The organism is Blastococcus sp. SYSU D00868, assembly GCF_054050575.1.
This window is the reverse complement of sequence record NZ_JBJGZO010000003.1, coordinates 114186-227429: the sequence shown is the minus strand read 5'-3', so window position 1 is coordinate 227429 and position 113244 is coordinate 114186. Positions and strand designations below refer to the sequence as shown.

Annotated in this window: 112 protein-coding genes, 4 tRNA genes and 1 other RNA gene (2 of these 117 running past the window's edge); 77 read left to right on the top strand and 40 right to left on the bottom strand. The window is 74.8% G+C overall.

Features of this window, described 5'->3' with window-relative positions; translation table 11 throughout:
• The 3 genes from ACI79F_RS04440 to ACI79F_RS04430 form a co-directional block, all read right to left on the bottom strand.
• A protein-coding gene (locus tag ACI79F_RS04440; protein ID WP_456544097.1) for an O-antigen ligase family protein crosses the window boundary here: on the bottom strand, positions 1 to 824 show its 5' portion. The gene continues 739 nt to the left of window position 1, outside the view; 824 of the gene's 1563 nt are visible here — the first part of the coding sequence; its start codon is at positions 822 to 824; its stop codon lies beyond the left edge, outside the window.
• A gap of 274 nt (positions 825 to 1098) precedes the next feature.
• A complete protein-coding gene (locus ACI79F_RS04435) occupies positions 1099 to 1698 on the bottom strand; it encodes an FkbM family methyltransferase (RefSeq protein ID WP_456544098.1) in 600 nt (199 codons plus the stop codon).
• Positions 1699 to 1870: 172 nt separating this feature from the next.
• Positions 1871 to 2857: an LCP family protein gene (locus tag ACI79F_RS04430; protein ID WP_456544099.1), complete on the bottom strand. Its 987-nt coding sequence runs from the start codon at positions 2855 to 2857 to the stop codon at positions 1871 to 1873.
• A 984-nt stretch (positions 2858 to 3841) separates the two neighbouring features.
• Between ACI79F_RS04430 and ACI79F_RS04425 the strand changes: the two genes are divergently transcribed.
• From ACI79F_RS04425 to ACI79F_RS04415, 3 genes are all read left to right on the top strand, one after another.
• Entirely contained in the window at positions 3842 to 5161 is a 1320-nt protein-coding gene (locus ACI79F_RS04425) for a UDP-glucose dehydrogenase family protein (RefSeq protein ID WP_456544100.1), read from the top strand.
• A 333-nt stretch (positions 5162 to 5494) separates the two neighbouring features.
• Positions 5495 to 6871 (top strand): sugar transferase, encoded by a 1377-nt coding sequence (locus ACI79F_RS04420; protein ID WP_456544101.1) that lies wholly within the window; start codon positions 5495 to 5497, stop codon positions 6869 to 6871.
• Positions 6872 to 6890: 19 nt separating this feature from the next.
• Entirely contained in the window at positions 6891 to 7523 is a 633-nt protein-coding gene (locus tag ACI79F_RS04415) for an arsenate reductase/protein-tyrosine-phosphatase family protein (RefSeq protein ID WP_456544102.1), read from the top strand.
• Here ACI79F_RS04415 and ACI79F_RS04410 read toward each other — a convergent pair.
• Positions 7520 to 8125 carry an arsenate reductase/protein-tyrosine-phosphatase family protein gene (locus ACI79F_RS04410; RefSeq protein WP_456544103.1) on the bottom strand — a complete coding sequence of 202 codons (606 nt, stop codon included), beginning with the start codon at positions 8123 to 8125 and terminating at the stop codon, positions 7520 to 7522. The genes ACI79F_RS04415 and ACI79F_RS04410 overlap by 4 nt on opposite strands.
• 85 nt (positions 8126 to 8210) lie before the next feature.
• Positions 8211 to 8378: a hypothetical protein gene (locus tag ACI79F_RS04405; protein ID WP_456544104.1), complete on the bottom strand. Its 168-nt coding sequence runs from the start codon at positions 8376 to 8378 to the stop codon at positions 8211 to 8213.
• Between the two features lie 386 nt (positions 8379 to 8764).
• Between ACI79F_RS04405 and ACI79F_RS04400 the strand changes: the two genes are divergently transcribed.
• From ACI79F_RS04400 to ACI79F_RS04380, 5 genes are all read left to right on the top strand, one after another.
• Entirely contained in the window at positions 8765 to 9622 is an 858-nt protein-coding gene (locus ACI79F_RS04400) for a hypothetical protein (RefSeq protein ID WP_456544105.1), read from the top strand.
• Positions 9623 to 9681: 59 nt separating this feature from the next.
• A complete protein-coding gene (gene rfbB, locus ACI79F_RS04395) occupies positions 9682 to 10677 on the top strand; it encodes a dTDP-glucose 4,6-dehydratase (RefSeq protein WP_456544106.1) in 996 nt (331 codons plus the stop codon).
• Complete coding sequence (locus ACI79F_RS04390) at positions 10674 to 11540, top strand: SDR family oxidoreductase (protein ID WP_456544107.1); 867 nt, start codon at positions 10674 to 10676, stop codon at positions 11538 to 11540. The genes rfbB and ACI79F_RS04390 overlap by 4 nt, the downstream gene beginning before the upstream one ends.
• A gap of 64 nt (positions 11541 to 11604) precedes the next feature.
• On the top strand, positions 11605 to 11769 hold the full coding sequence (locus tag ACI79F_RS04385) for a hypothetical protein (RefSeq protein WP_456544108.1): 165 nt from the start codon (positions 11605 to 11607) through the stop codon (positions 11767 to 11769).
• Positions 11770 to 11944: 175 nt separating this feature from the next.
• A complete protein-coding gene (locus tag ACI79F_RS04380; protein WP_456544109.1) occupies positions 11945 to 12223 on the top strand; it encodes a hypothetical protein in 279 nt (92 codons plus the stop codon).
• Between the two features lie 24 nt (positions 12224 to 12247).
• Here ACI79F_RS04380 and ACI79F_RS04375 read toward each other — a convergent pair whose 3' ends face one another.
• On the bottom strand, positions 12248 to 12796 hold the full coding sequence (locus ACI79F_RS04375) for a sugar transferase (protein ID WP_456544110.1): 549 nt from the start codon (positions 12794 to 12796) through the stop codon (positions 12248 to 12250).
• 248 nt (positions 12797 to 13044) lie between these two features.
• Positions 13045 to 13875, bottom strand: coding sequence for a hypothetical protein (locus ACI79F_RS04370; RefSeq protein WP_456544111.1), 831 nt, complete (start codon positions 13873 to 13875; stop codon positions 13045 to 13047).
• Positions 13876 to 14633: 758 nt separating this feature from the next.
• Here ACI79F_RS04370 and ACI79F_RS04365 point away from each other — a divergent pair.
• Positions 14634 to 15695, top strand: coding sequence for an alpha-hydroxy acid oxidase (locus ACI79F_RS04365; protein ID WP_456544112.1), 1062 nt, complete (start codon positions 14634 to 14636; stop codon positions 15693 to 15695).
• 9 nt (positions 15696 to 15704) lie between these two features.
• Here ACI79F_RS04365 and ACI79F_RS04360 read toward each other — a convergent pair whose 3' ends face one another.
• Entirely contained in the window at positions 15705 to 16754 is a 1050-nt protein-coding gene (locus ACI79F_RS04360) for a glycosyltransferase family 2 protein (protein WP_456544113.1), read from the bottom strand.
• 408 nt (positions 16755 to 17162) lie between these two features.
• On the opposite strand from ACI79F_RS04360, the gene ACI79F_RS04355 reads away from it, so the two are divergent.
• Both ACI79F_RS04355 and ACI79F_RS04350 read left to right on the top strand, forming a co-directional pair.
• Positions 17163 to 18695 carry an exopolysaccharide biosynthesis polyprenyl glycosylphosphotransferase gene (locus ACI79F_RS04355; RefSeq protein ID WP_456544114.1) on the top strand — a complete coding sequence of 511 codons (1533 nt, stop codon included), beginning with the start codon at positions 17163 to 17165 and terminating at the stop codon, positions 18693 to 18695.
• 71 nt (positions 18696 to 18766) lie between these two features.
• A complete protein-coding gene (locus ACI79F_RS04350; protein ID WP_456544115.1) occupies positions 18767 to 19585 on the top strand; it encodes a sugar phosphate nucleotidyltransferase in 819 nt (272 codons plus the stop codon).
• A gap of 18 nt (positions 19586 to 19603) precedes the next feature.
• Here the strand turns inward: ACI79F_RS04350 and ACI79F_RS04345 are convergent, their stop codons facing one another.
• The gene (locus ACI79F_RS04345; RefSeq protein WP_456544116.1) at positions 19604 to 20281 is read right to left on the bottom strand and encodes a PIG-L deacetylase family protein; all 678 of its coding nucleotides are present in this window, start codon (positions 20279 to 20281) and stop codon (positions 19604 to 19606) included.
• 4 nt (positions 20282 to 20285) lie between these two features.
• On the bottom strand, positions 20286 to 21107 hold the full coding sequence (locus tag ACI79F_RS04340) for a glucose-1-phosphate cytidylyltransferase (protein ID WP_456544117.1): 822 nt from the start codon (positions 21105 to 21107) through the stop codon (positions 20286 to 20288).
• Positions 21108 to 21308: 201 nt separating this feature from the next.
• Between ACI79F_RS04340 and ACI79F_RS04335 the strand changes: the two genes are divergently transcribed.
• The 4 genes from ACI79F_RS04335 to ACI79F_RS04320 all read left to right on the top strand — a co-directional run bounded on the left by ACI79F_RS04335 (position 21309) and on the right by ACI79F_RS04320 (position 25153).
• The gene (locus ACI79F_RS04335; protein WP_456544118.1) at positions 21309 to 22334 is read left to right on the top strand and encodes an NAD-dependent epimerase/dehydratase family protein; all 1026 of its coding nucleotides are present in this window, start codon (positions 21309 to 21311) and stop codon (positions 22332 to 22334) included.
• Positions 22331 to 22900 (top strand): dTDP-4-dehydrorhamnose 3,5-epimerase family protein, encoded by a 570-nt coding sequence (locus tag ACI79F_RS04330; RefSeq protein ID WP_456544119.1) that lies wholly within the window; start codon positions 22331 to 22333, stop codon positions 22898 to 22900. The genes ACI79F_RS04335 and ACI79F_RS04330 overlap by 4 nt, the downstream gene beginning before the upstream one ends.
• Positions 22897 to 24219, top strand: a complete 1323-nt coding sequence (locus ACI79F_RS04325; protein WP_456544120.1) for an NAD(P)H-dependent oxidoreductase — start codon at positions 22897 to 22899, stop codon at positions 24217 to 24219. Before ACI79F_RS04330 ends, ACI79F_RS04325 begins: the two co-directional genes overlap by 4 nt.
• A gap of 70 nt (positions 24220 to 24289) precedes the next feature.
• Positions 24290 to 25153: a hypothetical protein gene (locus ACI79F_RS04320; protein WP_456544121.1), complete on the top strand. Its 864-nt coding sequence runs from the start codon at positions 24290 to 24292 to the stop codon at positions 25151 to 25153.
• A 38-nt stretch (positions 25154 to 25191) separates the two neighbouring features.
• Here ACI79F_RS04320 and ACI79F_RS04315 read toward each other — a convergent pair whose 3' ends face one another.
• Positions 25192 to 26343, bottom strand: coding sequence for a glycosyltransferase (locus ACI79F_RS04315; RefSeq protein ID WP_456544122.1), 1152 nt, complete (start codon positions 26341 to 26343; stop codon positions 25192 to 25194).
• A gap of 234 nt (positions 26344 to 26577) precedes the next feature.
• Here ACI79F_RS04315 and ACI79F_RS04310 point away from each other — a divergent pair, with 234 nt between their 5' ends.
• The gene (locus ACI79F_RS04310) at positions 26578 to 27855 is read left to right on the top strand and encodes a glycosyl hydrolase (protein WP_456544123.1); all 1278 of its coding nucleotides are present in this window, start codon (positions 26578 to 26580) and stop codon (positions 27853 to 27855) included.
• 48 nt (positions 27856 to 27903) lie between these two features.
• On the opposite strand, the gene ACI79F_RS04305 is transcribed toward ACI79F_RS04310, so the two are convergent.
• The 3 genes from ACI79F_RS04305 to ACI79F_RS04295 form a co-directional block, all read right to left on the bottom strand.
• Entirely contained in the window at positions 27904 to 29070 is a 1167-nt protein-coding gene (locus ACI79F_RS04305) for an acyltransferase family protein (protein WP_456544124.1), read from the bottom strand.
• 76 nt (positions 29071 to 29146) lie between these two features.
• Positions 29147 to 30391, bottom strand: coding sequence for a hypothetical protein (locus tag ACI79F_RS04300; protein WP_456544125.1), 1245 nt, complete (start codon positions 30389 to 30391; stop codon positions 29147 to 29149).
• Between the two features lie 29 nt (positions 30392 to 30420).
• The gene (locus ACI79F_RS04295; protein ID WP_456544126.1) at positions 30421 to 31362 is read right to left on the bottom strand and encodes a hypothetical protein; all 942 of its coding nucleotides are present in this window, start codon (positions 31360 to 31362) and stop codon (positions 30421 to 30423) included.
• A gap of 392 nt (positions 31363 to 31754) precedes the next feature.
• Between ACI79F_RS04295 and ACI79F_RS04290 the strand changes: the two genes are divergently transcribed.
• Entirely contained in the window at positions 31755 to 32801 is a 1047-nt protein-coding gene (locus ACI79F_RS04290) for a glycosyl hydrolase (protein WP_456544127.1), read from the top strand.
• Between the two features lie 25 nt (positions 32802 to 32826).
• Here the strand turns inward: ACI79F_RS04290 and ACI79F_RS04285 are convergent, their stop codons facing one another.
• Positions 32827 to 33741, bottom strand: a complete 915-nt coding sequence (locus ACI79F_RS04285) for a hypothetical protein (protein ID WP_456544128.1) — start codon at positions 33739 to 33741, stop codon at positions 32827 to 32829.
• A gap of 277 nt (positions 33742 to 34018) precedes the next feature.
• Between ACI79F_RS04285 and ACI79F_RS04280 the strand changes: the two genes are divergently transcribed.
• From ACI79F_RS04280 to ACI79F_RS04230, 11 genes are all read left to right on the top strand, one after another.
• On the top strand, positions 34019 to 35263 hold the full coding sequence (locus ACI79F_RS04280; RefSeq protein ID WP_456544129.1) for a hypothetical protein: 1245 nt from the start codon (positions 34019 to 34021) through the stop codon (positions 35261 to 35263).
• A gap of 154 nt (positions 35264 to 35417) precedes the next feature.
• A complete protein-coding gene (locus ACI79F_RS04275; protein WP_456544130.1) occupies positions 35418 to 36521 on the top strand; it encodes a glycosyltransferase family 2 protein in 1104 nt (367 codons plus the stop codon).
• A 52-nt stretch (positions 36522 to 36573) separates the two neighbouring features.
• Positions 36574 to 36762, top strand: coding sequence for a hypothetical protein (locus ACI79F_RS04270; protein ID WP_456544131.1), 189 nt, complete (start codon positions 36574 to 36576; stop codon positions 36760 to 36762).
• A 159-nt stretch (positions 36763 to 36921) separates the two neighbouring features.
• Complete coding sequence (locus tag ACI79F_RS04265; RefSeq protein WP_456544132.1) at positions 36922 to 37836, top strand: endo alpha-1,4 polygalactosaminidase; 915 nt, start codon at positions 36922 to 36924, stop codon at positions 37834 to 37836.
• Between the two features lie 265 nt (positions 37837 to 38101).
• Positions 38102 to 39856 (top strand): hypothetical protein, encoded by a 1755-nt coding sequence (locus ACI79F_RS04260; protein WP_456544133.1) that lies wholly within the window; start codon positions 38102 to 38104, stop codon positions 39854 to 39856.
• 123 nt (positions 39857 to 39979) lie between these two features.
• Positions 39980 to 41812, top strand: a complete 1833-nt coding sequence (locus ACI79F_RS04255) for a hypothetical protein (protein WP_456544134.1) — start codon at positions 39980 to 39982, stop codon at positions 41810 to 41812.
• Complete coding sequence (locus ACI79F_RS04250) at positions 41809 to 42489, top strand: sensor histidine kinase (RefSeq protein ID WP_456544135.1); 681 nt, start codon at positions 41809 to 41811, stop codon at positions 42487 to 42489. Before ACI79F_RS04255 ends, ACI79F_RS04250 begins: the two co-directional genes overlap by 4 nt.
• Positions 42486 to 43157: a response regulator gene (locus tag ACI79F_RS04245; protein ID WP_456544136.1), complete on the top strand. Its 672-nt coding sequence runs from the start codon at positions 42486 to 42488 to the stop codon at positions 43155 to 43157. The genes ACI79F_RS04250 and ACI79F_RS04245 overlap by 4 nt, the downstream gene beginning before the upstream one ends.
• Before the next feature lie 61 nt (positions 43158 to 43218).
• On the top strand, positions 43219 to 44190 hold the full coding sequence (gene galE / locus ACI79F_RS04240; protein WP_456544137.1) for a UDP-glucose 4-epimerase GalE: 972 nt from the start codon (positions 43219 to 43221) through the stop codon (positions 44188 to 44190).
• A gap of 106 nt (positions 44191 to 44296) precedes the next feature.
• Entirely contained in the window at positions 44297 to 44443 is a 147-nt protein-coding gene (locus ACI79F_RS04235; protein WP_456544138.1) for a GPGG-motif small membrane protein, read from the top strand.
• A gap of 75 nt (positions 44444 to 44518) precedes the next feature.
• Positions 44519 to 44905: a YybH family protein gene (locus ACI79F_RS04230; RefSeq protein WP_456544139.1), complete on the top strand. Its 387-nt coding sequence runs from the start codon at positions 44519 to 44521 to the stop codon at positions 44903 to 44905.
• A 6-nt stretch (positions 44906 to 44911) separates the two neighbouring features.
• Here the strand turns inward: ACI79F_RS04230 and ACI79F_RS04225 are convergent, their stop codons facing one another.
• Together ACI79F_RS04225 and ACI79F_RS04220 are read right to left on the bottom strand one after the other, a co-directional pair.
• Positions 44912 to 45961, bottom strand: a complete 1050-nt coding sequence (locus ACI79F_RS04225; protein WP_456544268.1) for a PHP domain-containing protein — start codon at positions 45959 to 45961, stop codon at positions 44912 to 44914.
• Entirely contained in the window at positions 45958 to 46518 is a 561-nt protein-coding gene (locus ACI79F_RS04220) for a DoxX family protein (protein ID WP_456544140.1), read from the bottom strand. The genes ACI79F_RS04225 and ACI79F_RS04220 overlap by 4 nt, the downstream gene beginning before the upstream one ends.
• A 176-nt stretch (positions 46519 to 46694) precedes the next feature.
• Here ACI79F_RS04220 and ACI79F_RS04215 point away from each other — a divergent pair, with 176 nt between their 5' ends.
• Entirely contained in the window at positions 46695 to 46880 is a 186-nt protein-coding gene (locus tag ACI79F_RS04215; protein WP_456544141.1) for a hypothetical protein, read from the top strand.
• Positions 46881 to 46975: 95 nt separating this feature from the next.
• Here ACI79F_RS04215 and ACI79F_RS04210 read toward each other — a convergent pair whose 3' ends face one another.
• From ACI79F_RS04210 to ACI79F_RS04190, 5 genes are all read right to left on the bottom strand, one after another.
• The gene (locus ACI79F_RS04210) at positions 46976 to 47200 is read right to left on the bottom strand and encodes a helix-turn-helix domain-containing protein (RefSeq protein WP_456544142.1); all 225 of its coding nucleotides are present in this window, start codon (positions 47198 to 47200) and stop codon (positions 46976 to 46978) included.
• Positions 47201 to 47254: 54 nt separating this feature from the next.
• Positions 47255 to 48028 carry a hypothetical protein gene (locus ACI79F_RS04205; protein WP_456544143.1) on the bottom strand — a complete coding sequence of 258 codons (774 nt, stop codon included), beginning with the start codon at positions 48026 to 48028 and terminating at the stop codon, positions 47255 to 47257.
• A 134-nt stretch (positions 48029 to 48162) separates the two neighbouring features.
• On the bottom strand, positions 48163 to 48717 hold the full coding sequence (locus tag ACI79F_RS04200; RefSeq protein ID WP_456544144.1) for a hypothetical protein: 555 nt from the start codon (positions 48715 to 48717) through the stop codon (positions 48163 to 48165).
• A gap of 467 nt (positions 48718 to 49184) precedes the next feature.
• Positions 49185 to 50621 carry a phosphatase PAP2 family protein gene (locus ACI79F_RS04195; RefSeq protein WP_456544145.1) on the bottom strand — a complete coding sequence of 479 codons (1437 nt, stop codon included), beginning with the start codon at positions 50619 to 50621 and terminating at the stop codon, positions 49185 to 49187.
• 55 nt (positions 50622 to 50676) lie between these two features.
• Positions 50677 to 51207: a CGNR zinc finger domain-containing protein gene (locus ACI79F_RS04190; protein WP_456544146.1), complete on the bottom strand. Its 531-nt coding sequence runs from the start codon at positions 51205 to 51207 to the stop codon at positions 50677 to 50679.
• 97 nt (positions 51208 to 51304) lie between these two features.
• On the opposite strand from ACI79F_RS04190, the gene ACI79F_RS04185 reads away from it, so the two are divergent.
• The 5 genes from ACI79F_RS04185 to ACI79F_RS04165 all read left to right on the top strand — a co-directional run bounded on the left by ACI79F_RS04185 (position 51305) and on the right by ACI79F_RS04165 (position 56600).
• Positions 51305 to 52510, top strand: a complete 1206-nt coding sequence (locus ACI79F_RS04185) for an MFS transporter (RefSeq protein ID WP_456544147.1) — start codon at positions 51305 to 51307, stop codon at positions 52508 to 52510.
• 93 nt (positions 52511 to 52603) lie between these two features.
• Positions 52604 to 52692 (top strand) — tRNA-Ser (locus ACI79F_RS04180).
• A 20-nt stretch (positions 52693 to 52712) separates the two neighbouring features.
• A tRNA-Arg gene (locus ACI79F_RS04175) sits at positions 52713 to 52785 on the top strand.
• A 125-nt stretch (positions 52786 to 52910) separates the two neighbouring features.
• On the top strand, positions 52911 to 54167 hold the full coding sequence (locus tag ACI79F_RS04170) for a sialidase family protein (RefSeq protein ID WP_456544148.1): 1257 nt from the start codon (positions 52911 to 52913) through the stop codon (positions 54165 to 54167).
• A 198-nt stretch (positions 54168 to 54365) separates the two neighbouring features.
• Complete coding sequence (locus tag ACI79F_RS04165; protein ID WP_456544149.1) at positions 54366 to 56600, top strand: MMPL family transporter; 2235 nt, start codon at positions 54366 to 54368, stop codon at positions 56598 to 56600.
• Positions 56601 to 56680: 80 nt separating this feature from the next.
• Here ACI79F_RS04165 and ACI79F_RS04160 read toward each other — a convergent pair whose 3' ends face one another.
• The gene (locus tag ACI79F_RS04160; RefSeq protein WP_456544150.1) at positions 56681 to 57187 is read right to left on the bottom strand and encodes a MarR family winged helix-turn-helix transcriptional regulator; all 507 of its coding nucleotides are present in this window, start codon (positions 57185 to 57187) and stop codon (positions 56681 to 56683) included.
• Between the two features lie 106 nt (positions 57188 to 57293).
• Between ACI79F_RS04160 and ACI79F_RS04155 the strand changes: the two genes are divergently transcribed.
• From ACI79F_RS04155 to ACI79F_RS04045, 23 genes are all read left to right on the top strand, one after another.
• Entirely contained in the window at positions 57294 to 58433 is a 1140-nt protein-coding gene (locus tag ACI79F_RS04155; protein WP_456544151.1) for an FAD-dependent monooxygenase, read from the top strand.
• Between the two features lie 339 nt (positions 58434 to 58772).
• Positions 58773 to 59864 (top strand): dihydroorotate dehydrogenase 2, encoded by a 1092-nt coding sequence (locus ACI79F_RS04150; protein WP_456544152.1) that lies wholly within the window; start codon positions 58773 to 58775, stop codon positions 59862 to 59864.
• Positions 59865 to 59880: 16 nt separating this feature from the next.
• Positions 59881 to 60879 carry an ABC transporter substrate-binding protein gene (locus ACI79F_RS04145; RefSeq protein ID WP_456544153.1) on the top strand — a complete coding sequence of 333 codons (999 nt, stop codon included), beginning with the start codon at positions 59881 to 59883 and terminating at the stop codon, positions 60877 to 60879.
• Positions 60880 to 60968: 89 nt separating this feature from the next.
• Positions 60969 to 62189 carry a hypothetical protein gene (locus ACI79F_RS04140; RefSeq protein ID WP_456544154.1) on the top strand — a complete coding sequence of 407 codons (1221 nt, stop codon included), beginning with the start codon at positions 60969 to 60971 and terminating at the stop codon, positions 62187 to 62189.
• A 152-nt stretch (positions 62190 to 62341) separates the two neighbouring features.
• On the top strand, positions 62342 to 63133 hold the full coding sequence (locus ACI79F_RS04135) for an ABC transporter permease (RefSeq protein WP_456544155.1): 792 nt from the start codon (positions 62342 to 62344) through the stop codon (positions 63131 to 63133).
• Positions 63130 to 64041 (top strand): ABC transporter permease, encoded by a 912-nt coding sequence (locus ACI79F_RS04130; RefSeq protein WP_456544156.1) that lies wholly within the window; start codon positions 63130 to 63132, stop codon positions 64039 to 64041. Before ACI79F_RS04135 ends, ACI79F_RS04130 begins: the two co-directional genes overlap by 4 nt.
• 7 nt (positions 64042 to 64048) lie before the next feature.
• Complete coding sequence (locus tag ACI79F_RS04125; RefSeq protein WP_456544157.1) at positions 64049 to 64846, top strand: ABC transporter ATP-binding protein; 798 nt, start codon at positions 64049 to 64051, stop codon at positions 64844 to 64846.
• A 99-nt stretch (positions 64847 to 64945) separates the two neighbouring features.
• Positions 64946 to 65941 carry an ABC transporter substrate-binding protein gene (locus ACI79F_RS04120; protein WP_456544158.1) on the top strand — a complete coding sequence of 332 codons (996 nt, stop codon included), beginning with the start codon at positions 64946 to 64948 and terminating at the stop codon, positions 65939 to 65941.
• 8 nt (positions 65942 to 65949) lie between these two features.
• Positions 65950 to 66798, top strand: a complete 849-nt coding sequence (locus ACI79F_RS04115; RefSeq protein ID WP_456544159.1) for an aspartate dehydrogenase domain-containing protein — start codon at positions 65950 to 65952, stop codon at positions 66796 to 66798.
• A gap of 112 nt (positions 66799 to 66910) precedes the next feature.
• A complete protein-coding gene (locus tag ACI79F_RS04110; protein WP_456544160.1) occupies positions 66911 to 68476 on the top strand; it encodes an aldehyde dehydrogenase in 1566 nt (521 codons plus the stop codon).
• Positions 68473 to 68844 carry a RidA family protein gene (locus ACI79F_RS04105; RefSeq protein ID WP_456544161.1) on the top strand — a complete coding sequence of 124 codons (372 nt, stop codon included), beginning with the start codon at positions 68473 to 68475 and terminating at the stop codon, positions 68842 to 68844. The genes ACI79F_RS04110 and ACI79F_RS04105 overlap by 4 nt, the downstream gene beginning before the upstream one ends.
• A 35-nt stretch (positions 68845 to 68879) precedes the next feature.
• Positions 68880 to 69404: a cupin domain-containing protein gene (locus tag ACI79F_RS04100; RefSeq protein ID WP_456544162.1), complete on the top strand. Its 525-nt coding sequence runs from the start codon at positions 68880 to 68882 to the stop codon at positions 69402 to 69404.
• An 85-nt stretch (positions 69405 to 69489) separates the two neighbouring features.
• Positions 69490 to 70461: a PDR/VanB family oxidoreductase gene (locus tag ACI79F_RS04095; protein ID WP_456544163.1), complete on the top strand. Its 972-nt coding sequence runs from the start codon at positions 69490 to 69492 to the stop codon at positions 70459 to 70461.
• Between the two features lie 90 nt (positions 70462 to 70551).
• Positions 70552 to 71571 carry a VOC family protein gene (locus ACI79F_RS04090; protein WP_456544164.1) on the top strand — a complete coding sequence of 340 codons (1020 nt, stop codon included), beginning with the start codon at positions 70552 to 70554 and terminating at the stop codon, positions 71569 to 71571.
• Position 71572: 1 nt separating this feature from the next.
• Positions 71573 to 72364, top strand: a complete 792-nt coding sequence (locus ACI79F_RS04085; RefSeq protein WP_456544165.1) for an alpha/beta fold hydrolase — start codon at positions 71573 to 71575, stop codon at positions 72362 to 72364.
• Positions 72361 to 73104, top strand: coding sequence for an SDR family NAD(P)-dependent oxidoreductase (locus tag ACI79F_RS04080; protein ID WP_456544166.1), 744 nt, complete (start codon positions 72361 to 72363; stop codon positions 73102 to 73104). The genes ACI79F_RS04085 and ACI79F_RS04080 overlap by 4 nt, the downstream gene beginning before the upstream one ends.
• A 12-nt stretch (positions 73105 to 73116) precedes the next feature.
• Positions 73117 to 73899 (top strand): SDR family oxidoreductase, encoded by a 783-nt coding sequence (locus tag ACI79F_RS04075; protein ID WP_456544167.1) that lies wholly within the window; start codon positions 73117 to 73119, stop codon positions 73897 to 73899.
• Positions 73900 to 73976: 77 nt separating this feature from the next.
• Positions 73977 to 75650: a thiamine pyrophosphate-binding protein gene (locus ACI79F_RS04070; RefSeq protein ID WP_456544168.1), complete on the top strand. Its 1674-nt coding sequence runs from the start codon at positions 73977 to 73979 to the stop codon at positions 75648 to 75650.
• Between the two features lies 1 nt (position 75651).
• Positions 75652 to 76212, top strand: coding sequence for an alpha/beta fold hydrolase (locus ACI79F_RS04065; RefSeq protein WP_456544169.1), 561 nt, complete (start codon positions 75652 to 75654; stop codon positions 76210 to 76212).
• Positions 76205 to 76423: a recombinase-like helix-turn-helix domain-containing protein gene (locus ACI79F_RS04060; protein WP_456544170.1), complete on the top strand. Its 219-nt coding sequence runs from the start codon at positions 76205 to 76207 to the stop codon at positions 76421 to 76423. The genes ACI79F_RS04065 and ACI79F_RS04060 overlap by 8 nt, the downstream gene beginning before the upstream one ends.
• A gap of 1 nt (position 76424) precedes the next feature.
• Entirely contained in the window at positions 76425 to 77537 is a 1113-nt protein-coding gene (locus ACI79F_RS04055) for a Rieske 2Fe-2S domain-containing protein (protein ID WP_456544171.1), read from the top strand.
• Positions 77530 to 77898 (top strand): hypothetical protein, encoded by a 369-nt coding sequence (locus ACI79F_RS04050; protein ID WP_456544172.1) that lies wholly within the window; start codon positions 77530 to 77532, stop codon positions 77896 to 77898. Before ACI79F_RS04055 ends, ACI79F_RS04050 begins: the two co-directional genes overlap by 8 nt.
• Positions 77895 to 78290: a RidA family protein gene (locus ACI79F_RS04045; protein ID WP_456544173.1), complete on the top strand. Its 396-nt coding sequence runs from the start codon at positions 77895 to 77897 to the stop codon at positions 78288 to 78290. Before ACI79F_RS04050 ends, ACI79F_RS04045 begins: the two co-directional genes overlap by 4 nt.
• A 76-nt stretch (positions 78291 to 78366) precedes the next feature.
• Here the strand turns inward: ACI79F_RS04045 and ACI79F_RS04040 are convergent, their stop codons facing one another.
• Together ACI79F_RS04040 and ACI79F_RS04035 are read right to left on the bottom strand one after the other, a co-directional pair.
• Positions 78367 to 78891 (bottom strand): MarR family winged helix-turn-helix transcriptional regulator, encoded by a 525-nt coding sequence (locus ACI79F_RS04040; RefSeq protein WP_456544174.1) that lies wholly within the window; start codon positions 78889 to 78891, stop codon positions 78367 to 78369.
• Positions 78892 to 78905: 14 nt separating this feature from the next.
• Entirely contained in the window at positions 78906 to 79466 is a 561-nt protein-coding gene (locus tag ACI79F_RS04035) for a MarR family winged helix-turn-helix transcriptional regulator (protein ID WP_456544175.1), read from the bottom strand.
• 128 nt (positions 79467 to 79594) lie between these two features.
• Here ACI79F_RS04035 and ACI79F_RS04030 point away from each other — a divergent pair, with 128 nt between their 5' ends.
• Positions 79595 to 80830, top strand: coding sequence for a benzoate/H(+) symporter BenE family transporter (locus ACI79F_RS04030; RefSeq protein WP_456544176.1), 1236 nt, complete (start codon positions 79595 to 79597; stop codon positions 80828 to 80830).
• 149 nt (positions 80831 to 80979) lie between these two features.
• On the top strand, positions 80980 to 82158 hold the full coding sequence (locus ACI79F_RS04025) for a glycosyltransferase (protein ID WP_456544177.1): 1179 nt from the start codon (positions 80980 to 80982) through the stop codon (positions 82156 to 82158).
• 58 nt (positions 82159 to 82216) lie between these two features.
• Here ACI79F_RS04025 and ACI79F_RS04020 read toward each other — a convergent pair whose 3' ends face one another.
• The 3 genes from ACI79F_RS04020 to ACI79F_RS04010 form a co-directional block, all read right to left on the bottom strand.
• A complete protein-coding gene (locus tag ACI79F_RS04020; protein WP_456544178.1) occupies positions 82217 to 82711 on the bottom strand; it encodes a hypothetical protein in 495 nt (164 codons plus the stop codon).
• A gap of 139 nt (positions 82712 to 82850) precedes the next feature.
• Positions 82851 to 84329, bottom strand: coding sequence for an NAD-dependent succinate-semialdehyde dehydrogenase (locus ACI79F_RS04015; protein WP_456544179.1), 1479 nt, complete (start codon positions 84327 to 84329; stop codon positions 82851 to 82853).
• A gap of 412 nt (positions 84330 to 84741) precedes the next feature.
• On the bottom strand, positions 84742 to 86052 hold the full coding sequence (locus tag ACI79F_RS04010; protein WP_456544180.1) for an alpha-hydroxy-acid oxidizing protein: 1311 nt from the start codon (positions 86050 to 86052) through the stop codon (positions 84742 to 84744).
• A gap of 193 nt (positions 86053 to 86245) precedes the next feature.
• Here ACI79F_RS04010 and ACI79F_RS04005 point away from each other — a divergent pair, with 193 nt between their 5' ends.
• From ACI79F_RS04005 to ACI79F_RS03965, 9 genes are all read left to right on the top strand, one after another.
• Positions 86246 to 87208 carry a hypothetical protein gene (locus tag ACI79F_RS04005; RefSeq protein WP_456544181.1) on the top strand — a complete coding sequence of 321 codons (963 nt, stop codon included), beginning with the start codon at positions 86246 to 86248 and terminating at the stop codon, positions 87206 to 87208.
• Positions 87209 to 87233: 25 nt separating this feature from the next.
• Positions 87234 to 87728, top strand: coding sequence for a MarR family winged helix-turn-helix transcriptional regulator (locus ACI79F_RS04000; RefSeq protein WP_456544182.1), 495 nt, complete (start codon positions 87234 to 87236; stop codon positions 87726 to 87728).
• A 189-nt stretch (positions 87729 to 87917) separates the two neighbouring features.
• The gene (locus tag ACI79F_RS03995; protein WP_456544183.1) at positions 87918 to 89423 is read left to right on the top strand and encodes an HAD-IIIA family hydrolase; all 1506 of its coding nucleotides are present in this window, start codon (positions 87918 to 87920) and stop codon (positions 89421 to 89423) included.
• Complete coding sequence (locus ACI79F_RS03990) at positions 89420 to 90445, top strand: glycosyltransferase family 9 protein (RefSeq protein WP_456544184.1); 1026 nt, start codon at positions 89420 to 89422, stop codon at positions 90443 to 90445. Before ACI79F_RS03995 ends, ACI79F_RS03990 begins: the two co-directional genes overlap by 4 nt.
• Complete coding sequence (locus ACI79F_RS03985) at positions 90442 to 91434, top strand: glycosyltransferase (RefSeq protein WP_456544185.1); 993 nt, start codon at positions 90442 to 90444, stop codon at positions 91432 to 91434. Before ACI79F_RS03990 ends, ACI79F_RS03985 begins: the two co-directional genes overlap by 4 nt.
• Before the next feature lie 11 nt (positions 91435 to 91445).
• Positions 91446 to 92657, top strand: coding sequence for a glycosyltransferase (locus ACI79F_RS03980; RefSeq protein ID WP_456544186.1), 1212 nt, complete (start codon positions 91446 to 91448; stop codon positions 92655 to 92657).
• A complete protein-coding gene (locus ACI79F_RS03975) occupies positions 92654 to 93319 on the top strand; it encodes a D-sedoheptulose-7-phosphate isomerase (protein ID WP_456544187.1) in 666 nt (221 codons plus the stop codon). Before ACI79F_RS03980 ends, ACI79F_RS03975 begins: the two co-directional genes overlap by 4 nt.
• Positions 93316 to 94704 (top strand): D-glycero-beta-D-manno-heptose 1-phosphate adenylyltransferase, encoded by a 1389-nt coding sequence (gene rfaE2 / locus ACI79F_RS03970; protein ID WP_456544188.1) that lies wholly within the window; start codon positions 93316 to 93318, stop codon positions 94702 to 94704. The genes ACI79F_RS03975 and rfaE2 overlap by 4 nt, the downstream gene beginning before the upstream one ends.
• Before the next feature lie 98 nt (positions 94705 to 94802).
• Positions 94803 to 95726, top strand: coding sequence for a glycosyltransferase family 9 protein (locus tag ACI79F_RS03965; protein WP_456544189.1), 924 nt, complete (start codon positions 94803 to 94805; stop codon positions 95724 to 95726).
• Positions 95727 to 95813: 87 nt separating this feature from the next.
• On the opposite strand, the gene ACI79F_RS03960 is transcribed toward ACI79F_RS03965, so the two are convergent.
• The 7 genes from ACI79F_RS03960 to ACI79F_RS03930 all read right to left on the bottom strand — a co-directional run bounded on the left by ACI79F_RS03960 (position 95814) and on the right by ACI79F_RS03930 (position 104009).
• Positions 95814 to 97466, bottom strand: a complete 1653-nt coding sequence (locus tag ACI79F_RS03960; protein ID WP_456544190.1) for a VWA domain-containing protein — start codon at positions 97464 to 97466, stop codon at positions 95814 to 95816.
• A gap of 142 nt (positions 97467 to 97608) precedes the next feature.
• Positions 97609 to 98586, bottom strand: coding sequence for a UDP-glucuronic acid decarboxylase family protein (locus ACI79F_RS03955; RefSeq protein WP_456544191.1), 978 nt, complete (start codon positions 98584 to 98586; stop codon positions 97609 to 97611).
• Between the two features lie 169 nt (positions 98587 to 98755).
• A complete protein-coding gene (locus ACI79F_RS03950; protein ID WP_456544192.1) occupies positions 98756 to 100123 on the bottom strand; it encodes an ABC transporter substrate-binding protein in 1368 nt (455 codons plus the stop codon).
• 118 nt (positions 100124 to 100241) lie between these two features.
• Positions 100242 to 101420: a branched-chain amino acid ABC transporter permease gene (locus tag ACI79F_RS03945; protein ID WP_456544193.1), complete on the bottom strand. Its 1179-nt coding sequence runs from the start codon at positions 101418 to 101420 to the stop codon at positions 100242 to 100244.
• Between the two features lie 2 nt (positions 101421 to 101422).
• A complete protein-coding gene (locus ACI79F_RS03940; protein WP_456544194.1) occupies positions 101423 to 102310 on the bottom strand; it encodes a branched-chain amino acid ABC transporter permease in 888 nt (295 codons plus the stop codon).
• A gap of 30 nt (positions 102311 to 102340) precedes the next feature.
• On the bottom strand, positions 102341 to 103123 hold the full coding sequence (locus ACI79F_RS03935) for an ABC transporter ATP-binding protein (protein ID WP_456544195.1): 783 nt from the start codon (positions 103121 to 103123) through the stop codon (positions 102341 to 102343).
• The gene (locus ACI79F_RS03930; protein ID WP_456544196.1) at positions 103116 to 104009 is read right to left on the bottom strand and encodes an ABC transporter ATP-binding protein; all 894 of its coding nucleotides are present in this window, start codon (positions 104007 to 104009) and stop codon (positions 103116 to 103118) included. Before ACI79F_RS03930 ends, ACI79F_RS03935 begins: the two co-directional genes overlap by 8 nt.
• Before the next feature lie 183 nt (positions 104010 to 104192).
• Here ACI79F_RS03930 and ACI79F_RS03925 point away from each other — a divergent pair, with 183 nt between their 5' ends.
• Positions 104193 to 105398, top strand: a complete 1206-nt coding sequence (locus ACI79F_RS03925; protein WP_456544197.1) for a PucR family transcriptional regulator — start codon at positions 104193 to 104195, stop codon at positions 105396 to 105398.
• Between the two features lie 5 nt (positions 105399 to 105403).
• Here the strand turns inward: ACI79F_RS03925 and ACI79F_RS03920 are convergent, their stop codons facing one another.
• Positions 105404 to 105637 carry a DUF2630 family protein gene (locus ACI79F_RS03920; protein WP_456544198.1) on the bottom strand — a complete coding sequence of 78 codons (234 nt, stop codon included), beginning with the start codon at positions 105635 to 105637 and terminating at the stop codon, positions 105404 to 105406.
• A gap of 39 nt (positions 105638 to 105676) precedes the next feature.
• The gene (locus ACI79F_RS03915) at positions 105677 to 106603 is read right to left on the bottom strand and encodes a prephenate dehydrogenase (RefSeq protein WP_456544199.1); all 927 of its coding nucleotides are present in this window, start codon (positions 106601 to 106603) and stop codon (positions 105677 to 105679) included.
• Between the two features lie 37 nt (positions 106604 to 106640).
• On the opposite strand from ACI79F_RS03915, the gene ACI79F_RS03910 reads away from it, so the two are divergent.
• The 5 genes from ACI79F_RS03910 to ACI79F_RS03890 all read left to right on the top strand — a co-directional run bounded on the left by ACI79F_RS03910 (position 106641) and on the right by ACI79F_RS03890 (position 109031).
• A complete protein-coding gene (locus ACI79F_RS03910; RefSeq protein WP_456544200.1) occupies positions 106641 to 107303 on the top strand; it encodes an O-methyltransferase in 663 nt (220 codons plus the stop codon).
• Positions 107300 to 107806 (top strand): tRNA adenosine deaminase-associated protein, encoded by a 507-nt coding sequence (locus ACI79F_RS03905; RefSeq protein ID WP_456544201.1) that lies wholly within the window; start codon positions 107300 to 107302, stop codon positions 107804 to 107806. The genes ACI79F_RS03910 and ACI79F_RS03905 overlap by 4 nt, the downstream gene beginning before the upstream one ends.
• The gene (locus tag ACI79F_RS03900) at positions 107803 to 108459 is read left to right on the top strand and encodes an HAD-IA family hydrolase (protein WP_456544202.1); all 657 of its coding nucleotides are present in this window, start codon (positions 107803 to 107805) and stop codon (positions 108457 to 108459) included. Before ACI79F_RS03905 ends, ACI79F_RS03900 begins: the two co-directional genes overlap by 4 nt.
• The gene (locus ACI79F_RS03895; protein WP_456544203.1) at positions 108456 to 108932 is read left to right on the top strand and encodes a nucleoside deaminase; all 477 of its coding nucleotides are present in this window, start codon (positions 108456 to 108458) and stop codon (positions 108930 to 108932) included. Before ACI79F_RS03900 ends, ACI79F_RS03895 begins: the two co-directional genes overlap by 4 nt.
• A 10-nt stretch (positions 108933 to 108942) precedes the next feature.
• Positions 108943 to 109031 (top strand) — tRNA-Ser (locus ACI79F_RS03890).
• A gap of 67 nt (positions 109032 to 109098) precedes the next feature.
• On the opposite strand, the gene ACI79F_RS03885 is transcribed toward ACI79F_RS03890, so the two are convergent.
• Together ACI79F_RS03885 and ACI79F_RS03880 are read right to left on the bottom strand one after the other, a co-directional pair.
• The gene (locus ACI79F_RS03885; protein WP_456544204.1) at positions 109099 to 110709 is read right to left on the bottom strand and encodes a protein kinase domain-containing protein; all 1611 of its coding nucleotides are present in this window, start codon (positions 110707 to 110709) and stop codon (positions 109099 to 109101) included.
• 39 nt (positions 110710 to 110748) lie between these two features.
• Positions 110749 to 111093, bottom strand: a complete 345-nt coding sequence (locus tag ACI79F_RS03880) for a hypothetical protein (RefSeq protein ID WP_456544205.1) — start codon at positions 111091 to 111093, stop codon at positions 110749 to 110751.
• A gap of 229 nt (positions 111094 to 111322) precedes the next feature.
• On the opposite strand from ACI79F_RS03880, the gene ACI79F_RS03875 reads away from it, so the two are divergent.
• A tRNA-Ser gene (locus tag ACI79F_RS03875) sits at positions 111323 to 111407 on the top strand.
• A 47-nt stretch (positions 111408 to 111454) separates the two neighbouring features.
• Here ACI79F_RS03875 and ACI79F_RS03870 read toward each other — a convergent pair.
• Complete coding sequence (locus tag ACI79F_RS03870) at positions 111455 to 112441, bottom strand: DMT family transporter (RefSeq protein ID WP_456544206.1); 987 nt, start codon at positions 112439 to 112441, stop codon at positions 111455 to 111457.
• 204 nt (positions 112442 to 112645) lie between these two features.
• On the opposite strand from ACI79F_RS03870, the gene ffs reads away from it, so the two are divergent.
• An RNA gene (ffs, locus tag ACI79F_RS03865) (signal recognition particle sRNA small type) lies at positions 112646 to 112741 on the top strand.
• A gap of 52 nt (positions 112742 to 112793) precedes the next feature.
• Positions 112794 to 113244, top strand: the 5' portion of a protein-coding gene (locus ACI79F_RS03860; RefSeq protein ID WP_456544207.1) for a DNA polymerase III subunit gamma and tau. Its footprint extends 1949 nt past the window's final position; 451 of the gene's 2400 nt are visible here — the first part of the coding sequence; the start codon lies at positions 112794 to 112796; the stop codon falls past the right edge of the window.

Sequence of the window (113244 nt, the reverse complement as noted above, 5' to 3'; positions counted from 1 at the left end):
GCGATCCGGAATGCAAGCAGACGGATTCTCCCCGACTGATCGGCGCTGAGTCCCCCGGAGAACACTGCCTGCAGTGTCACGAGTCGTTGCTCGATGAAATTCCCGGTCGTCAGACGAGGGCCTAGAAACTGCAAGAGGGCGAGCAGTGCGCCGGCCGCCGCCGCTATGCCAACCATGAGGCGAAACGACGAGAGCTTCCTTCGGTCTCCCAGTCGGACGACGCTGAAGACCCCGAGGAGGAGAAGTAGACCCGAGCGTGTGCCGGTGATCAGCGGCGCGCTCACGATCACGGGGAGCGGCACCAGCCAGGCCCATCTGATCCGTGACCCCGAGAGCGCCTTAGTTATTGCGAGTGCGACCCCAACCGCCATCAGAGCCGTGGAGGCGAGAAGGAACTGGTCTACGCCAACTTCGCTCACCCCTCGACGTGCCGTCCATGCGGTGGCGAAGCCGACGGCCGCGAGGAGCGCGACGGCAATCGCGAGCCGCTCGGCGGTCCTGCGTCGGAGAGCAGCGGCGGCGTCGAGCGAGATGGGTAGGCCGACGACGATGAGCGAGTAGGTCAGCGCATCACGGGCCACGTTTGTCAGGGACTCGCCGCGGACCAGGCCGACCGAAGCCGAGATGAGGACCACCCCGGCCAGCAAGCAGCAGCCGTAGCCCACGAGGCGAAACGGGCGCGCCCAAGGTTGTCTGATGTGGGTTGGCCAACGGACGACCGAGACAGCGCCGGCAACAGCTACACCCGCCAGATATGCCAGCTTCTCTGGGGCCAGCCCCTCGCTGGATTGGAGCACCAGCATGCCGCCGAGGACGAGCCACATCAGCCGTCCTGCGGGCCACGCAAGAGCCAGGAGGGCCACCGGCGCTGCGAGGAGGACAGCGGCGCCGGGGCGATGTAGGAGCAGAGCCACCACGAGGCTGACGCTCGCCGACAGCCCGAGTGCCCAGGAGATCGGGCGACTCATCTGATGTGGCACCGAGCCAGTGTCGCGCGGACGCCCCGCTAGGCGCCTTAAGAGGGGTCTCGCGGCGTCCGCTCAGCCTCGTGAGCTCCACTGGCCACACAGCTTTGCTCGTGTGTCACCGGAGCTGTCCTCAGCGCCTGTCCCCGGACGCTCGAACGAAGGTGTAGTTCCAGCCGTCGATGTGCAGGAGGGAGTAGTCCTTCCGCGTGAGTCGGCGCACGGTCCGTAGGAGGCCGCGCAGCGGCTGAGGCTGATCGAACTCGATGCACAAAACCTCGGGGAGTGGTCCCCGCGTCAGTAGCGAGTCAATGACGCGGTATTCGGCTCCTTCGATGTCCATCTTGAGGATGTCGATGTTTGCGTCGCCCAGGTCGGCGGCCAATTTCCAGATCGGTGAGACCTTAGCCTCGAAAAAGTCCTTGGTCTTCTGGAGGTTGACCGCCGAATGTGAGACATGTGACGGGTCGGCGGGTGAGTAGAAGCGAATGGTCTCCACTTCGTCCCACCAGCCGACCGGAAAGAACTGAAACCTAGGTGATGCCGGCCCATGTGTGCGAACGTGCTCGACGGCGCGAGGAGTTGGATCGAAGGTGCGGACCGTTAGACCCATGTCGATCAACGCGGCATCAAAGGTGATGTCCTCACCCGCACCGCCGCAGTACGCCACCGCGCCCGGGCGCAGTGCCGTCTGAGGGACCCACCAGCCCCCGTAGGCGCTGCCCAAGCGCACCAAACCCACGGGGCCCTGAGGTCGGAGGATGATCCGCAGCGCTTTCCGGGCCAGGCGGTCACGGATTCCGCGGAGTATCCGGTGCATTCGCGAACCATAACGAGCCGTCATCTACTTCTCCGCCACGACCGCCGGGCGTGTTGTGGGTGTTCGCGGCGCCCGGACCGCGAGGTCAGCGGGGCACGTCTGGCAGTGCCTGAGTGTCGAACTCGGCGGAATTGGCGGCCAACGAGTCGTTGCGCAGGTAGGTCCACATGCGCTCGCACGTCACGGCGTCGAGGTAGACGACGCTGGCTGCGCCCTCACGACCCGTTCCGAGCACCGGCGCCGTGAAGGCTTCGACGTTGTCCGGCGTGAGGTTGCGCAGCGAGTACGCGAGCGACAGGAGGTCGGTGTTGCTCAACGTGTCGTCGACCGCAACGGCGCCGGTGACGGCCCGCAGTGCGGAGTCCAACCGCCCGGGATCGGTGAACGTGTCACTGCTGAAGAGCTGGGTGAACATCGCCCGCAAGAACTGCTGCTGCCGCCGCACCCGGTCGAAGTCACCGCCCGTGAGGCCGTACCGCTGGCCGAGGTACCACCGCGCTTGGTCGCCGTCGAGGTGGTTGACGCCCGCGGGGAACGTGTAGGGCCCGTTGCTGGTCGTCTCCGCGACGACCACGTCTACTCCGCCGAGGTCGTCGGTGACCTGGATGATGCCCTCGAAGTCGATGGTGACGTAGTGGTCGATCCGGACGCCGGTCAGCTGCTCGACCGTCTGGATGAGGAGGGTCGGCCCGCCGAACGCGTACGCGGCGTTGATCTTGTTCCTGCCGTGGCCGGGTATGTCGACCCAGGAGTCCCGGGGGATGGAGACGAGCTGGGCGTGCCGACGGTCGCCGGCGAAGCGGGCGATCATGATGGCGTCCGAGCGACCACCCTCGGCGACGCCTTCATCCGCCGTCGCCCGGGTGTCAGAACCGACCAGCAAGAAGGTGACCGGGTCCTCCGCGGTCGGCTGCTCTGGCGTCGGCGCCTGGGGACGGGAGTCCTCGTCGAGGCCGTCGAACACGTCCGCGACCCGGTCGATGTTGCCCGCGTACCGCTCCATCAGGAACCAGACGCCGCCGCCCAGCAGCAGAGCCAGCACGACCGTCAGGATCCCCGTGGCGAGCAGCACTCGCCGCAGCACACGCCTGCCGCGGGGCCTCGGTTCCTCGTCTGGCCGATCGTCGTCCTCGGGACCGTGCTCGACGCCCTCGTGCGCGCGGAGATCCAGGCGCCGGGTAGGCCAATCGTCGTCAGTCATGTGTCCCCCGTCCAGCAGGCATCGCTGCTCGAGGGTACGGGCGGGGGGCTCCAGGGCCAGGTCTCCCGAGGAGCAGGCGGGAGGCGTGGGGCGTCAGTGTCTCGGGTGGGTTGCGAGGCGCGTTGGTCGGATGGACCGAGCCCTGGGCGGCGTGAGGAGTCGGACCGGTCAGCCGGCGCGGCGGCTGCCGGACTGCACTGCCAGCCTCGCGACCCGCGGGATGCGGACGTACGGGAGAGCCTCGCGCCCGACGCCTCGACGGCGGTCGGCGAGGCGGACGCCCCGACCAATCAGGATGGCCGCCGGTGCCGAGACCAGCGGCCAGCCGGCGAGAACGATCCACCACCAGGTCATTGCGCTCCTCGGTGAGCGGTCGGCCGGTGCCTGCTGGCCCGTCGTCAGATCCCCCCGGGCTCGTGTGCCGTTCCCCATGGCTCCGCGGGATCAAACACCAGGTAGAGGCCGTGTTCGTTCCTGATCCCGGCTGATCTGTCGAGTGCACGGTCCGTGACTGTCGCGGCAGGACGTGCCCCGCCCTTCCCCTGAGCGAGCGTCGTTGCCACAGTCTCGCGCGTGAAGCCGGAGTCACCGTCGGTACGGCCTCGATCGAGCGCCGTGCTGCTGGCGTTCCCGGTCGAGCGCGTGACCGCGCGGGAGTGCCGGCACCGCTTCCGCTGGTCCGGCGAGGACGCCTTCAGCGGCTCGAGTCTGTACGCGTGCCGTTGCGGCGTCGTCCGTCCCGGGATCTGAAGTCCTCACGAGCTGGCTGGGGATGACCCGCGGACACGGCTGGATCGGTTCCTGATCGCACCCGTACGGTTTGCCTCGTCGACCTCGTTCACGGGTGGGGAACTCATGCGGATCTCGGTCATCGGTTGCGGTTACTTGGGCGCGGTGCACGCAGCGTCGATGGCGGATCTCGGCCACGACGTGGTCGGCATCGACGTCGACGAGCCGAAGATCGCCGCACTCCGTGAGGCGCGGGCGCCCTTCTACGAGCCCGGCTTCGAGGAGCTGCTGCAGAAGACCCTCGCCACCGGCCGGCTGCAGTTCAGCACCGACATGGCCGACGCGGCCGGCGCGCAGGTGCACTTCGTCTGTGTCGGGACGCCCCAAAAGCGCGGCGAGTACGCCGCCGACCTCCGCTACGTCGAGGCCGCCACCGAGTCGCTGCTCGAGGTGCTGCAGCCCGGTGAGCTGGTGGCCGGCAAGTCGACGGTCCCGGTCGGGACGGCGGCGCGCCTCGCCGAGATGGTGGGGGAGAAGGTGCCCGGCGCGCTGCTCGCGTGGAACCCGGAGTTCCTCCGCGAGGGCTTCGCCGTGCAGGACACCCTGCACCCCGACCGTCTCGTCTACGGCCTGCCCACCGACGGCTCCGGCGAGACGGCCGAGCGGATGCTCGACGAGGTGTACGCGCCGATCGTCGAGCGTGGGACGCCGAAGGTGGTGACCGACTACGCCACCGCGGAGATGGTCAAGACCGCGGCCAACAGCTTCCTCGCTACGAAGATCAGCTTCATCAACGCGATGGCCGAGCTGTGCGAGGCCACCGGCGCGGACGTGAAGCAGCTCGCCGACGCCATCGGCTACGACGACCGGATCGGCCGCAAGTTCCTCAACGCCGGCCTCGGGTTCGGCGGGGGCTGCCTGCCCAAGGACATCCGGGCGTTCATGGCCCGCGCCGGCGAGCTCGGCGCGGACCAGGCGCTGACGTTCCTGCGCGAGGTCGACAACATCAACATGCGCCGGCGGATCCGGATGGTGGAGCTGGCCCGCGAGGTCTGCGACGGATCGCTGCTCGGCAAGCGGGTGGCCATCCTCGGCGCGGCGTTCAAGCCCGACTCAGACGACATTCGCGACTCCCCGGCCCTCAACGTCGCCGCGCAGCTCCAACTGCAGGGCGCGGTCGTGCGCGTCACCGACCCGGCCGCGGTGGAGAACGCCCGCCGGCAGTGGCCGCAGCTCGACTACGCCGACACCGCGGAGGAGGCCGCCGACCGCGCCGACGCCGTCCTGGTGCTCACCGAGTGGAAGGAGTACCTCGACCTCGACCCGGTCGCCTTCGGTGGGGTCGTGGCGCAGAAGCGGGTGCTCGACGGGCGCAACGCGCTCTCCCGCACGGCCTGGACGGAGGCTGGCTGGTCCTACCGGGCGCTGGGACGCCGAGCGGGGTGACGTAGCGAGTCCGTCGTTGGAGTGACGGCTGTAACTCGACCGACTCCAGCCTCCCCCTTGCGAAAACGTGGCAGGTCCGTAACCTCAGTGCCGCCGGTTGGACGCTGAAGTTCGCCGAGTTCACTCGCAGGATCAGCCCAACCCCTGTGTAGGGGCATCGTGGGTTGCCATTCGCACGGGGGTGCGTTTCTTCTCATGGCTGTCGCGCGTGACGAAGCGGTCCGTCAACCCGACATCGTCCGCAGCCGCGGGTGGGGGTTCCTCGCTCCACGTCTCCGCGGCGAGGGGACGACCGCCCGACGCGCCTGGCGCGGCTCCTACGTCCGCCGGCTGATGGCCGTCGATGCGGTCATCGCCGGGCTCGCGGCCTGCGTCGGCTACTTGGTCCGCTTCGGCCCGGCCGGCACGGAGACCGCGAGTGTCCCGCTCGCGCTCGCCGTTCTGCTCCCCGCGGTCTGGGTGCTGGCGATGCTGGTCGGCCGCGCGTACGAGCAGCGCTTCCTGTGGGTGGGCCCGGAGGAGTTCCGCCGGGTGTTCGTCGCGGCGATGATGCTGCTCGCCGCGGTCGGCACCGTCTCCTGGGCGTTCAAGCTCGACGTCGCCCGCGGCTTCGTCGTGATCGCGCTGCCGCTGGCCATGGTGCTCACCCTCGCCGCCCGGTACGCGCAGCGGCAGGGCCTGCACCGGGCGCGGCGGCACGGGCAGCGGATGCAGACGACCATCCTCGTCGGCCACCGCGGCGGGGTCGGCGCCCTCGATGAGCAGCTCGACCGGGAGGCCTTCCACGGCTATCGCGTGATCGGCTGCTGCCTGCCGGCCGGCCAGCAGGTCGCGGGCAAAGACGCCTTCCACGGCCTGCCGGTGCTCGGCGACCTCACCCAGGTGGCCGAGGTCGTCAAGGCCTATGAGGTCGACACCGTCGCCGTCCTCCCGTGCCCGGAGCTCGACGGCTCCGCGCTGCGCCGCCTCGGCTGGGAGCTCGAGGCGACCGACGCCGAGCTGTTGCTCGCCCCGGCGGTCACCGAGATCGTCGGCCCGCGGGTGCGGATCCGCCCCGTCTCCGGCCTGCCGCTCCTGCACATGGAGCGCCCGGAGCTGACCGGCGTCCGCCGCCTCACCAAGGAGGCCTTCGACCGCACCAGCGCCGCGATCGGCCTGCTGTTCCTCGCCCCGCTGCTCATCGGCGTCGCGCTCGCCATCAAGGTGACCAGCCGGGGGCCGGTGTTCTTTCGCCAGGAGCGGGTGGGCCGCGACGGCCGCACCTTCTCGATGCTGAAGTTCCGCAGCATGGTCGTGGACGCCGACCGGATGGTCGACCGGCTGGCCACCGAAGCCGGCAGCGACGGCAACGGCGTGCTGTTCAAGAAGAAGGTCGACCCGCGCGTCACCCGCGTCGGCCGCGTACTGCGCCGCTACTCCATCGACGAGCTGCCGCAGCTCATCAACGTGGTCACGGGCGACATGAGCCTGGTCGGCCCGCGCCCGCCGTTGCTGCGCGAGGTCGAGAAGTACGGCTTCGACATGCACCGCCGCTTCCTCGTCAAGCCCGGTCTGACGGGTCTGTGGCAGGTCAGCGGCCGCTCCGACCTCTCCTGGGATGACTCGGTGCGCATCGACGTCCGCTACGTCGAGAACTGGTCGCTGGCCTTCGACTTCATGATCCTGTGGAAGACAGTCGGCGCCGTCGTCCGCGGCAGCGGGGCCTACTGACCCATCGCACAATGTCCCGGTGCCCCGCCACTGGTCGCCCGAGCCGGTCTTCACCGTGCTCCTGGTGTGCACGGGCAACATCTGCCGCTCCGCGCTCGCCGAGCGGCTCGGTCGCGCCTACCTCGACGACCGGCTCGGTGAGGACGCGGCGCTGGTCCGGCTGACCAGCGCCGGCGTCGGGGCGGTCGTGGGCTCGGCCATTCACCCGAACAGCGCGCTGGTCCTCCAGGGCTACGGCGGTGAGCCGGCCGGATTCGTGGCTCGCCAGCTCGTCGAGGACATGGCGATCGACGCCGACCTCACGCTCACCATGACCCGCGCCCACCGGCGCCGCGTGCTCGAGCTGGCCCCCCGCGCGCTCGCCCGCACCTTCACGCTGCGGGAGGCGGCCGACCTCGTGCGGCTGCTCGGCGACGTGGACCTGTCGGGGGAGGGGCTCGCCGACCGGGCCCGTGCGCTCGTCCGCGAGATGAACGGCGCGCGGTCGCGCCGGCAGGCCGGCCCCGGCGACGACGTCCGCGACCCCATCGGCCTGCCGGTGGAGGTGCACGAAGAGGTGGGGGCAGCCATAGCCGAGGCGTTCATCCCGCTGCTGGCGCGCATCGCCACGCTGCAGGGCGCGGCCGCCACGGGCGACCCCGACGCTGCCTAAGCGGAGATCGGCGCGGCGAGCTGCCGGCGCACGCTGGTGAAGAGCACGTCCGCGATCGGCGCGAGAGCGCGGTCGATGCGGCCGGCGACGTCTGCGTGCGCGGCGGCGCGCTGGCCCACCGGGTCGGCGATGTCGTCGGACAGGTCGCTCTGCCGGCGCGACCGCGCGGCGTCCAGCCGGAGGCCCAGCTCGGGCGTCCGGGCGTCGACCGGCATGAGGCCCAGCCCGGAGAGGTCCGCGAGCTGCACCAGGTCGGCGGCCTCGGCGAGGGTGAACGTCTTCCGCAGGCCCCGCGGGTCGAGACCGAGGACGGCCGAACGGTGCTCCCGGGTCATGGTCAGCACCAGGTCGGCCGAGCGGGCCAGCTCAGGGGAGAGGCGCCGCGAGGCGAAGCCGGCGGGGTCGCCGCCCAGCGCCTGCAGGGCCCGGGCGCTGTGCGGGTCCATCCGGCTGTCGGCGTCGGCGTGCACGCCGGCGCTGAGCACCTCGACGCGTGTGAGCTCGGGGCTCTCCGCGAGCGAGCGGGCCGCCCGGGCGAGCATGAGTCGTTCGGCCACGGGGGAGCGGCACAGGTTGCCCGTGCAGACGAAGAGGAGGCGCACGCCCGAACCGTAGGCGTCCCCGAGGTCGCCGCCCCCGGATCGGGCCGGCGTCATCACCCACACGGGGGAGATCGTCCGGGCCTGCTCAGGCAGCCGGGCGTCGGGAGCCACGGCGCAGGTCCGCCTCGAGAAAGGTGAACAGCGAGTCCTCCTCCGTGCGCCGCGCGCCGGCCCTGATGATCTTGCCGGTCAGCACGGCCATCGCGGGGGCGGTCAGCAGCCAGGCGATGCCGACGAAGGCGAAGAGGTACACGCCTCCTTCCTAGGCGTCGCATGTTGGCGCCTTCAGTCGAAACACCGGGCAGTTCCTGCCGAACGGGTTGTCGACATCCGGGGATCGGACCTCTTCGCACCCCCCTTGTCACAGCCACCCCACGGGCCCCGTGGTGTCACCGGTCCGGGCAGGCACGGAGCCCGAGCCTGCCCGGACCGGAGTGGCGCGCGAGGGAGGGCGTCTGCGTCGCGGAGCCGGATCCGGTCGCGGTCGCCGGTCGGGCTGCCGAGGGAGGAGCGGGGCACGGTGCTCTGTCCGGCGTTCCGGCCGCACCCCGGCGGCCCCGTCGGCCACTCGCGGCACCCATGCCCCGGACACCCCTTTGGTGTGACCACCCCGTCAGGTGCGGCGGAGAGGCTGCCGATGTGGCCGACGTGTGGTTCTGGATCGCCGTCGGACTGGTCGTGTGGGCGCTGCTGGCCGCGCTCGTCGCCGTCGTGCTCGGGCGCGGCATCCGCCTGGCCGATCAGCGAGCCGCGGACACCGGCGCCGAACTCGCGCCGGTCCCCGCGCTGCTTCCGGCCCGCCGGCACGTCCCGCTGCCGCCGGTCGGCGTGGCCCTCGCCGCCATCGCCGTCGGGCTGGAGGGGGTCGGCTACGTCCTGCGGCTGACCGGCGCCACCGGCCCCACGGCCCGGGCCCTGTCGATGGACGCGCCGTACTCGGCGCCGCGGCTGTTCGTCGCCGGCCTGTTCGCCGTCGCGGCGTTCGCCGGCTTCGCGGCTGCCGGTCGCATCCCCGGCCGCCGGACCTGGTGGGCGGCAGTCGGCCTCGTCGCCGCCGTGATCGCCGTGATCAAGACCGGCAGCACCGTGCACTCCGAGGGCATGGCCCGCCTGGCCGGCGCGCTCGGCGAAGCGCAGGCGGTCGCGCTGAGCATGGTCGCCGCCGGTGGGGTGGTGGCCGCCCTGGCCGTCATCTCGCGGGCCGAGCGCCGTGACCGGCGTCGGATCCTGCTGTGCCTGACCGGCTACGCCGTGGCGTCGGTCGGGCTGGCGGCCGCCTCCGACCTGGCCTCCGGGCGGTTGCACGCCGCCCTGACGTTCATCGAGGAGTCAGGGGAGGCGCTGGCCGGCGTCGCATTCCTGATCGCCGTCCTCGTGGGCGTCGCGCCGCGCCTGGTGCTGCCCGCATCCTGGCCGCTGCGCCGGGAGGCCGACGCGCACACCCTGGAGGTCGCCTCCGAGCCGGCGGGCGAGATCCGCCGTGGCCCCGCCCTTTAGAGGTGTGTCACTCGCAGGCGTTGCCGCAGGTCGCGCCCCTACATGACACCCTGAGACGTATGCGGCTGCTCGTGACCGGCGGCGCCGGGTTCATCGGCGCCAACTTCGTGCACCAGACGGTGCGGGAGCACCCGGAGCACGTCGTCACCGTGCTCGACGCGCTCACCTACGCCGGCAACGAGGCATCGCTGGCCGGCGTCCGCGACCGCATCCGGTTCGTGCACGGCTCGGTCAGCGACGCCGACCTGGTCGACGGCCTGGTCGCCGAGTCCGACGCCGTCGTCCACTTCGCCGCCGAGAGCCACAACGACAACTCGCTGGCCGACCCGCGGCCGTTCCTCGACACGAACATCATCGGCACGTACACGCTGCTCGAGGCCGTCCGCCGGCACGGGGTGCGGCTGCACCACATCTCCACCGATGAGGTCTACGGCGACCTCGAGCTCGACGACCCGCGCAAGTTCACGCCGGAGACGCCGTACAACCCGTCGAGCCCGTACTCCTCGACCAAGGCCTCCTCGGACCTGCTCGTCCGCGCCTGGGTGCGCTCGTTCGGCGTGCACGCGACCATCTCGAACTGCTCGAACAACTACGGTCCCTACCAGCACGTCGAGAAGTTCATCCCGCGGCAGATCACCAACGTGCTCACCGGCCGCCGTCCCAAGCTGTACGGCGCCGGCGAGAACGTCCGCGACTGGATCCACGTCGAGGACCACAACGCCGCCGTCCACCTCATCCTCGAGAAGGGCCGGGCGGGGGAGACCTACCTGATCGGCGCGGACGGCGAGGCGAGCAACCGCGAGGTCCTCGCCCTGGTCCTCGAGCTGCTCGGCCAGCCCGCCGACGCCTACGACCACGTGACCGACCGCGCCGGCCACGACCTGCGCTACGCGATCGACGCCAGCAAGCTGCGCGACGAGCTCGGCTGGACCCCGCGCTACACGAACTTCCGGGAGGGCCTGGTCGCCACCGTCGACTGGTACCGCGCCAACGAGGACTGGTGGCGTCCCCTCAAGGACCAGGTCGAGGCCGCCTACTCCGCACGCGGTCAGTGAGCGGCCCGCGGACGGTCGTCCTCGGTGCCGGCGGCCAGGTCGGCCGCGCCCTGGCCCGCCGCTTCCCGGACGCCGAGCTGCTCGACCGCGCGCGCCTGGATGTCGCCGACGCGACCGCGGTCGCCCGCCACGACTGGACCGGCGTCAGCCTGCTGCTCAACGCCGCCGCCTGGACCGCGGTCGACGCCGCGGAGGACCCGGCCAACCTCGCCGCCGTCCGCGCCGCCAACGTCGACGCCGTCGCGAACCTCGCCGGGGTCGCCCAGCAGACCGGCGCCACCCTGGTGCACTTCTCCTCCGAGTACGTCTTCGACGGCACCCACCCCGGCCCGATGCCCGAGGACCTGCCGATCGCGCCGCTGAGCGTCTACGGGCGGAGCAAGGCCGACGGCGACCGCGAGGCGGCCGCCGTGGACCGGCACTACGTGCTGCGCACCAGCTGGGTCGTCGGGGAGGGGCACAACTTCGTCCGCACGATGGCCTCGCTGGCCGACCGCGGCGTCGAGCCGGCCGTGGTCGCTGACCAGGTCGGGCGGCTGACCTTCGCCGACGACCTCGCCGCCGCCGTCGCCCACCTCGTCGGCGCCGGGGCGCCGTTCGGCACCTACAACGTCACCTCCGACGGCCCGCCGAGCACCTGGGCGGAGATCGCCGAGATCGTCTTCGAGGCCCGCGGCCGGCCCCGGTCGGCGGTCCGCCGCGTGAGCACCGCCGAGTACTTCGCCGGCAAGCCCGAGGCGGCGCCGCGGCCGCTCAACAGCCTCCTCGACCTGGCCAAGCTGACCGCCACCGGCTCCCGCCCGCGGGACTGGCGCGAGGCCCTGACCGAGTACCTCACGACGCTGCCGCCTGCCCTACGCTGAATCCGTTGCGGTGCCGCGCCGCTTCGGGGGGCCGGGACCGGACTGCGTACAGGGGTGGGCGACCATGCCGGGTCTGCTGGACTGGACGACGCGCGTGCTCGACGCCCGCCGTCGCTGCGAGTGGTGTGGCCGCGAGCTGCCCTCGCCGCGCTTCCGAGTCCGCGGCCGGCGTGCCTGCTCGGTGGACCACGCCCACGCCCTCGACGACTGGTGGTCCCTCGGCGGCTGATCCGCCGACCGTCGTCGCATTCGCGTGTCGGGTGACCGCGCTGCGCAGTCGCCGCTCGGCACGGAGCCGGACCGCTGTTGAGCGGCTGACACGCGGCGGGTGACCATCCGGGAGCCGCACCCCGGGTGTCGTGGGCAGCCCGCCCACCAGGAGCGGTGCGACCACGGGACGACCCATGACGTCTCTGCTGGTGCTGGGACTGGTGTGGTTGATCTCCGCTGCCCTCCTCGTGGTGGTCATGGGCCGGGCCATCCGCGGCGCCGAGGAGCAGGCGGCCGAGGCCGAGGACCCCGAGGGCACCCGGCGCCGGTTCCGCCGGTCGTCCGGCCGGACCCTGGCCATCCCCGACGCCGCCGAGTTCGCCGCCTGGTACGGCTGGCCGGACAGGGAGCTCCCGCCCGCCGGAGAACCCCCTGTCCCACCCGACGACCCCCGGCCGGGACCTCGCGGCTGACCGCGACGCCCCGGCCGGTCGGCCTCAGTGGCGGGGCCGGTGAAGCCCCCGCCGCAGCGCGCACCAGAGGATGGCCGCGTCCAGCCGGAGCGACCAGTCCCGCGCATAGCGCTCGACGCTGACCACACGCGAGTGCGGGAGGCGGAACCCGCCAGGCCCCGAGAGCCCGATGATGCCGGGCTTGAGGTCCCCGGGCGGACGCGGCTGCCCGCCCGTTGCGACGACGGGGCGGGGCCCGACGAAGGAGAGCTGGCCGCCCACCACGTTGAGCAGCTGCGGCAGCTCGTCGAGCTTGGCCCGACGCAACGACGTCCGGATGCCGGCCGCCGCGGTCGCCGGGAACCCGTCCACCGTCGTGCGGAAGCGGAGCAGCGCGAACTCCCGCCCGCCCCGCCCGATCCGGGGCTCCCGGTCGAGGACGCGGCCGTCACCGGTCAGCCACAGCGCGGCGGCGATGAGCACCAGGCACGGCGTTATCAGCGCCAGCAGGACGACGGCGCCCAGGCGGTCCACCAGCGACTTGAGGGGCGAGTCCGCGGCGGGCCGGGGCCGGTCGTGGGTGGTCAGGGACATGACCGCTCCCCGTCGGAACAGCGGGCGGGAGGAGGAGCCGCGACCCGAGGCCGTCGGCGGGGGAGGAGGAGAGAGGTGCGGACGTCGCCGCACACGGTCGACTGCATGGTTCACGTCCTGAGACCGAGACGAGAGACCGGCCGTGCTGGCCGGGGTGCTGGGGTCCGCGGCGAACGAGATCGCGCGGGAGGGGATCACGCCGGAGGAGCCGGCGGGGGCGCAGGCAGGAGGGTGCTGTTGGACCCGGGTCAACCGGGGCGGACCACCGGGTCGTCCGCCAGGCCGGTGACGGCGTCGAACACGCCCGCGCGGGAGGGAGCGACGCCGCTCCCGGGCTCGCTCGCACGGAGGGCGCCGGGGACGACGGCCCACAGGTCACCCTTCGAGCGCTCGGGCGAACCGGGGCCGCCCGGGCCGCAGCCGCCCGCCGCGCTCGAGGTGGGCGCCGGTGGGGCCGGCGCCGGGCCGGGGCTCGACGCCGGGGAGAGCGGAGTCGGGGCGAGCGGAGTCGGGTCGCGCGTCGGCGCCACGGCGTGCGCGGACGCGAGACCGGCGGGGGACGACGCGGCGGCGCCCGACGGCGAGCCGGCAGACCTCGACGCCGGACTCACCGCGCCGGCGTCGGCGCCGCGCGCGGGGACCACCGGCATGCAGGACGGCCCCGAGGCGTCGGCGGCCGACATCGCGGCGAGGACCACCGACGTGGCGGCGGCCTCGGGCAGCGGATCGGCCGCAGGGCACACCGGTCCGTCGGCCGGAACCGGAGCGCCGACCGTGGCCGGCGTGCCGACCGAGGGCGGCACGCCGGCCCCGCACGGAGGCGGGGGGACGTCGGCCGGGGTCGCGACCGCGACCGCCTCGAGGACGACGGGCTCCTCCGTCTCCGGCGCGAGGGCGACCTCGGCCGGCGCCGGCGAGACCGCGTCCACCGGCGCGGGCGCCTCCTCCGACGGCAGCGCCGTGGGCAGGCCGACCGGCTCCGCCGCCGGCGGCGGGAGCACACCGGTCGGCTCCGCCTCGGGCGTCGGCGGCACGTCCGGCGACGGGAGCGGCGAGGGCTGCCGCTCCGGCTCGGGCATGGGCTCCCGGTTTGGCCCGGGCTGGGGCTCCGGCTGCCACTCGGGCTCAGGCTCCGACTGCGGCTCGGGCGGAGGCTGCCACTCGGGCTCGGGCTCAGCCTCGGGTGCGGGGCGCCATCCCGGCTCCGGCTCGGGCTGCCACTCCGAGGAGGCGAGCTCGGGCGGCCGGCCCGCTTCCGGCGAGGTCGAGCCGTCGGCCCGCGCATGGCCGGCCAGAGCGGCCAGCAGCAGCCAGGCGCAGAACCCGAGGGCGGCGACGAGGACCCCGCGTACAAGCAGGCCTCTGCGTGCGAGCCGGCTGCCGTCCCAGGTGCGGGCAGCGGGTGTCGAGGAGTCGGAGTCCGACGCCACGACAGTCACTCGGCCGAGGCTCGGCGCCCCAGGGTCCATCGTCAACCGCTGACAGCGTTGCCCTCGCAGCGCACACTCGCCTCGGCACCGTGCGTGAGCGAGACGGGACCTGGACGCGTCTCAGAGCGGAACCGGCACCCCGTCACCCTCGGTCGCTCCGGGATGCGGGCGGTTTCCCTCGAGGTCCGATCCGTCCCCCCGGTCGGTCGCCACCCCCGCCCGCCGCAGGCCGGCGCCCAAGAGCAGGCCCAGGAGGAGGGCGGCGGTCGACCAGAGGGCCAGGACCAGGAGCATGGGGGAGTTGTACCCGGCGCGCCGGTACTCGGCGTCATGACACGACGACGCTGCGGGGTACCCGCTGCTCCCGGGGCCGGTGAGGCCACCGCGGCGTGCTAGACACTGCCGCCATGCTGCCGATCCTCGCCGGCCACCTCGACCGGGCGCGCAACCTGCTCGAGCCCGGCGTCTTCGACTACTACGAGGCGGGATCCGGTGAGGAGATCACCGCCGGAGAGGCGGTGCAGGCCTGGCGCGACCTCCGGCTGCGCCCGCGGGTGCTCAACGACGTCTCCTCGGTGGACCTCCGCACCTCGCTGCTCGGCGCCGACCTCGGCTCGCCGCTCCTGGTGGCGCCGATGGCCTTCCACGGCCTCGCCCACCCCGACGCCGAGTGCGCCACCGCCGAGGGGGCGGGGCGGGCCGGAGCGGGGCTGGTGCTCTCCACGCGTTCGTCGCGCACCGTCGAGGACGTCGCCGCCGCCACCACCGCCCCGTGGTGGTTCCAGGCCTACGTGATGCGCGACCGCGGGCTCACCGAGGCGCTGGTCCGCCGCGCCGCCGCCGCGGGCGCGGGGGCCGTGGTGCTCACGGTCGACACCCCGTACGTCGGCCGCAAGGGGCGGGTCTCCGGCGTCCGCATCGCCGTCCCGGACGACCACTTCCTCGTCAACCTGGCCCAGCACCTGCTGCCGGGGTCCATCGGCCGCGAGGCCGCGGAGCAGGACCCGTCGATGACCCCGGACGTGATCGCGCGGCTGGCGGAGGTGAGCGGGCTGCCCGTCGTCGTCAAGGGCGTCCTGCGCGGCGACGAGGCGCGGCGCTGCGTGGCCGCCGGCGCCGCGGGCGTCATCGTGTCCAACCACGGCGGCCGCCAGCTCGACCGGGCGGTCGCCGCGGCGCACGCGCTCCCCGAGGTGGTCGACGCCGTCGGCGGGACCGTGCCGGTGCTGGTCGACGGCGGCATCCGGACCGGCACCGACGCGCTCGTGGCGCTGGCGCTCGGCGCTGACGCGGTGCTCGTCGGCCGGCCGGTGCTGTGGGCGCTGGCCAGCGGCGGCGCCGCCGCGGTGGAGGAGGCGCTGCAGGCGCTGACCGACGACCTCCGGCACGTCATGTCCGTGGCCGGCGCCGCCCGCGTCGCCGACCTCGACCGGAGCATGATCGCCGATCGGTACGGCCGGCCGCTCTGACCCCCGCCGTCAGCCGCGGGTGGCGCGGTCCCGCGCCAGCTCCGCGACGCCCTCCCAGAACCCGATGCCCCACGCCACCTGCATCACGGCCAGAGCGGCCGGGATCGTGCGCCGGTCGGTGCCCGGCGGGCACGATCGCCCGACCAGCGCGCCGGCGGCGGCGATCGCCACCGCGTAGGGGGCGACCCCGGCCGCGGCCAGCACGGGCCGGCGCGCCGACAGCACCGCGCTGCCGGCCAGCCAGGCAACGAGCGCGGGCGGGGCGAGGTGGCGGATGCGCACGCTCCCGGGGTGCCGCAGCGCCACCCCGGGCTTGCCGCGGCCGTAGCGGCGGTACTGCCGGAACAGCGCGCCCACCGTCGGTCGTGCGTGCCAGGCGATCTCCAGCGCCGGGTCGAACAGCAGCTCGCCCCGGGTGCGCAGCCGCTGGTCGAACTCGAAGTCCTCGTTGTTCGCGACGTCCTCGTCCCAGCCGCCCAGCTCACGCGCCAGCGTGACCGGGTAGGCGCCGAAGGGGACGTGGTCGACGACCGTCTCCTCGGTGCCGTAGTGGTAGACCGAACCGCCGACGGCGAGCGGCGAGTTCAGCACCGCCGCGATCGCGCGGCCCGCCGGCGTGCTCCCGACGGCGGTCTTCCGGCCGCCCACCCCGACCCACCGCTCCTCGCGCAGCCGCGCCGCGGCGTGGGCGACGTAGCCCGGGGGGATGGTGGAGTGCGCGTCGACGCGGACCAGCCACCGGCCCCGGGCGGCGGCCAGGGCGGCGTTGAGACTGCCGGGGATGGACGGCTGGGGGCGCGTGAGCACGCGGACGCGCGGATCGGCCACGGCCCGCCGGCGCAGGATCTCGCCGGTCGTGTCGGTGGAGCCGTTGTCGACCACGATCACCTCCAGGTCGACCCCGGTCTGCTCGAGCACCGAGTCGAGGCAGGCCTCGATCGTGGCCTCCTCGTTGCGCGCCGGGACGACGACGGTGACCTCGGGGGCGCCGTCCGCGCCTCCCGCGGCCGACGCAGGAGAAGGGGCGGCGGAAGGGGAGACGCTCGCCGGGGAGCTCATCGTCAGCAGGGTCCTCTCGGTCCGTGCGGGGCGGTGCGTTCCACATGTCCGTCGGGTGGCGGCGCCCCGGTGGGCGCACGGAACGGTAGCCGCGCCGGCTCACTCCGTCCGCACCCGGCCGCTTCCTGGACACGCCCCGCGCCGCCGTTTCCGTGGCGTTCACCGCATGGACACCGGCTCGTGACAGAGGAGCCTCGCCCTCCTCACGGGGTCCATCGCGCTCCGTGACGAACCGCCGTCCTCCTCGGAGGTAGCAGGACGAACGTGCAGGACGACGTGTCCGAACCGCCGGTCCGGGTCCTCGGAGGCCGTTACGGTGCGCTACGGATCAGCACAGCGTGACCGGGCGGGAGCTTTCCGACGCAGGACTCGTCGTCAGCGGCTTTCGAGAGAGGAAGGGGAGGCGGCGTGACGGCGACTCCGAGACAACTGCGGGCTGGGGAGGCCCGGGCCGGGCAGACGCCGGACGGCACCCACCCCTCCGCCCCGCTCCCGGAGCTCCCCCTCTCCGCCGACCGGACCCTCGAGGAACAGGGGCTCAAACCGACCGGCCGCGCCGCGCTGTGGACGCGGCTCTCCCGGTACGGCGTCCTGCCGCTGCTGCTCGCGTCGGACCTGGTGGCCGTGGGCGTGGGCGTCCTCGCCGCCGAGTGGATCGGCCGTGAGGTCGGCGACGACTCGCCGCTGCGCAAGACGGCCGCATTCGCCCTGGTCTTCCTCGTCTGCCTGTCCCAGGCGCGGCTGTACCGGTCGCGCCTCGCGCTGTCGGTCCTCGACGACCTGCCGGCGCTGGTCGGCCGGTGGCTCCTGGCCGCCGGCGTCGCGGTGCTCGGGCAGATCCTGTGGTCCAACGCGCTGTGGGAGGACTACATCGTCGACTGGCGGTTCCTCAGCGGGGCGCTGCTGATCGGCGTGCTGGTGATCGTCCTGCGGGGCATCGGCTACGCCCTCGTCCGCCGGCTGCGCGCCCGCCGCCTGGTGGTGCACCGCACCCTGATCGTCGGCGCCGGACGGGTGGGCCACCAGGTGGCCGAGATCCTCGAGGACCACCCGGAGTACGGCCTGCACCCGATGGGCTTCCTGGACGGCGACCCCTGGATGATCAGCGACTCGCCCCGGCTGCCCGTGCTCGGCGGGCCCGCTTCGCTCCCCGACGTGCTGCGGCGCGGGAACGTGCACAACGTCGTCGTCGCGTTCTCCTCGATGAAGGAGTCGGAGATGGTGCGGCTCATCCGCACCTGCGACCGGTTCCGCTGCGAGCTGTTCGTCGTGCCGCGGCTGTTCGAGCTGCACCAGGTCGACTCCGAGATGGACACCGCCTGGGGACTGCCCCTCGTGCGGCTGCGCCGCTCGCCCTACCGCACGGGCAGCTGGCGGGTGAAGCGGCTGTTCGACATCGCCTTCGCCGGCGGCGCCCTGTTCGTGCTCGCGCCGCTGATGCTGCTCCTCGCGCTCGTCGTCCGCATCGACGGCGGGAAGGGCGTGCTCTTCCGCCAGGAGCGGGTCGGTGTCGACGGGCGCACCTTCGACGTCCTCAAGTTCCGCTCCCTGCGACCGGTCGACAACGAGGCCGCAACGACGTGGAACATCGCCAACGACGCCAGGCTGAGCCCGGTCGGCCGGCTGCTGCGCAAGACCTCGCTCGACGAGCTGCCGCAGTTGATCAACATCCTCCGCGGGGACATGAGCGTCGTCGGGCCCCGGCCGGAGCGCCCGCACTTCGTCCAGGAGTTCCGCAACGCCTACCCCAGCTACGAGGCGCGGCACCGGGTCCCCTCGGGCCTGACCGGCTGGGCCCAGGTGCACGGCCTGCGCGGTGACACCTCGATCGCCGACCGGGCGCGGTTCGACAACTACTACATCGAGAACTGGTCGCTCTGGCTCGACCTCAAGATCATCCTGCGCACCGTCAGCTCGGTGGTGCGCGGAGCCGGCGGATGACCGACCGCGACACCCCGCTGGTCATCTCCGCCACCCACCCCCGACAGCAGCAGCAGAGACAGGAGACACCCATGTCCGAATCGGAGTCCGTGTCGCCCGCCGACATCCCGGTCGTCATCCTCTGCGGCGGGATGGGCACCCGGCTGCGCGAGGCCAGCGAGCACCTGCCCAAGCCCCTGGTCGACATCGGTGGCCGGCCCATCCTGTGGCACATCATGAAGACCTACAGCCACCACGGCTTCCGCCGGTTCGTGCTGTGCCTGGGCTACAAGGGCGACATGATCAAGGAGTACTTCGTCGACCACCGGTCGCGGATGAACGACTTCACCCTGCGGCTGCGCGGTGACCACGAGCTCGAGTTCCACACCGCCCTGGGCGACGAGGACTGGCAGATCACCTTCGCCGAGACGGGGCTCACCACGGCCACCGGCGCCCGCATCGCCCGCGTCGCCCAGTACCTCGACGCGCCGCGGTTCGCCCTGACGTACGGCGACGGCATCGGCGCCGTGGACATCCCCAGCGTCCTGCGCACGCACGTGTCGAGCGGCAAGCTCGGCACGCTCACCGGTGTCCACCCCGGCGGCCGCTACGGCGAGATGGTCATCGACGGCGACGACGTCACCGCGTTCAACGAGAAGCAGCCGCAGACCGGCTACGTCAACGGCGGCTTCTTCTTCTTCGAACGGGAGTTCGTGGACAAGTACCTGGACGCCGACGCCACCGACGAGATGCTCGAGCACCGCCCGCTGGGGCAGCTCGCCCGGGACGGCCAGCTCGGCGTCCACCGGCACGAGGGCTTCTGGATGGGCATGGACACCTTCCGCGACTGGAAGGAGCTCAACGGCCTCTGGGACGACGGCAAGGCCGAGTGGAAGGTCTGGCAGGACTGACGGCGGACGCCGGCCGCCTCACCCCCCGCCCTCCCGGGGCGGCACCGGGGGGCCGAGGACGACCGCGGGGACGCTGAACGCCTCGGCGTGGTCGGCGCGGCACTCCATGCCGCGCAGCCGTGACAGCGCGGCGAACGTGTCCGGGCGGAACCAGTCGTGGCCGCGCTGCGAGACGTAGTGCTCGTGCAGCAGGTCGTACTTCCGTTCGACGAGGTCGCTGGCCAGCGGCCAGTAGGCCTGCGGGCGGGCCGCGCCCAGGTCGCCGTCCCACTTGGGGATCTCATAGTGCAGGACGAGGTGGTCGCGGAAGGCGGTGCGGACCAGCTCGCCCAGCAGCCGGTGGTCCTGGTGGGCGTCCGCGGGGGAGGGGGCGAGGACGACGTCGGCCGCTGCAGCACGGGCGGCGAACCGCTGGAGGAGGTCCTTGACCTCGCTCCAGTGGCCCGGCAGCCGGCCGTCGGGGAGCCCGCCGAAGACCGCGGCGCACTCGGCGGGCGCGCAGAACGCCGACAGCGCGCCCCGCGCCTCCGCCTCCCGCTCCGGCGTGGAGGCCACGACGAGCGCGTCGGCCGAGCCGAGCGCACCTCGCCGGGCCAGGTCCAGCAGCAGGCCGCCGCACCCGATCTCGATGTCGTCGCAGTGGGCGCCGAGGAGCGCGAGGCGCAGCGGTCGGTGCCCGAGCGTCAGGCCGAGCACGCGGTCAGCGTGCCAGGGTGCTGCGGGGGACGGTGACCGGCCCGTTCCCGGCCTCGGCCCACAGGGCCCAGGGGCGGGCGTGGTGGCGGGCCATGGTGTCGAGCTCGCTGCGCTCCTTCACCGTGTCGGCCGGCTTCCAGAACCCCTGGTGCGACCACGCGACCAGGCGGCGGGCGGCGGCCAGCCGCGGGAGCGCGTGCGTCACCAGGTCCTCCCCCTCGTGCAGGTGGTCGAAGACCTCGGGGGTGAAGAAGAAGTAGCCGCCGTTCTCCTGCACCGGCAGCGCGGTCACGGGCACGACGTCCTCGACGTAGCGGTCGGCGTCCGTGCGGACCATGTGGAACGCGGCCTGGGGAGGCACGGCGAGCAGGCTCCCGGCGGCCCCCTTCGCCCGGAGGTGCTGCTCGATGCGGTCCAGCGGCGCGTCGGTCAGGACGTCGGCGTAGTTGGCCGCGAAGACGTCCTCGTCCTCGACGTGCTCACGCACCCTGCGCAGCCGCTCGCCGATCGGCGTGTCCAGGCCCGTGTGCACGAACGTGATGGTCCAGTCGCTGATCTCGGAGGACAGCAGCTCGATCTCGGCGCCGCCCTTGCGCAGGACGAAGTCGTTGGACCGGGTCTCGTCGTAGTTGCGGAAGAAGTCGACCACGTGGTGGGCGCCGTAGCCGAGGCACAGGACGAAGTCGGTGTGCCCGAAGTGGGCGTAGTAGCGCATGACGTGCCAGAGCAGCGGCCGGTCGCCGATCATCTGCATGGGCTTGGGCACGTCGTCGACGTCGTCCCGCATCCGCATGCCGTAGCCGCCGCAGAACAGGACGACCCGCACGACCCCTCCTCCCTGCGGCACCGGCCCGAGCGGCACCGTTGCCGCGGCCGTGACGCACGGTCACCCATTCTGTGGGGTGGAGCAGGGCGGTGGTAGAGGTGAGGATGCCGTTCCCCCGTCCGGTGACACAGCGTGACTCGCCCTCTGGTTTTCGCGGTAGCGTGCCCAGGCACGCGACGTCGACGAATGAGGGTCCCAGCGATGCGAGTTCTGGTCACCGGCACCGAGGGCTACCTCGGCTGTCTCACCGCGCAGGAACTGCTGCGCGCCGGTCACGACGTCCTGGGCGTCGACACCGGGTACTACAAGCACGGCTGGCTCTACCCCGGCCTGGACCGGACGCCGGAGACGCTGGCCCTCGACATCCGGCGGCTCGAGGCCGCGCACCTCGAGGGTGTCGACGCGGTCGTGCACATGGCGGAGCTGTCCAACGACCCCATCGGTGACCTCATCGGCGAGATCACCTACGACATCAACCACCACGGCTCCGTCCGCCTGGCCGAGGTGGCGAGGGCGGCCGGCGTCCCCCGGTTCGTCTACATGTCCTCGTGCAGCGTCTACGGCGTCGCGGACGGGACGGTCGACGAGTCCAGCCCCGTCTCCCCGCAGACCGCCTACGCGCGCTGCAAGGCGTTCGTCGAGCGCGACGTGTCCGCCCTGGCGACCGACGACTTCTCGCCGACCTTCCTGCGCAACGCCACCGCCTTCGGGGCCAGCCCGCGGATGCGCTTCGACATCGTGCTCAACAACCTCTCCGGCCTGGCCTGGACGACGCGCGAGATCGTCATGACCAGCGACGGTTCGCCGTGGCGGCCGCTGGTGCACGCCCTGGACATCGCCAAGGCCATCCGCATGACGCTGGAGAGCCCCCGCGAGCGGGTGCACGGCGAGATCTTCAACGTGGGCAGCGAGTCCAACAACTACACCGTCCGGGACATCGCCGAGATCGTCGCCGCCGAGTTCCCGGGCTGCGGGCTCACCTTCGGTGATCCCAGCGCGGACAACCGCAGCTATCGCGTCGCCTTCGACCACATCCGCGAGGTCCTCCCCGGGTACGAGACCGACTGGGACGCGAAGGCCGGTGCGGCCCAGCTGCACCGGGTCTTCGCGTCCATCGACCTCGACGAGGCCACCTTCACCGGGCGCGGGCACACCCGGCTCAAGCAGATCGAGTACCTGATGCGCACGGCGCAGGTCGACGCCCAGCTGTTCTGGGCGGCTCCGTGAGGTACACCGAGCTCGGGGTGGCCGGCGTCCACCTGGTCGAGATGGAGCCGCACGTCGACGATCGCGGCGGTTTCGCGCGGTCCTTCGACACGGCCGGGTTCGACGCGCACGGCATGCGCTCGGGCGTCGCACAGTGCAACGTCTCGTGGAACCACCGGGCCGGCACGCTGCGCGGCCTGCACCTCTCGCTGCCCGGGCACCCCGAGTCCAAGTTCATCCGGTGCACCCGGGGCGCCATCGTCGACGTCGCGGTCGACGTCCGCCCCGACTCACCGACCTACCTCCAGCACGTGATGGTCGAGCTGACCGCGGAGAACCGGCACGCGCTCTACCTGCCGCCCCACCTCGCACACGCGTACATCACGCTGACCGACGACACCGAGGTGCTCTACATGGTCAGCGTCCCGTACGCACCCGGCGCGGAGATCGGCTACCGGTACGACGACCCGGCCTTCGGGCTGACCTGGCCGCGGGAGGTCACCGTGATCAGCGACAAGGACGCCTCCTGGCCGGCCTTCGACCGCGAGACGAACGCCGCCACCTTCGCCGCGGGCGTGCCGGCGTGATCGCCGTCGACACCCTGCTGCACCGGCGGCAGACCGAGGGTCGGCCGGTCCGGCTCGGGCTCGTCGGTGCGGGGTTCATGGCCCGCGGCCTGATCAACCAAGTGCTCAACAGCACCCCGGGGATGCAGCTCAGCGTGGTCTGCAACCGCACGCCCGCCAAGGCCCACGCGGCCGTGGGCGAGGCCGGCGGGACGGCGGAGGCAGCCGAGTCGCTGGCCGACGTGGAGCGGATCGCCGCGTCGGGCGCTGTCGCGATCACCGACGACATCTCGCTGGTCACCGGCAGCGACGCGGTGGAGGTCGTGGTGGACGCGACCGGCGCCGTCGCGTTCGGCGCCGAGCTGGCGCTCTCCGCGATCGCCGGGGGCAAGCACCTGGTGCTGCTCAACGCAGAGGTCGACGCGACGCTGGGGCCGCTGCTGGTGACGAAGGCCGACGCGGCGGGCGTCGTCTACTCGGGCGCCGACGGCGACCAGCCGGCGGTGCAGATGAACCTCATCCGCTTCGTCCGGCAGATCGGTCTGCGGCCGCTGGTGGCGGGCAACATCAAGGGCCTGCAGGACCCGTACCGCAACCCCACCACGCAGCAGGGCTTCGCCGAGCGGTGGGGCCAGGACCCGTGGATGGTCACCAGCTTCGCCGACGGCACCAAGGTGAGCGTGGAGGAGGCCCTGGTCGCCAACGCCGCCGGCCTCACGGTGCACGAGCGGGGCATGCTCGGCCGCGACCACCTCGGACACGTCGACGAGCTCACCGGCATGTACGACGTCGAGGAGCTGCGGGCGATGGGCGGCGCCGTGGACTACGTGGTCGGCAGCAAGCCGGGCCCCGGCATCTACGTGCTGGCCGAGCACGACGACCCGAAGCAGCGGCACTACCTCGAGCTGTACAAGCTGGGCACCGGTCCGCTGTACAGCTTCTACACGCCCTACCACCTGTGCCACTTCGAGGTGCCGACGACGGTGGCCCGGGTCGCACTGCTCGGCGACCCGGCGATCCGGCCACTGGGCGCTCCGCGGGTGGACGTCTTGCCGCTGGCCAAGACGGACCTGCCGGCCGGCACGGTGCTGGACGCCCCCGGCGGCTACCACTACTACGGCGAGGCGGAGCGGGCCGAGGTCGTGCACGCGCAGCGCCTGCTGCCGCTGGGCGTGGCCGAGGGGTGCCGCCTGCTGCGCGACGTCGCCAAGGACGAGGTCATCGGCTACGCCGACGTCGAGGTGCCGCCCGGGCGGCTGGTCGACCGGCTGCGCGCCGAGCAGGACGAGACCTTCTTCGGCAGCGCCGCGGCCCGGTCGCCCCAGGGCATCCCGGCCTGACCTCCGCGCCGGGTACCGGAGCCGGCCGGGGCAGCACCGACGCGTACATCGACACCGATACGGGGAGTACATGGAGATCGACGGTCCCGGTCAGCCGGAACCCGACCCCGAGACGCGGCTCGACGAGTTCTGGACCTCGTGGCGGGACTCCGGGACGGGACCGGTCCGCTTCGTGCTCGGCCACCCTCGCCGCGCACTTCGGGCCGTCCGCGACGTGCTGGCGCTGCCGTGGCTCGAGGCGCGCCTGGCCGACACCCGGGACGGCCGCCTCATCCGCGACGACCTCACCCGGCGGTGCCTGGTCTGGTTCTCGCTGGCCGCGACGGGAGCGTGCGTCCTCCCCGTCCCGGCGGACCCGTCCGCGTACCGAGAAGGCGCGCGCAAGCAGACCCTCCGGCGCAAGATCCGCGCCGCCGAGCGCGCCGGGGTGACCTGGCGGCCCGTTCCGGATCGGGCCGAGCAGGTGGACCTCGCCGGCCGTCTCGACCGGGCGCTCACCGTCAAGGCCGACGTCCGGTACCGCCAGTTCGGCAAGGACCACGCGCAGATGGCCGGGCAGGGCCTGTGGAGCGTCGCGGAGGGACCGGACGGCGAGCCGCTCGTCCTCGCCGTCACGCCGTACGACGGCGAGTGGGCCCTGCTGCGCGTCTTCATCACCCTCGGCGAGGGGCGGCAGCACTCCGACGCCCGGTACCTCCTGACCGCGGCCGTGGTGGAGCAGCTGTCCGAGCGCGGGGTCCGTCACCTGCTCGACGGCCGCGGGCTGCACGAGCTGACCGACGGGCTGCGGCACTTCCAGCGCATGCTCGGCTTCCGGGTCGCCCGGGTCCGGATCCGGGGGCGGGACGCTCGGGCCGGCGCCCTCCCGGCGCCCGGGCCCGAGGCCGTGGACCGGGCGGACACGATGCCGGTGACGGAGGAGCGCACGGCGTAGGACCGGCGGCGCCGCCGAGCGGTCGGCGCCCGTCCCGGTCAGCCCGCGCCGGACCGGGGGATCGCGTCGAGCAGCGGACGGACCGCGGCGTCCCACGAGTGGTCCTCCGCCACCGCGCCGGCACCGACCCGCCCCAGGGCCGCGCTGCCCTCCGCGTCGCTCAGCAGCCGGACCAGGGTCGAGGCCATCTCGGCCGGGTCGTCCGCGACGAGCACGCCGCGCCCCACCAGGTCCTCCAGGCCCTCGGCGCCGATGGCGGTAGCGACGACCGGCCGCCCCGCCGCCAGCGCCTCGAGGATCTTCAGCCGCGACCCGCCACCGGCCAGCAGCGGGGCCACCGCCACCCGCGTCCGGGCGTACCAGGGGGTGAGGTCGGGGACCGTCCCGGTGACCTCGACGGTCGGGCCGGCGAGGGCCCGGACGGCGTCGGCGGGGTTGCGCCCCACCAGCTGCAGCCGCGCCGCCGGGACCTCGGACACCACGCCCGGCCACACCTCCCGGACGAACCAGACGGCGGCGTCCACGTTGGGACCCCAGGAGAGCAGCGCCACGAAGCTGACCACGGGGTCGGGCGCCGGTGGCAGCGGCTCGGGCTCGTCCCAGGCGTTCGGCACCACCACGACCCGGGGGTGGTCGACGACGCCGGCCAGGACCTGCCGGTCCACGTCGCTGACGACGGCGACGACGTCCGCCGCGCCCGCACGGCGCTCCAGCGCCGCCAGCGCCCGCGCCTCGGCCGCCCAGGCCCAGCGCCGGAGGCCGGTCGAGGAGGCCGCGATGCGCCGCGCCAGCGCCGACTCCACGTTGTGCATGTCGACGACGCGCAGCCCTGCCGCCAGCCGGTCGGCGGAGGGCAGCAGTTGGACGTGCTCGACCACGAGCACGTCCGCACCCTCCGCGGTGGCCCCGGCGACGGTGCGGGCCAGGTGCGGGTCCCAGAACCGGGCCGAGGTGACCGACCGGCCGCGGAGGAGGCCCTGCAGCAGGGTCGCCGGCCGCCGCCGCAACGGCACGCTGCGCACGTCCACGCCCTCGGCGCGCAGGGGGCCGGCGTCGTCGTCCGGCCCCTCGAACGCGCACAGCGTCACCTCGCCCTGCTGGCGCAGGGCGCGGACGATGCCGAGGGTGCGGCGCTTGTCGCCGCTGTTGGGCGGCCAGGGGACGAACTTGGCGACGACGACGCTGCGCACGCTGGACGTGCCTCCTGATCTGCGGGAGCGGGTCGTCGCAAGGTAGCGGGTGCCGCGGCCGCCCGCCGGGGCGCGTCCCGCACCGCCCGGTGGGTGTGATGCGGATCGCGACACGCCGTCGTCGTGAATCGATCACGAATCGTCATCTAGTCATCGCGCAGCGTGTGTGTCAGCCTGACAAACGTCACTGATGTGATTCGCCTCCTCACTGTGCGTCCACTCCCCTGGAGAGTCGTGTCTTCCCGTCCTGTCGCCCGTGCCCGCCGTGCGGTGCTGCCCCTCATCACCGCTGCCGTGGTCCTGGGCTCCACGGCCGCCGCGGCCGCCTGCCTCGTCGAGGACCCGGCCGCCTCCGACGCCGTTCCGGCCGCCGGGTCGCCGGCCGCGCAGCGGGCGGCGGACGCCGGCCGGGTGAGCAGCCCCCGAACGGAGGCCCCGCCGGCGGCCTCGGCCACGCCGGTGGAGGAGCCGCTTCCCTCGACCGGCTCCGCCGAGCCGCCCGTCGAGCCCGCGGACGAGCCCTCCGTCCCCGAGGTCCCCGCCGAGCCGTCGTCGGGCACGGGCGGGACGCCGGCGCACGCGCCCTCGTCGCCCGCACGGGCCGCCGCGGGAACCGGCTCACCGGCCGCGGTGCCGGCGGGCACGTGGCTGTCCGGCAACTCCGGCCCGGGCGTCGTGACCGGCGAGGTCGCCGCCTGGCGGGGGCGCCCCAGCGAGATCGCCGGCACCTGGTCGGACAACAACCAGGCCATGGTGAACCTCTGGCAGATCCTCCCGGGCTACGAGTACGGCGCCTGGCGCGGGCCCATGGACATCGCCATCGGCGCCATCGGGCCCGGGGAGACCTGGCAGGCGGCCGCCCAGGGCGCCTACGACGCCCGCTGGCGGCAGTCGCTGACCCTGCTGCGCGACCAGTGGCAGCACCGGGGGAGCGCGCTCTACATCCGCTTCGCGCACGAGATGAACGGCAACTGGTACCCGTGGTCGGTCGACGCCGGGGAGCGCACGGCCTTCATCGAGAGCTGGCGGCGCTTTCGCGCGCTGCAGGAGCAGATCTACCCGGACGCGCAGCTCGTCTTCTGCGTCAACCGCGAGTCCGTCGGGGCGGGCCTCGACTGGCGCACCCTGTTCCCGGGTGCCCAGTACGTGGACGTGATGGGCGTCGACTACTACAACCAGTACCCGCACGTCACGAGCGCCGCGGAGTGGGCGGCCTCGATGCGGCTCACGGACCAGTTCGGGGGACCGAAGGGGCTGCAGGGTCACCTGGACTTCGCGCGCAGCGTCGGCCTGCCCCTCGCCATCCCCGAGTGGTCGGGCAACGCCGACTTCGGCGACTCCCCGGCCTTCGTCGAGGGGCTGTACCAGTTCCTCAGCGCGAACGCCGGCGGCGGCCCCGGCCAGGTGCTGTACGAGATCCAGTTCAACGTGCCGATGGACCACGACCAGTTCGTGCTGTTCCCCGGCGGTTCGCTGCCGGCGACCGCGCAGCGCTACCGCGACCTCTGGTGACGGCCCGGGGGTAGGCGCCCCCGGCGCCCACCCCCGGCGCGGGGGCCGCTACGAGGTGACCGTGGGTTCGGCCAGTGCGGCGTCGCCCCCAGGCCGGCCCGGCGCGGCGGCCCGGCGGGCCGGGAGGTGCGGCGCCGGCGCCGGCCGGGCGTCGCGCGCCCGCTGCCAGCGGTCCTTCAGCCGCAGAGCGGGCCGCTCCACGAGCAGGTAGCTCAGCGTCGCGGCGGCGAACGTGGCGAGCAGGCCCAGCGGCACCCAGCCCACCACGGGGAGGGCCAGGTCGTCGGGAGCCAGGAACAGCTGCTGCCAGAGGTACAGGCTGAAGGAGATCAGGCCGACCAGGGTGAGCGGCCGCCACGTGGCCACGGAGGTGAACAGGCTGCTCCGCTCCCGGGCCACGACCACGAGCACCAGCGCCGCGGCGGCCACCGCCGAGACGGTGTAGCCGAACGGCATCAACCAGGGGCCGCCGAGCGCCGACTCCAGCGCGGACGACCCGAGCAGGACGACGATCGCCCCAGCCGCGACGCCCCGTCGCTGGGCCAGGTCCCGCAGGCGTGCCCACGCCCGCGGGTAGGCGGACGGCGCCAGTGCCAGGAGGCAGCCGATCAGCAGGGCGTCGGCGCGGCCGTGGAACGTCATCCACAGGTCCGGGCGGAGCTCCGGGACGGCGAAGAGCGCGACCCGGACGACCGGCGCCGCGATCACGTAGCCGAGCGCCACCCGGCATGCCCACCGGCGGGGCAGCAGCGCCAGGGCGAGCGGCCACAGCAGGTAGAACTGCTCCTCCACCGCCAGCGACCACGTGTGCCCCAGCCACCAGCCGTCCGCCGCCGGCGAGTAGTTCCAGACGAACAGCCCGGCCGAGAGCGACTCGCCCACGCTCACGTCGATGGCGCCCGCTGCCGCGACGAGGGCGACGACGCCCAGGAAGACGTAGAACGCCGGGAGGATGCGCAGGGTCCGCCGGACGTAGAAGGCGCGGAAGCTGATCCGGCCGGTTCGCGCCGACTCACGGGCGAGGATGCCGGTGATCAGGTACCCGCTGAGCACGAAGAAGACCAGCACGCCCAGGCCGCCGTTGAAGGGGACCAGCAGGGAACGGGCCACCGCGCTGGTCTCGCCGAACGCGCTCGCGACCGCGTGACTGCCCACCACCAGCAGGACGGCCACGCCTCGGAGGCCGTCCAGTCCCGCCACCCGCCCCGTGCTCACCCGGCGCAGGCTGCCACAGGGGCGCGACGGGATGCCAGCGACCCCCGCGCCGTTCCACCGGCCGGGCGTCCCAGGCTCACCTCGTCACCGCGGCGCCGGGCCGCGGCTCGGGAGTCGGCTCCTGGGGCCGCGGCGCGCGACCGGCGAGCGCCCGGAGCGGTTCCGGCGGCATCAGCAGCAGCCAGAACAGGGTGAGGAAGACCTGGGTGTGCTGCAGGAACGAGGCGTTCACGTACACGTACAGGAGCAGCAGCCCCACCGCCCACGGATGGCCGCGCACGCCGAGCGCGAGGCACAGCACCAGCGCCATGAGCACGCCGACGATCCCGAGGACGCCGTACTCGTAGAGCACCTTCGGGATGATCGGGGCGGTGACGTCGTAGAGCCCCTCGTCGATGAGGAAGTCGTCGGCCGAACCCGCCCCGTGGCCGACGAGCGTCACCTGCGGGTCCTCGACGGAGGGGGGCAGGAGCTCGCTGTAGGGCTGGATGAGCCGGGCGCTGGAGCTGGTCCGGGGATCCGACGCCTCGGTGGACCGCTCCAGGTACCGCTCGCCCAGCGGGGTGAGCGTCGCCACCAGGACGGCGATGAGGACGGCGGGCACCACCTTCAGCAGGTGGCGCGGGCGCAGGACGGCGATGACCAGCAGCGCCGGGACGAGCACGACCATGCCGCTGCCGGCGAGCGGCGGCACCATGCCGGCCAGCAGCAGGGTGGCGACGAGCATCGACCACCCGCGGTAGAGCGCGAGTGCGGCCGCCAGGCCGAGGAAGATCGAGAGGAACGACGGCTCGAGGAAGACGATCCCGTCGGAGCGGATCAGCGCCTCGCCGTACGCGATCGGGTCACCGGTGTTGTACCCGCGCAGCAGGAAGCCCGACGGCACCACCGTGCCGAGTAGGTCCTCGTACTGCCAGCCGGACAACTGCCCGAGCATCTGCCCCATCGAGACGACGGCGAGTCCGCACATCAGCCCGACGAACACCCGCTCCGCCCGCCGCGCGGCGCCCTGCGTGATGTCGGCGGACAGGCCGAGCATCGCGTAGAGCGCGACGAACAGGCCGACCGAGAGGAGCGACGGCGCCTCGCCCAGCACCAGCTGCGCGAGGGTGCACGCCGCGACGGTGGCCCAGATGAGCGCGAGCACCGGCAGTCGCGAGCGCGCGACGCGCAGTTCACCCGTGTAGAGCCCGACGGTCAGCAGCGCCAGGCCGATCGGCACCATCGCTGGCACCTGGTCGGCGCCGAGCGGGATCGCCAGCCGTTGCAGCAGCACCGAGCAGACGACCAGCGTGATCGTGCAGGGGGCCGAGGTCCTCACCGGTGGGTCGAGGTGCAGATCCGGGACACTCAGCCGGCCGACCGGTCGGCCGGGGTGTTCCGGTGCCACCGGGAGTGACGCCCGTACAGGAACAGCACGACGCAGACGCCCAGGAACAGGCCGAGTGCGCCGCCGAGGATCGCGCCGGTCGTCGTCGACAGGGACGACGGGGCCTCGGGCACCGTCGCCGCGCGGAGCCGGAAGGCCTGCCCCGGGAACGCCTCCGCGGAGGCGCGCAGGCTCTCCTGCTCGGCTCGCGCGTCGTTGAGTCGGATGAGCACGTCGCCGAGCCGGGCGTCGACCCCGGCCAGGCGGGTCTGGGTGACCGCGTAGGCGGCGGAGTTGACGGACAGGCCGCCGAGGCGGTTGCTCAGGTCGTTCAGCTCCGCGGTGAGCGCGTCCCGCTCCTGGGTGAGCCGGTCGATCGAGGCCTGCCGCAGGTCGGCCTGCTGGGTCAGGGCATCGACCCCGGAGTTCTCCACCGTGCTCACGTAGCCGTCGGTGAGGGCCGTGGCGATCCGGGCGGCCTCCTCGGGGTCGGCGGCCGTCGCGCTGATCGTCAGCAGGCTGCTGCCCGGCTGGATGTCGACCGCGACCGCGTCGCGCAGCTCGTCGACGTCCATGCTCAGCGCGGCGGCCACGCCCTCGACCACCTGGTCGGAGGTGACCACGTCACGCTGGTCGGCGACCTGGCGGTCGAGCAGGTCGGGCGTGGCCGGCTGGCTGGGCGTCGCGCTCAGGTAGTCCAGCGCCCCGGGGTTCCACTGGACCTGCGCCTCGCTGGTGTACTCCGTGGCGGTCACGGCGGCGCCCGCCACGCCCACGATGGCCCCGACGAGGGCCCCGACCACGGCGATGAGCACGCCGCGCCGGCTCCTGCTGCGGCGGCGGGCGACGACCGTGGGGGCGGCGCCGCGGACGTCGGGTCGCTCGGACTCGGGAGTGGGGTCGGCCGGGGGCGACGCCGTCACGACGTCGTCGTCCGTGGTCGGCCGGGCCCCGGTCGCGGTCAGGCCGGGTCCCCGGAGCCGGTCCTGCCCGTGTGCGAGACGCGCACGGCAGACTCCTCCCTACGCTCGGTCATGACGGCGAGGGTAGTGGACCCACGCCGCCCCAGGGGTGTCCGCGGTGTCGCGACGGTGTGACATCGCCGGCGATCCCGGCCCGGTCCGCGGTCCGGGCGACCCTCCCACCTGCGGATCTGCAGGGAGCGGGGGAGTGGGAACGGTCCGTCCGGCTCCCGGGCCAACTACTGTCGCCCGGGACGGCCGGGACCGGTGGGAGCCGGCCGGCCGTCGGGGGGGTCGGTGTCCGTGCCTGCGAGAGGACGTGCGGTGAGCTCGGCGATGACGGGGGACCACGCATGACGGCTCCACCGACCGGGGGGCCGGGCCACGGCCCCGTTCCCGGGCCGGCCGGTCAGGGGCGCAGGTGGCTGTGGCCCGGGCTCCTCGTGGTCGGCCTGGTGGTCGCCCTCGTGGTCACGATCGTCGTGACCCGGTCGGATCCCGACCCGGACCGCGGCGCGGCGGGGCCGGGAGGCTGGCTCTCGGGTGCGTCCGGCCCGGGCATCGTCACCGGCGAGTTCGCCGACTGGCGGGGGCGGGACGTGGAGATCGCCGGCACCTGGTCGGACAACAACGAGGCCATGGTCAACCACTGGCAGCTGCAGCCCGACGCCGAGTACGGCGAGTGGGACCGGCCGATGGACGTGGCGATCGGCGCGATCGGCGAGGGGGAGACCTGGGCAGAGGCCGCCGACGGCGCCTACGACGACCGGTGGCGGGAGTCGTTGACCGAGCTGCGCGACCTGTGGGCCGACCGCCCGGGCACGCTGTACGTCCGGTTCGCCCACGAGAGCAACGGCAACTGGTACCCCTGGTCGGTGGACGCCTCCGAGCGCGAGGACTTCATCACCGCCTGGCGCCGGTTCCGCACGCTGCAGCAGGAGGTCTACCCCCAGTCGCAGCTCGTCTTCTGCATGAACCGGGAGTCGGTGGACACGGGCTTCGACTGGCGGGAGAGCTTTCCCGGCGCCGAGTACGTCGACGTCTACGCCGTCGACTACTACAACCAGTACCCCTACGTGGCGACGGCGGAGGACTGGCAGGCCGCGCTGCTGCAGACCGACCAGTACGGGGCACCCAAGGGCCTGCAGGCACACCTGGACTTCGCCCGCGAGGTGGGGTTGCCGATGGCCGTGTCCGAGTGGTCGGGGATGGCCGAGAACGGGGACTCGCCGGCGTTCATCCGCGGCATGCACGCCTTCTTCGCGGCCAACGGCGGCACGGGCGCCGGGGACCTGCTGTACGAGATCCTGTTCGACGTCGACATCGACGACAACAACTTCGTGCTCTACGGCGACACCCGGATGCCGGACTCCGCGGAGGCCTACCGCGAGCTGTGGTGAGCCGCGCCGGGTCGCGGCGGCGCCGTCACACTCCGCCGGCGCTGCTGGACCCACTCACGAGGGACGCCCCCCATCGGCGGGTCTCGTCCGCCACGACCGCCCAGTCCGTGCCCGGGGCGACGTAGCCGTCCTCGAGGTGGGTGGCGAGGTTGGGCTCCGGCGCGACCAACAGCCGGCGGCGGTCCCGGCGCCTGTGCGACCGGAGGTTGGTCGCGGCCATGAACGGTGCCATGAACGCCTCCCGCAGCCGCTGCTTGGGGGTGCCGGGCGCCAGGCCGACGAGGTCCCGGGCCAGCCGCCGGTAGGAGTGCGGCTCGAAGCCCTGGTAGACGACGCAGGTGTCGTGGTCGCGGAACATGTTGCGGTGCGGCACGGTGCAGAACCGGAAGATGCCGAAGTCCTCCCGCAGGCGACCCACGCGGGCGCAGAACGTCGCGGTGGTGCTGTAGAGCCGGACCCACTCGCGGCCGTCGACGACCCAGGGCTCGGGGTCGACCCACCCGCGGGGCCGGTGGACCGGCGGCTCCGGCCGCGGGTGCGGTCGCAGCGGGCTGCTGCCGTACAGCCCGAGGTAGTCCGCCTCCGGGATCGCCTCGGCGGCGGCGACCAGTGCGGGCATCGACTCGGGCAGATACAGGTAGTCGTCCTCGCTGAACCAGACGAGGTCGTCGTCGGCCCACGGGCCGTCGGTGGCCAGCCGCAGGGCGGTCAGGTATGACTCGTGGACCCCGACACCGGGCAGGTCGACGACCTCCCCGGCGGTCCGCATGAGCGCCACCCGCTCCTCGGCGACAGGGCCGTTGTTCACGAACGTCAGCCGCGCGTCCACCCGCTCCGCGGTGCGGAGGAACGACAGCAGGCACGTCAGCTTGTCGAAGTACTCGGGGCGGCCTTTGCGGTTGTCGCCGCCGTACGAGCGATAGACGAGATGCAGTGCCACGGCTGTCCCTCCGCTGGTTCGGCCCACGGTCGCCGCTGTCGGGCGCCGGGGATGCGCGGTCTTCCTACACCAGCCCGCCACCTCAGGAGCACCGGTCATCCCGCAGGTGGGCGATCCCACGGGCCGTCCCGATGACGGCGCGGACGGGGGCGGTTACCGTCGCGGGGTGGACCGGGAGACGACGTCGTCCGCTCCACCCGTGCCCCGGCCGGCGACGGAGGGCGTGACCGCCGGGCCGGGCACACCCCCGGAGTCGGGTCTCTCGCGGCGAGCCCTCGTGGGACGGCTGGCGCGCGGCGCGGGCTGGAGCGTCGTCGACCAGGCGCTGTCGAGCCTCAGCAACCTGATGCTGTCGATCCTCGTCGCCCGGTCCGTCGACGCCCACGCGTTCGGCGCCTTCACCGTGTCGTTCACCGTCTACTCCATGGCGGTCCTGGTGTCGCGGGCTCTGGTGACCCAGCCGCTCGCCGTGCGGTTCTCCGGTGCCGCCCCGGCGCGGTTCCGCGAGGCTGCGGGGATGTCCGCGGGCGCCGCCGTCGCGGTCGGCATCGTCCTGGGCAGCCTGGTCCTGGGGTGCGGGCTGGCGATCGGCGGCAGCGTCGGCCTGGCGTTGTCGGCGGTGGCCGTCCTCCTGCCGGGGCTCCTGCTGCAGGACGCCTGCCGGATGATCGCCTTCGCCGAGGGCCGTCCGCAGCTCGCCGCGTTCGTGGACGCGATCTGGATGGCGGCGCAGCTGCTGGGCGTCGGCGCCGTGGTGGCCACCGGCGCCCGGTCCGCCGTCCCCTTCGTGATCGCGTGGGGGCTGGCGTCCGCCGTCGCCGCCGCGTCCGGGGCCGTCCGCGGTCGGATCCGGCCCCGCGTGGGGCGCACGCGCACCTGGGTGCGCGACCACTGGTCGCTGACCCGCTTCCTCGTCCTGGACGCCGTGCTCGTGCAGAGCTCCTACCAGGGCACGCTGCTGCTCGTCGGCGCCCTGGGCTCGCTCACCGGGGTCGCCAGCCTCCGCGGCGCCCAGGTGCTCATCGGGCCGATCTCCATGCTCGCGATGGCCGCCATGGCGTTCGGGGTGCCGCAGATCTCCCGTCGAGCCCACCTCGACGACCGGCAGCGGCTGCGCCTCTCGCTGGCGCTGTCGGCGCTGTTCGCGTCGATGGGGATCGTCTGGTCCGCCGTGCTCCTGGTGCTCCCGGACAGCGTGGGGGAGATGCTGCTCGGCGACACCTGGTCCGGCGTCCGCGGCGTCCTGTTCGCCTCGCTGGTGGGAGCGGTGGCGAACCTCCTGGCCATCGGGCCCACGCTGATGACGTATGCCATGGGGCGCAGCGCCACCGCGCTGCGGATCAACGGCGGGCTGTCGGTCCTGCTGGTCGGGTGTGGTCTGACCGGGCTGTGGCTCGGCGGTACCGAGGGCGTCGCCTGGGGGCTCACCGTGGCGTACTGGCTGGTGATGCCGTGGTGGTACGTCGCGCAGCACCGTGCCCGTCGCGGCGCGCGCGCAGCGGCGGAGGGGCCGGCCGCCTGACGCCCCGACAGCTCCTCCCGGACTGTGGGACGCTGGGTCGTGGACCACTCGGTGGCGCGAGGACCCGCACGACACGGCGCTCCCCCACCGCCCCGACGAACTGAGGTGATCCCGGCTGGCTCCCCGACCGGACGAACGCGGCGCGTCTGAACCCGTGGGTGGCCTCGAGCTGCCGGCGGTCGCGAGGCCCGCCCCGAGGCCGACGATCGCGGGCGTCGTCATCAACCACGACTACGGCGACTACGTCCTGGACGCGCTCGGGTCCCTGCTGGCGCAGAGCACGCCCTTCGCCGAGGTCCTGGTCGTCGACGACGGGTCGACCGACCACTCGCTCGCGGTGCTCGAGGAGCTCCCGTCCGGCGTCCGGCTGCTGCGCAAGGACAACGGCGGCCAGTTGAGCGCGGCGCTCGCGGCCCTCGCCGAGGTCGAGGCGGACTACGTCTACTTCCTGGACGCCGACGACCGGGCACTGCCGGAGCTGGTCGCTCGCGTGACCGAGGTGCTCGACGGGCGCCCGGTGAAGGTGCAGTTCCAGCTGCAGGGGGTCACGGCGGACCTGGCGCCGACCGGCTCGGTCTTCCCGACGTTCCCCGCCGGGTACGACAGCGCCGGGATGCGGCGGGACAACGCCGAGCTCGGCTTCCACATCTGCCCGCCCACGTCGGGCAACGTGTACCGGCGCGACGTGCTGCTCGACCTGCCGCTGACGGAACTGGATCAGTGGGACTTCGTCGACGGGGTCCCGGCCCTGGTGCAGCCCGAGCTCGGGCCCGTCGTCAGCGTCCCCGAGCCGCTCGCGCAGTACCGCGTGCACGACCGGAACCACAGCAGCTGGTCGGATCCGACCGTGCGCCAGCTGCAGGAGGAGAACGACCGCTTCACCCGCCGCTGGGAGGAGGCCTCCGCCGTCTTGGGGGTCGAGCCGCGGTTCACCTCGCAGGCGCCGCCGGCCTTCGTCGTGGAGCGCCGTCTGATGTCCGCCGCCCTCGCCGGCCGGCCTGTCACGGCGCACGCAGTCGCCCTGGTCCGTCGGCTGTGGCGCAGCCACCTGCCGCCCCTGCACAAGCTGGCGCTGAGTGGCTGGGCCCTCGGGCTGCTCCTGCCCGTCCCGCGTTGGCGTCGTACCGCCGTGGACCGGCGCCGGTCGCCGTCCGGCCGGTCCCGCGTCATGCGTCTGGCGATCAGGGCCCTGCGCGGATGCCGGGGGAGTTCCCGGTCGCGCGCCGGTCGGGCTGCCGCGGCGGACGCCGGCGTCTAGCCTCTTCGCCGGGGGCCCAGTTCGTCCGGCGAGAGGACCCGGGGACGATCCGATGGTGTGGTGGATGTCGGTGCTGATCGGCTGGGTGGTCCTCGCCTCGTTCGCTGCCCTCGCGGTCGGACCGGCCATCCGTGTGGCCGAGCGGCGCGACTGGGTGCGGCAGGGCCAGCCCGAGCGGCGTGTGCGTCCCCGCGCCGGCCAGGGAGCGCGCCGGTCGGCGGCCAGCACCTCGCGGGCCTGAGCAACGCGGAAGGGGATCCATCCCCGTGGGGGAGGCGGTGACGGGCCCCCTCGTCCCGCGGCCCGCTGCGCGTGGGCTCTGGGGTGGGCTCCCGCTCAGCTGCTCGACCGGCGCGACCCGCCTGGCGGCGCCGGGATGAGACGGATCGGGGGAGTCCTGGTGGCGGTGCTGCTGGCGGCCGGGTGCGGGGGCGAGCCGGAGGACGGCGACAGCCGGGCCGTCGACCGGACGGGGCCCCCCGCGGCGGCGTCGTCCGCCCCGGCCGAGTCCTCCAGCCCGGCCACGCCGACGCCGCCCGCGCCGCCGGTCACCTCCGGCGAGCCGGACCCCGCGCCCCCGCAGGCCGGGCAGCCCCCCGCCGGGGACGGCGCGCACTGGCGGCCGCCGGCCCGGCTCACCTGGCAGTACCAGCTGTCCGGACCGCTGGACCCGACCGTCGACGCGCAGGTGTACGACGTCGACTGGGAGGAGACGACGGCCGAGCAGGTCTCGCAGCTGCACGCCGCCGGCCGCCGGGTCATCTGCTACGTCAACGCCGGCGCGTTCGAGGAGTGGCGGCCCGACGCCGGCGACTACCCCGACGACGTCCTGGGCGAGCCGCTGGACGGGTGGCCGGGGGAGCGCTGGCTCGACGTCCGCCGCCTCGAGGTCCTGCTGCCGCTGCTCGGCGCGCGGCTGGACGCCTGCCGTGCCAAGGGCTTCGACGCCGTGGAGTTCGACAACGTCGACGGCTACACCAACGACACCGGCTTCGACCTCACCGCCGACGACCAGCTGCGGTTCAACCGGGCGGTCGCGCAGCTGGCGCACGAGCGGGAGATGGCCGTCGGGCTGAAGAACGACGTCGAGCAGGTGGCCGAGCTCGAGCCCCACTTCGACTTCGCCGTCAACGAGGAGTGCCTGGCCTTCGAGGAGTGCGCGGCGTACGCGCCGTTCGTCGCGGCCGGCAAGCCGGTGCTGCACGTGGAGTACGAGGTCGGTCCGGACGGCGCCACCTGCGAGACGTCGGCCGCGCTCGGGCTGAGCAGCATCTTCAAGGACCTCGAGCTCGGCCCGCCGCTGCGGCGCTGCTGACCCGGCCGGGCGCTCGCGTGTCGCGCCGGTCCGCGTTCACCCACTCGGGGGATGGACGTCACCGTCTGTGAGAACGAGCCGAGAAAGTCCGCTCGTTCACCGGGTGTTACGCACGAGGCCGTTGATCCTGCGTCAGCAGATGCGAGGGTTCCTCGCCGGGACCGGACGCTGAACAGCCAGCGCCACGCGAGGGGGGTGTGCAGCCATCCCTCCGGAGACGACCACCGGAACCGCCGGCCGCGCGGCCCGCCGGCTGTTCCTCGTCGTGCTGTTCGCGGTCACCGGTTGGCTGCTGCTGGTCGTCGTCGCCGACCGCGCGTCCGCCGACCCGGGCAGCGACAGCGGCCCCGGTAGCGGCGCCTCGCAGGCCGCCGACGACGACTCCGGCTCCGACTCCAGCGGCCCCGGCAGCGACGACGACGACTCCAGCGGCCCCGGCAGCGGGGACGACGACGGGCTGCCCCCAGGCGCCGTCGAGGACTGGGCGCCGCCGGCCGCTGACGCCTCCGACGACGGCGCGCCCCCGGGCGCGGACGACTCCGAGGACTGGGCGCTCCCGGCCGGGCCGCCGGGGCCGCCGCCGGATGTCGCGCCGGGACCGGACCCCGGCCCGCCGCCGGACGCCGCCCCGCCGCCGGACCCCGAGCCGGCCCACGACCCCGCCCCGGTTCCGGACCGCGCCCCGGTCCCGGACCCCGCCCCGGTCCCGGACCACGTTTCGCTGCCCGACCCCGCCCCGCTCCCGGAGCCCGGGCCGGCCACGGAGCGCGACCCCGCCCCGGAGCCCGACCCCGCGCCCGTCCTGTCGCCCGACCCCGCGCCCGTCGGGGAGCCGGCACCCGCACCCGAGCCCCGGCCCGCTCCGCACCCCCAGCCCGCTCCGGACCCCGCGCCTGTCGGGGACTCGCAGCCGGCACCTGCTCCGGAGCCCGAGCCCGCGCCGCACCCCGACCCCGCGCCGCACCCCGAGCCCGCGCCGCACTCCGACCCCGCGCCGCACTCCGACCCCGCGCCGGCTCCGGCGCCCGAGCCGGCTCCCGCGCCCGAGCCCGCTCCGTACCCCGAGCCGGCGCCCGAGCCGGCGCCCGCGCCTGAGCCGGCCCCGGTGCCCGAGCCGGCCCCGGTGCCCGAGCCGGCCCCGGTGATCCCGCCGAGCCGCCCGACGACCGTGCCGGACCAGGCGGCCAGCGGTGCGCCCGACCCGACGCCGCCTCCACCCGTCCCCGACGAGCTCCCGCCACCCGCGCCGGCCGACCCGTCACCCGCGCCGGCCGCCCCGGCGCCTGCCCCGGAGCAGGCGCCCACGACCACGACCGACCCGCCGCTGACCCCCGAGGCGGCCCCCGCCGCCGCACCGGCACCCGAGGCGGCTCCCGCGCCCGCGGCCGAGCCCGCCGCGACGCCGGCGGCCACGCCTGCGACCGAGCCCGCCGCAACGGCAGCCGCGCCCGCGACCGAGCCCGCCGCGACGCCGACGGTCGCACCCGCGGCCGAGCCCGCCGCGGCGACGGTCGTGCCCACCGACGTCCCGGCGACGGACGCCGGCGCCCTGCCCGACCCGCTGATCGCGGCGGTGGCCGACCTGGCCGTGCTGATCGGTCCCGCGGCCGCCGCGGCCCCCATCGCCCCGGCCGCCGCCTCCACCCCTGCGGCCGTCACGCTGTGCGCGCCGGCGCCCGCCGCCGGCCCCTCGACCGACGCGGCCCGCACCTCGTCCGCCCCGGCGACCGTCGGCGCCGAGCCGGCGGCCCCGCTGGCCCCCGCGACGCCGATGGCGCCGCGGCCGCAGGCCCCGCTCGTCCCGCCGGCGCCGGCCCCCGCGCCCGCCGGCTCCTGCCCCACCTCGGCAGGCAGCTCCGTCCACCCGGGCGGCTCGCACGCCTCCGACTCGGACATCTCCCCGGCCGTCACCGGCACGTCGCCGGCCACGGCCGCGGTCACCGCGGAGGTCCGCCGCCTCGAGCGCGCCGCCGAGCGCGCCCTCGACCGCGCCGACGACCCGGGGTCCGTCCCCGACTGAGCCGCGGGCTCCTCCTCCAGCCCGACGCTCCGCGCCCGGCCTCCTGAGCCGGGCCGTCACCGCTCCCACGCTGCACGACAGAGGCGCGCCCCCGCGGCCCGCCCTCTCGCCGGAGGACCGCCCATGAGTCCCGTCGACTCGCCCCCGAAGACATCCGCCCCGCACCCCGGGGCGCCCGCCGTCGAGGCCGCCGCACGCCGCGGCCGGCCTCCGGCGACCCCGCGCTCCCTGGGCGTCCCCGCCGTCACGTGCCTGCTGGTCGCCGCCGCGGCCGTGTGGCTGGGGCTCGCACTGGGCGCCGGCGTGGCCGCGACCGTGCTGCTCCTCCTGGCCGCCGCGTCGGTCGCGGCCGTGGCGCTGACCCGCGGCTCCGAGCAGCGCACCCGCACCCTGGCCCTCCGCTCCGGTGGCCCGGCGGCGACCGCCCGGCTGCTCGACGACGGATCCGTGCAGCTCACCTGGCTCAGCGACGCGATGGACGAGCTGCTGGACCCGGCCGCCGAGGGCCGGCCGTCCGCGCTCGCCGAGGTGCTCCCCCTGGACAGCGCGGCCCGGCTCAGCGCGGTCGTGCGGGACCTGCTCCGGATGGACGGCCGCTCGGCCAGCGTGCCCGTGACGATCCAGCGCGGCTGGCCCCGGCAGGCCTGGCTGCACCTCCAGGTGCAGCCCCCCGGCCGCGGCGAGCGCTGGGTCACCGCGCTGGGCGGCCGGCCCACCCGCCGTGCCGCCGTCCACGCCGAGCCCGCGGCCTGGTCCGGCGGCGAGGCGGTCGACGGCCGCGCCGAGCTGGCCGAGCGCCTCCGCCAGGCGCTGCACCGGCGGCGCCGCTGGTCGTCCCGCATCGCGCTCGCGGTCGTCACCGCCCTGCGCGAGGAGGTCGAGGGCCCGCGCGCCGTCCCCGAGGCCGCGACGGCCGAGCTCGCCGAGCGGGTCCGGCAGGCCGCCCGCGGCACCGACGCCGTCGTCGTCCTCGGACCCGGCCGTCTCGCCGTCCTCGCCGAGGACGTCGCCGAGGACGGCGAGCGGGTCCTGGCCCGGCGGGTGTCGGCGGTGCTGGACCGGTCGGCCGGCGAGGGCAGGCCGCTGGTGGTCGACGTCGCCGTGATGGAGGTGGTCGACGTCGACGCCGACCCCGACGCCGTGATCGGTGCGCTGCTGCGCAGCCACGCCACGGCCGGCCGCACCGGCGGGCTGACGGTGCTCGACCCGTGGACGTCGACCGGTCCCGGGGCGGCGGAGGACCACGGGGCCCCCGCCGCCTTGGACCGGCGGCTGCGCGCCGCGTTCGCGTCCGGGCGGTTCGTGCCGGGGATCCGACCGATGACCGCGGGAATCCACGGGAGCGGTGCGGCGCGAAGGCTCACCGTGATCGAGGCGTGCACCGTCGAGGAGGGGGTGGTCGACCCGGTCGCGGTGGACGCCCCCAGCCTGGCCGCCGCGCTCGACCGCTGGCTCGTCCAGCAGGTCGCGGCGGCCGGGCCGCTCCCGGAGGACGGCGTCGACCGGCTGCTGCTCCTGCAGCCCGGCGGGGAGCTCGCCCCGTGGCTGGCCGACGGCCTCCCCGAGCCGGCGGCGGGCCCGGGTCGGCTCGTCCTCGCCGTCCCCGAGCGCCGGCTGCTGTCGGCGCTGACCGCCGAGCGGGCCGTGCTGCGCGAGCTGGCGCTGCGCGAGGTCCCGCTGGCCGTGGCCGGCTGGTCCGGCCTCATCGACGTCCCCACCCTGGTGCGCGGCGGGATCGGCCTGGTGCTGCTCTCCGCGGAGACCCAGCGCGCCGTGGTGCGGCCGGACGGCGCCGCCCTGCTGGCCGGACTGGCCGCCGGGCTGCGTGCCGGGCTGGGGGACACCGCGACCGTCTTCTCCGTCGACGCGGAGGAGGGGTCGGTCACATCCGCACTGCAGACGTGCGGGATCGCCTGTGCAGTGTCTGCACCCGTCACCCTGATGAGGACGCCATGAGCAGCCTGGTCGGCCCCACGAGCACCGGCACGGACACGGGGATCAGCCCCGGGGTCCGCCACGACCTGCAGCACGTCCTCGCGACGCTGCAGGCGGTGCTCTCGGTCGCGGACTCCGCCGACACCCTCCCCCCGGAGGAGCTCCGCGAGTTCGTCCGCACCGCCCGCAGCGAGGCGGTGCACGCCCTCGCCGTGCTTGACTCCCTGCCCGCGCAGGACCCCGGCGACCCGCCGGCGTGCGGCGCGGCCGCCGGCACCGACGCGGACGTCGTGCTGCGCGGGGTGGCCCGGACCGCGGTGAGCACCGGCTGCGCGGTCACCGTGCGCTCGCGCCCGCGCCTGTTCGTGCCCATGAGCCAGACCGCGCTGACCCGCGTGGTGCGCAACCTGCTCACCAACGCGCTCGCGGCGAGCGGGCCGGAGGGTGCGGTCGAGCTGCACGCCAGGCGGATCGAGGGCGTGCCCGGCGGGCGCCCGGCGCCGATCCGGATCGAGGTGCACGACGACGGGCCGGGGTTCCCGGACGACGGCGTGCACCGGATCGGTGGCCAGGGGCTCGGCGTCGTCCGGTCGCTGGTGCTCTCCGCCGGCGGCTGGCTGGTGCTCGGCCGGTCCCCGCTGGGCGGCGCGTGCGCCGTCGTCACCCTGCCCGGCCAGTACCGCGAGGGAGCCGCGTGACCCGTGTCCTGCTCTGCGACGACGAGTGGATGTTCGTCGAGGCCATCGCGATCGCGCTGGAGAAGGCGGGCGAGGAGGTCGTCGCCGTCGCCCGCACCGTCCCCGAGGCGCTCGCCCGTGCCCGCACCACTCCGCCCGACGTCGTGGTGATGGACCTGCACTTCGGCAGCGGCGCGCCCGACGGGCTGGCCGGCATCCGTGCGCTGACCTCGGCGGCGCAGGCGCCCAAGGCGATCCTGCTCAGCGGCCGGGTCGACCACGACGTGCTGACCGAGGCCGTGGCCGCGGGGGCCGACGGCGTCGTCAGCAAGTCCGAGCCGGTCAGCGCCGTCATCCGGGCGGTGCAGCAGGTGGCGGCCGGCGCGTTCTACGCCGACCCCCGGCTGCTGCGCCGCTCGCTGCGCCCGGCCCCGGCCGACCTCGACGAGGTGCAGCTGGCCGCCCAGTTCTTCACCCGCCGCGAGCGCGAGGTGCTCGAGCGGCTGGTGCAGGGCACCTCCACCTCGGACATGGCCGAGGCCATGGGGGTGGGCATCACCACCGTCCGCACGCACGTGCAGTCGGTGCTCAGCAAGCTCGGCGTCAGCTCGCGGCTGGAGGCCGCGCTGCTCGCCGTCGCGCACGGGCTGGCCCAGCCGCCGCAGCGGCGGCTGTCGGACAGCGCATGACCCCGTCCACCACCCCACCGAGGAGTTCCGCCATGCCCCTCCCCGTCGTCAGTCCCCGGCCATGACCTGGCTGGTCACCGGCGGAGCCGGCTACATCGGCGGACACATCACCGCGGCCATGCGCGCTGCCGGCGAGGACGTCGTCGTGCTCGACGACCTCTCCACCGGCGACCCCGCGCGCATCCCGGACGCGCCGCTCGTCGTCGGCAGCGTGCTCGATGCCGACCTGGTCGGGCGGGTGCTGCGCGAGCACGCGGTGCACGGCATCGTGCACGTCGCGGCGAAGAAGCAGGTGGAGGAGTCGGTCCGCCGTCCCCTCTTCTACTACCGGGAGAACGTCGAGGGGCTGCGGGTGCTGCTCGAGGCGGCCTCGGCGGCCGGCGTCGAGTCGTTCGTCTTCTCCTCCAGCGCCGCCGTGTACGGCGCACCGGACGTCGACCTCGTCCACGAGGACGTCGAGTGCCGGCCGGTGAACCCCTACGGGACGACGAAGCTGGTCGGCGAGTGGATGGTCGCCGACACCGCCCGGGCCACCGGCCTGCGGTACACGAACCTGCGTTACTTCAACGTCGCCGGGACGGCCGCGCCGGAGCTGACCGACCGCGGCGTCTCCAACCTGGTGCCAATGGTGTTCCAGCAGCTGGACCGGCGGCAGCCGCCGCGGATCTTCGGCGACGACTACGACACCCCCGACGGCACCTGCATCCGCGACTTCATCCACGTCGCCGACATCGCCTCGGCGCACGTGGCGGCGGCGGGGGCGCTGGCGTCGGGCTCGGTCGGCGCGCTGACGGCGAACATCGGCCGCGGCGAGGGCGTCTCGGTGCGCGAGATGGTGCAGGTCATCCGCGCGGTCAGCGGGACGGCCGACGAGGAGTGGGCCGAGCCGGTGGTCGAGCCCCGCCGCGCCGGCGACCCGCCCCGGGTCGTCGCCTCCGCCGACCGCGTCGCCGACCAGCTGGGCTGGAAGGCGGAGTACGGCGTGGAGCAGATGGTCGCCTCGGCGTGGGAGGGCTGGACCCGCAGGGGCTGAGCCGCCGTCACCCGACCGGGTGACCGCTCGACGCGCCGTCCGGGCCGCTGAGCAGTACGTTCGCGCGACGGGGGTGTCGGTTCCCACACTGCACCGGAGGTCGCGCATGGCCACACTGCTCTGGATCCTCGCCGTCGTCCTCGTGATCGCCGGCATCGTCGCGATCGTCCGCAGGCAGCTGCTGTGGGGGATCGTGCTCATCGTCGTCGGCCTGCTCGTCGGGCCCGGCGGGGTGAGCGTCTTCGACGTCTGACCCCGGCCCGGGCCGCCGCTCCGGCGGCGGCCCGGGCCCTCCCGCGCGGTCGCCCGCCGTGGCAGCGTCGCCGGCGTGGACCGGGACGAGGTCATGACCTGGGTCGCCGCGTACGAGCGGGCATGGCGGGCGGGCGATGCGCCGGGCGTCGGGCGGCTGTTCACCGAGGACGCGCGCTACCTCCGCTCGCCCTACGCCGAGCCGGACGTCGGGCACGACGGGATCCGCGCCTTCTGGCGCGACGACGTCGGCCGGGCCTTCACGATGCGGGCCGAGCCGGTGGCGGTCGAGGGCCGCGACGCCGTCGTCCGCCTCGAGGTCCGGTACGAGACCCCGGCGGTCCAGGAGTACCGCGACCTGTGGGTGCTGCGCTTCGCCGCGGACGGCCGGGTCGAGCGCTTCGAGGAGTGGGCCTACTGGCCGGGCCGGTCGTTCGTCGCGCCGGGCGACGCCGGCGGCTGAGGTCGGCTAGCCGACCCGGTCGAGCAGCTCGTCCGCGGTCAGGGTGTTGATGATCCGCTCCGGCGGGACGCCGGTCTCGACCGCCCGCTCGCAGCCGTTGGACTGCCAGTCCAGCTGGCCGGGGGCGTGCGCGTCGGTGTCGATGGCGAAGTCGCAGCCGAGCTCCAACGCGAGGGCGAGCAGCCGCAGCGGCGGGTCCAGCCGCTCCGGGCGGGAGTTGATCTCTACCGCGACGCCGTGCTCGACGCACGCGGAGAACACGGCCTCGGCGTCGAACTGGCTCTCCGGCCGCGGCCGCTGCCGCCGGCCCTCGCGCTGCTCGCGGGGGATGAGCAGCCGGCCGGTGCAGTGCCCGAGGACGTCGGTGTGCGGGTTGGCGATGGCGGCGAGCATCCGCTCGGTCATGGCGGCGCGGTCGGCCCGCAGGTCCGAGTGCACGCTGGCCACGACGACGTCCACCCGCTCCAGCAGCTCGTCGGTCTGGTCCAGGCTGCCGTCGAGGTTGATGTCGCACTCGATGCCGGTGAGGATCCGGAACGGCGCGAGCTCCTCGTTGAGCTCGGCGACGACGTCCAGCTGCCGCTCCAGCCGCGCCGCGGTCAGCCCGTTGGCGACGGTGAGCCGCGGCGAGTGGTCGGTGAGCGCGAAGTACTCGTGCCCCAGGCTGCGGGCGGCCTCGGCCATCTCGCGGATCGGGCTGCCGCCGTCGGACCAGTCCGAGTGGCTGTGCAGGTCGCCGCGCAGCGTGGCGCGGAACTCGGCGACGTCGTCGGCCAGCGGCACCAGCTCGGCGTGCGCCTCCTCGAGCTTCGCCAGGTACTCGGGCACCTCGCCGCGGTGGGCCTGCACGATCGCCGCGCCGGTCTTGGGGCCGATGCCGCGCAGGTCGGTCAGCGTCCTGGTGCGGATCCGGCGTTCGAGCTCGGCGTCGTCCAGGCCGTCGAGGACGGCCGCGGCGGTGCGGAACGCCGCGACCCGGTGCGTGGGCTCGCGGGCGCGCTCCAGGAGGAAGGCGATCCTCCGGAGCGCGGCCGCGGGCGGGAGTGGCTCGGTCAGCTGTTGACCTTCTTCGCCTGCTTCTTGGCCTTCTTCTCGGCCTTCCTGTGCGCCTTGGCCGCGCGCTTGGCGGCCTTCTCGTAGTTCTCCTCGGTCGCCTTGGCGGCGAGCTTGGCGGCCCGCTTGGCCCGGTAGCCGACCGAGGGGCGGCCCTCGGTGTCCACGGCGGCGATGAGCAGGCCGCCGAGCAGGCCGGCGTTCTTCAGCAGGTGCGCGAGCTGGCCGAAGCGCTCCTCCGGGTCCTCGTGCTCCCAGAAGCGGTGGCCGGCGAGCGTCGTCGGCACGATGCTGCCGGCGAGGGCCAGGGCGGACAGCCGCGGCAGCTTGCCGAGGGCGAACAGCGAGCCGGCGACCACCTTGATGCCGGCGTCGATCTTCACCCACTGCTCGACGTCGCGCGGCACCTGCACGGGCAGCTGCTGGTCGGCCTTCTCCGTGATGGTGTCGACGACGGGCTGCGCGCCGGGGACCCGCGTCTGCGGGTTGCGCAGGGTGTCGACGCCGCCGTAGACGAACGACGACGCGAGCAGTGGCCGGGCGATCCGGCGGACCAACATGGGCAGACCTCTTCCGTTCCGGGACCGTGTCGGTGTCCCCCTGCCCAGGTGGGCGGGCGGGACACCCTCCTGTCGGACCGTAGTGAGATCGGCGCCGCTCCGCTCGACCAGCGGTGTCTGCCCTTCCCGGGTGAGGCCGGCTGTCGCCCGCGGGCGCGGGCAGGCACCCTGGCCGCATGGGGAAGGCTCTGCTCGGGCTGCTGCTGCTCGTGGTGGCCGTCGAGATGATCGCCGTCGTGGTCGTCGGCGTCGTCCTGGTGCTGCTCGGGACGACCCAGACCACGCTCATCGGCGTCGGGATGATGTTCGCCGCCGTCGTCGCCGCGATCCTGACCTGGCGCTTCGCCCGACAGCGGGCCTGAGGGACCTCTCGCCGGACGTTGCCGGCGTCCTCCGGGCGTTGCCGGCCCGATCGCCCCGGCGACGTCGGGAACCCGCAGGCAGGGTGGTGGCGACCTCAGCCGAGCAGGCGCGTCGCCGCGTTCATCAGGTCGAGCAGGTCGACGCTCATCGCCTGCGCGATGGCTTGGATGTCGTCGAAGTCGAACGGGCTGTCCTCACGCAGCTTGCGGGCGACGCTGGCCTGGTTGATGCCGGTCTCGCGGGCCAGCTGCCGGCCCGACCACCCGTTCTCGGCCAGCAGTGACCGCACCACGGCGGCGACGGCGGCGGAGAGTTGCACGGCGCCCAAGGTAGGCGGCGCGCCCGGGTGCGGGGGAGGGGCCCTCGTCCCTCGTCAGTCGTGGGGGTTGGTGAGGACGGCGCGCGCCTCGACGACGGTGAACGTCACCGGCGGGCCGTCGGTCGTCGTGGTGCCCGGGACGTCGACGCTGGCGCTGCCGTCGACGCTGAAGGTGCCGCTCCAGGTCGTTGTGAGCGACACGGTGTAGGTGCCGGACGCGTAGTCGTGGGTCACCGTGTGGTCCGGGTACGGCGCGCCCGGGTCGGTGGTGGTCAGGTCGGCGCCGTCGCCGGTGTGCCAGGCGAAGCCCTCTGCGGTGGCGACGATGTCCACGGTGAAGCCGCGGATGTCGAGGGTGAAGGTCTGGGTGGTGGGGCCGTCGGTGAAGAAGATGACGGGCAGGCCGACCAGGGCGTCGCCGGGTGGCTGCTGGTGGGTGGGCAACTGGGGGAGCGGGAGCCGCTCGAAGTAGCGGAACACCTCGTCCGGCGTCGGCGCGGGATTGAGCGCGGTGACGTCGACGCACGCCCGCGGGAATGCCAGCCAGTCACCGAAGGGTGTGCCGAGCGGGACACCGCTCGGAACTGCTTGACCGTCGATCTCCGTCACATTGGCGACGACTATTCGCCGTTGCTGCAGGACGAGGTCTCTGACAACACGCCCCTCCTCAGCCGGACAGGCGCGATCGTCGGAGTCCTGACAGGGCTCGGCCGCCTCGACCGCTTGGGCGCAGGGGGTGATCAGGCGATAGGTGTACGGGTGGTCGACAGGGGCGCCGACGGAGGCGACCCATAGGCCATTCACTTGCTCGGCGTAAGCGGCGGTCAAAGCTCCTTGCCCGATCCCAACTTCAGGTTCGGGCCCGCAGGCAAAGCTTGCACACGCCTCAGCGGGTTTAGGAGCCGCTACGGCCATCAGAAGTGCAAGAAGGCCGATCAAGAAGAGACGAAGGAGTGTCGCCATCAGCCGATGGTCATCGAAGTGACGAGCCAAGTGCTTATGTCGTCCCGCCATACCAAGTGAGCGCCGGACTGCAAATCCCCGGTAGCTTCTACTGCACGGTCAGGCAGGCTTTGGCCATGACGATCGACGACCTCGTAGGAGCTCTGGCTGTAGGCGAAGCCGATCTCGGCAACAGCACCATCGAGGACGGGGAGTCCGTATTCCTCGAAGGTGTACTCGAACCCCTCGTAAGTCAGGCCCGCTGTGCGGTCCTCCTCGTATGACATGGCGACTCGCCTGCAGAAGCCGCATCCGTCGCTTAAGTCGAGGAGTACCTGCGGGTTTACGGCCCCAGTGGCAATGTGCGCGCTGAGGCCGATGTAGTAGCGGGTGAACTCGAGAGCACCCCCGGGCGTCTTCTCGCGTGCCGCGTCGGGGACCGGGAACTCGGGCGGGCCGAGGGGTGGGAGTGCCTCGGTCGGCGCCGACGTGCTGGCGCTCGCGTCGGGGAGCGTGTCGTTGGCCGGCTGCTCGCTCGAGCACCCGCTGAGCACAGCCGCCGCGAGTGCGAGCACCGCCGTCGTCCGCGCCGTCCACCCGACTGGCACGCGCCACCTCCCCGACGTCACGAAGTCGGGAGACTAGCCAGGACCGCATCTCGCGCGCAGCCAGCGCTGTGGACAACCGCCCGATCGGGGTCATCGCGGGTCGAACTCGCACATCGCTTGCGCTGCAGGACCCACGACCCGCGCGGAAGACCCGCAACGGCCGGCTCCTGCGGTTCTCCTCGCGCTCCTGCGGTGCTGCAACACCGCGAGAGCGCGGGGAACACCGCAGGAGTGGCGGCCCGGGGCGCGCGGAGGCCGACCGTCACTCGCCCGCGCGACCACTGCGGGTCGAACTCGCACGTCGCCGGTGCTGCAGGACCCGCGATCCCCGAGGAACACCCGCGATGACCGGCTCTTGCGGTTCTCCCCGCGCTCCTGCGGTGCTGCAACGCCGCGAGCGCGCGGGGAACACCGCAGAGCAGGGGGTGGCCGCCTCAGGTCGTCCGGCAGCAGTAGACGGTCAGCGCGCCGCCCTTGGTGAACGAGAACTCGGTCGCCGCCTCGCCCATCTCGCCGTCGTAGGCGACCGGCTGCGGCCCGGACAGCGAGCGCACCCGCACCGACGTCCCGGTGGTCTCCGCGTAGCCCGACACGCGGTGCGAGACGCCGAGCAGCGTGCCGAGCACCGCGCGGGTCCGGCTGAACGGGATGTCGGCGCGCAGGTACTGGACGTCGAGCAGACCGTCCTCGAGCCGCGGGCGCCAGGCCGGGGCCAGCCCGCGCGGGGTGTACGTGCAGTTGCCGATGAAGAGGATCCACACCTTCACGTACCGGCCGTCCAGGGCGAGCTCGACCGGGGTGCCGTCGCGGAGCGTCCGCGCGACCGCCACCGTCATCGCCGCCCACTTGCCCAGCCGCCCGGACAGCGCGTCGCGCCGGCGCACCATCTCCGGGTAGCTGCCGATGCTCGCGGTGTTGAGGAACGGCGTCCCGTTGAGCCGCGCGACGTCGACCTTGACCGCGGCCCCCGACGTCACCGCGTCGGCGGCCTGCTCGACGGTGTCCACGCCGACGTCCCGGGCGAAGTGGTTGAGCGTCCCGGCGGGGATCACCGCCAGCGGCAGCCCGTGTTCCAGCGCGACCGCGGCGGCCGCCGCGACCGAGCCGTCCCCGCCGGCGACCCCGAGCGCGCGCGCCCGGCCCGACCGCGCCGCCTCGCCGAGCAGCTCGGCGACGCCCCGGTCCTCCGACATCTCCAGCACCTCGGCGCGCGGCAGCAGGTCCCGGATGTCGGCGGCCGGGTCGTACCCCTCGTCGCCCGAGCGCGGGTTGACCGCGACGACCAGCCCCTCGCCCTCGGGCAGCGCCGGCGCGCTGTGCGCCGGCCGGACCCGCGCCGGCGTCCGCGGTCGCACCGCCCACCACTGCCGGCTGGCCGCCGCCACCGCCGTCCCCACGGCGAAGCCGGCCACGACGTCGCCGGGGTAGTGCACGCCCACGTGCACCCGGGAGTAGCCGACGCCGAGCGCCACGGGCGCGAGCGCGATCCCGGCCAGCGGGCTCTCCATCGCCACCCCGGTGGCGAACGCGGCCGCCGAGGCCGAGTGCCCGCTGGGGAAGGAGTGGGTGGTCAGGCTGCGCCGCAGCAGCCGGTGCTCGCCGTGCGAGGACAGGTCGGGACGGCGCCGGCCGAAGATCTGCTTGAGGACGGCGTTCACCACGCTGCTGGTCACCGCGAGCGAGCCGGTGCCGCGCAGCGCGGCCCGCCGCAGCGGCCCCTTGCGGGTGGCCATCAGCGCGGCGACGGCGAACCAGAGCAGGCTGTGGTCGGCGGCGGTGGACAGCCGGCGCAGCCAGCGGTCGGCGGGCGAGGCGGGGATCGCGCCGATCGCGGCGTGCAGGCGGGCGTCCCAGTGCCGCGGTGACCTCACGCGGCGACGGTAGTGGAGTGCGACGGCGCAGGTCAGCTGCTCCTTCGCACTCCGCTCAGGCCTTGCGGCGGGCCCGGTAGGCGGCGACCGTCGAGCGGCTCGCGCAGGTGTTCGAGCAGTAGCGGCGGCTGGCGTTGCGCGAGGTGTCGACGTAGACGTCGTCGCAGCCCTCGGCCGAGCACACGCCCAGCCGCTGCCAGCCGTGCTGCGCCACCACGTGGGACAGCCCCATCGCCACCGTGGTGGTCAACTGCTCGAGCACCGGCGCCCCGGGCTGGGAGTAGTGCAGGTGCAGCTCGCCGTCGTGGTCGGTGGCGTAGGGCTGCGGGTGGGCGCGGGAGAGCAGCGCGTTGAGCCGGTCGAGGACGTCGGCCTGCGTCTCCGCCAGCGCGACCGCGCGGACGAGGTCGGCGGTCTCGGCGGCGGCGCGGGCCTCGTCGGCACCGAGGTCGCGGGACGAGCCGGGGGAGAACCACTCGTCGTGCGCGACGAGGAAGTCGGCGGCCCAGGCGTCGGCGTCGCGGTCGGCGTTGGCCAGGTCGATGGCCAGCTCCACCGCGTTCGACGCGTAGGTGTCGTAGTTCATTTGACTCCCTACCTCCCGGCTCGATACCGTGGTCTGTAGGTGGTCAACCGTTGATGACCGCCTACACATTCCCCGTAGTGCTGAAACGAGTTCGACCGTGCGCGCGTACCTCTCCGTCTGGCGGCTGCCCTCCGCCCCCACCCTGCTGATCGGCGGCTTCGCCGGCCGCCTGCCCTCGGCCATGGTGCCGCTGGCGTTGCTGCTCATGGTGCAGCAGCAGACCGGTTCCTACGCGGTGGCCGGCCTGGCGGCGGCGACCCTGGGCATCGCCATGGCCGTCATGGCCCCGGTGCTCGGTCGGGTGGCCGACCGCCGCTCGCCGCGCCCGGTGCTCCTCGTCCAGGCGGCCGCCTACCCGGTGCTGCTCGCCGGGCTGGTCGCCGTCGTCCTCGCCGGGGCGCCGGCCGAGGCGATCGTCGCCGCCTCCGCCACGGCCGGCGCCGCGACCCCGCTGGTGAGCGGCACCGTCCGCGCGCTGTGGTCGCGGGTCGACCCGCGGGTGCGCCCGGCCGCCTTCGCCCTGGACGCCACCACCACCGAGCTGGTCTTCGTCGTGGGGCCGGCGCTGGTCGCCGGGCTCGCGGTGTTCGCCGCGCCGGCGGTCGCGGTGGCGACGGCGGGTGTGCTCGCGGTCGCCGGCGCCACCGGCATCGCGCTCTCCCGGGCGATGCGCGCCTGGCAGCCGGCCGAGCACGCGCAGACCGGCGTGTTCTCGACCGTCCGCGCCCCGGGCATGCCGCGCGTGCTGGTCAGCGGCGCGGCGCTGATGCTCGGCTTCGGGGCGCTCGAGGTCGCGATCCCGGCCTTCGCCGACGCCGCCGGGTCGCCGGGGATGTCCGGCGTCCTGCTGGCGGTCTGGTCGCTGGGCTCGGTCGCCGGCGGCCTGTGGTTCGGCGCCCGGGTGCTCAGCGTCTCGCTGCCGCGCCAGTACCGGTGGGGCCTGCTCGGGACGACGATCGGGCTGGCGCCGCTGGCCGCCGTCTCCAGCCCCTGGGTCCTCGGCGTGCTGCTCTTCCTGGGCGGCTCGGTGATCGCCCCGACGCTCACCGTGCAGAACTCGCTGGTGGGCTCGATCGCGCCGGCGCAGGCCACCACCGAGGCGTTCACCTGGCTGTCGACGGTGACGGTCGGGGCCTCGGCGGTCGGTGCGGCGCTGGGCGGCGCGCTCATCGAGAGCGCCTCGGGCGTCCCCGGCGCGCTGCTGCTCGCGGTCGCCGGCGCGGCCGTCGCCGTCGCCGTGACCCTCGTGCCCGGCCGCCGCGTCGTCGTCCCCGCTGCGCCGCGGGAGCGGCTGGTCACCTGACCGGGACGCGGACCCGGCCCGGACCCCCGGGCCGGGTCCGCACCGGGCGCTGGTAGTCTCTTCCGCGGTGGTTCCGGGGGGACTCGGACCCCGGGAGGCTTCGCCTAGTCCGGTCTATGGCGCCGCACTGCTAATGCGGTTTGGGTTAACCCCCATCCCGGGTTCAAATCCCGGAGCCTCCGCGCACGACAACTGAACACAGGCACCCGTAGCTCAACGGATAGAGCATCTGACTACGGATCAGAAGGTTAGGGGTTCGAGTCCCTTCGGGTGCACGTCTGGTTGAGACACCGATCTGCGCGCTTCCCCGACGGGGGAGGCGCGCAGATTCGTCTCCGGCCCCGGGTCGCCGCGCGGGAAGTGCTGGTCAGATCCCGGGCGGGTCCGATTTGCTCCGGCCGTGGCCCAGGTCTCCCGCCGAGGCCGGGCCGCGGTGCTCGGCGCCGCGCTGGCCGTCGTCCTGGCCACCGGCGTGACCGAGACGGCCGACGAGGGGGCGCCGGTGCCGCAGTCGGTGTCCCAGCCGGCGTCCCAGTCGACGCCTCGGTCGGCGCCGCAGCCGCCGCCCGAGCCGCCGCCCGAGCTGCCGCCCGTGACCTCCGTGCTGGTCGACGCCTCCGGCGACGGGGCCGCGCAGTACCGCGTGCCCGCCCTGGCCGTCACGGCCGCCGGCACGCTGGTCGCCTGCTACGACGCCCGCCGCGCGAGCCGGGCGGACCTGCCGAACACCATCGACGTCGTCTGCCGGCGCTCGACCGACGGCGGCCGGTCCTGGTCGCAGCGGCAGGTCGCCGCTCGGCACGGGGAGTCCGACGACCCCGCCCTGGCCTACGGCGTCGGCGACCCGAGCCTGCTCCTCGACCGCGAGACCGGCCGGCTGTTCCTCTTCCACATCGGCGCCCCGCCCGGCGTCGGGTTCTACTCCGCGGCGCCGGGCGACCGGCCCGACGACCGCGGCACGCTGCACCCCTGGTACCGGTACTCCGACGACGACGGCGTCACCTGGTCCGACACCGTCGACCTCACCGCGCAGCTCAAGACGCCCGAGACGGCCGGGATCATCGCCTCGGCCGGCAAGGGCCTGCAGCTGGCCGACGGCACGCTCGTCGTCCCCTACCTCTACCTCCGTGACGGCCTCGCGCACGCCGCGTACGGCGTCTCCGCCGACCACGGGGCCACGTGGCGGATGACCGCGCCGCTGCCCGGCCACGACGTCGACGAGCACAAGCTCGAGCAGCTCGCCGACGGGTCGCTGATCGACGTCGGCCGGCCCCGCGGCGCCGACCGCGCCCGGCTGCTCGCCACCGCGCCGACCGTGGACGGGCCCTGGACGGTGCCCGCGCCGCAGCCGGGCATGCCGGACCCGGGCTGCAACGGGGATGTCCTGCGCGTCGACCCCGACCCGGACTCCCCGCGCGCCGACTGGCTGCTCGCCTCGCACGCCAGTTCGCCCACCGACCGCCGGGACCTCGTCGTCCGGCTGTCCCGGGACGGCGGGCGGACCTGGCCGGCCGCCCTCGCCGTCACGACCGGCCCGGCGGGCTACTCGACGATGGTGCGGCTGCCCGGCGGCCGGTTCGGCCTGCTGTACGAGAGCGGCGAGCCGGACGGGCTGGTGTTCACCACGTTCTCGCTGGACGACTTCCCGGCCGGCTGACCCGGGGAGTCCCGTAGCGCAGGACCCGGGTCGGATGGGGGTGCTCCCCGATGGGCGGCGCCCCCGCTTCCCGGGAGGCTCGGCCCGCGGCTGTCGGGCTGGCCCGACACACCCCCCGCCAGCTGGCGGGATGGGACCGCGCGCCCGTGACCAGCAGATTCGGTGCCGGACACCCGTGCACCCAGACAGGAGACGACCATGCAGCGATCCGGCAACCTGGCCGGGCGGGTCGGGCGGTGGAGCGCCCGTCACCGCAGAGCCGCCGTGCTCGGTTGGCTGGCCTTCGTGCTGGCCGCCCTCGCCGTCAGCGCCCTCGTGCCGCAGGGGGAGCTGACCCCCGCGGAGCAGAGCCTCGGCGCGCCGGCCCAGGCCCGCCAGATCCTCGACGACAACGGCTGGGAGGAGCCGGCCTCGGAGATGGTCCTCGTCCAGCGGGACGCCGACGTCCCCGAGGCCGCCGCCACCGCCGCGCTGACCGACCTGGTCGCGGCGCTCCGGGCGACCCCCGAGGCGACGAACGTGGCCAGCCCGCTCGACGGCGCGCCGCTGGTCAGCGAGGACGGCCGCTCCGCCCTGGTCACCCTCGACATCGCCGGCGACCCCGAGACGGCCGACGAGCGGATCGGGCCGATCCAGGACGCCGTGGCCGCGGTCTCCGCCGAGCACGACGACGTCCGGGTCGAGCAGTTCGGCGGCACCAGCGCCGACCTGGCCCTCGGCGACACCCTCGACGAGGACTTCCAGCGCGCCGAGCTGCTGTCCATCCCGATCACGCTGGCCGTGCTGCTGCTGACCTTCGGCGCGCTGGTCGCCGCGGTGCTGCCGCTGGTGTTCGCGCTGACCGCGTTCGTCGGCGCGCTCGGGCTGCTCAGCCTGACCAGCCAGCTGTGGCACGTCGACCAGAGTGCGCAGATCGTCATGCTGCTGATCGGGCTGGCCGTCGGCGTCGACTACTCGCTCTTCTACCTGAAGCGCGAGCGGGAGGAGCGGGCGAAGGGCGCCGGCCCGGTCGACGCGCTCGACATCGCCGCCGCCACCTCCGGCCGGTCGGTGCTGATCTCCGGGATCACCGTCGTCGTCGCGATGGCCGGCATGTTCCTCACCGGGTTCTCCGCCTTCACCGGCGTCGCCTCGGCGACGATCCTCGTGGTCGCCATCTCGGTCGCCGGCTCGCTCACCGTGCTGCCGGCGATGATGGCCTGGCTCGGCGACCGGGTGGAGAAGGGGCGGCTGCCGTTCCTGCGCCGCCGGCCCGCCGACCGCCCCGGCCGGTTCTGGCCCGCCGTCCTCGGGATCGTGCTGCGCCGCCCGCTGGTGGCGGGGCTGCTGGCCGGGTCGGCGCTGGTCGCGCTCGCCGTCCCCGCGCTGTCGATGGACCTGCGCAACGAGAGCGTCACGGACCTGCCGCAGGACCTGCCCGTCATCCAGACCCACAACCGGATCTCCGAGGCGTTCCCCGGCGGGCCGTCGCCGGCGCAGGTGGTCGTCGAGGCGGACGACGTCGAGGCGCCGCAGGTGCAGGCGGCGATCGCCGACCTGCGCGAGCGGGCCCTGGCCAGCGGGCAGATGAACGACCCGATCGACGTCGAGACCAACGACGCCGGCACGGTCGCCGTGGTCAGCGTGCCGCTGGTCGGGGACGGCGAGGAGCAGGCCTCACGCGACGCGCTCGCCACCCTCGAGGACGACCTGGTGCCGGCCACGGTCGGCGCGGTCGACGGGGTGACCGCCGTGGTCAGCGGCGACACCGCCGACTCGGTGGCCTTCGACGAGCTGATGGCCGAGCGGACGCCGTGGGTGTTCGGGTTCGTCCTGGTGCTGGCCTTCGTGCTGCTGCTGGTCTCGTTCCGGTCGATCACCATCGCGGTCACCGCGATCGTGCTCAACCTGCTCAGCGTGGCCGCCGCCTACGGCGCGATGGTGCTGGTCTTCCAGGAGGGCGTCGGCGCCGACCTCATCGGCCTGGACCGCACCGGCGGCATCGTGAACTGGATCCCGCTGTTCCTCTTCGTGATCCTGTTCGGCCTGTCGATGGACTACCACGTCTTCATCCTCGGGCGGATCCGCGAGGGCCACGACCGTGGGCTGTCCACCCGCCGGGCGGTCGCGCACGGCATCACGTCCTCGGCCGGGGTGGTCACCAGCGCCGCGGTGATCATGGTGTTCGTCTTCCTGACCTTCGTCACGCTGTCGATGACCTCGATGAAGCAGATCGGCCTCGGGCTGGCGATCGCGGTGCTGCTCGACGCCACCGTCGTCCGGGCGGTGCTCGTGCCGGCGGTCATGCAACTGCTCGGGGACCGGAACTGGTACCTGCCGCGGTGGCTGCGCTGGCTGCCGGAGCTGCGGCACGACGACGCCGTCCCGGTCGCCGTCGCCGTCCCGGCCCCGCGCCCGGCCGAGGAGGTCCCGGTCCTGGTGGCCCGCGACTGACGTCGGTTCCCTCGACGAGATCTGCACACTCGACGGCATCAGGCGCTGCTGGCGACGACTGTGCAGATCTCGTCGAGGGGTCAGGGGGTGAGCCCGCTCACGGAGTGGGTGAGCGCGCGCAGCAGGTCCGCCAGCTGCGCGCGCTCGGCCGCGTCCAGGCCGGCCAGCAGCCGGTCCTCCAGCGCGATGTGCTCCTCGTAGACGGCGTCGATCCGGGCCAGCCCGGCCGGGGTGAGCTCGGCGTAGACCACCCGCCGGTCCTCGGCCGACCGCACCCGGCGGACCAGCCCCTCGGCCTCCAGCCGGTCGATGCGCAGCGTCGTCGCGGCCGAGGTGAGCAGGGTGGCCTCGGCCAGCTCGCCGGTGGTGCGCCGGTGCGGCGGGTCGGCGCGGCGCAGCTGGGAGAGCAGGTCGAACGCGGCCGGGGTGAGCCCGTGCCGCTCGTGCAGCCGGCGGACGGCGGCCCGCCGCATCAGGTCCAGGCGGGCGATCCGGCCGAACACCCCGATGCTGGCCGGGTCGACGTCCGGCCGCACCGCCGCCCAGCTCGCCACCACCGCGTCGACCGCGTCGTACTCCGCTCCCACCGCCGTCACCTCCGGTCCCTTGCCGCCAAGACATCTAAGGCCTAACAATGTAGGTACTTACACATCTTCGCGCGGCCGGGCCGTGGGGGGAAGGCAGGGAGACGCCATGGGCGAGCAGCAGCGGGTCGGCATCGTCGGCGGCGGCGTGGGCGGGATGGTGGCCGCCATCGCGCTGCGTCAGCTCGGCCGCGAGGTCGTCGTCTTCGAGCAGGCCGCGGCCCTGGGCCGGGTCGGCGCCGACATCAACCTGACGCCCAACGCCGTCAAGGCGCTCGACGGGCTCGGCGCGGGCGTGGGGGAGCGGCTGCGGGAGACCGCCGCCCGGCCGAGCCACCGGATCAGCCGCACCTGGGACACCGGCGAGGAGACCTCGCGGCTGGAGATGGGCGCCGCGGCCGAGGAGCGCTACGGCTCCCCGCAGCTGACCATCCACCGCGCCGACCTGCTCGACGCGCTCGTCCCCGCGCTGCCCGACGGCGTGCTCCGGCTGGGCTGCACCCTCACGGGGCTGCACGAGGACGGCGACCGCACCGTGCTCGCGTTCGCCGACGGCGGCAGCACCGCCGTCGACGTGCTCGTCGGCGCCGACGGCATCCACTCCGTCGTCCGCGAGGCGCTGCTGGGCCCCGAGCAGCCGGAGTTCACCGGGGTCGTCGCCTACCGCGCCGTCGTCCCGGCGCAGCGGCTGGCCGGCGTGCCCAACCTCGGCGCCTTCACCAAGTGGTGGGGGCCGGACCCGGCGACCCAGATCGTCACCTTCCCGCTCAACCGCGGCGAGGACGTGTTCGTCTTCGCCACCCGCCCGCAGGAGTCGTGGCGGGAGGAGTCGTGGACCGCCCCCGGCGACGTCGACGAGCTGCGCCGCGCCTACGCCGCCTTCCACCCCGAGGCCCGGGCCCTGCTCGACGCCTGCGACTCGGTGCTCAAGTCGGCGCTCTACGTCCGCGACCCGCTGCCGCGCTGGTCGGCCGGCACGCGCACCCTGCTCGGCGACGCCTGCCACCCGATGATGCCCTTCATGGCACAGGGCGCCGGCATGGCGATCGAGGACGCCGTCGTGCTCGCCCGCGCCCTGGCCGCGCACGAGCCGGCGGACGTCGCCGCCGCGCTGCAGGCCTATGAGGCCGCCCGCCGCCCGCGCACCGCCGACGTCCAGATCGGCTCCCGCGGCAACGAGTGGCTCAAGGTCGCCGGCAACGCCGACTGGGTCTACGCCTACGACGCCTGGACCGCGCCGCTCGGCTGAGGTCCCCGCCGCCGCGCCGAGCCCCGCCGGCCTCGGTGGGTGTGCAGTTCTCCACGCCATCGCCGGTCGACGACGTGGAGAACTGCACACCTCCGCCGTCGGCGGCGGCCCGGCGACCGACGCCGCCACGGTCGGCCGGGCGATGTAGCGCGCGTCACGGTCGGGTAACGAATGAGTTCCCTCCCGACGAACCCTTGACGGTTCCGGAATCCCGTCGTTTGGATGCCTCACATCACAGCATCTGAGATCAAAGATGCTTGGAGCTGTGGTTCTTGATCATCGGAGACCGGGTCGTGACTCGGCCCGGCGGCGCGGCGGACCCGACGACGGGAGCTAGGCGTGGCTGATCTCTACCAGGACGCGCTGCGGCGGGTGCTGTTCCGGCTGGACGCGGAGACCGCGCACGACCTCGCGGTGCGTTCGCTGCGGATCGAGCAGCCGTGGCGATTGATGAGCCGGCGGCTGCGCGTCCAGGACCCCCGGCTGCACACCACGCTGGGCGGGCTGACGCTGGAGAACCCCGTCGGCGTCGCCCCCGGCATCGACAAGAACGCCAAGATCGTCTCCACGCTGCAGGACCTGGGCTTCGGCTACGTGATGGTCGGCTCGATCCTGCCGGGTGAGCGGCCGGGCAACCCCCGGCCGCGCGTGCTCCGCTACCCGGAGCAGGAGTCGCTGATCAACTGCTACGGCCTGCCCAGCGACGGCCTCGAGCGGTGCGTCGCGCGGCTGCGCCGAGCCCGGCGCGGCGTGCCGGTCGTGGCGAACATCGACGCGCCGACCGTCGAGCAGTACGTCCGTTCGCTCGAGGCCGTGCAGCCCTACGTCGACGCCGTCGAACTGGGCCTGCAGTGCCCGAACAACACCGACGACCCGGGCAACTTCCACACCCCCGCGGTGTTCGAGGAGCTCATCGGCGCGGTGATGGAGCGCCGCACGAAGCCGATCCTCGTGAAGATGGTCGCCTGGCAGAGCACCCAGGACCGCGACAACCGCCTCGACCTGATCGACCGCGGCGTCCGGCTGGGGGTCGGCGGCTTCACCATCCCCGGTACCTGGAGCCAGAGCGAGCAGCGCCTGTCCATCGGCCGCGGGCACGTCTCCGGCCGGATGGCCTTCAGCAAGACCGTCGAGACGGTGCGGGCGATCCGCGAGGTGACCGGCGACCGGGCCAGCATCAAGGCACTCGGCGGGATCTCCTCCGGCCGCGACGCCTACGAGGTGATCCAGGCCGGCGCCGCCACGGTCGAGCTGCTCAGCGCCTTCGTGTACCAGGGCTGGCGGGTCGCCGAGCGGATCAACACCGAACTCCTCGAGATCCTCGACCGCGAGCAGATCCCGAGTCTCGCGGCGCTCCGGGGCAGTGCCCCGGCCGCTGCGGCCAGCGTTGCAGCCGTGCCGTCGGACGCCGAGCCCGGCGTCCGGGCCTGAGGGAGAGGGATCCCGCGTGAAGTCGAGCAGAGCAGTCCTGGCGCTCGTCGCCTCCGCCGCGCTGGCGCTGTCGGCCTGCGGAGGGGACGACGACCCGTCGTCCTCGTCCTCCGGCAGCGGCGGGAGCGGCGGGGGCAACGGCGAGCCGGAGGTCACCGAGCTGACCGTCGGCGCCCTGCCGATCTCCGACTACGCCGCCGTGTACTGGGCGCAGGAGAACGGGTTCTTCGAGGAGGAGGGCCTCGACATCACCATCGAGCCGGTGCCCAGCGGTGCGCAGAGCGCCCAGATGGTCGCCACCGGCGACCTGGACATCGGCTACTCGCACACGATCGCGACGTCGATCGGCACCCAGAGCGGCCTGCCGATCAAGGTGATCGCCGTGACCAGCGCGCTGGGCCCGAACACCCTCAGCATCTACGTGGACCCGAGCTCCCCGATCCAGTCGGTCGAGGACCTCGAGGGGCAGACGATCGGGATCAACGCGCTCAACACGGTCGGCGACATCACCTTCCGCAACATGATCGCCGAGGACGGCCTCGAGGTGGAGCCGAACTGGGTCGAGGTGCCCTTCCCCGAGATGCTCAGCGGCGTCCAGTCCGGGTCGATCGACGCCGGGTACGCGCCGGAGCCGTTCAACTCGGCGGCCCGCCTCGCCGGCATGCGCGAGGTGGTCAACCTCATCGAGGAGGGCGGCCCCAACGACGGGCTCGCGGTCGCCAACTTCGTCGCCAGCGACCAGTTCATCGGCGAGAACCCGAACACGGTGGCCGCCTTCGTCCGCGCGCTGTACGCCGCCGGGGCGGACATCACGGCCAACGAGGCCGGGTTCCGCGAGTGGCTGCCCGGCGTCATCAACGTCGACCCCGACGTCGCCCAGAGCATGGGGCTGCCGTACTTCATCGACCACACCGACGTCGACCAGCTGCAGCGGGTGGCCGACGTCCTGATCGACCAGGGCCTGCTCGAGGACGGCTACGACGCCGCGGAGTACACCTACACCGTCGACGGCTGACCCCGTCGTCCCCGGCTGCCCGGCCCGGTCGCGCCCTCCGGCGCGGCCGGGCCGGGGCCGTGGGAGGCGGGGAGCGGGAAGGAGTGCACGTGTCGACGGCGACCCCGGTGCGCTGGACGCGGTACGTGGGCGCGTGGCTGGCCATCGGCAGCTCGCCGGGCGCGCTGGTGCTCGGCGCGCAGCTCGCCGACGAGGGCGGTCCGCTCCCGCTGGTCTGGGTGCTGCCCGGCATCGCCCTGATGACGGCGCTGCTGGTGCTGCACGGCCGGCTCGGCCTGCGCCCGCCGATCGGCTCCGGCCGCACGTTCGCCGAGCTGAGCCGCGACTACCTCGCGACGCCCGCCCGGACGGCGGTGGGCCTGCTGGTCGCCGCCGGCATGGTCGGCTGGGTCGGCTTCGGGATCGGCATCGGCGGGGAGTCGCTGGCCCGCGTCGCCGACCTGCCCCGGCCGGTGTGCGCCCTGGCGATCGGGGCGCTCGTCGGCGGCCTGGCCCTCAGCGACCCGCGGCTGTGGAACCGGGTCGCGGTGGGCACGACGGTCGCCACCCTGCTCGCCGCGCCGCTGCTCCTGCTCGGCGTCGACCGGGTGCCGGCGCCGGTCACCACCACCGCCGGCGACGGCGCCGCCGCCCTCGTGCTGCTGGCCGCCTTCGTCGGCTACGTCGCCGTGTTCATGCTCCGCTCGCCGGACTTCACCGCGGGGCTGGCGCACCCGGCCGGGCTGCTGGCCTGCGTCGCCGCGCTCGTGGTGCCGGCGCTGGGCCTGGTCCTGGTGGGCGCGGCCCTGCAGTTGTCCGGGGACGCCGGGGGAGACGCCACCCTGGCCGCGGTCGCCGCGATGCGGCTGGGCGCGGTGCCGGTGGGCGACCTGCTGGTCGCCGTCGCGGTCCTGGCGCCGGCGATCGCGGCGGCCTACTCCGGCGGCCTGGCGCTGCGCACGTTCACCGGCGCCCGGCCGCGGGCGGCCACCGCCGTCATCACCGCGCTCGGCCTGCTGCTGGGCCTGCTGGCCTTCCACCGCGTGCTCGTCGACTGGCTCGCCGTCCTGGCCGGGATCGCCCCGCCGCTCGCGGTGCCCTTCTGGTTCGAGGCCGCCCGGCGGCGCCGGGGCCGGGCCGCCCGGCGGATCCCCGCCGCGGTCTGGCTCCCGCCGGCGGCGGCCGGCGGGGCGCTCATGGTCGCCGGCGTCCCCGGGGCGCCGCTGCTGGCGCTCGCGGCGGCGGTCGTCGTGTCGGCGGGCTGGGCGCTCGCCGGCTGGCGCGGCGAGCCGGCCGCGAACAGGCAGTTCGTGCCACCAGAGGTGCGCTGAGTCACACCGGTGACGCCCTGTGTTGCCAGACGATTAAATACCAAGACTCTTTGCGCTCAGCTATTGACGGCTCGCGGAATTCCCGGCGACCATCTGTCTACGGATGTGGCCCGTCCCACTACGGCGCCCACCGGTCACAGGAGGGAGATCCGGTGAAACTCCTGCACGAGCCGCTGAGCGGCCGCGCGCAGGCCGTCCTCGGCGTCGTCGGCGTCATCGGCACCGCAGCGGTCTGGGAGGCGGTCATCCGCTCCGGGCTGCTCGACGTGCCCGGCCTGCCGCTGCCCACCGGCGTGGTGAGCGGCGTCGGTGACCTGCTACCGGACAGCACCTTCTGGGACGCCGTCCTGTTCACCATCGGCGAGTGGATGCTCGGCCTGCTCATCGCCACCGTCGTCGGCGTCCTGGTCGGCGGCCTCATGGGCGCCTTCCGCAGCGTCTTCGTCGCCTTCGAGTGGCCGGTGGAGTCCTTCCGGGTCCTGCCGTCGGTCGCCATCGGCCCGATCCTCGTGCTGGTCATCGGCCAGGGGATGCTGCCGCTGGCGCTCACCGTGGCGCTGGCCTGCGTCTGGCCGATCCTGCTGAACACCATGTACGGCGTCCGCAGCACCGACACCACCGCCGTCATGACCGCGAAGAGCTTCGGCAACGGCGACCTCGCAGTCCTGCGGAAGATCAAGATCCCGAGCGCGCTGCCGTTCGCCTTCACCGGCGTGCGCATCGCCGCCTCGATCGGCCTGCTGGTGGCCGTCAGCGCCGAGCTGCTCATCGGCAACGGCTCCGGCATCGGCGGCTACATCCTCGCCAACACCGCCAACGCGACCAGCCTCGACCTGGTCTACGCGGCCACGCTGGTGGCCGGCGTCCTCGGCGTCGTCGTCAACCTGGTCATGGCCCGGCTCGACGACGTGCTGTTCGGCTGGAAGAAGGGGCTGGCCCAGTGACCATCCAGCAGGGCGCCGACGTCCACGTCCCGCTCAGCGCGCCGGAGTCCGAGGCCGTCGAGGAGCGCGCCGCCGTCGGGCGCCCGCCGCGCAAGAAGGTGCGCGCGGGCTTCCCCTGGCCGGTCTCGGTCCTGCTCCGCCTCGTCGTCCCGGCCGCGATCCTGCTGGTCTGGTGGCAGCTGTCGCAGGACCAGCGGATCGGGCTCTTCGTCAAGGACCCGGTGACCTCCTTCCAGCGGTTCACCGAGGACTTCCTCTCCGGCGACGCGTCCCGCTTCTTCCTCGGCGACGCCACCTTCGACCACCTGTTCCCCAGCGTGGGGCGGGCGCTCGCGGGCCTCGGCATCGCGATCGTCGTCGGCGTCGTCGTCGGCGTGCTGCTGGGCATCTCGCCGGTGGCCACCGCGCTGTTCCAGCCGATGGTGCACCTCGGGCGGTCGCTGCCCAGCCCGGCGCTGCTCGGCGTCTTCTTCTTCCTGTTCGGCACCGGCGCCTCGCCGAAGATCTTCCTGATCGCCTTCAGCGTGGTCTGGCCGATCCTGCTCAACACGATCGACGGCGTGAGCTCCATCGGGCAGACCCGCGCGCAGGCCGCGCAGGTCTTCCGGATCCCCGGCCGGGACGTGCTGTTCCACATCGTCCTGCCCGGCGCCTCGCCGAAGATCTTCGCCGGCATCCGGACGTCGCTGTCCTTCGCGCTGATCCTGATGATCATCTCGGAGCTGCAGAAGTCCGAGAACGGGCTGGGCTACCTGCTCATCCAGTCCCAGCGGACCTTCGACTACGCCGGCTTCTGGGCGGTCCTCATCGTCCTGGTGATCCTCGGCGTGGCCTTCAACTTCATCTTCCTGGCAATCGAGCGACGCGTGCTCGCCTGGCACCGAGGAGCGACCCAGCAGAATGACTGAGGCCCGAGTGACCCAGAACCCAGTGCCCACCAGCGCAGGCAGCGCCGAGCTCCTGCTCGAGGGCGTCTCCCGCAGCTACGGCGACAACCTCGCCGTCCGCAGCATCACCGCCGAGGTCCCGGCCTCCAAGATCAGCGTCATCGTCGGCCCGTCCGGCTGTGGCAAGTCGACCCTGCTCCGGATCATCTCCGGCCTGGACGAGCCCACCGCGGGCCAGGTCCAGTTCGAGGGCACCCCGGTCGCGGGCGTCCCCGAGGGGCTGGCGATGGTCTTCCAGGACTACTCGCGCTCGCTGTTCCCCTGGATGCGGGTCGACAAGAACGTCGCCTTCCCGATCAAGCACCTGCCGGCCAAGGAGCGGGCCGAGCGCGTGCGGTTCGCCATCGAGGAGGTCGGGCTCTCCGGCAAGGAGAAGCTCTACCCCTGGCAGATGTCCGGCGGCATGCAGCAGCGCGTGGCGATCGCCCGCGCGCTGGCCAGCCACCCGAAGCTGCTGCTGATGGACGAGCCGTACGCCTCGGTGGACGCGCAGACCCGCGCCGACCTCGAGGACCTGCTCATGCGGATCCAGGCCGAGCTCGGCATCACGGTCCTGGTGGTCACCCACGACATCGACGAGAGCGTCTACCTCGCCGACCGGATCATCGTGCTGTCGGCGCCGCCGAGCGTCGTCGCCGAGGTCATCGACGTCGACCTGCCGCGGCCGCGCGACCACATCGCCACCAAGACCGACCCGCGGTTCGTCGAGATCCGCGGGCACGTGACCCGGCTGCTCCGCAGCAAGGAGCAGGCGGCTCCCGCCTGACCACCGGCGGTCCTCCCGGACCGCCGTCCGCGCGGCCGGGCCCCCGCCGCGCACGCACAGTCGATCGAGCACTCAGCTTCTGAGAGTCGGAGGAGATACATGAGGTTCCGGGGAGCGATCGCAGGCGCGACCGCGTTCGCCATGCTGGGTCTGGCCGCCTGTGGCGGCGACGACGACGGCGGCGGCGACTCGGGCGGGGGTGGCGGCTCGTCGGACGGCGGGCTGGAGACCACCGAGATCACCGTCGGCGCCCTGCCGCTGGCCGACTACTCCGCGCTGTACTGGGCGCAGGAGAACGGCTTCTTCGAGGAGGAGGGCCTCACGGTCACCCTCGAGCCGGTCCAGGGCGGCCCGCAGGCGGCGCAGAGCGTGGCGACCGGCGAGCTCGACATGAGCTTCTCCAACACGATCTCCACCTCGATCGCCGCGCAGAGCGGGCTGCCGATCAGGACCGTCGTCCTCACCAGCGCCCTCGGCGCCGGCGGCCTGTCGGTCTACGTCACCCCCGACTCGCCCATCCAGGACCTCGAGGACCTCGACGGCGCCACGATCGGCATCAACGCCACCAACAACATCGGCGACGTGACCCTGCGCAACCTGCTCAACGAGGAGGGCCTCGAGGACGTCGAGCCCACCTTCGTCGAGGTGCCCTTCCCGGAGATGCTCTCCGGCGTCCAGGCCGGGTCGATCGACGTCGGCTACTCGCCGGAGCCGTTCTCCTCGGCCGCGCTGGCCGCGGGCATGCGCGAGATCGTCGACCTGACCGACCCGTCGGGCCCGAACGTCGGCCTCGCGGTGTCGAACTTCATCGCCAGCGACCAGTTCATCGAGGCCAACCCGAACACGGTCGCCGCGTTCGCCCGGGCGATGTACGCCGCCGGCCAGGACATCGTGGCCAACGAGGCCGACTGGCGCACCTGGCTGCCGACGATCGCCCAGGTCTCCCCGGAGGTGGCGGCGGAGATCGCGCTGCCGGAGTTCCTCGCCGAGACCGACGTCGACCGCATCCAGGAGGTCGCCGACATCCTCATCGAGCAGGACCTGCTCGAGGACGGCTACGAGGCGGCCGACGACACCTACGTCGCCGAGAGCTGACGCACCGGATGACCACCCGCGCCGCTGACGCCTCCCGCTCCCCGGGCACCGCCGGTCCGACCGGCACGCCCGGGCTCCGGGTGGCCCTGCTGGGCCACGGCGCCATCGGCCGGGTGGTCGCCCGGGAGCTCCTCGCGGGGGCGGTGGACGGCGCCACGCTGGTGTCCGTCGTGACCCGCTCGCCCGCGCCGGGGCTCCCGGTGCCCCGGCTCCCGCTGGCCGAGGCGGTCGCGGCCGCGGACGTCGTCGTGGAGTGCGCCGGCTCCGCCGCCCTCGTCGAGGCGGTCGAGCCGGTGCTCTCCGCCGGCCGCGACCTCGTGGTCAGCTCGGTCGCCGGGCTGCTGGACCCCCGGCTGGCCGGGCGGCTCGGCGAGCTGGGCCCCGGCCGGCTGCGCTGCACCCACGGGGCGCTGGGCGGCCTGGACCTGCTCGCCTCGGCGGCCGCCGTCGGCGGGCTGGACCGGGCGGTGCTGCGGACCACCAAGAAGCCGGCCGCCCTCGTGCAGCCGTGGATGGACGAGGCCGAGGCCCGCCGCGTCCGGGAGGCGACCGGCGACGTGCTCGTCTTCGCCGGCACCCCGGCCGAGGCGGCCCGCCTCTTCCCGCAGTCGCTCAACGTGGCCGCCGCCCTGGCGCTGGCCGTCGGGGACCCGGACGTCGTCACCGTGCAGCTGCACGCCGACCCGGCGGCCGAGCTCACCACCCACCGCATCGAGGCGTCCGGGCCGCAGGGCTCCTACACGTTCGAGGTGCAGAACCGGCCGAGCCCGGACAACCCGCGCACCAGCGCGGTGGTGCCGTACTCGATACTCCGCACGCTGAGCGGGCTCACCGCCCGGCCCCCGCTGATCGCCTGAGTCCGCCGTGCTCCGCCCCTTGACCGTGGCGGGCACCACTCCTACCCTCATCAGTATATCTCTGAGCGCTAAGAAGATGAGCACTCAGAGGGGTACCACCGAAGGAGCTCCCATGACCGACCGGCTGGAACTCGAGCGGGACGTGCCGAACGCCGCCGCCGAGCGGTCGTTCCCCGTCGCCGGACTGCAGGCGTCGCTGCGCGACGAGATCCTCGTCGCCGGCCGCTGGCAGCGGGGGAGCGGCGAGCCCATCGAGTCGGTCGACCCGGCCACCGGCAAGGTCTTCGCCACCCTGCACGGGGCGACCGTCGAGGACGTCGACCGCGCCGTCCGCGGCGGCCTGCGCGCCGCCGCCGAGTCCGGGTGGACGGCGATGCTGCCGCACGAGAGGGCCCGGGTGCTCTACCGCATCGGCGAGGCCCTCGAGCGCGACGCCGACACGATCTCGGCGCTGCAGACCCTCGACACCGGCAAGACCCGCGGCGAGACCAGGGCGCTGTGCCTGAGCGCGGCCAACACCTTCCGCTACATGGCCGCCACGCTGGAGACGATGGTCGGGGACATCACCCCCTCCCGCGGCGCCTACCTGACCTTCGCCACGTGGGAGCCGATGGGCGTCGTCGGCGCCATCACCCCGTGGAACTCGCCGATCGCCAGCGACGCGCAGAAGATCGCCCCCGCGCTGGCCGCCGGCAATGCCGTCGTCTCCAAGCCGCCGGTGTGGGCGCCCTGGGTGACCCTGCACCTGGCGCGGCTGGCCGAGGAAGCCGGCCTGCCCGCGGGCCTGCTGTCGGTGCTGCCCGGGCCGGGCCGCACCGTGGGCGAGGCGCTGGTGGCCCACCCGGAGATCTCCAAGATCAGCTTCACCGGCGGCACCTCCACCGGCAAGCACCTCGGCGAGGTCGCCGCCCGCAAGGTCATGCCGGTCACCCTGGAGCTCGGCGGCAAGTCGCCGACGATCGTCTTCCCCGACGCCGACCTCGACCAGGCCGTCGCCGGCGTGGTCTACGGGATCTTCTCCTCGACCGGGCAGAGCTGCATCGCCGGCTCGCGGGTGTTCGTGCACCGCGACATCGCCGAGGAGTTCACCGCGCGTCTGGTCGCCGCCACCGAGCGGCTCGTCGTCGGCCCCGGCGACGACCCGCGCACCCACGTGGCGCCGATGATCACCCACTCGCACCGCGACGGCGTGGCCCGCATGGTGGACGACGCCGTCGCCGCCGGCGCCACCGTCCTCACCGGCGGCCGGGTGCCCGAGCACGAGGAGCTCGCCGCCGGCGCGTACTACCTGCCGACGATCCTCACCGGCGTCGCCAACGGCGACCGGATCTGCCAGGAGGAGGTCTTCGGCCCGGTCGCGGTCCTGATGACCTTCGACGACGAGGACGACCTGGTCGCGCAGGCCAACGACACCGTCTTCGGCCTCGCCGCGGGCATCTGGACCCGCGACTTCCCCCGCGCCTGGCGGGTCGCCAGGGCCGTCAAGGCGGGCACGGTCTGGGTGAACACCTACAAGCAGTTCAGCATCTCCACCCCGTTCACCGGGCTGAAGGAGAGCGGCATCGGCCTGGAGAAGGGCCGCGACGGGATCCGCTCGTACATGCACCAGAAGTCCATCTACGTCGACGTCAGCGGGCACCCGATCCCGTGGGGCGCCCCCGGAGGGTTCGAGCGATGAGCACGAGCACGCAGATCAGCGGCGCACACCCCTACAGCCCGGCGTTCGCCGTCGGCGACCTCGCCTTCGTCTCCGGCGCCCTGTCGGTGGACGCCGACGGCGTCGCCGTCCCCGGCCGCACCGAGGCGATCGAGGCGGCCACGGCCCGGCTCTCCGAGCGGCTGGAGACCGTCGGCATGCACCTGGCCGACGTCGTGAAGACGACGTACTTCGTCACCGACCTCAGCCTGCGGGCCGAGGCCAACGCCCACTACCAGCGGGTGTTCGCCGAGCCGCGGCCGGCGCGCAGCTTCGTCGAGGTGGCGGGCCTGCCCTACGGGGCGACCGTCGAGATCGAGGCGATCGCGCACCGCGGTCGCCCCCACTGACCAGCAGCCCACGCAGAGACCAGAGGAGAACCGCAGTGACCACCGAGCAGACCACCTCCCAGGGCACGGACCTCGAGCAGCTCATCGACTCCTGCCTCGCCACCGCGGAGAGCCGCTACGAGGACTGGGACACCCTCGGCTTCCAGGCGGCCAAGGGCGGCGACAAGTTCCGGCGCGCCCAGATCCGCTACATCGGCTCCGGCGCCACCGGCGACCACTCGACCGACACCCGGGTGCTGCAGGCCGAGCACTTCACCTTCTCGAACATGCTGCTGCCGGCCGGCTGCGTGGGCCCCGAGCACACCCACCACGACGTGGAGGAGGTCTTCTACGTCCTCCAGGGGAAGGTCGAGTTCGCCGTCCACGACGTCGAGGACGGCACCAAGAAGGCGACCCGCGTGCTGGGCTACCGCGACCTGCTGCGCGTGCCGGCCGGCGTGCCCCGCTCGCTGCGGACCGTCAGCGAGGAGGACGCGCTGATCTGCGTGATCATCGGGACCCCGAAGCCGCAGCTGCCGACCTACCCGCCGTCGTCGGAGATGTACGGCGTCACCCGCTGACGCGGACCTGATCGACACCTGACCCACACCACCACACCACCGCGGCCGAGTCCTGCCGCATCGAGCCGAGCTGGGGAGTCCGGGCATGGAGAGGAACCTCGCGGGCGAGGACGGGCGGCACACGCTGCGCGTCCAGCAGAAGACCTACGAGGCCGACGGCATCACGAGCGTGACGCTGGTCGACCCCTCGGGCGCCGCCCTGCCCACCTGGAAGCCGGGTGCCCACCTGGCCCTGCACCTGCCCAACGGGCTGGTGCGCGAGTACTCGCTGTGCTCGGACCCCTCGGACTCGACCCGGTGGACGGTGGCGGTGCTGCGCACCCCCGACTCGCGCGGCGGCAGCACCTGCGTGCACGACGCGCTGTCGGTCGGGGCGCACATCGCCGTCGACGGCCCGCGCAACGCCTTCCACCTCGAGGAGGCGCCCAAGCACTTCCTCATCGCGGGCGGCATCGGGATCACCCCGATCATCACCATGGCCCGCGAGCTGGAGGCCCGCGGCGCCGACTGGGCGATGCTCTACACCGGCCGCAGCCGGCAGGGGATGGCCTTCCTCGAGGCCGTCGAGGCGCTGCCCCGCGAGCGGGTGCACGTGCACGTGGACGACGAGAACGGCCGCTACCCCGACCTCAAGGCGATCCTGCACAGCCAGGACCCGCGCACCCTCGTCTACTGCTGCGGCCCCACCCCGCTGATGGACGCCGTCGCCGAGGCCATGGAGGACCCCTCCCTGCTGCGGCTCGAGCGGTTCAAGGCCCCCGAGCGCGTCGTCCCCGAGGGGGAGGTCGACGAGGCGTTCGACGTCGTCCTGGCCTCCACCGGCGAGCGGATCCCCGTCGGCCCCGAGATCTCCGTCCTGCAGGCGCTGGAGGACGCCGGCGTGCCGGTCGACTCCTCCTGCACCGAGGGCATCTGCGGCACCTGCGAGACGAAGGTGGTCAGCGGCGACGTCGACCACCGCGACTTCCTCATGACGGCCGAGGAGCACGAGGCCGCCGGGACGATGATGGTCTGCGTCTCCCGCTGCCGCTCCCGCGAGCTCGTCCTCGACCTCTAGGGGCCTTCGGTCCCGGCCGCCTGCAGGGCCCCGCCGCGAGCTTGCGAGCGGTGGGGGGCAGGGGGTCCTTCCTCTCACCAAGGAGACGTCATGAGCAGCCACCGCGTGCACTACGCCGACCAGCCGGTCGTCCGGCTGCGCGCCCTGCGCTCGGTCACCCTCGGGGTGCCCGACCCGGTCACCTCGAAGGACTTCTACAGCGAGGCCTGGGGGCTGGGGGTGTCCGACGCCGACGACGGCGCCGGCCGCTTCTGGCTGCGCGGCACCGGCGAGGAGCACCACGTCCTCGAGCTGCAGCAGACCGAGCAGAACTCCCTCGGCGGGGTCAGCTTCGCCGTCGGCACCCGCCGCGAGATCGACGACGCCGCCCGCCGGCTGACCGACCTCGGCATCCCGCTGCTGCGCGAGCCCGGCCCCTACGACGACGCCGCCGGCGGCTACGGCATGGCCCTGGTCGACCCCGAGGGCCGGGTGGTGGAGCTGGCCGCCGACGTGAACGCCGTCGTCCGGCAGGACCAGGGCGGGTACGCGGCGCTGCCCAAGAAGCTGGCGCACGTCGTCCTCAACACCGTCGACATCGACCGCGCCACCGCCTTCTACTGCCAGGTGCTGGGCATGCGGATCTCCGACTGGTCGGAGCACCAGATGTCGTTCCTGCGCTGCAACCCCGAGCACCACGTCATCGCCTTCAACCAGGCCCCGTGGACGTCGATCAACCACGTCGCCTACGAGATGGCATCGGTCGACCACTTCATGCGCGGCATCGGCAGCCTCAAGGTGCACGGCGTCACGCCGCAGTGGGGCCCCGGCCGGCACGGCCCCGGCGACAACACGTTCTCCTACTACACCGACCCGGCGCAGCTGGTCTGCGAGTACACCTCCGAGGTCATCCAGGTCGACGAGGACTCCTGGCTGTGCCGCACCTGGCGGCGCACCCCCGAGCTGTCCGACCAGTGGCGCACTGCCGGCCCGCCCAGCACGTCGGTCCGCTCGGCGATGGCCGGCATCCCCGACGCCGGCGCCCGCGGGCTGGTCGACGCCAAGCCCGGCTACTTCCTGCCCGTGTCCGCCGACAACGGGGCCGGCCTCGGGGTCGGGGTCGAGGCCTGACGTGTCCGCTCCCGTCCGCACCCGCCTGGCCGGGGGGCTCGCCGTCACCGAGGAGGGGGCCGGCCGCCCGGTCCTCCTGCTGCACGGCATCGGCGGCAGCGCGGCCTCCTGCGCCGGCCTGGCCGGCGCGCTGGCCGCGGCCGGCGCCCGGGCGATCGCCTGGGACGCCCCCGGCTACGGGGAGTCGCCCGACCCGGCCGGCCCGGACGACGTCGACTACCCCGCCCGCGTCATGGCGCTGCTCGACGAGCTCGGGCTCGACCGGGTCGACCTGTTCGGCACCTCCTGGGGCGGCGTGATCGCCACGCAGGTCGCCGCCCGGCACCCCGAGCGGGTGCGCACCCTGGTGCTCGCCGACTCCACCCGCGGCTCGGGCACGAGCCCGGACAAGGCCGCCGCCATGCGGGCGCGGATCGCCGACCTCGCCGAGTCCGGGGCGCGCGCCTTCGCCGCCGCCCGCGCGCCGCGGCTGGTCGCGCCCGGCTGCGACCCCGCGGTGGCCGACGCCGTCCGCGCCGAGATGGCCCGGGTGCGGCTGCCCGGCTACTCCGGCGCCGCCGAGTTCATGGCCGCCACCGACACCGCCGCCCTGCTCCCGGCCATCGCCGTCCCGACGCTGGTGCTGGTGGGCGAGCACGACGTCGTCACCGGCGTCGAGGAGTCCCGGCTGCTGGCCGCGCGCATCCCCGGCGCCCGGCTCGTCGTCGTCCCCGGGGCCGGGCACGCGGCCCTGACCGAGAAGCCGGCCGAGGTCGCGGCCGCCGTCCTCGCCCTGTGGTCGGTGGCCCCGTGAGCCGGCTGACCGTCGTCACCGGCGCCGCGCGCGGCCTGGGCCGGGTGATCGCCGAGACCCTCGCCGCCGCGGGCGACCGGCTGGTGCTGGGCGACATCCGCGGCGAGCTGCTCGAGCAGACCGCCGCCGAGCTGCGCGCCGGCGGCGCCGAGGTGCACGCGCAGACGCTCGACATCGCCGACCCGCACTCGGTGGCCGCGCTGGCCGAGTGCACCGAGTCCCTCGGCGGCGTCGACGCGCTGGTGAACAACGCCGCGCTGGCCGACGGCGTCGGCGGCGCCACCTTCTGGGACCTCGACGTCGAGGCCTTCCGCCGGATCATGACCGTCAACGCCCTGGGCACCTGGCAGGTCGCCGCCCGGCTGGTGCCGCAGATGCTGGAGAAGGGCGCCGGCGCCATCGTCAACATGGCCTCGGACACCGCGATCGACGGCTCGCCCCGGCTCGTGCACTACGTCGGCTCCAAGGGCGCGGTCATGTCGATGACCCGCACGATGGCCCGGGAGGCCGGGCCGCACGGCGTCCGCGTCAACGCCGTCGCTCCCGGGATCATCCGGGTCGAGGCGACCGCGGGGATCCCCGAGTCGCGCTACCAGGTCTACGCCGACCGGCGGGCGCTCAAGCGCGAGCAGACCCCGCAGGACGTCGCCGACCTCGTCGCCTTCCTGCTGTCGGAGAAGGCGGGCTTCATCACCGGCCAGGTCGTGGCCGTCGACGGCGGCTTCGTGATGCCGCAGTGAAGGGGCGCTGAGATGGACCTGCAGCTGAGCGGGCGCACCGTCGTCGTCACCGGGGCCAGCTCCGGCGTCGGCCTGGCCACGACCCGCCTGCTGGTGGGGGAGGGGGCGTCGGTCGTCGCCTCCGCCCGGGACCTGGACCGCCTGCAGTCCGCCGTCGGCGCGCTGCCCGGCCCCGGCAAGGTGCACGCCGTCGCCTGCGACGTCGTCGACCGAGCCTCGGTCGAGGCGATGGTCGCCGAGGGCGTCGACGTGTTCGGCGGGGTGGACGGCGTGGTGTGCAACGCCGGCCGCTCCCTCATGGCGCCGATCAGCGACACCACCGACGACCAGATCCGCGAGGAGCTGGAGCTCAAGGTGTTCGGCGCCTGGAACGTCGTCCGCGCCGCCCGCCCGCACCTGGCCGCCTCCGACGCCGCCTCGGTGGTCAACGTCAACGCGATACTGGCCAAGCAGCCGGAGACGCGGCTGGCGATCACCTCGGCGGCCCGCGCGGCGCTGCTCAACCTCACCCGGACGCTGTCGGCGGAGCTCGCGGCCGAGGGGATCCGGGTCAACTCGGTCGCCCTCGGGCTGGTCGACACCGGCCAGTGGCGGCGGCGCTACGAGGCCGCCGGCACCGGGCAGAGCTACGAGGAGTGGAGCGCCGAGATCGCCGCCGACCGCGGCATCGCCCTCGGCCGGTTCGGCCGCGCCGAGGAGGTCGCCTTCCCGATCGTCAGCCTGCTGTCACCCCTGTCCTCCTACTGCACCGGCGCCACCGTCGACGTCGGCGGCGGCATCTCCCGATACCTGTGAGTGAGGACCCCCGTGCCCCCCACCACTCGCGAGCTCGCGGCGGGTCCCTGCACGGGGGCCGGTCGAAGGAAGGCGTCATGACCAACGTTCGACGTTCCACCGGCGGCGACGTCCTCGTCGCCGTGATGAAGCGGCACGGCATCGACACCGCCTTCGGCGTGATCAGCGTGCACAACCTGCCGCTGGTCGAGGCCGTGGCCCGCGAGCTGCGCTTCGTCGAGATGCGGCACGAGGCGGCCGTCGTCAACGCCGCCGACGGCTACGCCCGCGCCACCGGGCGGATCGGCGTCGCGCTCACCAGCACCGGCACCGGCGCCGGCAACGCCGCGGGCTCCATGATCGAGGCGCTGACCGCCGGCAGCCGGGTCCTGCACGTCACCGGCCAGATCGACAGCGAGCACTACGACCCGGCGGCGCCGGGCTCCGCCCGCGGGGTCATCCACGAGTTCCCCGGCCAGCGGAAGATGCTCGAGGCGATCTCCGCGTTCGCCGCGACCGTGCCGTCGGCCGACCGCGCGGAGGCCACGCTCGAGGAGGCCGTCGCCGCCATCCTCAGCACGCCCGGCGGCCCGGCCAGCGTCGAGTGGCCCTCGGACCTGCAGTACCTGGCCGACCCCGCCGTCCAGCGGCCGGCGACCGCCGAGCCGCTGCCGGTGGCGCACCCCGACGACGCCGCCCTCGACGCCGCCGCCGCGCTGCTGGCCGCCGCCCACCGGCCGCTGCTGTGGGTCGGCGGCGGCGCGGCCGGCGCCCCCGCCGAGCTCGCCGAGCTCGCGCACCGGCTCGGCGCCGGCGTGCTGACCAGCAACTCCGGGCGGGCGATCGTCCCCGAGGACGACCCGCTGGTCGTCGGCAACTTCGCCAGCACCCCGGCGGTCGCCCCGCTGATCGCCGACGCCGACCTGCTGCTGAGCATCGGCACGCACTTCCGCTCCAACGAGACGAAGAGCTACGCGCTCGAGCTGCCCAAGCGGCACGTGCAGGTCGACGTCGACCCCGCCGCCGTCGGCCGGGTGTACCCCGCCGAGGTCGGCCTGGTCGGCGACGCCCGCGCGGTGCTGGCCGCGCTGCTCGAGCGGCTGCCGTCGACCGCGACGGAGGCCGGCTGGCCCGACCGGGTGACGGCGGTGCGCGAGCAGGTCCGCGCCGACCTCTCCGCCTACATCGGCGGCTACGCGGAGATCTGCGCCGGGCTGCGGACCGTGCTGCCGCGCGAGTCCGTCGTCGCCCGGGACGTCACCATCCCCTCCAGCCAGTGGGGCAACCGGCTGCTGGAGTTCTACGACCGCCGATCCAACGTCTTCCCGCTCGGCGGCGGCATCGGTCAGGGCCTGGCGATGGGCATCGGCGCGGCGGTCGGCCGGCCGGAGGCCCCGACCGTGGTCATCGCCGGCGACGGCGGCCTGGCCGTGCACCTGGGCGAGCTCGCGTCGCTGTGCGGCACCGGCGCGTGGGTCGTCGTCCTGGTGTTCAACGACGGCGGCTACGGCGTCCTGCGCAACATGCAGAAGGCCAACGGCTTCGACGTCACCGGCGTCGACCTGTTCACCCCCGACTTCGAGAAGCTCGCACACTCCATGGCCATGCCCTACTGGCTGGTGCAGGGCCCCGGCCGGTTCGAGTCCGTGCTCCGCGAGGCGGTCGCCGCCCGCCGGCCGGTGCTCGTCGAGGTCGACGTGACGGCGCTGGACCCGGTGCCGGGGGCCTTCACCCCGCCGGTGCACATCCCGACCCCGGAGGGGGGCCACTGACGTGACCGACGAACTGGCAGCAGGCGTCCTGTGCCTGCGCGAGGGCAGCGAGCCCGCCGACTGGTTCCTCGACCAGGTGCACGCGCTCGGCGCGGTCGAGTGGGCCCCCGAGGGCGCCCCGGACGACGCCGCGTGGCTCGCCCAGGCGGCCGGGGCGGTGGCGCGGGACGCCGGCGGCGGCCCGGTGCACGTCCTGGCCGCCGGGACGGCGGTGCCGCGGGCGCTGCTGCTGGCGGCGCGCCGACCCGACCTGGTGGTCAGCGTCCTGGCCGCCGACCCCGAGGTCGACGAGGCCGACCCGGCCTACTGGGAGCTGCTGCGCGAGGTGCAGACGCCGACGCTCGTCGTCGTCGCCGCGCCCCGGCCGGACACCGACACCTCCCAGGCCCAGACCGTCGCCGGCGGCGTCGCCAACGGCGTGATGGTCATCGTCGACGGCACCGCCGCCCCCGTGCACCGCAGCAACCCCCGCTCGTTCCAGGAGTGGGTCACCGCGTTCATGTCCATCGCCGAGGGCCTGTCGTCCCTCGTGCCCCAGGCCAGGGAGGAAGCGCATGCCTGAGCAGTACCTCGAGACGCACCAGACGCACCCGCACCCGATCAGCCCGTACGAGCAGAAGCTCTCCGGCGCGATCATGGAGGTGTTCGGGCGCGGCGTGCACGACCTGCCCGGCCTGGTCGAGGGCCTCAACGGCCTGGGCCTCAACGCCCCCGACGGGGGCCCCTGGACCGCGGACTCGCTCCGCGCCGAGATGCGCCGACTGGGAGACTGAGATGACCGACGTCAGCACCACGCCGTCCACCTCGGGGCCCGCCGCCCCGGCCCGCCCGCGTCCGGCGAAGACGCCGAAGGTCGTGGGCACCCGCCGCACCCTGTCGGCGGAGGAGATCGCGGCCACCGGCCTGCGCGACCGCTGGTACCCGATCCTCCCGTCGCGCTTCGTCGGCGCCGGCGAGATGGTCAAGGTCAAGCGGCTGGGCGTCGACTGGCTGCTGTTCCGCGACGCCCAGGGCCGGATCTCGATGCTCGAGGACCGCTGCCCGCACCGCAGCGCCCCGCTGTCGGTCGGCCAGCACCTCGGCGACCGGGTGGCCTGCCGCTACCACGGCGTCCAGGTCGACGGCACCGGCACGGTCGTCTCCGTGCCCGGCATGCCCGGCTGCGCGCTGGAGGGCAAGAAGGCCACGGTGTCGCTCAGCGTCACCGAGGCCGCGGACACGATCTTCGCGTTCGTGCCGCTCACCGAGGACTCGCAGGTGACCGAGTTCGCGCTCCCGGACCGGCTGGCCGACCCCGCCGTCTCCTGGTTCTCCAACTACGCCGAGTGGGCCGGGCCGTGGCGGTTCTACATGGACAACGTCCTGGACCCCATGCACGGCGCGTTCCTGCACCGCGACTCGCACTCGATGTTCGGCGGCGACACCTCCGCCCGGTTCCGCATCCGCGAGACCGACCGCGGCTTCTTCTTCGAGAAGACCGACCAGCGCGGCGTCAACTTCGACTGGGTGGAGTTCGCCCGCGGGTCGATGGACTACGTCGACCTGGAGATCCCCTACGCGCCGAACGCCGGCCCCGGCGGGACGTTCGGCATCGTCGGCATGGCCACGCCGATCGACGAGCACAACTCGGCGATCTTCCACTGGCGGACCCGCCGGGTGGAGGGCTGGGAGCGCGAGGTGTGGCGCTTCCTGTACCGGACGCAGCTGGAGGCCAAGCACTGGGCGGTGCTCGAGCAGGACCGCATCGTGCTCGAGGCCCTGGCCGCCGACGCCGACGTCGACGAGCACCTCTACCAGCACGACCTCGGCGTCTCCCGCATCCGCCGGATGTACCGGGCCGACGCCCAGGCGCAGGCGGCGAAGCTCGCGGCCCCCGCGGATGCCTGACCCGGCCGCCCCGGCGGGGACGGCGCAGGCCGTCCCCGCCGAGGAGACCATGCTGCTGACGATCTTCCTGCGGCACGACCAGGGGCAGAACCTGGTCGAGCAGCGGGACAAGCTCGACGCCGTCGACTGGTGGCACGGCTTCCCGCCCGAGGGGTGCGAGGTCGTCTCCTGGGTCGTCGCGATGGGCGTCGGCCAGATCGTCACCCTGCGGCTGCCCCCGCGGCTGCTGAACGTGGTCAACGTGGAGCTGGAGCGCCGCGCCTGGGGCGTGTTCCAGACCGACTTCTACCCGACCTACGACTTCGTCGAGGTCCGCGAGCGCCTCGTCCGCGAGGCCGACGAGAGGAAGGCGCGGGCATGAGGGTCGTCGCCGAGTCGGTGCCGGAGCCGCCGCGGCCGGGGATGTTCAGCAACGCCCGGGTGCACGGCGACCACTTCTTCCTGTCGGGCATGCACGCCGGCGGGCCGGACGGCCCGGTCGGCGGGGACGACGCGTACCTGCAGGCGGTGGAGACCTTCCGCCGCGTCAGGGAGCTGACCGAGGCCTGCGGCGCGTCGGTCGACGACATCCTGGTGCTGCGGGTCTACCTCACCGACGTCGCCGACAAGGTCGCCGTCGGCCGGGCCCGGTCGGAGGTCTTCTCCGGCGACTTCCCGTGCTCGACGCTGGTCGGCGTCGCCGCGCTCGTCGACCCCGGGCTCAAGGTCGAGGTCGAGGCGCAGGGCATCCGGGGCGCCGCGTCGTCGTCCTGACCCCCGGCCACGATCAGCCCACCTGATCATCGAGCGTCCTCCCTCACCGTGTGCGGTGAGGGAGGACGCTGCACGATCAGGGGACCTGATCCGAGCCGGCGGCCCGGAGGGTCGCGAAAAGGCGGCCCAGCAGGCGGGCCAGGGCCTCCTGCTCCGCGGGCGAGAGCCCGGACAGCATCCGGCGCATGTTCGCGAAGTGTGCGTCGGCGGTCCGGTCGAGCAGCTCCCGGCCACTGTCGGTGAGCGAGACGTGCACCATCCGCTGGTCGTCGGGGTCGCGGTCGCGGCGCACGTGCCCCTGCGCCTCCAGCCGGCGCAGCCGCAGGCTCAGCCCGCCGGTGGTCACCAGCGTCTGGCGGGCCAGGCCGCCGGCGCTGAGCTCGGGCCCGGGCGCGGTGCGCCGCAGCGCCGCCATCACGTCGAAGCCGGGCTCGGTGGCCCCGACCTCGGCGAACCGGGCGCCGATCGCCGCCCGGTAGAGCAGGAAGCAGCGGTGCAGGCGCTCGAACACCGCCAGCCCGGACACGTCCAGGTCCGGCCGGACGGCGGCCCACCGGCCGATGACCTCCTCGACCGCGTCGGGGCCCGGCCCGGGAGCCACCGTGCCGCCCGGACTCAGGCCTCGGCGGCCGCGGCGGACAGCTCCAGGCCGGGGCTGGCCTCCTGCAGCGCGTCGTAGAGCCGGCCGAGCAGCCGGGCGAGCTCCTCGCGCTCGCCGGCGGTCAGCCCCTCGAGCATCCGGGCCATGTTGTCGAAGTGCAGGTCGGCGGCCCGGTCGACCAGCTCGCGGCCGGTGTCGGTGAGCGAGACGTAGACCATGCGGTGGTCCTCGGGGTCGCGCTCGCGGCGGACCAGGCCCTCCTTCTCCAGCCGCTTGACCCGCAGCGTCAGCCCGCCGGTGGTAACCAGCGTCTGCCGGGCGAGCTCGCCGGCCGACAGCCGCTGCTCGGGGCCGGACCGGCGCAGCGCGGCGAGGACGTCGAAGCCCGGCTCCGTGGTGCCCGCCTCGGTGAACCGCTCGCCGATCGCGGACCGGTAGAGCAGGAAGCTGCGGTGCAGCCGGCCGAACACCTGCATGGCCGAGACGTCGAGGCCCGGACGGACCCGACCCCACTGGCCGATGATCTCGTCGACGGCGTCCCGGGTGCGGGCGCCGACGGCGTCGGTCGCGGTCATGGTCCTCCTCGTGCCGCTCGCGGGATGTGTGCCCAGTAACATCTTGGCACTGAGAATCTTTCCGTGACCTGTGATCCGGGCCTCACTGCCGGAACCCGGTCGGACGGTCGGACGCGCGGGGGAGGGGCATGACCGAACAGGACACCGCCGGGCGGCTGGTCGAGCCCCCCGCGCGCCCCCTGCCCGGCCCGGGCCGGGTGCTGCGCGACGCCGGCCCGCTGTACGCGGGCAACGCGCTCGTCGGCCTCGTCTTCGCCGCCACCGGCCCGGTCGCGGTGATCCTGGCCGTCGGCGCGCAGGGCGGGCTGTCGCGGGCCCAGATCGCCAGCTGGGTGTTCGGCGCCTTCCTCCTCAACGGCGTGCTGACCGTGCTCGCGTCGTGGCTGTACCGCCAGCCGCTGGCGTTCTTCTGGACCATCCCGGGCACCGTCCTGGTCGGCCCGGCGCTGGGCCACCTGACCTGGCCGGAGGTCGTCGGCGCGTTCGTGCTCACCGGCGTCCTGACCGCGGTGCTCGGCCTCTCCGGGCTGGTGCGGCGGGTGATGGACGTCGTCCCGATGCCGATCGTCATGGCGATGGTCGCCGGCATCTTCCTGCGCTTCGGCGTCGACCTGGTGCACGCGCTGGCCGACGACGCGGCGGTGGCGGCGCCGATGGTCGTCGTCTTCCTGGCGCTCAGCGCGCTGCCACGGCTCGGCGCCCGGGTGCCGCCGGTGCTGGGCGCGCTCGCCGTGGGCGCCGTCGCCGTCGCGCTGTCGGGCCGGTTCGAGCCCGGGGCGGCCGACGGCGTGCTGGCCGCGCCGGTGCTGACCGCGCCGGACTGGTCGCTGCAGGCGGCGCTGGAGCTCGTCGTCCCGCTGGCGATCACGGTGATCGTGGTGCAGAACGGGCAGGGCGTCGCCGTGCTGCGGGCCGCGCGGCACGACCCGCCGGTCACCGCCGTCACCGTCGCCTGCGGGGTGTGGTCGGTGCTGACCGCGTTCGTCGGCACGGTCTCCACCTGCCTGACCGGGCCGACGAACGCGCTGCTCGCGGCCTCGGGCACGCGGGAGCGGCAGTACACCGCCGGCATCCTGTGCGGGCTGCTGGCGATCGCGTTCGGGCTGTTCGCGCCGCTGTTCACCGGGCTGATGCTCGGCACGCCGCCGGCCTTCGTGGCCGCGCTCGGCGGGCTGGCGATGCTGCGGGTGCTGCAGACGGCGTTCGTCACCGCCTTCGCGGGCACCCGCACCCTCGGGGCTCTGGTGACCTTCGTGGTGACCGTCGCCGACGTGACCGTGCTGTCGATCGGCTCGGCCTTCTGGGGACTGGTCGCCGGCCTGGCCGTCTCCTGGCTGCTCGAACGCCCCGGTCGGGCGGGGTGACGGGCGGGTCGGGTGGCGCTGCTGGGACGCCCGATCGGCCCCCGGGACGTCCTCGGCTCCCCGGCGGGACGTGTGGCATGACACCCTCGGGGGGAGGAGGGCCGGCCGCTGCCCGCCGACGACCGGACCGGACCCAGGAGACGCCGAGCGTGGACACGACCGTCGTGGTGCCGACGTTCAACGAGCGGGGCAACGTCGCGGAGCTCGTGCGGCGGCTGGACGGGGCGCTGGCCGGGCGCGACGCGGAGATCCTGTTCGTCGACGACTCCACCGACGACACGGCCGACGCCGTCCGCGAGGTCGCGCGCACCAGCAGCCTGCCCGTGCGGCTGCTGCACCGGGAGCCCGGCGAGCGCGAGGGCGGGCTGGCCGGGGCGGTCGCCGCGGGCATCGCCATCGCGCGCGGGGACTACGTCGTCGTCCTGGACGGCGACCTGCAGCACCCGCCGGAGCTGGTGCCGCTGCTGCGCGACACCGCCGAGGGCGTCGACATGGTCGTGGCCAGCCGCTACGTGGGCGCCGGGGACTCCTCGGGCCTGTCCTCCTCGTGGCGGCGCGCGGTCTCCAGCACCTCGACCCTGCTGGCCCGCTCCTGCTTCCCGCGCCGGGTGGGCCGGGTCTGCACCGACCCGATGACCGGCTTCTTCTGCGTGCGGCGCGACGCCGTGCAGCTGGACCGGATGCGCCCCCGCGGGTTCAAGATCCTGCTGGAGATCCTGGCCCGGCACGACCTGGCCGTCGCCGAGGTGCCGTTCGCCTTCGGGGAGCGGCACGACGGGGAGAGCAAGGCCTCCTGGCGCAACGGCGCCCAGTTCCTCTACCAGATGGCCGCGCTGCGGATGGGCCGCATGGCCCGGTTCGCGGCCGTCGGGGCGCTGGGCACCATCGTGAACCTGCTGCTCATGTGGCTGCTGCTGCGCGAGACCGGCCTGCACTACCTGCCGGCCGCGGTCATCGCCACCGAGGTCGCGATCCTGCACAACTTCGTGCTGCAGGAGCGGTTCGTCTTCTCCGACCTCAAGGACAACCGGCACCGCCTGGGGACCCGGCTGCTGCACTCGGTGCTCTACAACAACGTCGACACCCTGGCCCGGCTGCCCGCCCTGGCCTTCCTCGTGGAGGTGCTGGCGTTCCCGTCGGTGCTCGCGCAGGGCATCACCCTGGCCGTCGCCTTCCTCGCCCGGTTCCTGTTCGTGTCGACCGTCGTCTACCGGCCGCGGAGGTCGCCGGCCGAGGCGCTGGCCGAGAGCGCCCCGGTCGACGTCCTGGCGATCGCCCCGCTGCAGGGCGTCTCCACCGCCGACGACGAGCGCCCCACCGACCGCTGAGCGGAGTCGCTCGAGCGCGGTCTCCGCGCTGGAGCGACTCCGCTCGCGGCGGGGCGGGTCAGGCGAGGCCGAGCTCGGCGCAGGTGTCGGCGAGCGTCTCCAGGCCGCCGATGGTCGCGTCGATCTCCTCGACGCCCTCGCCGGCCTCGAGCGCGGGCCCGACCTCGGCGGCGCTGGCACTGATCTCCTCGGCGGTCCCGAGGAGGGCGTCGGAGACCTCGTCGGCGGGGACGGCGTCGATGTCCGCGGCGAGGGCGTCGGCGGCGGCGACCAGTTCCGAGACGTCGTCGGTGGCGCCGCTGCCGACGTAGTCGTAGGCGTCCACGAAGGCCTGCCCGTCCGCGGCGTACAGCGCGCACAGGTCGGCGTCCCCGGGCGCGGCCGAGCCCTCCTCGGCGGTGCCGGCCGCGCCGGCCCCGCCGTCCTCACCGGCGGCCGCGACGACGTCGGCGACGTCGGCGGCGGAGGGTTCGTCGTCGCCGCAGGCGGTCAGGACGAGGGCGGCGGCGCCCAGGGCGAGCAGGGCGGTGCCGGTACGGGCGACGGTGCGCATGGGGGTTCGGGCTCCTCGTTGCTGGCGGCGGGGTGGCCGGACGGCCGTCCACCGGGTCGAGGAGAGAGTCGGTCCCCGCGCTTGCGGGGCCCTTGTGGCCGGCCAGGTGCGCTCCCCCGGTCGGCCGCAAGCGAGGAGCTCAGAGGGGGAAGGAGATGTACTTGGTCTGCAGGTACTCGGCCAGGCCCTCGTGGCCGCCCTCGCGGCCGATGCCGCTCTGCTTGACCCCGCCGAACGGCGCGGCCGGGTCGCTGACCATGCCGCGGTTGAGCCCGACCATGCCCGACTCCAGCGCCTCGGAGATCCGCAGGCCGCGGGCCAGGTCCCCGGTGTAGACGTAGGAGACCAGGCCGAACTCGGTGCCGTTGGCCAGCGCGAGCACCTCCTCGTCGGAGGTGAACCGGACGATCGGCGCGACCGGGCCGAAGATCTCCTCCTCGGTCGCCGGGGAGCCGGCCGGGACGTCGAGCAGCACGGTCGGCGGGTAGAAGTACCCGGGCCCGTCCGGCCGCTCGCCGCCGACGACCACGCGTGCCCCGGCGTCCACCGTCTCCCGGACGATCCGCTCGACCTTGCCCACCGTGTCCTCGTTGACCAGCGGGCCGAGGTCGACGCCGTCGTCGTCGCCGCGGCCGAGGGTGAGCCCGCCCATCCGCTCGGCGAGCCGGCGGCCGAATTCCTCGGCGACGGCGTCCTCGACGTAGAAGCGGTTGGCCGCGGTGCACGCCTCGCCGCCGTTGCGCAGCTTGGCGACCATCGCGCCGTCCACCGCGGCGTCGAGGTCGGCGTCGGCGCAGACGATGAACGGCGCGTTCCCGCCGAGCTCCATCGAGCTGACCAGCACCTGGTCGGCGGCCTGCTTGAGCAGCCCGCGGCCGACCTCGGTCGAGCCGGTGAAGCTGACCTTGCGCAGCCGCGGGTCGGTCATCACGGTGCCGGCGACGTCCCGCGCGCTGCTGGTGGGCAGCACGCTGAGGGCGCCGTCGGGCAGGCCCGCCTCGGCGAGCAGCTCGGCCAGCAGCAGCGCGGTCAGCGGCGTCTCGGCGGCGGGCTTGACCACCACCGGGCAGCCGGCGGCGAACGCCGGACCGAGCTTGCGGGTGAGCATCGCCGCCGGGAAGTTCCACGGCGTGATGGCCAGGCAGATGCCGACCGGCTGCCGGACGACGACCGTGCGGGTGCCCCCGGCGGGCGCGACCCGGTAGTCGCCGTCGATGCGGACCGCCTCCTCGCTGAACCAGCGGAAGAACTCGGCCGCGTAGGTCAGCTCGCCGCGGGCGTCGGCGAGGGTCTTGCCGTTCTCGCGGACCATCAGCCGCGCCAGGTCGTCGGCCCGCGGTCCGGTCATCGCGTCGAACGTGCGGCGCAGGATCTCGCTGCGCTTGCGCGGCGGGGTGGCGGCCCAGCCGGGGGCGGCGGCCGCGGCGGCGTCCATGGCGGCGCGCGCGTCGTCGGGGGTGGCGTCGGCGACGCGCGCGAGGACGGAGCCGTCGGCGGGGTCGTGGACGTCGAACTCGGCCCCGCCGGCCGCGGCCCGCCAGGTGCCGCCGACGAAGAGCTGGGTCGGGACGGGGCTGCTGATCCCGGGGACGCTCACCCGGTTCTCGGTGATGGTCACGCCGACCATCCTGCGCCTGCGCGCAACCGGGGGCGAGCGGCCCGGAGGTGCGGCGCCCCGGTCCGGGCCGGCGGGCGGGTCGCACCTCCGGAGCGCTCCGCCGGTGCCCACGGGGGGTGGGCACCGGCGGAGGTCGCGTGCCGAGCACGTCCCGGGGCGGCGTTCCGTCCCTGCCCACGGGGGGTGGGCAGTGGCGGAGGACCCGGAGGGGAGATGTGGGGCGGGGGGCCGGCTCTGGCGGTCTGGCCGCGTTGGTCGGTCCATCCAGCGGTGGATGGCCAGTGGTTTCCCGGCTGCCCCCGCCCACGACCACTGTGACTCCCGCCACAGAGGAGGGCAACCCCTGCCGGGCGTGTCTTTCGACCCGGGCCGGAACGCCCTGGTCAGCGCCGGACGGGCGCGGAGAACGGGCTCACCCGACCCGGCGCAGCACCTCCGGGCCCAGCTCGCCGACGGACGTCAGCCCGGCCAGGCCGAGCGTCAGGTCGAACTCGCCGAGGACGTCGGAGACCACCTGCCGCACCCCCTCCTCGCCGGCCAGGCCGAGCCCCCAGGCGAACGGCCGGCCGAGCAGCACGGCCCGCGCGCCGAGGGCCAGGGCCACCAGCGCGTCCGCGCCGCTGCGGACGCCGCTGTCGAGCAGCACCGGCGCCCGGTCGCCGACCGCCGTCACGACGTCGGGCAGCGCGTCCAGCGCCGCGATCGACCGGTCCACCTGGCGCCCGCCGTGCGTGCTCACCACCACGCCGTCCACCCCCTCGTCGAGGGCCCGCCGGGCGTCGTCGGGGTGCAGCACGCCCTTGAGCACGATCGGCAGCCGGGTGCGCGCCCGCAGCCACGCCAGGTCGGCCCACGTGATCGAGGGGCGCGAGTAGATCGCCAAGAAGGTCTCGACGGCGGCGCGCGGCAGCGGCGAGCGCAGGTTCTCCAGCAGCGGCCCGGGCCAGGCCCGCGCCATGCCGACCAGCGCCCGGACGGCGGCCAGGGTCGGCCGCGGCTGCCGGTCCCGCTCGGCGGAGGCGCCCGGTTCCGCCGGGGCGGGGGTGGCGGCGGCCCGCTCGGCCACCAGCCGGCGGAACACCGGGTCGGACGTGTACTGGGCGATGCCCTTGCCGAGGGCGAAGGGCAGGTGCCCCAGGTCCAGGTCGCGCGGGCGCCAGCCGAGCATCGTGGTGTCGAGCGTGACCACGAGCGCGTCGCAGCTGCTGGCCTCGGCGCGGCCGACAAGGCTCTCCACCAGCTCGTCGGAGGTCGACCAGTACAGCTGGAACCAGCGGGGGGCGTCGCCCATCGCCTGCGCGCAGGTCTCCATCGGCACCGACGCCTGGTTGGAGAAGACCATCGGCACGCCCAGCCCCGCCGCGGCGCGCGCCACCGCCAGGTCGGCCTCGGGGTGCACCAGCTCCAGCGCGCCCACCGGGCCGAGCAGCAGCGGAGCGGGCAGCCGCCGGCCGAACAGCTCGACCGAGGTGTCGCGCTCGCTCACGTCGCGCAGCACCCGCGGGACGACGGCCCAGCGGTCGAAGGCGTCGCGGTTGGCCCGCTGGGTCGACTCGTCCCCGGCGCCGCCGGCGACGTAGGCGTAGGCGCGGGCGTCCAGCCGGCGGCGCGCGGCGCGCTGCAGCGCGCGGGCCACGGTCGGCACCCGCGGGGTGCGGCCGTACACCCCGGCCCGGTAGATCTCGTTCTGGCGCTGGCGTCCGGTCCCGGCTGCGGAGGTCACCGGGACACGCTAGGGCCCCGCCGTCCGGGCGGCCGACCGGAGTCGGCGCGCGACTTTCTGCCGACACGCCGCACCGACACGCCAGAAGCGTCAGTGACACACCGTTCGGAGGCGCTCACAGCGTCCATCATGTGGGGGCCGGCGCATCGACCACCGATCGCGCCGACAGCAGAACAGCTCGAGGGGGAACTGCGTGCCGTCCGGTGCGTCGCCGAGGGCCGTCCGCGGGGCCGCCGTCACCGGCGCCCTCCTGGCCGGCTGGCTCACTCTGGGGGTCGCGGCGGCCGACCCGGTGCTCGCCGTCGACGACCCGACCCGTCCCGACTCCCGCGTCACGCAGGGTCCCAGCTGCCGGCCCGGCGGGGTGGCCGTCGAGGTGACCGGCGGCTCGGTGCCCTACGACGTCGTCCTGGCCACCACCCGCCGGCCCGCCGGCGAGGACCGCGCCCACGTCGCCCCCGGCCAGGTCGTCGAGCTGACCACCGGCGACGTCGACTGGGGCGAGCGGATCGACTCGCGGCTGCTGTTCACCGCGCTCGACGGCTCCGGCGTCACCTACGTCGACGAGCTGGTCGGGTTCGAGTTCACCCGGCCCGCCGAGGAGGACTGCGCCGCCATCGCGCCGCCGACCGCCGACGCCACGGTGCCGCCGACGACCGGCTCGGCCGAGGCGCCGGCGGGCACCGGCACCGACGACCTGCCGCCCGGCGGGGTGCCCGGGGGCCAGGTCGGGCCGGCCGCCCCGGAGGCGTCCGTGGCCGCGTCCGACGGCCCCGCCTCCAGCGTCGCCGCCGGCGAGGTCGTGACCCTGACCGCGTCGGGCTTCGCCGCCGGCGAGGAGGTCGTCCTGCGGCTGGCCGACGGCACCGAGCTCGGCACGTCGGTGGCCGACATCGACGGGCTGGTGGCGGTGGACGTGCGCATCCCCGCGGGGCTGGCGGCCGGCGCGACCACCCTCGAGGTGGTCGGGGCGGTCACCTCGACGACCGTCGCCGTCGACCTGCAGATCGCCTCGGCCAGCACGCCGGTGGGGGCCGGCGGGACGACGACGTGGCCGCTGGTCCTGGCCGGCGCCACCCTGGCCGTCGCGGCCGGCGGGCTCGGCCTGTCGGCGCTGCGCCGGCGCGCCCGCCGCCCCGCGTCCGGGAGCGCCTGAGGCCGACTTCGGCGACGATGGAGCGGTGCCCCCGGAGAACGTGCTGACGTCCGCCGTCCCCGACGTCGCGGACCTCCCCGGCGCGGCACCCCGCCCCGAGGAGACCTGGCTGCGGATCGTGCAGGTGCACGACCGGATCACCCGGCGGGTGGACTCCGCGCTGCACCGGCAGCACGCGATCTCCCTGACCGGCTTCGAGGCGCTGCGCCGGATCGCCGAGGCGCCCGGCGAGCGGGCCAGCATGGGCGAGGTCGCCGAGGCGCTCGGGCTGTCCCGCGCCGGCGTCACCAGCACCGTGACCCGGCTGGTCGCCCAGGGGCTCGTCGTCCGGGAGCGGGCCGCCGACGACCGCCGCCTCCTGCACGCCCGGCTCACCGACGCCGGCCGGGCCAAGCTGCGCGAGGCCGGGCCCACGCACGACGACCTGGTGGCCCACCTGCTCACCCGTCTGGGGGACGACGCCTCGGTGGTCACCGACGCCCTGGCGCGCGTCTCCGCCGCCGCCCGCGCCCGCCGCTGACCCGACCCGGGCCGGCGCCGACCGGCCGCTGACCAGCACGTCCCCGGACAGAGCCGCCGTTCCGCCCGGTGCAGGAGTGCCCTCGTGCCCGGGGAAGGCGGGTGTCCCGGTCCGCCGGTCGCCGCCGGTCGCCGAAAACTTCAAGCCCGTAGTGTTTCCGAACCGGATCGGTCGGGCACGACGCAAATCGTGGACGGGGTACTCGCGCGCGTCACGGTCGTCGTGCCGACCATCGGCCGGCCGTCGCTCGACGCGCTGCTCGACGCCCTCGCGGCCGGCCCCGGCGAGCGCCCCGCGGAGATCGTGCTGGTCGACGACCGGCCGGCCGGCCCGCCGCTGCGGCCGGAGCGGCCCGGCCTGCCGCCGGTCCGCGTCGTCCGCACCGGCGGGGGCGGCCCGGCCCGGGCGCGCAACCTCGGCTGGCGGGTCGCCCGCACGGAGTGGATCGCCTTCCTCGACGACGACGTCGTCCCCGACCCCGACTGGTACGAGCGGCTGGCCGCCGACCTGGCCGACCTGCCCGCCGACGTCGCGGGCAGCCAGGGCCGGGTCCGGGTGCCGCTGCCGGAGGACCGCCGGCCCACCGACTGGGAGCGCGGCACCGCCGGCCTGGCCACCAGCGCCTGGATCACCGCCGACCTCGCCTACCGGCGCGGCGCGCTGGCCGCGGTGGGCGGCTTCGACGAGCGCTTCCCGCGCGCCTTCCGGGAGGACTCCGACCTCGCCCTGCGGGTGATGGACACCGGCGCCCGGCTGGTCCACGGGCAGCGGTGGATCACCCACCCGGTGCGGCCGACCGACCGCTGGGTCAGCCTCCGCGTGCAGGCCGGCAACGCCGACGACGTCCTCATGCGCCGGCTGCACGGGCCCGGCTGGCGCGCGCCGCACCGCGCCGACGCCCCGCTCGGCCGCCGCCCGCAGCACCTCGCCGTCACGGCCGCCGCCGTGGCCGCGCTCGGCCTCGCCGCCGCCCGCCGGCCGCGCGCCGCCGCGGCCGCCGCCCTCGCCTGGGCCGCCGGCACCGCCGACTTCGCCCGCATCCGCATCGCGCCCGGCCCCCGCGACCGCGCCGAGGTGACCACGATGCTGGCCACCAGCGCGGTCATCCCGCCGCTGGCCACCTGGCACGTCCTGCGGGGCGCCGTGCAGCACCGCCGCGTGACCCGCTGGCGGGGCGTGCCCGACCTCGTCCTGTTCGACCGCGACGGCACGCTGGTCCGCGACTACCCGTACAACGGCGACCCGGCGCTGGTGAAGCCCGTGCCCGGCGCCCGCGAGGCGGTCGACGCGCTGCGCGCCCGCGGGGTCCGGGTCGGCGTGGTGAGCAACCAGTCCGGCGTCGCCCGCGGGCTGATCACCCGCGACCAGGTGGACGCCTGCATGGCCCGGCTCGAGGAGCTGCTGGGCCCCTTCGACACGGTCCAGTACTGCCCGCACGGCCCCGACGACGGCTGCTCCTGCCGCAAGCCCGCCCCCGGCATGGTCAAGGCCGCCTGCGCCGAGCTCGGCGTCGACCCGGCCCGCTGCGTCGTCGTCGGGGACATCGCCGCCGACGTCGAGGCCGCCGCGGCTGCCGGCGCCGCCGGGATCATGGTCCCCACGCCGGTCACCCGCCGGTCCGAGGTCGCGGCCGCCCCGCACGTGGCCGAGACGCTCCCCGCCGCCGTCGACGACGTCCTGGCGGGCCGGTGGTGACGGCCGCACGGCGCGGCACCGTCCTGGTCGCCCGGCTGGACAACGCCGGCGACGTCCTCCTGCAGGGGCCGCTGGTCCGCGCCGTCGCGGCCGGCGCCGAGCGGGTCGTGTTCCTGGCCGGACCGGCCGGCGCCGACGCCGCCGCGCTGCTGCCCGGCGTGGACGAGGTCTGGACGTGGGCCTGCCCGTGGATCCTCGGCGACCCGCCCCCGGTGGACGCCGCCGACCTCGCCGGGCTCACCGAGCGGGTCCGGGCGCTGGCCCCGGACGAGGCCGTGATCTCGACGTCGTTCCACCAGTCCCCGCTGCCGCTCGCGCTGCTGCTGCGGGCCGCCGGCGTGCCGCGGATCGCCGCGACCAGCGTCGACTACCCGGGCTCGCTGCTCGACGTCCGGCACCGGCCGGGCGCCGAGGACGACGTGGACCTGCCCGAGCCCGAGCGCGCGCTGTCGCTGGCCCGGGCGGCCGGCTTCGCGCTGCCGCCCGGGGACGACGGCCGCCTCGCCGTCCGCCGCCCGCTGCCGCCCACCGGCCGGGAGCCCGGCTACGTCGTGCTGCACCCCGGCGCCTCCGTGCCCGCCCGGGCGTGGCCGGCCGACCGGTGCGCCGAGGCGGTCGAGGCCCTGGCCGACGCCGGACACCGGGTGCTGGTCACCGGCGGGCCGGGGGAGCGGGCGCTCACCGCCGCCGTCGCCGGCCGCCGCGGCGAGGACCTCGGCGGGGCCACGAGCCTGGCCGAGATGGCCGCGCTGCTCGACGGCGCCGCGGCCGTCGTCGTCGGCAACACCGGCCCGGCGCACCTGGCCGCCGCCGTCGGCACCCCCGTCGTCTCGCTGTTCGCGCCGGTCGTGCCGGCCGCGCGGTGGGCGCCCTACGGGGTGCCCACCGTGCTGCTCGGCGACCAGGACGCCCCCTGCCGCGACACCCGGGCCCGCGTGTGCCCGGTGCCCGGCCACCCCTGCCTGTCGTCGGTGAGCCCAGCCGACGTCCTCGCCGCCGTGGAGAAGGTGATCGCCGCATGAGGGTCCTCCTCTGGCACGTGCACGGCTCGTGGACGACGGCATTCGTCGAGGGTGGCCACGAGTACCTGGTCCCCGTGACCCCCGACCGGGGCCCGGACGGGCTGGGCCGCGCCCGCACCTGGGACTGGCCCGCGTCCGCCCGCGAGGTGACGCCCGAGCAGCTGCGCGCCGCCGGCGACGCCGGCGGCATCGACGTGGTGGTGCTGCAGCGCACCCGCGACCTCGAGCTGTGCCGGCAGTGGCTGGGCCGCGAGCCCGGCCGGGACCTGCCGGCCGTCTTCCTCGAGCACAACGCCCCCGGCCTGGAGCCCGGCGACGGGCCGGTGCCGCACACCCGGCACCCGCTGGCCGACCGCGACGACATCCCGATCGCGCACGTCACGCACTTCAACCGGCTCTTCTACGACAACGGCCGGGCGCCGACGACGGTGATCGAGCACGGCATCGTCGACCCGGGCGAGCGGTGGACCGGCGAGCTGGCCCGCGCCGCCGTGGTGAGCAACGAGCCCGTCCGCCGCGGCCGGACCGTCGGCGCCGACCTGCTGCCCGGCCTGGCCGCGGCCGCCCCCGTCGACGTCTTCGGCATGGGCCTGGCCGGGCTGCACGAGCGGTACGGCCTCGACCCCGGCCGGGTGGCGCTGTACGACGACCCGCCGCAGGCCGCGATGCACACCGAGCTGGCCCGCCGCCGCGTGTACGTGCACCCGGTGCGCTGGACGTCGCTGGGCCTGTCGCTGCTGGAGGCCATGCACCTGGGCATGCCGGTCGTCGCGCTGGCCACCACGGAGGTGGTCGAGGCGGTGCCCGAGGGCGCCGGCGTGGTCTCGACCCGGCCGGAGCGGCTCTGGGAGGCGGTCCGGACCTACCTGCACGACGGGGACGCCGCCCGGCTCGCCGGAAAGGCCGCCCGCGCGGCCGCACTCGACCGGTACGGCCTGGCCCGCTTCCTGGCGGACTGGGACAGCCTGCTCGGAGAGGTGACCCGATGAGGATCTCGTTGGTGAGCGAGCACGCCTCGCCGCTGGCCGCCATCGGCGGGGTCGACGCCGGCGGGCAGAACGTGCACGTCGCCGCGCTGGCGGCGGGCCTGGCCGGCCGCGGCCACGACGTCACCGTGCACACCCGCCGGGACGACGTCGCCCTGCCCGACGAGGTGGTGACCCAGGACGGCTACCGCGTCCGGCACGTCACCGCCGGCCCGCCGGAGAACCTGCCCAAGGACGACCTGCTGCGGCACATGCCCGAGTTCGCCTCGGTGCTCCGCCGCGAGTGGGCCGCCGAGCGGCCCGACCTGGTGCACGCGCACTTCTGGATGAGCGGCCTGGCCGCCGTCGCGGCCGCCGGCGACGTGCCGGTGCTGCAGACCTTCCACGCCCTGGGCTCGGTCAAGCGCCGGCACCAGGGCGCCGCCGACACCTCGCCACCGCAGCGGGTGCAGCTGGAGCGGTCGCTGTGCCGCACCGTCCGCCACGTCGTGGCCACCTGCTCCGACGAGGTGTTCGAGCTGCGCCGGCTCGGCCTGCCGCGGGAGCGGGTGTCGATCGTCCCGTGCGGCGTCGACACCTCGGTGTTCACCCCGCGGGGCCCGGTCGCGCCGCGCAGCGGCCGGCCGCGGCTGCTGGTCCTCGGCCGGCTCGTGGAGCGCAAGGGCCAGGACGACGCCGTCCGCGCGCTGGCCGCCGTGCCCGACGCCGAGCTCGTCGTCGTCGGCGGCCCGCCGGCCGACGAGCTGGACCGCGACCCCGAGGTGCGCCGGCTGCGGGCCGTGGCCGCCGAGGCGGGCGTCGCCGACCGGCTGTGCTTCACCGGGTCCGTGTCCCGCGCCGACGTGCCCGCCTGGGTCCGCTCGGCCGACGTCGTCCTGGCCGTGCCCTGGTACGAGCCGTTCGGCATCACCCCGCTGGAGGCGATGGCCTGCGGCCGGCCCGTCGTGGCCACCGCCGTCGGGGGGCTCGTCGACAGCGTCGTCGACGGGACCACCGGCGACCTCGTCCCGCCCCGCGACCCCGCCGCCCTCGGGCAGGCGCTCGCCGCCCTGCTGGCCGACGACGCGCGCCGCGCCGCCTACGGCGCGGCCGGCGTCCGCCGGGCCCGCTCCCGCTACCGCTGGGCCCGGGTGGTGGCCGACACCGAGGCCGTCTACCGGCAGGTCCTCGACACCCCGCTCCCGTCCGACAGCACCGAGCAGCGCGCCGTGGAGGTCGCCCGATGACAGTCGCCCCGCACTCCGCCGGCGAGGTCGTCTCGCCCGACACGTGCACCCACCTGACCGGCCACGACCACGTGTCGTCGCTGACCGCCGCGCTGCGGGACGTCACCGGGCACGTGGAGACGCTCGACCGGTGGGGCGGCCTGCTGGCCGACGTCCTGTGCGGGGAGTCCCGCGGCCGCCTGCTGGCGGCCGGCAACGGCGGCAGCGCCGCCCAGGCGCAGCACCTGACCGCCGAGCTGGTCGGCCGCTACCGCACCGACCGGCCGCCGTTCTCCGCGATCTGCCTCACCGCCGAGACCTCGTCGCTGACCGCGATCGCCAACGACTACCCGGCCGACGAGCTGTTCGCCCGGCAGGTCGAGGCGCACGGCCGGGCCGGGGACGTCCTGGTGCTGCTGTCCACCAGCGGCCGCTCGCCGAACGCGGTCGCCGCCGCCCGGCGCGCCCGCGAGTGCGGCATCACCGTGCTGGCGATGACCGGCCCGGCGCCCAACCCGCTGGCCGCCGAGGCCGACGAGGCCGTGTGCATCGACTCCCCGTGGACGGCGACCGTGCAGGAGTGCCACCTGGTCGCCCTGCACCTGCTGTGCGCGGCCTTCGACGCGGCCGTGCTGGCCGAGCCGGCCCGGGTGCCGCAGTCGCGGCTCGGGGTGGCCCGGTGAGCGACCTGCGCCCGCTGGTCGTCGTCGGCGACGCCCTGCTCGACGTCGACCTGGTCGGCACCGCCTCCCGGCTCACCCCGGACGCGCCGGTGCCGGTGGTCTCCGACGTCGAGACCCGCGAGCGCCCCGGCGGCGCAGCGCTGGCCGCCGTCATCGCCGCGGCCCAGACCGCCCGCCCGGTCGTGCTGGTCACCCCGATGGCCGACGACGACGGCGCCGACCGGCTGCGGGCCCTGCTCGCCGGCCGGGTGCGGCTGGTCGAGATCCCGGCGGCGGGCGGCACGGCGGTCAAGCAGCGCGTGCGGGTCGGCGACCACTCGGTGGTGCGGATCGACTCCGGCGACCCGGTGGCGCGGCTGGGCGCCGTGCCGGACGAGATCCGCGAGGTGCTCGCGGAGGCGGCCGCCGTGCTGGTGGCCGACTACGGCCGGGGGACGACGGCGTCGGCCGCCGTGCGCCGGGCGCTGGCCGACGCCGGCGGGCCGATCGTGTGGGACCCGCACCCGCGCGGCGCCGACCCGGTGCCCTCGGCCCGGCTGGTCACCCCGAACGGCTCGGAGGCCGCCCGGGTGGCGGCCGCCGCCGGCGTGGCGGTGGAGGGGGACGGGCTGGCCGCCGTCGGCACCCGGGCCGAGGCGCTGATCCGGCACTGGGGCGTCGGCGCGGTCTCGGTGACCCTGGGCGCCCGCGGCGCCCTGCTCAGCTACGGCGAGGGCGCCCCGATGGTGGTGCCGGCGGTGCCGGTGACCGGCGGGGACCCGTGCGGCGCCGGCGACTCGTTCGCCGCCGCGGCCGCGCTGCTGCTCGCCGACGGCGCGGTGACCGGCGAGGCGGTGGCCGGCGCGGTGGCGGCGGCGTCGGCGTTCGTCGGCCGCGGCGGGGCGTCGCACTGGGACGCCGACCGGTCCGCGGCGCCGCAGCCCAACGTGATCGCCGAGCCCGGCGTGGACTCGGTCATCGCCCGGGTGCGCGCGGCCGGGGGCACGGTCGTGGCCACCGGCGGCTGCTTCGACCTCATCCACCCCGGCCACGTCGCCACCCTGCGGGCCGCCCGCGGCCTGGGCGACTGCCTGGTGGTGTGCGTCAACTCCGACGACTCGGTGCGCCGGCTCAAGGGCCCCTCGCGGCCGCTGGTGACCGCCGCGGACCGGGCCCGGGTGCTCGAGGCGCTGGAGTTCGTCGACGCGGTGGTCGTGTTCGACGAGGACACCCCGGCGGAGGTGCTGGACCGGCTGCGGCCCGACGTGTGGGCCAAGGGCGGGGACTATGCCGGCGCCGACCTCCCCGAGGCCGCCGTGCTGCGGCGCTGGGGCGGCCAGGCCGTCGTCCTGCCCTACCTCGACGGGCACTCCACGACGGCGCTGGTCGAGCGCTCCCGGGTGTGATGAAGGACCCTGCTGCTCCCCACGCCTCGCAGGCTCGGCGCGGGCCCCTGCAGCAGGGCCGTTCCAGCGAGGACCTGGAACGCCCGGTCGCGCTGGCATTGCGCCCGCTGGGGCTCGGCGACCTGCTCACCGGCGTCCCGGCGGTCCGGGCGGTGCGCGCGGCGGTGCCCGGGCACCGCCTGGTGCTGGCCACCACCGCGGCGCTGGAGCCACTCGCCCGGCTGGTGGACGCGGTCGACGAGGTGCTCCCGGCCCGCGAGCTCGAGCCGCTGGACTGGAGCGGGCCGCCGCCCGACCTCGCCGTCGACCTGCACGGCAAGGGGCCGCTGTCGCACGTGGTGGTCGCCGACCTGCACCCGCGGCGGCTGCTCACCTTCGACAGCCCCGGCTACCCGGGGCCGGCCTGGTACCCCGACGAGCACGAGGTCCGGCGCTGGTGCCGGCTGGTCGCCGAGGGCCTGGGGGTGGACGCCGACCCCGACGCGCTCGACCTCGCCGTCCCGCCCGTGCCCGCGCCGGTCGCCGGGGCCGCGCTGGTGCACCCGGGCGCGGCCTTCCCCGGCCGGCGGTGGCCGGTCGAGCGGTTCGCCGCGGTCGCCCGGCACCTCGCGGCGACCGGACACGACGTGCGTGTCACGGGCGGACCGGCCGAGGTGGAGCTGGCCCGGGCGGTGGCCGGGGCGGCCGGGCTGGGGCCCGACGCCGTCCTCGCCGGGACGACGTCGTCCCTGGAGCTCGCCGCGGTCGTCGCCACCGCCCGGGTGGTGGTCTGCGGCGACACCGGGGTGGCGCACCTGGCCACGGCCTACCGGCGGCCGTCGGTGGTGCTGTTCGGCCCGGTCTCCCCGGCGCTGTGGGGGCCGCCGCCGCGGACCGGGCCGGGCGGGCAGCCGCTGCACGTGGTCCTGTGGCACGGCGACGGCACCGGCGACCCCTGGGGCACCGAGCTGGACCCGGCGCTCGCCCGGATCACCGTGGACGAGGTCGTCGCCGCCCTGGACGACCTCGGCGCGAGGACCTGACGCGACGGTCCCGCGGCGGCCGGGCACGGCAGGCTGCCGGAGTGGACCCGCCGCGGTGCGGTCCCGAGGACCGCAGACCACTCCGCGTCAGCGCTGGCGGATGGCGTCGAACAGCACGTCCTGCAGGTCGCTGGGGTCCTGGGCGTCGTAGGCCCGCCCGCCGGTGGCCTCGGCGATCTGCTGCAGCGCCGCCAGGTCGGTGTCGGGGCCGAAGGCCACGCCGATGAGCTGCACCGGCCGGTCGGGGTCGGCCTCGGCGCGCAGGGTGTCGACCAGGCCCTGCAGCGAGATGCCGCCGGCGTCGTCCTCGTTCTCGCCGTCGGTCAGCAGGACCACGCTGGACACCTCCCCCTCCCGGTACTGCTCCCGGGCGGCGCGGACGGCGGCCAGCGCGGTGTCGTACAGGCCGGTGCCGCCGCGGGTCAGCGAGCCCGGCAGCGTCTCCAGGGCCGCGCCCAGGGCGTCGCGCTGGCTGCCGCCCTCGACGTCGGCGTCGAGCGCGCGGATCGGCACGTTCTCCACCCAGTCGTTGCCGTTGGCCACCTGGTAGGCGAAGGTCCACAGCCCGACGGAGTACTCGTCGGGCAGCAGCGCGAGCGAGGTGCGCGCCGCGTCGACGGCGAGCGTGATCCGGTTGCTGGTCCCCGCGGGCGCCTCCATCGACTGGGAGGTGTCGATGACCGTCAGCAGGCGGGAGGGCGCCAGCACCCGGTTGGCCTGCTCGATGGAGGCGGTCGCGGCCTCGGGCTCCATCGCCAGCCGCTGCGGCGCCTCCGTCCGGGTCCCGGTGTCCGGCCCGGCGGCGTCCGGCGCGTTGCCGTCGGCGTCCCGGAAGCCGGCGGCGCGCACCGCCTCGACCGCCGCGTCGGAGGTGAGGGCGGCGACAACGGCGTCCACCGCGTCGCCGCGGTCGCCCGGGTCGCCGGCGCGGACCACCGGGTAGTCGAGGGAGGGCGAGCCGCCCTCCGGGTAGAGCGCGACGACCTCGGAGGCGCCGGCCAGGTGGGTGGCCAGCACGTCCTGCTCGGTCGCGGCGAACAGGCCGGCGTCCGGGGCGCCCTCGATCGCGGCGTCGCGGACCTGCTCCAGCGTGGCGCCGGCCTCGGACAGCGCCAGCGAGGCCTCCAGCTCCTCGTCGGAGACCTCCAGGCCGTTGCCCGTCTGCTCCACGGCCAGGGAGACGCCGATCTGGCGGGCCTCGCCGGTCAGGTCCGCCGAGGGCACCGACCGCCCGGCGCTCAGCGCGGCGATCACCAGGTCCAGCCACGGGGGAGTGGTCTCCGCGACGCCGAGGTCCTCGGCGGAGGCGCGGCTGGTGGCGAGGACGACCGGCGAGGTGGCCATCGAGCCGGCCGACTCGAGCTCGGCGCCCTCGACCTGCGCGGTCCAGATGACGGAGTCGGGCACCCACACGTCCGGCAGGGCCGTCTCGGCCCCGGCGGTCAGCGCGGCCGCCGTCTGCAGCGGGTCCTCGCCGGTCACGGTGGCGCTGACGCACTCGTCGCCCAGCGCGTCGCCGGCCAGCAGCTCCTGCGCCACGGGGGCGATCTCCGGCGCCGTGGTCACGCGGACCGCCACGGGGTCGGCGCAGCCGCCCGAGCCGCCGCCGTCGGAGCCGGCCAGCCACCACACCAGACCGCCGGCGACGAGCACGACCACGGCGACGGCCGCGACGAGCACGAGCGGCGGGGGCGGCCAGGCGCGTCGGGTGGCGGTGGTGGTGCTGGCGTGGCGACCCATCGATGCGCTCCGTCGTCGTGCGGACACTCTTGGCGACCCCGTTCGCCGTCACCAGAGTAGAGGGGTGACGACCGGTGCAGGGGTGGCAACGGAACGCCCTGCGGACCGATCGGCTCCGGAACGCGGTCGACCGGAGGTCGGGTCAGCCGACGGCGCGGCTCGCCAGGCTGCGCTGCTCGGCGAACCAGGCGACGGTGCGCCGCAGTCCCTCCTCGGAGGACACCTGGGGCCGCCAGTCCAGCAGCTGCTCGGCGCGGGTGGTGTCGGGCCGGCGGACCTTCGGGTCGTCGACCGGGAGGTCGATGAACTCGATCGCGGAGTCCGAGCCGGTCATCTCCACGATCCGCCGCGCCAGCCGGAGCATCGACAGCTCGTCGGGGTTGCCGATGTTCACCGGCCCGGCGTGCCCGGAGAACGCCATCGCGAGGATGCCGCGGACCGTGTCGTCGACGTAGCAGATCGACCGGGTCTGCGAGCCGTCGCCGGCGACGGTGACCGGCCGGCCGGCCAGTGCCTGCCCGACGAAGGCGGGGATCGCGCGGCCGTCGTCCGGGCGCATGCGGGGGCCGTAGGTGTTGAAGATCCGGACGATGCCGGTGTCGGTGCCCTTCGACGTCCGGTAGGCGGTGGTCATGGCCTCGCTGAACCGCTTGGCCTCGTCGTAGACCCCGCGCGGGCCGACCGGGTTGACGTTGCCCCAGTACTCCTCGGTCTGCGGGTGCTGCAGCGGGTCGCCGTACACCTCGGACGTGGAGGCCAGCACGTACCGGGCGCCCTTCTCGTGCGCCAGGCCCAGCGTGTGCAGCGTGCCCAGGCTGCCGACCTTGAGCGTCTCGATCGGCATCTTGAGGTAGTCGACGGGGCTGGCCGGGGAGGCGAAGTGCAGCACCAGGTCGACCGGCCCGGGCACGTGCACGTAGTCGGTGACGTCGCAGCGCACCAGCCGGAAGCCGGGGTGCTCCATCAGGTGGACGACGTTCTGCGGCGAGCCGGTCAGGAAGTTGTCCAGGCAGACCACCTCGACGCCGCGGTCGAGCAGGTGCTCGCACAGGTGCGAGCCCAGGAAGCCCGCCCCGCCCGTGACCACCGCCCGCCGGATCGCCCGGGGCGCGTGCACCATCGCAGTCCTCCTCGCCGGCAGCGGGCGTGCTCCGGCGCACGCCCGTTGCCCTCCTACCTGGCGACCCCGCGGACACACTTAAAGACCTGAGCATCGCCCCCCACGAACGGCGACGGGCCGCCGACCCCCCGAGGGGATCGACGGCCCGCCGCTGCGGACGCAGGCTGCGTCAGCCGATGGCCTCCTCGTCGGGGATGCCGCTCTCCGGCGGGGCGATGGGCTCGCCGTCGTACTCCTCGATCTCCGCGTCACCGACGTCGGTGACCAGCAGCGGCGTCAGCGGCTCGCCGACGCCCTGGTCGTTGAACTGCACCACCGACATGCCGTTGACGCCGGCGTGCCGGTCGGCGGAGTAGCGGAACTCCGTGAACAGCGGTCCCCGCCAGTCGCCGCCGGCCTCCTCCACCGCGGCGACCAGGTCGTCGCCGGTGGGGTTGCGGCCGGCGGACTGCAGCGCCTGCACGGTCGTGTAGGCCATCGCCATGCCGTAGACGCGGGTGTTGGTGAGCTCGCCCTCTAGGCCGGACTCGTCCCAGATGCGCTGGAACAGCTGGATCCACGGGTCGTCGACCTGGTCCACGGTCGGGATGTAGGAGGTCGTGTAGATGTTGGCCAGCGCCGACGCGCCGCTCACCGCGCCCTGGGAGAAGGCCCCGAGCAGGGAGCCGACCAGGTCCGGAGCGGACCCGACGTTCGAGTACCACCACTGCGGCGTGTAGTTCAGGTTCCGGGCGGCCAGCTGCGTCAGCGCCGTGTACGGCGGGGTGTTGAACCCGAGCACGAAGTCGGCCCCGGAGGCCTGCAGCGCGGCGATCTGCGGCCCCACGTCGATGTTGCCGGACGTGTAGGTCTGCACCTCGACGATCTGCTCGTCGTCCAGGTACTGCCGGACGCCCCGCTCGCCGTCCTCGCCGAAGTCGTCGTCCTGGAGGAACAGCCCGACCTTCGCGTCGGGGAAGTTCTCGGCGATGTACTGGCCGATGATCTTCCCCTCGCTCTCGTAGTCGGTCTGCCAGCCGAAGGTGTACGGGAGGTTCTCCGGGTCGTCCCACAGCGAGGAGCCCGACGCGACGAAGAGGTCGGGGACCTCCTCGGTGTTGAGGAAGTCGAGGACCGCGTTGTGCGTCGGCGTGCCGAGGCCGCCCACGATGGCGAACACCTCCTCCTCCAGCACCAGCTCGCGGACCACGGTGCTGGTGTTGGTGGGGTTGTAGGCGTCGTCGCGGTAGACCCACTCGATCTGCCGGTCGTAGACACCGCCGTTGGCGTTGACGTAGTCGAAGTACGCCTGCATGCCGGTCGGGATCTCGCTGTAGCCCGGCGCGGCGCGGCCGGTCAGCGGGAAGTGCCCGCCGAGGGTGACGGTGTCCTCGGTCATGCCCGGGCCGGTGGCCTCGTTGTCCTCGGCGGTGCCGCCACCGCCACCGCCACCGCCGCCGCCGCCACCGCTGTCGTCGTCGCCGCCACAGGCGGCCATGGTGGTGGCGATCGTCGCCGCGGCCAGGACGCTCACGAGGCGTCGGGAGATTTGCGTCAAGGATGCTCCTTGGGTGTCGCCCGGACAGCTCTGCCCGGGGGTCTGGGGGGTGCGCCGTGCATGGCGGCGACGGGTGGGGGAGCGCCCGTCACCGAGGCTGGTGGTCTCGTCGCGTCGCTCACCCCCGGCCGGTGCGGCTGAGGTCGCGCGCGGCCCGTCGCCGCAGCAGGGCCAGGCGGATGGTGCCCACCAGGCCGGCGGGGGCGAAGAGCATCGTCACCACCAGCAGCAGGCCGTAGACGACGAAGGAGGACTGCGAGGCCTGTGCCTCCTCCATGTCGAAGACGTCCCGGCCGAGGTCGATGAGCCACGGCGGGAGGAAGACCAGCAGCGCCGAGCCGAGCAGCGCGCCGAAGAGGCTGCCGAGGCCGCCGATCACGATGGCGGTGAGCAGGGACAGCGACAGGACCGGGAGGAACGACCCCGGCGCGGCCAGCTGGACCACGATGGCCAGCACGGCTCCCGCCAGGCCCGCGGCGGCGGCGCTCACCACGAAGGCGAGCACGCGCCAACCCCCGAGGGAGATGCCGGAGAGCTCCGCGGCGACCTCCTGGTCGCGCACCGCGCGCCACGTGCGGCCCATCCGGCTGCGCATCAGGTTGGCGAGGAAGAAGTAGGCGATCAGCAGGCAGGCGACGGCGATGTAGGCGACCCACTTGTCGTTGAGGCCGCGCCCCGCCGCGCCGGACAGCTGCTCGATGGTCTGGTCGAACCACTCCGGGCGCTCCGGCGGCCGGACGGTGAGGCCCTGCTCGCCGCCCAGGGTGTCGCTGAAGTACAGCGCCAGCCCGGGGATCCCGACGGCGAGCGCCAGCGTCGCGCCGGCCAGGTACGGACCGTGCAGGCGGGCGGCGGCGACCCCGACCAGGGCACCGACGAGCGTCGTCGCGGCGACGGCGGCCAGGAAGACCAGGACCAGGGACGGCGGCTCGTCGCCCCGCTCGACGTCGAGCATCAGCGCGGTCGTGTACGCGCCGACGGCCATCAGCGCCCCGTGGCCCAGGGAGATCTGCCCGGACAGGCCGGTGAGCAGGGTCAGCCCCCCGGCGGCGACGGCGAGGTAGGCGACGTTCGCCAGCTTGATGTTGGTGTTGAGCTCGGTGCCCTCGAGCAGCAGCACCGCCAGCGCGGCGCCGGCCACCAGGACCAGCAGGTGCCGGAGGAGGGTGGTGCGGGGGAGCAGGGACCGGCGTCCGGTCGCCCGGGTCGACGGCGCGTTCGCCCCCGCGGTGGCGGTGGTCGGCGCCTCGTCGGACGCGGCGCCCGGCTCGCCGGTGGGGGTCTGCAGGTCGCTCACGGTCACGCCCTCCGTGCTGCGGTGGTGGAGAAGAGGCCGCCGGGGCGGACCAGCAGGACGACGACGAGGATCACCAGCGCGGCCATGCCGAGCAGGGAGTCGTCGAGGTAGCCCCGCACGTAGTTGAGTGCCAGGCCCAGGAGCAGGCCGCCGACGACGGCGCCGATCGGCGAGTCCAGGCCACCCAGCACGGCGGCGACGAAACCGAAGACGATCAGGGTGTCCATGAAGGTGGGCCCGACGAACGAGACGTCGCCGGCGATCAGCATGCCCGCCAGCGCGCCGACGGCCGCGGCGAGGGCCCACCCCAGGGTGAGCATCCGGCCCACCCGGACGCCGAGCAGCCGGGCGACCTCCTGGCCGAAGGCCGAGGCGCGCATCGCCAGCCCGAGCCGGGTGAACCGGAACAGGGCGATCAGCGCCAGCATGGTGACCAGGACGGCGCCGACGGTCCAGATCGAGTTGGGCGACAGCGAGAGCAGGGTGAAGCCCTCGCGCACCTCGTAGCCGACCTTGCTGAACGGCGGGACGAACGCCCGCTCGTCGACGCCCGCGATGAGGGCGACGAGGGCCTGGATGGCGACGAACAGGCCGAGCGTGACGATGACGGCGTTGAGCTCGGGACCGCCCTCGACGGGCCGGACGACGACGCGCTCGATCACGGCTCCCATGACCAGGCCGGCGAGCAGGGCGACGATCAGGCCGACCCAGTACGACTGCCCGGACTCGATGACCGCGACGGCGATGAAGGTGGTGGCCGCGGCCATCGAGCCCTGGGCGAAGTTCACGATCCGGGTGGACCGCCAGATCAGCACGAGCGCCAGGGCGAACGCGGCGTAGACCGAGCCCGAGACCACCCCGCCGAGGGTGAGGCTGAGGAATTGCTCCACGAGTGGACTGCCTCCTGAGGACGAGGGGGTTCAGAAGCCGAGGTAGGCGTGGCGCAGGTCCTCGTCGGCGGCGAGGGTGCGCGCGTCGTCGGTGACGACGACGCGGCCGAGGTTGAGGACGACGCCGGTGTCGGCCACCGACAGCGCGCTGCGGGCGTTCTGCTCGACGAGCAGGACCGACAGGCCCTCGGCGTCGACCAGCTGCCGCACCAGCCCGAAGATCTGCGCCACGATCCGCGGTGCCAGGCCCAGCGAGGGCTCGTCGAGCAGCAGGACCCGCGGGCGGGCCAGGAGGGCCCGGCCGATCACGAGCATCTGCCGCTCACCGCCGGACAGCGTGTGCGCGGGGTTGTCGCGCCGCTCGGCGATCCGCGGGAACAGGTCGTAGACCCGGTCGAACTCCTCGCGGCCGACCTTGCCGCGGAACAGCGACCCGACCCGCAGGTTCTCGTCGACGGTCAGCTCGGCGATGACGCCGCGGCCCTCGGGCACGTGCGCCATGCCGCGGGAGACCATCGCCTCCACCGGCGCGCGGGTGATGTCCTGCCCGTCGAGCAGCACCGTGCCGCCGGTGGGCCGGACCAGCCCGCTGATGGTGCGCAGCAGCGTCGTCTTGCCGGCGCCGTTGGCCCCGAGGACGGCGGTGATCCGGCCTGCCTCGGCCTGCAGCGAGACGCCGTCGAGGGCGCGCACCGGGCCGTAGGAGGTGGACAGGTTGCGCACCTCGAGCAGCGGGGCGGAGGCGGTCGCCGTCGCGCCGCTGCGCTCCGGGGTGCCGTAGCCGGACGCGCTGCTGCCGTGCGGGTCAGCCACGGGAGACCTCCTCGGTGCCGGCCGCGAGCTGCGCGGCCGAACGGTCGGCCGCCAGCTCCGCGGCATCGGCGTCGACGTCGACGTCGTCGCCGAGGTAGGCCTCGGTGACGGCGGGGTCGGCGCGGATCTCCTCGGGCGTGCCGGCGGCGATCTGCCGGCCGGAGTCCAGGACGGTGATCCGGTCGCAGACCCGCATGACCAGGTCCATGTGGTGCTCGACGAGCAGCACGCTCATCCGGCCGGACAGCTCGCGGATGAGCTCGCCGAGCTCGTGCATCTCGTCCTCGGACAGACCGCTGGCCGGCTCGTCGAGCAGCAGCAGCTCCGGCTCGGCGACCAGGGCCCGGGCCAGCGCGACCCGCTTCTGCACCGGGTAGGGGAGGCTGCCGGGGTAGCGGCCGGCGTACTCGGTGGCCTCGAGCTCCTCCAGCGCCACCATCGCGCGCTCCCGCAGCCGCTCGTCGTCCTTGTCCGCGGTGGGGATCGCGAACAGGGCGGAGAAGAACCCGGCCCGCGCGTGCCGGTGCGCGCCGACCATGACGTTCTCCAGGACGGTCATCCCGGGGAACAGGCCGACGCCCTGCAGCGTGCGGGCGATGCCGAGCTTGGCCAGCTGCGCGGGGCGCAGCCGGCGCAGCTCGCTGCCGCGCCAGGTGATCCGGCCCGCGGTCGGCCGGACGAGCCCGCAGGCGACGTTGAACATCGTCGTCTTGCCGGCGCCGTTGGGGCCGATGAGGCCGTGGACCTGGCCCGGCTCGACGGTCAGGGACACGTCGTCGAGCGCGGTCACGCCGCCGAAGGCGACACTGATGCCGGTCATCTCCAGCCGCGCGGTGGGCGACCGGTCCGGTCGCGGGGTGGTGCGGTCGTGCGGCGGTTCCGCCACGGGCCCACGTCTCCTCAGGGGTAGGGGAGGTCGCCCGACCGGGTGCACGGTCGGCGACGATTGGGTCACGGCTACGTCCCGATGAGATTGCCTGCCGGTGGCGGTGGTCACAATGGGCGCGACGCACAGTGCTGGAGGACCCTGGTTGTGCGCAGCGCAGCGCACTGGAGGTGAGCGGTTCACATGTTCCCGCCAGAGGTGGCACACCGGCTGGGGGACGTCGCGCCGCGGCTGTTCGACGAGGTCGACGCCATGGTGGACCGGATGGTGGACGTGCTGCTGCGGACCGAGCCGGCGTACCGCGAGCTCGATCTCGTGGAGCTGCGCCGCTCGACCCGCGCGGGGATGGCCGGCGGCATCCGCAGCCTCGTGGGCGCGGCGTCGGGCACCCGCGAGGTGCACACCGTCGAGGCCCGGGAGGTCGGCCGGCGCCGCGCGGCCCAGGGCATCCCGCTGGAGGCGGTGCTGCGCGCCTACCGGCTGGGCGGGCAGATCACGTGGGAGACGCTGCTGGCCGTCGCCCGGGACTCCGGGGCCGCCAACGACACGCTGCTGGTCGAGATCGCCGGCTCGGTCTGGCGGACCAACGACGTCGAGTGCGCCGCGGTCGCCGAGGGCTACCGCGACGAGCAGCGCCGGATGGACTCCGTCGACGACGCCGCTCGCCGCCAGGTGCTCGACGGGCTGCTCGACGGGCGCGGCGGCGACCCCGCCTTCGTGCGCGCCGCCTCCGAGCTGCTCGGCATGCCGCTGGAGGGCCGGCTGCTGGCCGTCGTGGCGCTGCCCGACGCCGAGGGCCGCGGCAGCCTGGTGGACCCGGCCGCGGGCCTGCTCCGCCGCGGGGTGCGCTCCGTGTGGGGCGAGCGGTCCGGCGGGCAGGCGGGCGTGGTCGCGCTCGGCCCGCGCCGGTCGACCGACGTCCTGGGCTGGCTGCGGGCCATGGCGGGCGGCCCGGTGGGGGTGTCGGCCGAGGTCGAGGGCGCGGCGGGGGTGGCCACCGCCTACCGGCTGGCCGAGACCGCCGCGCGCACCCTGCCGACCGGCACGAGCCAGGTCGTGACGATCGACGACCGGCTGCCCGAGGCGCTGCTCAGCAACTCGCCGGAGATCAGCTCCCGCCTGGTCGGCCAGTCCCTGGGCGGGCTGCTGGACCTGCCCGAGGACGAGCAGTCCGTGCTGCTGGACACCCTCGCCGCGTTCCTCGCCGCCGACGGGTCACCGACGCGCGCGGCAGACGAGCTGTACTGCCACCGCAACACGGTCATGCACCGGCTGCGGCGGATCGAGTCGGTGACCGGGCGCAAGGTCACCGACCCGCGGGCGCGGCTGCTGTGGCAGCTGGCGCTGCTCATCGCCCCGCAGCTGCGGGCGGCCCGCCCGGTCGCCTGAGCGCGCTACTGCAGGTAGCCCTCGACCTCGGAGGCGGGGCGCACCTGGGCGCCGTCGGGGTCCTCGTCGTACTGCCGGCGGGCGCGCCGCTGCCGCAGGAGGTCCCAGCACTGGTCGAGCTGGACCTCGAGGTCGCGCATGCGTGCCCGCTGCTCGTCGGTGTGCTCCCCGCTGTCCCGGAGCTGGTGCTCCTCGTCGACCAGCGAGTGGATGCGGTGCAACAGGTCCTTCTCGTCCATGATCGCCTCCCTGCCCCCGGCGCCCGCCGGGGAAACCGTTCAGTCGCCCGCGGGCAGCCAGCCCTCGACGAAGGCGGCCAGCCGCCGGTCCACGGCGCCGCCCGCCCGCCCGAGCGCCAGCAGCGCGGTGCGGTCCAGCGGCACCCGCACGGTCCGCCGCCCGGTGGGCACGGCCGCCCGGACGGCGTACCCGGCCGCCACCAGCTCGGGCCACGGCCGGTCCAGCTGGGCCCGCACGCGGTCGAGCGCGGCCGCCGTCGGGCCGGCGTTGCCCTCGACCATCGCGGTGACCAGCGCCGGGTCGCTGCCGGCCACCCGGGTGCCGTCGCGGAAGCTGCCGGCGGCCAGCGCCAGGGCCAGCGGGCCGGCCTGCCCGGCGGCGGCGGCCAGCGCCGCGGCCAGCAGGTGCGGCACGTGGCTGATGGCGGCGACGGCGTCGTCGTGCTCGGCGGCCGTCACGGGCACCACCTCCGCGCCGACGGCGAGCGCCACCTCGGCGACGCGCAGCCAGCGCGGCAGCTCCGTGCCGGCCTCCAGGCACACCGCCCAGCGCGCGCCGCGGAACAGCCCGGGGTCGGTGGCCGTGTGCCCCGACCGCTCGGTGCCGCACATCGGGTGGCCGCCGACGAAGCGGCCGCCGAACGCGGCGCCGACCGTCTCCAGCACCGGCAGCTTCACCGAGCCGAGGTCGGTGACGGTGGCATCGGGGTCGATCGCGAGCGGGGTCAGCGCCGTGGGCATCGCGGGCAGCGGGACGGCGAGGACGACGACGCCGCCCATGTCGGTGCCGATCCGCACCCCGCGGTCGGCCGCGGCGGCGCGGGCCGCGGGGTCGATGTCCCAGCCGGTGACCTCGCGGCCGGCCGCGACCAGCGCGGCGGCCAGCGACCCGCCGAGCTGGCCCAGGCCCACCACCCCCACCTGCGGGGCGGGCATCGTGGGCACCGGGAGGGCGGCGTCGGCCATGATCAGAGGCTATGACGTGCCTCTGCGGGGTCTCCCCATGACGCCGACGCCGTTCCTCCTCAGCCGGCGGATGGCCGACTACGTCCGGGCCAGCAGCGAGGCGCCCGACGACGTCGTCACCGACCTGGTCGCCGAGACCGTCGCGATGGCCGAGCGCGGCGAGGCGTCGGCCACCCTGCAGATCGGCGTCGACCAGGCGGCGTTCATGCAGCTGCTCACACGGGCGCTGGGCGCGCGCACGGCGATCGAGATCGGCACCTTCACCGGGCTGTCCTCGCTGGCCGTCGCCCGGGGCCTGCCCGCGGACGGCCGGCTGCTGTGCCTGGACCTGAGCGCGGAGTGGACCGCCGTCGCCCGCCGGTACTGGGACCGCGCCGGCGTCGGCGACCGCATCGAGCTGCGGCTCGGGCCGGCCCTGGACTCGCTGCGCGCGCTGCCCGCCGAGCCGGCCTTCGACCTCGCCTTCGTCGACGCCGACAAGACCGGGTACGCGGCCTACGTCGAGGAGCTGCACCCGCGGATGCGGGAGAACGGCGTCGTCCTGCTGGACAACACGCTGTGGAGCGGCCGGGTGCTCGATCCGCGCACGGACGACGACCGGGCCCTGGTCGAGCTCAACGCCGCGCTGGCCGCCGACCCGCGCTGGGAGACCGTGCTGCTCCCGCTCGCGGACGGCCTGACGATGCTGCGCCGCCGGTGACCGGGCCTGCGGAGGCCGCGGCGCCGGCGAGCTACGCGGTCCGGGTGGGCCGGGCGGGAGAGCGGTGGCGGGTGCAGCTGCTCGCCCAGGACGCCGGCGACGAGCTGCCCGTGCTCGAGCGCGCCCTCGGCGAGCCCGGCGCCGAGGAGTGGCCGGGGCCCTTCGTCGTCGTCGTGGACTCGCGGCTGTACTTCGTCGTCCTGCGGCACGGCCCCGGCGGCATGGTCCGGGCGTTCATCTCCGACGCCACGATGCAGGAGTGGCTGCTGGCCAGCGAGGTGGTCGAGCGCTACGGCATCGCGGTGGACACCGAGGGCGCGTTCGACGACGACGAGACGGGCTGGCCGGGCGGGGACCTCGACGTCTGGGCCGACTACGGGCTGCCCGCCGACGAGCTGCGGCCGATCGTGACCGCCGACGACCTGTGGGCCGATGAGATGGTCGCCCGCATCGCCGCGCGGCTGGGCTTCGCCGACGAGCTGGCCGCGGCGGTGCACCCGTGACCGGGCGGGTCACCGCGGTCGTGTTCGACCTGGGCGGGGTCCTGACCGAGAGCCCGATGGTCGCGTTCGCGGCCTACGAGGCCGAGGCCGGGCTGCCCGACGGGCTGATCCGCCGGCTGAACAGCACCGACCCCGACGCCAACGCCTGGGCCCGCTACGAGCGCGGCGAGCTGGACACCGCCGGGTTCTGCGACGCCTTCGAGGCCGAGGCGCTGGCCGCCGGGCACCGGCTGGACGCCCGGCGGGTGCTCGGCGCCCTGGCCGGCGAGCTACGGCCGGCGATGGTCGCGGCCGTGACGGCGCTGCGCGCGGCCGGGGTGCCGCTGGCGCTGCTGTCGAACAACGTCGCGCCGATGGAGCGCACCGGCCGGCTCGGGGAGCTGCTGGCGCTGTTCGACGCCGTCGTCGAGTCCTCGGTGGAGGGGGTGCGCAAGCCGGAGCCGGAGATCTACCGGCGGGCGCTGGAGCGGCTCTCGGCGGCGGTCGGCCGGCCGGTCGCGGCCGAGGAGTGCGCCTACCTCGACGACCTGGGCATCAACCTCAAACCTGCCCGGGCGCTGGGCTTCGCCACGATCAAGGTCGTCGACCCCGCCGCGGCGCTGGCCGAGCTGTCGGAGCTGGTCGGCCTGCGGCTGGGCGGCACGGCGGCGTGAGCGCCCTCGGCGCCGCCGTCCTCGACGCCGCGATGGGGCGCGCCCTGGAGCTGGCCGCCGCGGCGGTCGAGTGGGGGGACACGCCGATCGGCGCCGTCGTCCTCGGGCCCGACGGCGCCGTGCTCGCCGAGGCGGCCAACGAGCGGGAGAGGCGGGGCGACCCCACGGCGCACGCCGAGGTGCTGGCGCTGCGCGCCGCCGCCCCGGTGGTCGGCGACGGCTGGCGGCTGACCGGGACGACCCTCGTGGTCACGCTGGAGCCCTGCACCATGTGCGCCGGGGCCAGCGTCCTGGCGCGGGTGGCGTCGGTCGTCTACGGCGCGGACGACCCGAAGGCCGGCGCCGCCGGGTCGCTGTGGGACGTGCTCCGCGACCGCCGCCTCAACCACCGTCCGCTGGTCACCGGCGGCATCCGGGCCGAGGAGTCCGCCACGCTGCTACGTGCGTTCTTCCGCGCCCGGAGGGCCCTGTAGTCTCTTCGGCGGTGGCGTGTCCGAGCGGCCGAAGGAGCACGCCTCGAAAGCGTGTGAGGGCAACCCCCTCCGTGGGTTCAAATCCCACCGCCACCGCCAGCAGGGACGACGGCGGCGTCCGCCCGGGCTCGAGCCCGGACGGGCGCCGCCGTCGTCGTCCCCGGCCTCAGGCGACGACGTCGAGGTCGATGAGCAGCTCGCCGTCGTCCCCGCGGACGAACGTGACGGCGTGCGTCTCGACCTGCCGCTCGCCGGGCCGGGTGAACTCCACGTCGGTCGTCGCGGTGATCTCGCCGTCGTCCACCGACACGTCGCGCACGTCGAGCAGGCTGACCTCCGACCAGACGCCGAAGAAGTCCGCGTAGTAGTCGTAGCTCGCCGCCGACTGCAGGGACGGGCCGGTCAGCGCATAGGCGCCCTCGGGGTCGTCGGGCAGCAGGGCGTAGTACTCCTCGAGCAGGTCCTGCACCTCGGCGGCCGTGTCGTCCTCCGCGGGGGCCGAGGTCGTCGGCGTCGGCTCGGGGGACGCGGAGGTCGACGGCTCCTCCTCGACCGCGGTCGTCTCCGGGGCGGCCTGCGTCTCCGGCGCCTCCTGGGTGGCCGGTGCGGACGACGACGCCGGCGGGTCCGCGCCCGGGTCGGCGTCCCCGCCGCCCGAGGCCGTGGCCAGCCACAGCACCCCGCCGCCGAGCAGCAGGAGCAGCGCCAGGCCCGCGACCAGCAGGGGCCACCGGCGCCGGGACCGCGCCGGGGCGGCGGGCTCCGGGGCGGGGCGGACCGGCGGCTCCGGCGGCGGGGGAGACAGCGGCGCCGGCGGGGTCGGGGGACCGGCGGCCCGGGAGGGAGGAGGGGCCGGCAGGGACGTCGTCGGCGTGCGCCGCGGCGAGTCCGCCGGCGCCAGGACGCGGGCGCGCAGCACCGTCGTCGGGTCGCCGTCGCGCCCGGCGGCCAGCCGGGCCAGCTCGTCGCGGACGCGCCCCATCGTCGGCCGGGCCGCCGGGTCGTCCGCGAGCATCGCCATGAGCGGCGCGGCCAGGGAGCCGGCGCGGGTCGGCGGGCGGGCCGAGCCCTGCGCGACCCGGTGCAGCAGGCGCAGCGCGTTGTCGTCCATGCCGAACGGCGGCTCGCCCTCCAGGCAGGTGTACAGGGTCGCGCCGAGGGAGAAGACGTCGCTGGCCTCGGTCATCTCCGCGCCCTGGGCCACCTCCGGCGCGAGGAACGCCGGTGTGCCGGTGATCTGGCCGGTCTGCGTGAGCGTGACGTCGCCGATGGCGTGCGAGATGCCGAAGTCGGTGATCTTCACCATCCCGTCCGCGTCGCCGCCCTGGCCGACGAGCACGTTGGCCGGCTTGACGTCGCGGTGCACGATGCCCGCCGCGTGGGTGGCGACCAGGGCGTCGGCCACCTGCGCGCCGATCTGCGCGACCTGCTCGGACCGCAGCAGCCCGTCCTCGGTCAGCACCTGGGCCAGGCTGCGGGAGGGCAGGTACTCCATGACCAGCCACGGCTGGCCGCCGTCGGTGGCGACGTCGTAGACGGAGATGGCGTGCGGGTGGCTGAGCCGGGCGGCGATCCGGCCCTCGCGCAGCGCCCGCTGGCGCTGCTGGTCGACCGTCGTCGGGTCCGCCCCGGCCGGCGGCAGCACCTGCTTGACGGCGACCAGCCGGCCGAGCAGCTCGTCGCGGGCACGCCAGACCGTGCCCATGCCGCCGCCCGCGATCTGGGCGAGCAGCCGGTAACGCCCCGATACGAGGTGGCCGGGTCCGATGACCTGCACGGAGGTCCTCTACCCGCGCCTCGCTCCCGGACGCACGGCTCAGACGGTGCTGGGCACGCCGAAGCGGCGGGCGTACTCCTCCTGGGCCCCGGCGGGCAGGGCGTCGTAGAGGTGCCCCAGCTCCTCGACGGCGTCGGGGGAGAGGTCGTCGAAGAGGGTCTGCCAGGTGGGCGGCTCGTCGTAGCTGCGGGTGAGCAGCAGCTCCCACGCCTGCGTCTGGCGGTCCCGCTTGCTGCGCTCGGCCGCGAACTCGGTCAGGTAGCGGTCCTTGGCCGCCTGCTTCTCCTCGGCCGTCGCGCCGGCCGGCAGGCCCTCCGGGTCGGCGCCCTTGAGGACCGCGACGATGGCGTCGACGACCTCCGGCCGTGGCTCCACTGCGCTCATCCTGCTCGCCTCCCCTTCTCCGGTCCGGCCGTCGACCGATCCCGTCGGTCTCCCATTCCCACCGCCCCGCCGCCCAACCCCGGCCGCGGCGGGGGCGGCGGGCACGGACGGCGCCGCGCTGCGCGGAGCCTGCCACGATCCGGTCGCCCGCCGCCACGGTGGGCCGGGCCCCCGGGACGGGGAGCCGCGGCTGACCGCCGCGGCCGCGCCCGGTAGTCTGGGCGGCACGGGAGGATTCGCCTAGTGGCCTATGGCGCTCGCTTGGAAAGCGGGTTGGGGGCAACCCCTCGGGAGTTCGAATCTCCCATCCTCCGCACCGCTCGACTCCGCCCCCGGCGCCCCGCCGGGGGCGGAGTCGCGTTCACAGCCCGCCGTCGACCTCCGGCGCGCGGCCCAGCTCCCGCAGGTACAGCCCGGCGACGGCGGCGAGCAGCAGCAGCCCGCCGACCACCGCCCCCGGGGCCAGCCGCTCGCCGAGGAACGCCGTCGCCAGCGCGGTCGCGGTGAGCGGCTCGAGCAGCGTCACGATCGAGGCGACCGGGCCCGGGACCGTGCGGACCCCGGTGAAGAACAGGCCGTAGGCCAGCGCGCTGGGCACGAGGCCCAGGTAGAGCAGCACCGCCAGCGCCACCGGGTCGGTCGGGACGCCGACGCCGGCGGCCAGCACCGCGGGGGTGAGCAGCAGCGCGCCGCCGCCGAAGCCGGCCAGGGTGACCGGCACCCCCGCCGGCACGCCGCCGCCGGCCAGGGTGACGACGGCGTAGCCGAGCGCCGACCCCGCGGCCAGCAGCGTGCCCAGCAGCACCGCGGTGCCGGCGTCGGCGCCGGCCGATGCGCCGACCAGCAGGGCGAGCCCGGCGAGCGCGACGACCAGCGCGGCGGCCGTCGTCCCGCTGGGCCGGCCGTGGCCGAGCAGCGCGGCCCCGATCGCGATGAGCAGCGGCGCCAGGCCGAGCGCGACGAGGGTGGCGATGCTCACGCCCGCGCGGGCCACCGCGCTGAAGTAGGCCAGCTGGTAGGCCGCCAGCCCGGCACCGACGAGGACGAGGCGGACGACGACCGGCCGGCCGGCCGGGGTGCGGCCGGTCCGCCGCCGGGCGGTGCCCGCCCAGCCGGCCAGCAGGACGACCGCGCCGATGGCCAGGCGGTACCAGGCGATGTCCAGCGCGGTGAGGTCGCTGCGGTCGGCCACGACGCGGCCGCTGAGGCCGGACGTGCCCCAGCACAGCGCGGCGAGGACGACGAAGAGGAAGCCGCGACGCGAGGCCGCGGCGCGGGGACCGCGGCGCGAGGCGGCCGCGGCGCGGGAGCCGCCGCGCGTGGCCGCGGCGGGGGAGGGGGTGGACATGACGCTCCTGAGGGGGTCCGGACGGGGAGGGCGGTCCGGAGCACGGGCGGCCCACCCGCCGGCCGGGGCCTGCGGGCGTCAGGGGTGCGCGGCGCTCCGGGTCAGGAGCGGGGCGGGGGCAGCACGAGGGCGCGCCGGGGCGTCATGGACGACAGCGTAGGGGGCGGTGTGCCCGGCGCCCGACGGCTTTCCTCTACAGTGGGTGCCGACCCCTCGTGTGGCGTCATCCTGTGAACCTCCCCAGGGCCGGAAGGCAGCAAGGATAAGCGGGCTCTGGCGGGTGCGCGGGGGGTCCCTGCTTTCTGCGGACCGGCTGCGCGGATCCGTCGTCCGCTGCACGTAACCTCGCCGCGTGGCTCTGGCGCTCTACCGGAAGTACCGCCCGGCGACCTTCGCCGAGGTGGTCGGGCAGGAGCACGTCACCGCGCCCCTGGTGAACGCCGTGGACGGCGGCCGGATCAACCACGCCTACCTGTTCAGCGGCCCGCGCGGGTGCGGCAAGACGTCCTCGGCGCGCATCCTGGCCCGCTCGCTGAACTGCGAGCAGGGCCCCACCTCGACGCCGTGCGGGGTCTGCGGCTCCTGCGTCGCGCTCGCGCCCGACGGCCCCGGCTCGCTCGACGTCATCGAGATCGACGCGGCCAGCCACGGCGGTGTGGACGACGCCCGCGACCTGCGCGAGCGGGCCTTCTTCGCGCCGGTGAACAGCCGCTTCAAGGTCTACATCGTCGACGAGGCGCACATGGTGACCACGCAGGGCTTCAACGCCCTGCTCAAGGTCGTCGAGGAGCCGCCGGAGTTCC

Coding starts and splice junctions, on each gene's coding strand:
- ACI79F_RS04030 (WP_456544176.1), top strand. CDS start 79,595: ATGACCGAACAGGACACCGCCGGGCGGCTGGTCGAGCCCCCCGCGCGC.
- ACI79F_RS04190 (WP_456544146.1), bottom strand. CDS start 51,207: ATGAACTACGACACCTACGCGTCGAACGCGGTGGAGCTGGCCATCGAC.
- ACI79F_RS03920 (WP_456544198.1), bottom strand. CDS start 105,637: ATGGACGAGAAGGACCTGTTGCACCGCATCCACTCGCTGGTCGACGAG.
- ACI79F_RS03880 (WP_456544205.1), bottom strand. CDS start 111,093: ATGAGCGCAGTGGAGCCACGGCCGGAGGTCGTCGACGCCATCGTCGCG.
- ACI79F_RS04420 (WP_456544101.1), top strand. CDS start 5,495: ATGGCCGTCGATGCGGTCATCGCCGGGCTCGCGGCCTGCGTCGGCTAC.
- ACI79F_RS04335 (WP_456544118.1), top strand. CDS start 21,309: ATGCGAGTTCTGGTCACCGGCACCGAGGGCTACCTCGGCTGTCTCACC.
- ACI79F_RS03975 (WP_456544187.1), top strand. CDS start 92,654: ATGACAGTCGCCCCGCACTCCGCCGGCGAGGTCGTCTCGCCCGACACG.
- ACI79F_RS04155 (WP_456544151.1), top strand. CDS start 57,294: ATGGGCGAGCAGCAGCGGGTCGGCATCGTCGGCGGCGGCGTGGGCGGG.
- ACI79F_RS04350 (WP_456544115.1), top strand. CDS start 18,767: ATGTCCGAATCGGAGTCCGTGTCGCCCGCCGACATCCCGGTCGTCATC.
- ACI79F_RS04060 (WP_456544170.1), top strand. CDS start 76,205: ATGCCTGAGCAGTACCTCGAGACGCACCAGACGCACCCGCACCCGATC.
- ACI79F_RS03960 (WP_456544190.1), bottom strand. CDS start 97,466: ATGGGTCGCCACGCCAGCACCACCACCGCCACCCGACGCGCCTGGCCG.
- ACI79F_RS04095 (WP_456544163.1), top strand. CDS start 69,490: ATGGAGAGGAACCTCGCGGGCGAGGACGGGCGGCACACGCTGCGCGTC.
- galE (WP_456544137.1), top strand. CDS start 43,219: ATGACCTGGCTGGTCACCGGCGGAGCCGGCTACATCGGCGGACACATC.
- ACI79F_RS03870 (WP_456544206.1), bottom strand. CDS start 112,441: ATGTCCACCCCCTCCCCCGCCGCGGCCACGCGCGGCGGCTCCCGCGCC.
- ACI79F_RS04250 (WP_456544135.1), top strand. CDS start 41,809: ATGAGCAGCCTGGTCGGCCCCACGAGCACCGGCACGGACACGGGGATC.
- ACI79F_RS04375 (WP_456544110.1), bottom strand. CDS start 12,796: ATGTCCCTGACCACCCACGACCGGCCCCGGCCCGCCGCGGACTCGCCC.
- ACI79F_RS04165 (WP_456544149.1), top strand. CDS start 54,366: ATGCAGCGATCCGGCAACCTGGCCGGGCGGGTCGGGCGGTGGAGCGCC.
- ACI79F_RS03910 (WP_456544200.1), top strand. CDS start 106,641: ATGACGCCGACGCCGTTCCTCCTCAGCCGGCGGATGGCCGACTACGTC.
- ACI79F_RS04075 (WP_456544167.1), top strand. CDS start 73,117: ATGGACCTGCAGCTGAGCGGGCGCACCGTCGTCGTCACCGGGGCCAGC.
- ACI79F_RS04235 (WP_456544138.1), top strand. CDS start 44,297: ATGGCCACACTGCTCTGGATCCTCGCCGTCGTCCTCGTGATCGCCGGC.
- ACI79F_RS04290 (WP_456544127.1), top strand. CDS start 31,755: ATGACGGCTCCACCGACCGGGGGGCCGGGCCACGGCCCCGTTCCCGGG.
- ACI79F_RS04385 (WP_456544108.1), top strand. CDS start 11,605: ATGCCGGGTCTGCTGGACTGGACGACGCGCGTGCTCGACGCCCGCCGT.
- ACI79F_RS04425 (WP_456544100.1), top strand. CDS start 3,842: ATGCGGATCTCGGTCATCGGTTGCGGTTACTTGGGCGCGGTGCACGCA.
- ACI79F_RS04020 (WP_456544178.1), bottom strand. CDS start 82,711: ATGCGCACCGTCGCCCGTACCGGCACCGCCCTGCTCGCCCTGGGCGCC.
- rfbB (WP_456544106.1), top strand. CDS start 9,682: ATGCGGCTGCTCGTGACCGGCGGCGCCGGGTTCATCGGCGCCAACTTC.
- ACI79F_RS04370 (WP_456544111.1), bottom strand. CDS start 13,875: ATGCCCGAGCCGGAGCGGCAGCCCTCGCCGCTCCCGTCGCCGGACGTG.
- ACI79F_RS03985 (WP_456544185.1), top strand. CDS start 90,442: ATGAGGGTCCTCCTCTGGCACGTGCACGGCTCGTGGACGACGGCATTC.
- ACI79F_RS04055 (WP_456544171.1), top strand. CDS start 76,425: ATGACCGACGTCAGCACCACGCCGTCCACCTCGGGGCCCGCCGCCCCG.
- ACI79F_RS04380 (WP_456544109.1), top strand. CDS start 11,945: ATGACGTCTCTGCTGGTGCTGGGACTGGTGTGGTTGATCTCCGCTGCC.
- ACI79F_RS04255 (WP_456544134.1), top strand. CDS start 39,980: ATGAGTCCCGTCGACTCGCCCCCGAAGACATCCGCCCCGCACCCCGGG.
- ACI79F_RS04360 (WP_456544113.1), bottom strand. CDS start 16,754: ATGAGCTCCCCGGCGAGCGTCTCCCCTTCCGCCGCCCCTTCTCCTGCG.
- ACI79F_RS04050 (WP_456544172.1), top strand. CDS start 77,530: ATGCCTGACCCGGCCGCCCCGGCGGGGACGGCGCAGGCCGTCCCCGCC.
- ACI79F_RS04070 (WP_456544168.1), top strand. CDS start 73,977: ATGACCAACGTTCGACGTTCCACCGGCGGCGACGTCCTCGTCGCCGTG.
- ACI79F_RS04105 (WP_456544161.1), top strand. CDS start 68,473: ATGAGCACGAGCACGCAGATCAGCGGCGCACACCCCTACAGCCCGGCG.
- ACI79F_RS04120 (WP_456544158.1), top strand. CDS start 64,946: ATGAGGTTCCGGGGAGCGATCGCAGGCGCGACCGCGTTCGCCATGCTG.
- ACI79F_RS04215 (WP_456544141.1), top strand. CDS start 46,695: ATGGGGAAGGCTCTGCTCGGGCTGCTGCTGCTCGTGGTGGCCGTCGAG.
- ACI79F_RS04220 (WP_456544140.1), bottom strand. CDS start 46,518: ATGTTGGTCCGCCGGATCGCCCGGCCACTGCTCGCGTCGTCGTTCGTC.
- ACI79F_RS04110 (WP_456544160.1), top strand. CDS start 66,911: ATGACCGACCGGCTGGAACTCGAGCGGGACGTGCCGAACGCCGCCGCC.
- ACI79F_RS03955 (WP_456544191.1), bottom strand. CDS start 98,586: ATGGTGCACGCGCCCCGGGCGATCCGGCGGGCGGTGGTCACGGGCGGG.
- ACI79F_RS04115 (WP_456544159.1), top strand. CDS start 65,950: ATGACCACCCGCGCCGCTGACGCCTCCCGCTCCCCGGGCACCGCCGGT.
- ACI79F_RS04045 (WP_456544173.1), top strand. CDS start 77,895: ATGAGGGTCGTCGCCGAGTCGGTGCCGGAGCCGCCGCGGCCGGGGATG.
- ACI79F_RS03915 (WP_456544199.1), bottom strand. CDS start 106,603: ATGGCCGACGCCGCCCTCCCGGTGCCCACGATGCCCGCCCCGCAGGTG.
- ACI79F_RS04035 (WP_456544175.1), bottom strand. CDS start 79,466: ATGACCGCGACCGACGCCGTCGGCGCCCGCACCCGGGACGCCGTCGAC.
- ACI79F_RS04320 (WP_456544121.1), top strand. CDS start 24,290: ATGGAGATCGACGGTCCCGGTCAGCCGGAACCCGACCCCGAGACGCGG.
- ACI79F_RS03925 (WP_456544197.1), top strand. CDS start 104,193: ATGTTCCCGCCAGAGGTGGCACACCGGCTGGGGGACGTCGCGCCGCGG.
- ACI79F_RS04270 (WP_456544131.1), top strand. CDS start 36,574: ATGGTGTGGTGGATGTCGGTGCTGATCGGCTGGGTGGTCCTCGCCTCG.
- ACI79F_RS04090 (WP_456544164.1), top strand. CDS start 70,552: ATGAGCAGCCACCGCGTGCACTACGCCGACCAGCCGGTCGTCCGGCTG.
- ACI79F_RS04365 (WP_456544112.1), top strand. CDS start 14,634: ATGCTGCCGATCCTCGCCGGCCACCTCGACCGGGCGCGCAACCTGCTC.